Annotated in this window: 99 protein-coding genes, 4 tRNA genes and 2 pseudogenes (2 of these 105 only partly in view); 64 read left to right on the top strand and 41 right to left on the bottom strand. The window is 70.6% G+C overall.

The annotated features are described in order from the left end of the window. The 3 genes from ACF06X_RS17540 to ACF06X_RS17530 form a co-directional block, all read right to left on the bottom strand. Window positions 1-76 carry the beginning of a hypothetical protein gene (locus ACF06X_RS17540; RefSeq protein ID WP_392288138.1) on the bottom strand. 1,079 nt of this gene lie to the left of the window's left edge, so only the first 76 of its 1,155 coding nucleotides appear in the window; it begins with the start codon at window positions 74-76; the stop codon falls past the left edge of the window. Window positions 77-126: 50 nt separating this feature from the next. After that, window positions 127-855: an enoyl-CoA hydratase/isomerase family protein gene (locus ACF06X_RS17535; RefSeq protein ID WP_392288432.1), complete on the bottom strand. Its 729-nt coding sequence runs from the start codon at window positions 853-855 to the stop codon at window positions 127-129. A 73-nt stretch (window positions 856-928) separates the two neighbouring features. Beyond that, the gene (locus ACF06X_RS17530) at window positions 929-3,160 is read right to left on the bottom strand and encodes an acetate--CoA ligase family protein (RefSeq protein WP_392288137.1); all 2,232 of its coding nucleotides are present in this window, start codon (window positions 3,158-3,160) and stop codon (window positions 929-931) included. Between the two features lie 241 nt (window positions 3,161-3,401). Between ACF06X_RS17530 and ACF06X_RS17525 the strand changes: the two genes are divergently transcribed. Continuing rightward, window positions 3,402-5,207, top strand: coding sequence for an FG-GAP-like repeat-containing protein (locus ACF06X_RS17525; RefSeq protein ID WP_392288136.1), 1,806 nt, complete (start codon window positions 3,402-3,404; stop codon window positions 5,205-5,207). A 57-nt stretch (window positions 5,208-5,264) separates the two neighbouring features. Here the strand turns inward: ACF06X_RS17525 and ACF06X_RS17520 are convergent, their stop codons facing one another. After that, the gene (locus tag ACF06X_RS17520) at window positions 5,265-6,440 is read right to left on the bottom strand and encodes a flavin-containing monooxygenase (RefSeq protein WP_392288135.1); all 1,176 of its coding nucleotides are present in this window, start codon (window positions 6,438-6,440) and stop codon (window positions 5,265-5,267) included. A gap of 166 nt (window positions 6,441-6,606) precedes the next feature. Here ACF06X_RS17520 and ACF06X_RS17515 point away from each other — a divergent pair, with 166 nt between their 5' ends. Both ACF06X_RS17515 and ACF06X_RS17510 read left to right on the top strand, forming a co-directional pair. Then, entirely contained in the window at window positions 6,607-7,059 is a 453-nt protein-coding gene (locus ACF06X_RS17515; protein WP_392288134.1) for a DoxX family protein, read from the top strand. Next, window positions 7,056-7,472, top strand: coding sequence for a Zn-ribbon domain-containing OB-fold protein (locus tag ACF06X_RS17510; protein WP_392288133.1), 417 nt, complete (start codon window positions 7,056-7,058; stop codon window positions 7,470-7,472). Before ACF06X_RS17515 ends, ACF06X_RS17510 begins: the two co-directional genes overlap by 4 nt. A 57-nt stretch (window positions 7,473-7,529) precedes the next feature. Here ACF06X_RS17510 and ACF06X_RS17505 read toward each other — a convergent pair. Then, window positions 7,530-7,940: pseudogene (locus ACF06X_RS17505) on the bottom strand (phosphatase); the annotation flags it as partial. Between the two features lie 88 nt (window positions 7,941-8,028). Here ACF06X_RS17505 and ACF06X_RS17500 point away from each other — a divergent pair. Next, entirely contained in the window at window positions 8,029-8,451 is a 423-nt protein-coding gene (locus ACF06X_RS17500; RefSeq protein WP_392288132.1) for an SSI family serine proteinase inhibitor, read from the top strand. Window positions 8,452-8,500: 49 nt separating this feature from the next. On the opposite strand, the gene ACF06X_RS17495 is transcribed toward ACF06X_RS17500, so the two are convergent. The 3 genes from ACF06X_RS17495 to ACF06X_RS17485 form a co-directional block, all read right to left on the bottom strand. Next, window positions 8,501-10,774: an FG-GAP-like repeat-containing protein gene (locus ACF06X_RS17495; RefSeq protein WP_392288131.1), complete on the bottom strand. Its 2,274-nt coding sequence runs from the start codon at window positions 10,772-10,774 to the stop codon at window positions 8,501-8,503. Between the two features lie 61 nt (window positions 10,775-10,835). Then, window positions 10,836-11,084, bottom strand: a complete 249-nt coding sequence (locus tag ACF06X_RS17490) for a DUF397 domain-containing protein (protein ID WP_392288130.1) — start codon at window positions 11,082-11,084, stop codon at window positions 10,836-10,838. Beyond that, complete coding sequence (locus tag ACF06X_RS17485; RefSeq protein ID WP_392288129.1) at window positions 11,081-11,944, bottom strand: Scr1 family TA system antitoxin-like transcriptional regulator; 864 nt, start codon at window positions 11,942-11,944, stop codon at window positions 11,081-11,083. The genes ACF06X_RS17490 and ACF06X_RS17485 overlap by 4 nt, the downstream gene beginning before the upstream one ends. 91 nt (window positions 11,945-12,035) lie before the next feature. On the opposite strand from ACF06X_RS17485, the gene ACF06X_RS17480 reads away from it, so the two are divergent. Continuing rightward, entirely contained in the window at window positions 12,036-12,461 is a 426-nt protein-coding gene (locus ACF06X_RS17480) for an ATP-binding protein (RefSeq protein ID WP_392288128.1), read from the top strand. Here ACF06X_RS17480 and ACF06X_RS17475 read toward each other — a convergent pair. The 3 genes from ACF06X_RS17475 to ACF06X_RS17465 form a co-directional block, all read right to left on the bottom strand. Next, window positions 12,445-14,640, bottom strand: coding sequence for an FG-GAP repeat domain-containing protein (locus ACF06X_RS17475; protein WP_392288127.1), 2,196 nt, complete (start codon window positions 14,638-14,640; stop codon window positions 12,445-12,447). The two genes, ACF06X_RS17480 and ACF06X_RS17475, sit on opposite strands and share 17 nt — an antisense overlap. 96 nt (window positions 14,641-14,736) lie before the next feature. Continuing rightward, complete coding sequence (locus ACF06X_RS17470; protein ID WP_392288126.1) at window positions 14,737-17,022, bottom strand: FG-GAP repeat domain-containing protein; 2,286 nt, start codon at window positions 17,020-17,022, stop codon at window positions 14,737-14,739. 143 nt (window positions 17,023-17,165) lie between these two features. Beyond that, window positions 17,166-17,681 carry a DUF664 domain-containing protein gene (locus ACF06X_RS17465; protein WP_392288125.1) on the bottom strand — a complete coding sequence of 172 codons (516 nt, stop codon included), beginning with the start codon at window positions 17,679-17,681 and terminating at the stop codon, window positions 17,166-17,168. Between the two features lie 646 nt (window positions 17,682-18,327). Between ACF06X_RS17465 and ACF06X_RS17460 the strand changes: the two genes are divergently transcribed. Beyond that, window positions 18,328-18,729, top strand: a complete 402-nt coding sequence (locus ACF06X_RS17460) for a hypothetical protein (protein WP_392288124.1) — start codon at window positions 18,328-18,330, stop codon at window positions 18,727-18,729. A 38-nt stretch (window positions 18,730-18,767) separates the two neighbouring features. Here the strand turns inward: ACF06X_RS17460 and ACF06X_RS17455 are convergent, their stop codons facing one another. Both ACF06X_RS17455 and ACF06X_RS17450 read right to left on the bottom strand, forming a co-directional pair. Continuing rightward, window positions 18,768-19,166, bottom strand: a complete 399-nt coding sequence (locus ACF06X_RS17455) for a DUF1992 domain-containing protein (RefSeq protein WP_392288123.1) — start codon at window positions 19,164-19,166, stop codon at window positions 18,768-18,770. Between the two features lie 153 nt (window positions 19,167-19,319). Beyond that, a complete protein-coding gene (locus tag ACF06X_RS17450; RefSeq protein ID WP_003984261.1) occupies window positions 19,320-19,523 on the bottom strand; it encodes a cold-shock protein in 204 nt (67 codons plus the stop codon). A gap of 260 nt (window positions 19,524-19,783) precedes the next feature. On the opposite strand from ACF06X_RS17450, the gene ACF06X_RS17445 reads away from it, so the two are divergent. After that, window positions 19,784-20,650 (top strand): menaquinone biosynthetic enzyme MqnA/MqnD family protein, encoded by an 867-nt coding sequence (locus ACF06X_RS17445; RefSeq protein ID WP_392288122.1) that lies wholly within the window; start codon window positions 19,784-19,786, stop codon window positions 20,648-20,650. A 15-nt stretch (window positions 20,651-20,665) separates the two neighbouring features. Here ACF06X_RS17445 and ACF06X_RS17440 read toward each other — a convergent pair whose 3' ends face one another. Beyond that, window positions 20,666-21,712, bottom strand: a complete 1,047-nt coding sequence (locus ACF06X_RS17440; protein WP_392288121.1) for an alpha/beta hydrolase — start codon at window positions 21,710-21,712, stop codon at window positions 20,666-20,668. A gap of 145 nt (window positions 21,713-21,857) precedes the next feature. Between ACF06X_RS17440 and ACF06X_RS17435 the strand changes: the two genes are divergently transcribed. The 5 genes from ACF06X_RS17435 to ACF06X_RS17415 all read left to right on the top strand — a co-directional run bounded on the left by ACF06X_RS17435 (window position 21,858) and on the right by ACF06X_RS17415 (window position 27,744). Continuing rightward, the gene (locus tag ACF06X_RS17435) at window positions 21,858-23,678 is read left to right on the top strand and encodes a protein kinase (RefSeq protein ID WP_392288120.1); all 1,821 of its coding nucleotides are present in this window, start codon (window positions 21,858-21,860) and stop codon (window positions 23,676-23,678) included. A 57-nt stretch (window positions 23,679-23,735) separates the two neighbouring features. Continuing rightward, complete coding sequence (gene mqnC / locus ACF06X_RS17430; protein ID WP_158989188.1) at window positions 23,736-24,935, top strand: cyclic dehypoxanthinyl futalosine synthase; 1,200 nt, start codon at window positions 23,736-23,738, stop codon at window positions 24,933-24,935. A gap of 7 nt (window positions 24,936-24,942) precedes the next feature. After that, complete coding sequence (locus ACF06X_RS17425; RefSeq protein ID WP_392288119.1) at window positions 24,943-25,587, top strand: hypothetical protein; 645 nt, start codon at window positions 24,943-24,945, stop codon at window positions 25,585-25,587. Window positions 25,588-25,689: 102 nt separating this feature from the next. Beyond that, the gene (locus tag ACF06X_RS17420; RefSeq protein ID WP_392288118.1) at window positions 25,690-26,382 is read left to right on the top strand and encodes a demethylmenaquinone methyltransferase; all 693 of its coding nucleotides are present in this window, start codon (window positions 25,690-25,692) and stop codon (window positions 26,380-26,382) included. 78 nt (window positions 26,383-26,460) lie between these two features. Continuing rightward, window positions 26,461-27,744: a geranylgeranyl reductase family protein gene (locus tag ACF06X_RS17415; protein ID WP_392288117.1), complete on the top strand. Its 1,284-nt coding sequence runs from the start codon at window positions 26,461-26,463 to the stop codon at window positions 27,742-27,744. Here ACF06X_RS17415 and ACF06X_RS17410 read toward each other — a convergent pair. Further along, window positions 27,710-28,714 (bottom strand): helix-turn-helix domain-containing protein, encoded by a 1,005-nt coding sequence (locus tag ACF06X_RS17410; protein ID WP_392288116.1) that lies wholly within the window; start codon window positions 28,712-28,714, stop codon window positions 27,710-27,712. The genes ACF06X_RS17415 and ACF06X_RS17410 overlap by 35 nt on opposite strands. 85 nt (window positions 28,715-28,799) lie before the next feature. Between ACF06X_RS17410 and ACF06X_RS17405 the strand changes: the two genes are divergently transcribed. Next, complete coding sequence (locus ACF06X_RS17405) at window positions 28,800-29,693, top strand: NAD(P)-dependent oxidoreductase (protein ID WP_392288115.1); 894 nt, start codon at window positions 28,800-28,802, stop codon at window positions 29,691-29,693. A gap of 99 nt (window positions 29,694-29,792) precedes the next feature. On the opposite strand, the gene ACF06X_RS17400 is transcribed toward ACF06X_RS17405, so the two are convergent. Then, window positions 29,793-30,632, bottom strand: coding sequence for a C40 family peptidase (locus ACF06X_RS17400; RefSeq protein WP_392288114.1), 840 nt, complete (start codon window positions 30,630-30,632; stop codon window positions 29,793-29,795). 690 nt (window positions 30,633-31,322) lie between these two features. Here ACF06X_RS17400 and ACF06X_RS17395 point away from each other — a divergent pair. Genes ACF06X_RS17395 through nuoN form a run of 14 tightly spaced genes read left to right on the top strand, consistent with a single transcriptional unit; the run spans window position 31,323 to window position 47,154 of the window. Further along, window positions 31,323-31,682, top strand: coding sequence for an NADH-quinone oxidoreductase subunit A (locus tag ACF06X_RS17395; protein ID WP_003974383.1), 360 nt, complete (start codon window positions 31,323-31,325; stop codon window positions 31,680-31,682). Between the two features lie 17 nt (window positions 31,683-31,699). After that, window positions 31,700-32,254, top strand: a complete 555-nt coding sequence (locus ACF06X_RS17390) for an NADH-quinone oxidoreductase subunit B family protein (protein ID WP_018528252.1) — start codon at window positions 31,700-31,702, stop codon at window positions 32,252-32,254. Further along, on the top strand, window positions 32,251-32,982 hold the full coding sequence (locus tag ACF06X_RS17385) for an NADH-quinone oxidoreductase subunit C (RefSeq protein ID WP_392288113.1): 732 nt from the start codon (window positions 32,251-32,253) through the stop codon (window positions 32,980-32,982). The genes ACF06X_RS17390 and ACF06X_RS17385 overlap by 4 nt, the downstream gene beginning before the upstream one ends. After that, window positions 32,979-34,310, top strand: coding sequence for an NADH-quinone oxidoreductase subunit D (locus ACF06X_RS17380; RefSeq protein ID WP_392288112.1), 1,332 nt, complete (start codon window positions 32,979-32,981; stop codon window positions 34,308-34,310). Before ACF06X_RS17385 ends, ACF06X_RS17380 begins: the two co-directional genes overlap by 4 nt. After that, entirely contained in the window at window positions 34,307-35,050 is a 744-nt protein-coding gene (nuoE, locus tag ACF06X_RS17375; RefSeq protein WP_392288111.1) for an NADH-quinone oxidoreductase subunit NuoE, read from the top strand. The genes ACF06X_RS17380 and nuoE overlap by 4 nt, the downstream gene beginning before the upstream one ends. Beyond that, the gene (nuoF, locus tag ACF06X_RS17370; RefSeq protein WP_392288110.1) at window positions 35,050-36,399 is read left to right on the top strand and encodes an NADH-quinone oxidoreductase subunit NuoF; all 1,350 of its coding nucleotides are present in this window, start codon (window positions 35,050-35,052) and stop codon (window positions 36,397-36,399) included. The genes nuoE and nuoF overlap by 1 nt, the downstream gene beginning before the upstream one ends. Further along, entirely contained in the window at window positions 36,396-38,876 is a 2,481-nt protein-coding gene (locus ACF06X_RS17365; protein WP_392288109.1) for an NADH-quinone oxidoreductase subunit G, read from the top strand. The genes nuoF and ACF06X_RS17365 overlap by 4 nt, the downstream gene beginning before the upstream one ends. Next, window positions 38,873-40,240 (top strand): NADH-quinone oxidoreductase subunit NuoH, encoded by a 1,368-nt coding sequence (nuoH, locus tag ACF06X_RS17360; protein WP_392288108.1) that lies wholly within the window; start codon window positions 38,873-38,875, stop codon window positions 40,238-40,240. Before ACF06X_RS17365 ends, nuoH begins: the two co-directional genes overlap by 4 nt. Beyond that, the gene (gene nuoI / locus ACF06X_RS17355) at window positions 40,215-40,811 is read left to right on the top strand and encodes an NADH-quinone oxidoreductase subunit NuoI (RefSeq protein ID WP_392288107.1); all 597 of its coding nucleotides are present in this window, start codon (window positions 40,215-40,217) and stop codon (window positions 40,809-40,811) included. Before nuoH ends, nuoI begins: the two co-directional genes overlap by 26 nt. Next, the gene (locus ACF06X_RS17350) at window positions 40,808-41,650 is read left to right on the top strand and encodes an NADH-quinone oxidoreductase subunit J (RefSeq protein WP_392288106.1); all 843 of its coding nucleotides are present in this window, start codon (window positions 40,808-40,810) and stop codon (window positions 41,648-41,650) included. The genes nuoI and ACF06X_RS17350 overlap by 4 nt, the downstream gene beginning before the upstream one ends. Further along, window positions 41,647-41,946, top strand: coding sequence for an NADH-quinone oxidoreductase subunit NuoK (nuoK, locus tag ACF06X_RS17345; protein WP_069927518.1), 300 nt, complete (start codon window positions 41,647-41,649; stop codon window positions 41,944-41,946). Before ACF06X_RS17350 ends, nuoK (ACF06X_RS17345) begins: the two co-directional genes overlap by 4 nt. An 11-nt stretch (window positions 41,947-41,957) precedes the next feature. Next, window positions 41,958-43,898: an NADH-quinone oxidoreductase subunit L gene (gene nuoL, locus ACF06X_RS17340; protein WP_392288105.1), complete on the top strand. Its 1,941-nt coding sequence runs from the start codon at window positions 41,958-41,960 to the stop codon at window positions 43,896-43,898. Window positions 43,899-43,903: 5 nt separating this feature from the next. Further along, window positions 43,904-45,493, top strand: coding sequence for an NADH-quinone oxidoreductase subunit M (locus tag ACF06X_RS17335; protein WP_392288104.1), 1,590 nt, complete (start codon window positions 43,904-43,906; stop codon window positions 45,491-45,493). Further along, entirely contained in the window at window positions 45,490-47,154 is a 1,665-nt protein-coding gene (gene nuoN / locus ACF06X_RS17330) for an NADH-quinone oxidoreductase subunit NuoN (protein WP_392288103.1), read from the top strand. The genes ACF06X_RS17335 and nuoN overlap by 4 nt, the downstream gene beginning before the upstream one ends. A gap of 61 nt (window positions 47,155-47,215) precedes the next feature. Here the strand turns inward: nuoN and ACF06X_RS17325 are convergent, their stop codons facing one another. Beyond that, a complete protein-coding gene (locus ACF06X_RS17325; protein WP_392288102.1) occupies window positions 47,216-47,749 on the bottom strand; it encodes a hypothetical protein in 534 nt (177 codons plus the stop codon). Window positions 47,750-47,893: 144 nt separating this feature from the next. Next, window positions 47,894-49,126 carry a fumarylacetoacetase gene (gene fahA, locus ACF06X_RS17320; protein ID WP_392288101.1) on the bottom strand — a complete coding sequence of 411 codons (1,233 nt, stop codon included), beginning with the start codon at window positions 49,124-49,126 and terminating at the stop codon, window positions 47,894-47,896. A gap of 286 nt (window positions 49,127-49,412) precedes the next feature. On the opposite strand from fahA, the gene ACF06X_RS17315 reads away from it, so the two are divergent. Then, complete coding sequence (locus ACF06X_RS17315; RefSeq protein WP_392288100.1) at window positions 49,413-49,733, top strand: hypothetical protein; 321 nt, start codon at window positions 49,413-49,415, stop codon at window positions 49,731-49,733. A gap of 74 nt (window positions 49,734-49,807) precedes the next feature. Here ACF06X_RS17315 and ACF06X_RS17310 read toward each other — a convergent pair whose 3' ends face one another. From ACF06X_RS17310 to ACF06X_RS17300, 3 genes are all read right to left on the bottom strand, one after another. Further along, window positions 49,808-50,386 carry an SMI1/KNR4 family protein gene (locus tag ACF06X_RS17310; RefSeq protein WP_392288099.1) on the bottom strand — a complete coding sequence of 193 codons (579 nt, stop codon included), beginning with the start codon at window positions 50,384-50,386 and terminating at the stop codon, window positions 49,808-49,810. A gap of 10 nt (window positions 50,387-50,396) precedes the next feature. Next, window positions 50,397-60,920, bottom strand: coding sequence for a LamG-like jellyroll fold domain-containing protein (locus tag ACF06X_RS17305; protein WP_392288431.1), 10,524 nt, complete (start codon window positions 60,918-60,920; stop codon window positions 50,397-50,399). Window positions 60,921-61,165: 245 nt separating this feature from the next. Beyond that, window positions 61,166-63,163, bottom strand: a complete 1,998-nt coding sequence (locus ACF06X_RS17300; protein WP_392288098.1) for a CocE/NonD family hydrolase — start codon at window positions 63,161-63,163, stop codon at window positions 61,166-61,168. A gap of 284 nt (window positions 63,164-63,447) precedes the next feature. Here ACF06X_RS17300 and ACF06X_RS17295 point away from each other — a divergent pair, with 284 nt between their 5' ends. Both ACF06X_RS17295 and ACF06X_RS17290 read left to right on the top strand, forming a co-directional pair. Beyond that, window positions 63,448-64,458: a polyprenyl synthetase family protein gene (locus ACF06X_RS17295; protein ID WP_392288097.1), complete on the top strand. Its 1,011-nt coding sequence runs from the start codon at window positions 63,448-63,450 to the stop codon at window positions 64,456-64,458. Window positions 64,459-64,591: 133 nt separating this feature from the next. Continuing rightward, window positions 64,592-65,791, top strand: coding sequence for an outer membrane lipoprotein carrier protein LolA (locus ACF06X_RS17290; protein WP_392288096.1), 1,200 nt, complete (start codon window positions 64,592-64,594; stop codon window positions 65,789-65,791). 124 nt (window positions 65,792-65,915) lie between these two features. On the opposite strand, the gene ACF06X_RS17285 is transcribed toward ACF06X_RS17290, so the two are convergent. Both ACF06X_RS17285 and ACF06X_RS17280 read right to left on the bottom strand, forming a co-directional pair. Further along, window positions 65,916-67,244, bottom strand: a complete 1,329-nt coding sequence (locus ACF06X_RS17285) for a M28 family peptidase (RefSeq protein WP_392288095.1) — start codon at window positions 67,242-67,244, stop codon at window positions 65,916-65,918. Window positions 67,245-67,425: 181 nt separating this feature from the next. Continuing rightward, window positions 67,426-68,358, bottom strand: a complete 933-nt coding sequence (locus ACF06X_RS17280) for an arginase family protein (RefSeq protein ID WP_392288094.1) — start codon at window positions 68,356-68,358, stop codon at window positions 67,426-67,428. Between the two features lie 144 nt (window positions 68,359-68,502). Between ACF06X_RS17280 and ACF06X_RS17275 the strand changes: the two are divergent. Continuing rightward, window positions 68,503-68,797: pseudogene (locus ACF06X_RS17275) on the top strand (DUF1203 domain-containing protein); the annotation flags it as partial. Between the two features lie 42 nt (window positions 68,798-68,839). On the opposite strand, the gene ACF06X_RS17270 reads toward ACF06X_RS17275, so the two are convergent. Continuing rightward, window positions 68,840-69,292, bottom strand: coding sequence for a VOC family protein (locus tag ACF06X_RS17270; RefSeq protein WP_392288093.1), 453 nt, complete (start codon window positions 69,290-69,292; stop codon window positions 68,840-68,842). A 21-nt stretch (window positions 69,293-69,313) separates the two neighbouring features. On the opposite strand from ACF06X_RS17270, the gene ACF06X_RS17265 reads away from it, so the two are divergent. Beyond that, on the top strand, window positions 69,314-69,919 hold the full coding sequence (locus ACF06X_RS17265) for a CGNR zinc finger domain-containing protein (RefSeq protein ID WP_392288092.1): 606 nt from the start codon (window positions 69,314-69,316) through the stop codon (window positions 69,917-69,919). A 60-nt stretch (window positions 69,920-69,979) separates the two neighbouring features. Here the strand turns inward: ACF06X_RS17265 and ACF06X_RS17260 are convergent, their stop codons facing one another. Further along, window positions 69,980-70,489, bottom strand: a complete 510-nt coding sequence (locus tag ACF06X_RS17260; RefSeq protein ID WP_392288091.1) for a winged helix-turn-helix transcriptional regulator — start codon at window positions 70,487-70,489, stop codon at window positions 69,980-69,982. A gap of 121 nt (window positions 70,490-70,610) precedes the next feature. Between ACF06X_RS17260 and ACF06X_RS17255 the strand changes: the two genes are divergently transcribed. Beyond that, complete coding sequence (locus ACF06X_RS17255; RefSeq protein ID WP_392288090.1) at window positions 70,611-72,047, top strand: MFS transporter; 1,437 nt, start codon at window positions 70,611-70,613, stop codon at window positions 72,045-72,047. A gap of 31 nt (window positions 72,048-72,078) precedes the next feature. Here the strand turns inward: ACF06X_RS17255 and rarD are convergent, their stop codons facing one another. Together rarD and ACF06X_RS17245 are read right to left on the bottom strand one after the other, a co-directional pair. Continuing rightward, window positions 72,079-73,140 carry an EamA family transporter RarD gene (rarD, locus tag ACF06X_RS17250; protein WP_392288089.1) on the bottom strand — a complete coding sequence of 354 codons (1,062 nt, stop codon included), beginning with the start codon at window positions 73,138-73,140 and terminating at the stop codon, window positions 72,079-72,081. Window positions 73,141-73,231: 91 nt separating this feature from the next. Further along, on the bottom strand, window positions 73,232-74,104 hold the full coding sequence (locus tag ACF06X_RS17245; RefSeq protein ID WP_392288088.1) for an NAD(P)H-binding protein: 873 nt from the start codon (window positions 74,102-74,104) through the stop codon (window positions 73,232-73,234). 97 nt (window positions 74,105-74,201) lie between these two features. Here ACF06X_RS17245 and ACF06X_RS17240 point away from each other — a divergent pair, with 97 nt between their 5' ends. Next, window positions 74,202-74,654: a winged helix-turn-helix transcriptional regulator gene (locus ACF06X_RS17240; protein WP_392288087.1), complete on the top strand. Its 453-nt coding sequence runs from the start codon at window positions 74,202-74,204 to the stop codon at window positions 74,652-74,654. An 85-nt stretch (window positions 74,655-74,739) separates the two neighbouring features. Here ACF06X_RS17240 and ACF06X_RS17235 read toward each other — a convergent pair whose 3' ends face one another. From ACF06X_RS17235 to ACF06X_RS17215, 5 genes are all read right to left on the bottom strand, one after another. Continuing rightward, window positions 74,740-75,792, bottom strand: coding sequence for a 2-oxoacid:ferredoxin oxidoreductase subunit beta (locus ACF06X_RS17235; RefSeq protein WP_392288086.1), 1,053 nt, complete (start codon window positions 75,790-75,792; stop codon window positions 74,740-74,742). Then, window positions 75,785-77,722, bottom strand: coding sequence for a 2-oxoacid:acceptor oxidoreductase subunit alpha (locus ACF06X_RS17230; protein ID WP_392288085.1), 1,938 nt, complete (start codon window positions 77,720-77,722; stop codon window positions 75,785-75,787). The genes ACF06X_RS17235 and ACF06X_RS17230 overlap by 8 nt, the downstream gene beginning before the upstream one ends. Before the next feature lie 248 nt (window positions 77,723-77,970). After that, entirely contained in the window at window positions 77,971-78,666 is a 696-nt protein-coding gene (locus ACF06X_RS17225; RefSeq protein ID WP_392288084.1) for a response regulator, read from the bottom strand. A 55-nt stretch (window positions 78,667-78,721) separates the two neighbouring features. Continuing rightward, window positions 78,722-80,005, bottom strand: coding sequence for a sensor histidine kinase (locus ACF06X_RS17220; RefSeq protein ID WP_392288083.1), 1,284 nt, complete (start codon window positions 80,003-80,005; stop codon window positions 78,722-78,724). Between the two features lie 167 nt (window positions 80,006-80,172). Then, on the bottom strand, window positions 80,173-81,360 hold the full coding sequence (locus ACF06X_RS17215; protein WP_392288082.1) for a sensor histidine kinase: 1,188 nt from the start codon (window positions 81,358-81,360) through the stop codon (window positions 80,173-80,175). Between the two features lie 239 nt (window positions 81,361-81,599). Here ACF06X_RS17215 and ACF06X_RS17210 point away from each other — a divergent pair, with 239 nt between their 5' ends. The 12 genes from ACF06X_RS17210 (at window position 81,600) to ACF06X_RS17155 (ending at window position 93,061) form a co-directional block, all read left to right on the top strand. Further along, window positions 81,600-82,001, top strand: a complete 402-nt coding sequence (locus tag ACF06X_RS17210) for an NADH-quinone oxidoreductase subunit A (RefSeq protein ID WP_392288081.1) — start codon at window positions 81,600-81,602, stop codon at window positions 81,999-82,001. Next, window positions 81,992-82,573 carry an NADH-quinone oxidoreductase subunit B gene (locus ACF06X_RS17205; RefSeq protein ID WP_392288080.1) on the top strand — a complete coding sequence of 194 codons (582 nt, stop codon included), beginning with the start codon at window positions 81,992-81,994 and terminating at the stop codon, window positions 82,571-82,573. The genes ACF06X_RS17210 and ACF06X_RS17205 overlap by 10 nt, the downstream gene beginning before the upstream one ends. Next, window positions 82,570-83,901 carry an NADH-quinone oxidoreductase subunit C gene (locus ACF06X_RS17200; RefSeq protein WP_392288079.1) on the top strand — a complete coding sequence of 444 codons (1,332 nt, stop codon included), beginning with the start codon at window positions 82,570-82,572 and terminating at the stop codon, window positions 83,899-83,901. The genes ACF06X_RS17205 and ACF06X_RS17200 overlap by 4 nt, the downstream gene beginning before the upstream one ends. After that, window positions 83,898-84,866 carry an NADH-quinone oxidoreductase subunit H gene (locus ACF06X_RS17195; RefSeq protein ID WP_392288078.1) on the top strand — a complete coding sequence of 323 codons (969 nt, stop codon included), beginning with the start codon at window positions 83,898-83,900 and terminating at the stop codon, window positions 84,864-84,866. The genes ACF06X_RS17200 and ACF06X_RS17195 overlap by 4 nt, the downstream gene beginning before the upstream one ends. Further along, the gene (locus ACF06X_RS17190; protein WP_392288077.1) at window positions 84,866-85,549 is read left to right on the top strand and encodes a NuoI/complex I 23 kDa subunit family protein; all 684 of its coding nucleotides are present in this window, start codon (window positions 84,866-84,868) and stop codon (window positions 85,547-85,549) included. The genes ACF06X_RS17195 and ACF06X_RS17190 overlap by 1 nt, the downstream gene beginning before the upstream one ends. Next, on the top strand, window positions 85,546-86,103 hold the full coding sequence (locus tag ACF06X_RS17185) for an NADH-quinone oxidoreductase subunit J (protein ID WP_392288076.1): 558 nt from the start codon (window positions 85,546-85,548) through the stop codon (window positions 86,101-86,103). Before ACF06X_RS17190 ends, ACF06X_RS17185 begins: the two co-directional genes overlap by 4 nt. Continuing rightward, window positions 86,103-86,477, top strand: coding sequence for an NADH-quinone oxidoreductase subunit NuoK (gene nuoK / locus ACF06X_RS17180; protein WP_392288075.1), 375 nt, complete (start codon window positions 86,103-86,105; stop codon window positions 86,475-86,477). The genes ACF06X_RS17185 and nuoK (ACF06X_RS17180) overlap by 1 nt, the downstream gene beginning before the upstream one ends. Then, window positions 86,474-88,474, top strand: coding sequence for an NADH-quinone oxidoreductase subunit L (locus ACF06X_RS17175; protein ID WP_392288074.1), 2,001 nt, complete (start codon window positions 86,474-86,476; stop codon window positions 88,472-88,474). The genes nuoK (ACF06X_RS17180) and ACF06X_RS17175 overlap by 4 nt, the downstream gene beginning before the upstream one ends. 27 nt (window positions 88,475-88,501) lie before the next feature. After that, complete coding sequence (locus tag ACF06X_RS17170; protein ID WP_392288430.1) at window positions 88,502-90,055, top strand: NuoM family protein; 1,554 nt, start codon at window positions 88,502-88,504, stop codon at window positions 90,053-90,055. Further along, window positions 90,052-91,569, top strand: a complete 1,518-nt coding sequence (locus ACF06X_RS17165) for an NADH-quinone oxidoreductase subunit N (RefSeq protein WP_392288073.1) — start codon at window positions 90,052-90,054, stop codon at window positions 91,567-91,569. Before ACF06X_RS17170 ends, ACF06X_RS17165 begins: the two co-directional genes overlap by 4 nt. A gap of 221 nt (window positions 91,570-91,790) precedes the next feature. Further along, the gene (htpX, locus tag ACF06X_RS17160) at window positions 91,791-92,654 is read left to right on the top strand and encodes a zinc metalloprotease HtpX (RefSeq protein ID WP_392288072.1); all 864 of its coding nucleotides are present in this window, start codon (window positions 91,791-91,793) and stop codon (window positions 92,652-92,654) included. After that, entirely contained in the window at window positions 92,651-93,061 is a 411-nt protein-coding gene (locus tag ACF06X_RS17155; RefSeq protein WP_392288071.1) for a YccF domain-containing protein, read from the top strand. The genes htpX and ACF06X_RS17155 overlap by 4 nt, the downstream gene beginning before the upstream one ends. A 32-nt stretch (window positions 93,062-93,093) precedes the next feature. Here ACF06X_RS17155 and ACF06X_RS17150 read toward each other — a convergent pair whose 3' ends face one another. Continuing rightward, a complete protein-coding gene (locus tag ACF06X_RS17150) occupies window positions 93,094-94,320 on the bottom strand; it encodes an APC family permease (protein ID WP_392288070.1) in 1,227 nt (408 codons plus the stop codon). A gap of 59 nt (window positions 94,321-94,379) precedes the next feature. Between ACF06X_RS17150 and ACF06X_RS17145 the strand changes: the two genes are divergently transcribed. Next, window positions 94,380-94,649 carry a GlsB/YeaQ/YmgE family stress response membrane protein gene (locus ACF06X_RS17145; protein WP_392288069.1) on the top strand — a complete coding sequence of 90 codons (270 nt, stop codon included), beginning with the start codon at window positions 94,380-94,382 and terminating at the stop codon, window positions 94,647-94,649. Window positions 94,650-94,672: 23 nt separating this feature from the next. Here the strand turns inward: ACF06X_RS17145 and ACF06X_RS17140 are convergent, their stop codons facing one another. The 3 genes from ACF06X_RS17140 to ACF06X_RS17130 all read right to left on the bottom strand — a co-directional run bounded on the left by ACF06X_RS17140 (window position 94,673) and on the right by ACF06X_RS17130 (window position 96,436). Then, entirely contained in the window at window positions 94,673-95,296 is a 624-nt protein-coding gene (locus tag ACF06X_RS17140; protein WP_392288429.1) for an alpha-ketoglutarate-dependent dioxygenase AlkB family protein, read from the bottom strand. A 44-nt stretch (window positions 95,297-95,340) separates the two neighbouring features. Continuing rightward, window positions 95,341-95,847 (bottom strand): methylated-DNA--[protein]-cysteine S-methyltransferase, encoded by a 507-nt coding sequence (locus ACF06X_RS17135; RefSeq protein ID WP_392288068.1) that lies wholly within the window; start codon window positions 95,845-95,847, stop codon window positions 95,341-95,343. Window positions 95,848-95,944: 97 nt separating this feature from the next. After that, the gene (locus ACF06X_RS17130) at window positions 95,945-96,436 is read right to left on the bottom strand and encodes a YajQ family cyclic di-GMP-binding protein (RefSeq protein WP_392288067.1); all 492 of its coding nucleotides are present in this window, start codon (window positions 96,434-96,436) and stop codon (window positions 95,945-95,947) included. 181 nt (window positions 96,437-96,617) lie between these two features. Between ACF06X_RS17130 and ACF06X_RS17125 the strand changes: the two genes are divergently transcribed. Then, window positions 96,618-96,699 (top strand) — tRNA-Tyr (locus ACF06X_RS17125). A 72-nt stretch (window positions 96,700-96,771) separates the two neighbouring features. Here ACF06X_RS17125 and ACF06X_RS17120 read toward each other — a convergent pair. Both ACF06X_RS17120 and ACF06X_RS17115 read right to left on the bottom strand, forming a co-directional pair. Next, window positions 96,772-97,428, bottom strand: coding sequence for an SDR family oxidoreductase (locus ACF06X_RS17120; protein WP_392288066.1), 657 nt, complete (start codon window positions 97,426-97,428; stop codon window positions 96,772-96,774). 2 nt (window positions 97,429-97,430) lie between these two features. Beyond that, a complete protein-coding gene (locus ACF06X_RS17115; RefSeq protein ID WP_392288065.1) occupies window positions 97,431-98,708 on the bottom strand; it encodes an amidohydrolase family protein in 1,278 nt (425 codons plus the stop codon). A gap of 241 nt (window positions 98,709-98,949) precedes the next feature. Here ACF06X_RS17115 and ACF06X_RS17110 point away from each other — a divergent pair. The 6 genes from ACF06X_RS17110 to ACF06X_RS17085 all read left to right on the top strand — a co-directional run bounded on the left by ACF06X_RS17110 (window position 98,950) and on the right by ACF06X_RS17085 (window position 101,541). Next, window positions 98,950-99,022, top strand: a tRNA-Thr gene (locus ACF06X_RS17110). Window positions 99,023-99,066: 44 nt separating this feature from the next. After that, a tRNA-Met gene (locus ACF06X_RS17105) sits at window positions 99,067-99,139 on the top strand. A gap of 88 nt (window positions 99,140-99,227) precedes the next feature. After that, window positions 99,228-99,392, top strand: a complete 165-nt coding sequence (gene rpmG, locus ACF06X_RS17100) for a 50S ribosomal protein L33 (protein WP_003956487.1) — start codon at window positions 99,228-99,230, stop codon at window positions 99,390-99,392. A gap of 83 nt (window positions 99,393-99,475) precedes the next feature. Continuing rightward, entirely contained in the window at window positions 99,476-99,928 is a 453-nt protein-coding gene (locus ACF06X_RS17095; RefSeq protein WP_392288064.1) for a MaoC family dehydratase N-terminal domain-containing protein, read from the top strand. 3 nt (window positions 99,929-99,931) lie between these two features. Continuing rightward, window positions 99,932-100,360 (top strand): MaoC family dehydratase, encoded by a 429-nt coding sequence (locus tag ACF06X_RS17090; RefSeq protein ID WP_392288063.1) that lies wholly within the window; start codon window positions 99,932-99,934, stop codon window positions 100,358-100,360. Between the two features lie 122 nt (window positions 100,361-100,482). Beyond that, the gene (locus tag ACF06X_RS17085; RefSeq protein ID WP_392288062.1) at window positions 100,483-101,541 is read left to right on the top strand and encodes a UDP-N-acetylmuramate dehydrogenase; all 1,059 of its coding nucleotides are present in this window, start codon (window positions 100,483-100,485) and stop codon (window positions 101,539-101,541) included. 27 nt (window positions 101,542-101,568) lie between these two features. Here the strand turns inward: ACF06X_RS17085 and ACF06X_RS17080 are convergent, their stop codons facing one another. After that, window positions 101,569-102,201, bottom strand: coding sequence for an NAD(P)-dependent oxidoreductase (locus ACF06X_RS17080; RefSeq protein WP_392288061.1), 633 nt, complete (start codon window positions 102,199-102,201; stop codon window positions 101,569-101,571). Between the two features lie 87 nt (window positions 102,202-102,288). On the opposite strand from ACF06X_RS17080, the gene ACF06X_RS17075 reads away from it, so the two are divergent. Both ACF06X_RS17075 and ACF06X_RS17070 read left to right on the top strand, forming a co-directional pair. Further along, window positions 102,289-102,894, top strand: coding sequence for a TetR/AcrR family transcriptional regulator (locus ACF06X_RS17075; RefSeq protein ID WP_392288060.1), 606 nt, complete (start codon window positions 102,289-102,291; stop codon window positions 102,892-102,894). Between the two features lie 38 nt (window positions 102,895-102,932). Further along, a complete protein-coding gene (locus tag ACF06X_RS17070; protein ID WP_392288059.1) occupies window positions 102,933-103,652 on the top strand; it encodes a hypothetical protein in 720 nt (239 codons plus the stop codon). Here ACF06X_RS17070 and ACF06X_RS17065 read toward each other — a convergent pair. Continuing rightward, window positions 103,597-104,640 (bottom strand): adenosine deaminase, encoded by a 1,044-nt coding sequence (locus tag ACF06X_RS17065; protein WP_392288058.1) that lies wholly within the window; start codon window positions 104,638-104,640, stop codon window positions 103,597-103,599. The genes ACF06X_RS17070 and ACF06X_RS17065 overlap by 56 nt on opposite strands. A 124-nt stretch (window positions 104,641-104,764) precedes the next feature. Further along, complete coding sequence (locus ACF06X_RS17060) at window positions 104,765-105,991, bottom strand: pyridoxal phosphate-dependent aminotransferase (protein WP_392288057.1); 1,227 nt, start codon at window positions 105,989-105,991, stop codon at window positions 104,765-104,767. A gap of 303 nt (window positions 105,992-106,294) precedes the next feature. Here ACF06X_RS17060 and ACF06X_RS17055 point away from each other — a divergent pair. From ACF06X_RS17055 to rpoB, 8 genes are all read left to right on the top strand, one after another. Further along, window positions 106,295-106,367: transfer RNA gene (locus ACF06X_RS17055), tRNA-Trp, on the top strand. 103 nt (window positions 106,368-106,470) lie between these two features. Then, entirely contained in the window at window positions 106,471-106,758 is a 288-nt protein-coding gene (secE, locus tag ACF06X_RS17050; protein ID WP_392288056.1) for a preprotein translocase subunit SecE, read from the top strand. 43 nt (window positions 106,759-106,801) lie between these two features. Next, window positions 106,802-107,698 (top strand): transcription termination/antitermination protein NusG, encoded by an 897-nt coding sequence (nusG, locus tag ACF06X_RS17045; protein ID WP_392288055.1) that lies wholly within the window; start codon window positions 106,802-106,804, stop codon window positions 107,696-107,698. A gap of 166 nt (window positions 107,699-107,864) precedes the next feature. Beyond that, the gene (gene rplK, locus ACF06X_RS17040; protein WP_030318720.1) at window positions 107,865-108,299 is read left to right on the top strand and encodes a 50S ribosomal protein L11; all 435 of its coding nucleotides are present in this window, start codon (window positions 107,865-107,867) and stop codon (window positions 108,297-108,299) included. Window positions 108,300-108,379: 80 nt separating this feature from the next. Next, complete coding sequence (rplA, locus tag ACF06X_RS17035) at window positions 108,380-109,108, top strand: 50S ribosomal protein L1 (RefSeq protein ID WP_392288054.1); 729 nt, start codon at window positions 108,380-108,382, stop codon at window positions 109,106-109,108. 350 nt (window positions 109,109-109,458) lie between these two features. Next, window positions 109,459-109,989, top strand: a complete 531-nt coding sequence (gene rplJ, locus ACF06X_RS17030; protein ID WP_158989351.1) for a 50S ribosomal protein L10 — start codon at window positions 109,459-109,461, stop codon at window positions 109,987-109,989. A gap of 114 nt (window positions 109,990-110,103) precedes the next feature. Beyond that, window positions 110,104-110,484 (top strand): 50S ribosomal protein L7/L12, encoded by a 381-nt coding sequence (gene rplL / locus ACF06X_RS17025; RefSeq protein ID WP_392288053.1) that lies wholly within the window; start codon window positions 110,104-110,106, stop codon window positions 110,482-110,484. Between the two features lie 542 nt (window positions 110,485-111,026). Beyond that, window positions 111,027-114,257, top strand: partial view of a DNA-directed RNA polymerase subunit beta gene (rpoB, locus tag ACF06X_RS17020; protein ID WP_392288052.1) — the 5' portion only. It continues 252 nt past the right edge of the window; only the first 3,231 of its 3,483 coding nucleotides appear in the window; its start codon is at window positions 111,027-111,029; the stop codon falls past the right edge of the window.

Below are 114,257 nucleotides of genomic sequence, written 5' to 3'. Positions count from 1 at the left end.
CCAGACCGGCGGCGGTGCCCCCGCCGAGCCGTATGAGGCCCCTCCGGCTGATCGGACCGGTACCGAAAACGCTCATCATGTACCCCTCATCCAAAAGACGTTGAGGGGACAACGTAGCTGCTCCCGCTACCGCCCCTCGTACTTCGGCGTCCGCCGCTCCACGAAGCTCGCCACGCCCTCGGTTGCGTCCCGCGTCGTCATGTTGATCTCCTGCGCGGCCGCCTCCGCCGCGAAGGCCGTCGCCCGGTCGGAGTCCAGGGAGGCGTTCACGAGCTGCTTGGTCAGCGCGAGCGCCCGGGTCGGTCCCTGGGCGAGCCGCTCGGCCCACTCCCGCGCCGTCTTCTCCAGCTCCTCCGCCGGCACCACCCGGTTCACCAGGCCCAGCTCCCGCGCCTGCGCCGCCCCGATGGCGTCCCCGAAGAACATCAGCTCCTTCGCCCGTCGTGGCCCGATCAGCCGGGGCAGGAGGTACGCCCCGCCCCCGTCCGGCACGAGACCCCGCCGGACGAACACCTCGATGAACGTCGCCGGCTCGGCCGCGAGCACCAGGTCGCAGGCGAACGCCAGATGGGCGCCGATCCCGGCCGCCGTCCCGTTCACCGCCGCGATCACCGGCTTCTCGCAGTCCAGTACGGCTCCGACCAGCCGCTGCGCCCCGAGCCGGATCGTCCGCGCCACGTCACCGGGAACCCCGGGCCCCCGCGATCCGCCCGGAGGCGCCCCGCGCAGGTCCGCGCCCGCGCAGAAGCCGCGGCCGGTCGCGGTCAGCACCACCGCCCGTACGTCCGGGTCGGCGGAGGCCTCCCCGAGCAGGGCGATGATCCGCTCGCGCTGGTCCCAGGTGACCGCGTTCATCGCCTCGGGCCGGTTGAGCGTGATCCACGAGACGCCGTTGTCGAGGCTGTGCAGGATCTCTTCCACCGGGCTCCTATCGACACACCGCGAGCGCGTCCAGGGCGACCGCCCCCTGCCCGCGCTCCAGCACCATCAGCGGGTTGATGTCCAGTTCGGCGAGGTCGCCGTCGAGTTCGAGGGCCATCCGCTGCACCCGCAGCACGACCTCCACCAGCGCGTCCACGTCCGCCGGCGGCGCTCCCCGGACCCCGTCCAGGAGGGCGCGCCCGCGCAGTTCGGCCAGCATGTCCCGGGCCTGCGGCTCGCCGAAGGGCGGGACGCGGACGGCGGTGTCGTTCAGGACCTCGACCAGGATCCCGCCGAGCCCGACCGTGACCGTCGGCCCGAAGAGCGGGTCGCGGGTCACGCCCACCACCATCTCCACCCCGCGCCCCACCATCTGGCAGACCAGGACGCCGTCGAGGTCGACACCTTCGTAGCGGGCGATGTCGGTGAGCTCGCGGTACGCGTCCCGCACCTGGCTCGCCGAGGTCAACCCGACCTTGACCAGGCCCAGTTCGGACTTGTGGGCGAGCTGCGCCCCGGACGCCTTCATCACCACCGGGTAGCCGACGAGGCCGGCCGCCCGGACGGCGGCGGCCGCGCTGGTGACCAACTGCTCGCGCGGCACCCGGATCCCGTACGCCCGCAACAGCTGCTTCGCCGCGTGCTCGCTGAGCTGCAGGCCCGGCCGCATGAGGGCCTGCGCCTTGCGGAAGGACGGGGAGGGGGTGCGGGGCGCCTCGTCGAAAGGGGAGCGGTAGGCGGTGGTGAAGCGGTGGTGGTCGAGGTAGGCCTTCACGGCCCCGATGCAGTTGGAGAACGTACGGAAGGTGGCGACGCGCGAGGAGCCGAGCAGGGTCTCGCGGTAGGCGGCCTCGGTCCCGACCGGCGAGCCCCAGACCACGCACACCAGCTTGTCGGTGGCCTCCGCCGCGTCGACGAGATCCTGCGCGAGCCTGTCGCTCATCGGCGGGAACGGTCCGGTGATGGGGCAGATCAGGACGCCGACGGAGGGATCGGCGAGGATCGCGTCGATGATCTTCCGGCCGCGCCAGTCGCCGACCGGGTGTCCGCCGTTGTCGACGGGGTTGGACACGTCGAGATACGGCGGTATCCACTGGTGGAGCTCCGCCTGCTTGTCCTCCGGGAGGGTGGGGAGGGTCAGCCCGGCGGCCGTGGCGAGGTCGGCGAAGTGGGCGCCGGTTCCGCCCGAGATGGAGTAGACGACGACGCCCTCGGCGACCGGCTTGCGGGCGCGGGCCAGCAGGGTGGCGGTGTCCTGGAGCTCGTCGAGCCCGTCGACCCGGATCACCCCGAACTGCCGCATCGCCGCGTCGACGACCTGGTCCGCGCCGGTGAGCTTGCCGGTGTGCGAGGCGGCCGTCCGCGCCCCGGCCTCGGTCCGCCCGACCTTCACGGCGACGACGGGCACCCCGCGCCGCGCGGCCCGGTCGGCGGCGAGCAGGAAGGAGCGCCCGTCCTTCAGGCCCTCGACGTAACAGGCGATGGCCCCGACCTCGGGCAGCTGCGAGAAGTACGAGAGGAAGTCGGCGGTCTCCAGGTCGGCCTCGTTGCCGGTGGGCGCCCAGTGGGAGAGCCGTACCCCCAGCTCCTGGAGGGTGTGGACGGGCCGGCCCTGGTGGCCGGACTGGGTGATCAGCGCGATGGCGGGCCCGTCGAGGTCCTCGCGGAAGCGCTCGAAGGCGTTGAGGTTGGTGTTGGGCCCGAGGAGCCGTATCCCGGAACGCCGTACGGCGGCGGCGAGCCGCTCCTGCGCGGCGGCGCCGGCCTCGCCCGTCTCGGCGAAGCCGGAGGCGAAGGCGACCGCGAACCTGACCTTGGTCGCGGCGAGCTCCTCGATGACGGGGAGCGGGTCGGCGACGAGGAGGACGGCGAGATCGACGGGCTCGGTGAGCGCGCCGACGGAGGGTACGCAGTCGATGCCGAACACGCTGGTACGGCTGGGGTGGACGGGTACGACCCGGGCGCCGACGCGCTCGGCCCAGGCGAGCAGCTGCCGGGTGATCCCGGTGTTGGGCCGCCCCTCCGTGTCGGACGCGCCGACGACGGCGACGGACTCGGGCCGGAAGAACCGGTCGAGGTCGGGCACGGGCGCGTACAGCGGTCGCCCGCTGACGTCCCGGTCGCCGGCGACGGCGGTGACGCCGTGCACGGCGGTCCCGGCGGCCCCGGGGTGCTCTCCGCAGGCGACCACGCGGGCGCGGAGATCGGTGGTGAAGGTGCCGTGAGTCGATCCAAGCATCGTTGCGCTCCGCCCGTCGTTCCGTCCGTCGTCCGTCCGTCCCGTGCCTCTCTTCGCAATCTGACGCCTAGTCAGCTTACGAGTCTGACGCTCAGTCAGGAATAGGGTGTGCGGGGAAAGCCTGGGCCGGGGGCGGGGGGCGCCGTCCCCTTCGGCTCCGTACAACCATTCGACGTGGCGGACGGTCTACCCCGGGACGCGTGATCCACTGCGTCCGACCACACCACTTCCAGGGGGAAGTTTGTCCAGCGTCACCACCCGTGGCACCCGCCGCGCCCGCGGCCGCGTCCGCGGCCGTACCCGCGTACTCGGCGTCGCGCTCGCGGTCCTCGCGTCCTCCGCCGCGCTCGCCACGACGACCGCGGCCCCGGCCCAGGCGGCCCCGGCCCAGGCGGCGCAGGCCGCTCCGGCGCAGGCCGCTCAAGCCGCTCCGTCTCAGGCCGCGGCGGCCACGTCCAAGCCGCGCGTCGTCTTCACCGAGCACACGACAGTCGACGGCATCCGGACCAGCACCCTGGTCACGGTCAACGCCGACGGCACCGACCGGCGCACCCTCGTGCCGAGCGGCACGGGCCTGCCCCGGGCCGAGATCGGCGGCGTCACCTACTCCCCGGACGGCCGCCGCCTCGCCTTCATCAGCCATGACGGCTACGCCGACATCTGGGTCGCGAACGCCGACGGCACCGGCGCCCGCCCCGTCCGTATGGACATTGACGAGCCGGACGGCTGGCTCGCCGACCTCGACTGGTCGCCCGACGGGACGAAGCTCTACCTCGGCTTCGGGACCAAGCCGGGACACGACCGCCGACGCGTCATGCAGGTCAACCTGGACGGCACGGGCCTCGGTTACGTCTTCGCCGAGCCGGAGCGGACCTGGGACGGCCAGATCGACGTCGCCCGGGACGGACGGCTCGTCTTCCTCCGCGGCAGCACGATCCACCTCTACGACCCGCGCACCGGCGCGGCCCCGCAGCCGGTCACCCAGGGCCTGCACCCCTCGTTCTCCCCGGACGGCAGGAAGATCGCCTTCGCGGCCTACCGCGACGGCGCCAACGACGTCTACGTCCGCGACCTGACGACCGGCGTGGAGACCCGGATGACCACGCGTGAGGAGGTCATGTTCCCGGAGTGGTCCCCGGACGGCGGCAGCATCGTGTACCTCTCCGGCGGCACGCGCATGCAGCTCACCGTCCACTCGGCGACCACCCCCGGCGGCCCCGGCACGAAGCTCACGACCACCGACGTGACCGCCGCCGAACCCGACTGGGTCGTCCCGGCCGGCCTCCCGGCCCCGGGACAGTTCCAGCACGACCTCACCGGCGACGGCGCCCCCGACCTGATCGCCCAGGACGGCGGGGTGCTCTGGCGGTACGACGGGAACGGCGCGGGCGGCCTGAAGCCCCGGGTCCAGATCGGCACCGGCTGGAACGGCTTCCGCCTCACTCTCGTCGGCGACCTCGGCCGCGACGGCGTCCCCGACCTGCTGGCGCAGGACGGCGCGGGCGTGCTGTGGCGTTACGACGGCAATGGCACGGGCGCTCTGAAGCCGCGCGTGAAGATCGGCACGGGCGGCTGGGGCGGCTTCCGCCTTACGGGCGTGGGCGACCTGAGCGGCGACGGCGTCGCGGATCTGCTGGCGCAGGACGGCGCGGGCGTGCTGTGGCGTTACGACGGCAACGGTACGGGCGGTCTGAAGCCGCGCGTGAAGATCGGCACGGGCGGCTGGGGCGGCTTCCGCCTCACCGGTGTGGGCGACCTGAGCGGCGACGGCGCGCCCGACCTGCTGGCGCAGGACGGCGCGGGTGTCCTGTGGCGGTACGACGGCAACGGTACGGGCGGTCTGAAGGCGCGCGTGAAGATCGGCACAGGTGGCTGGGGCGGCTTCCGCCTTACGGGCGTCGGTGACCTGAGCGGCGACGGCGTCGCGGATCTGCTGGCACGGGACGGCGCGGGCGTGCTGTGGCGGTACGACGGCAACGGTACGGGCGGCCTCAAGGCGCGCACGAAGATCGGCACCGGCTGGGGCGGCTTCAAGGCCCTCGTCTGAGCCGGAGCGAGAGGTGAGCCGGGGGTTCCCGCCCCCGGCCCACCGGTCCGACCCGTCCTAGGAAGTGGCCTTGCGTATCGCGCGGGCGATCTTCTTCGCGTCGATCGCGAGCTCCCGCAGCATCCCGCTGATCGGGTTCGTGAAGCCGGTGAAGTACAGGCCCGGCGCCTCGCGCGGGCAGCGCGCCCCGTGCACCACCGGACGCCCGCGCCCGTCCAGCACACCCAGGTGCCCCACCAGTGGTTCCAGGCCGCTGCGGTAACCGGTCGCGGCGATCACCGCGTCCGGGGTGATGGGGGTGCCGTCCGCGAGGACGACCTTGTCGCCGTCGAAGGACTCGACCGCGCCCACGATCTCCACCGTGCCCCTGCGCACCGCGTCGACGAGCCCCACGTCCTGCACGGGGATCGCACCCTCCCGCACCCGCGAGTACAGGCCCGTGTCCGGCCGGGGCAGTCCCTGCGCAGAGAGGTCCGGCATCGACAGGCGGCCCATCAGCGCGCCCGCCCTGTCGACGAGACGGACCGGCAGCCGACGCACCAGGATGCCGGTGCGCTGGGCCGGCCAACCGGCCGTGGAGCGGCGCACGATGTGCGGGACCGTGCGCACGGCGAGCCGCACCCGGGCGGCGCCGCCCTCGGCGAGGTCGGCCGCGATCTCCGTCCCGGTGTTCCCGGCGCCGACGACGAGCACGTCACGGCCCCGGTACGCGGCCGGGGCGCGGTAGGCGCTCGCGTGCGTGATCTCGCCGCTGTACGTGGCGAGTCCGGGCCACTCGGGCAGGTGCGGGGTGTGGTTGTACCCGGTGGCGACGACGACCGCCCGGCCCGTGAGCAGGCGCCCGCCTGTCGCGTGCAGGACCCAGTTCTCGCCGTCCTCGGCCCGCTCGATCCGGGAGACCTCGACCCCGGTCACGATCTCCAGCTCGTGCGCCTCGGCGTACTTCTCCAGGTAGCGCACGACGTCGGCGCGGGCGACCCAGCGTCCGAAGGAGCGGGGCATCGGAAGGCCGGGCAGCCCCGAGAGCCGACGGGTCGTGTGCAGCCGCAGCCGGTCGTAGTGCCCGCGCCACGAGGCGCCGACGGCGTCGGACTTCTCCAGGACGACGGCCCGTACGCCCCGCTCGCGCAGGGTGGCGGCGACGGCGAGTCCGCCGGGTCCTCCGCCGACGACGTAGACGGGATGGTCGTGCTGGCCGGGGTGGTCGGGACGGGTTTGGGGGGTGTGGGACATGAATGCCCAGCGTAACGACGTGCTCACTTGTTGGGTCTCGGTCAAGAGGGGGTTCGGTTGCGAATCGGTCACGCGTGCACGGGTCTTGCGCGGACGGTGTGAAGTCCGCTGAACTGACGTACCGTCAGATAAGTGTGACCGGGGTCGAGGAAGGGGTCCGGAAGAGATGCAGACCATCTGGCTCACCGGCGCCGAATGGCTCGCCGTCCTCCGCATCGGCCTCGGCCTGTGGTGGCTGGAGAGCTGGCGCCACAAGGACAGGAAGGGCTGGTTCGAGCGGGGCACGGGCATCGCGTGGGCGGCCGACGTCGCTGCGAAGCACCGCTGGGCGGCCGTCCGCACCGGCTTCCAGACCGTCGTCGCCCCGCGCCCGAAGCTCATGGCGTACGTCGTCGTCTACGCCGAACTCGCCCTCGCCCTCGGCCTGATCACCGGCTTCCTCACCCCGATCGCCCTCGTCGGCGGACTGCTCCTCAACCTCCTCTACCTCACCTTGATGATCCACGACTGGGCCGAGCAGGGACAGAACGCGATGATGGCGCTGATCTCGCTGGTGGCCCTCTTCGCCATGTCCTGGCAGACCTGGTCCCTCGACCACGCGATCGGACTCTTCGAATGACGCCCGCCGCACGGTACGACCTCCCCGACGTCGACGCCTTCACCCGCCCCTACTGGCAGGCCGCCGCCGAAGGCCGCCTCCTCCTGCGCCGCTGCGCCGCCTGCGGCAGGGCGCACCACTACCCCCGCGAGTTCTGCCCCCACTGCTGGAGCGAGGACGTGACCTGGGAACGGGCGACCGGCCGGGCCACCCTCTACACCTGGTCCGTCGTCCACCGCAACGACCTCCCCCCGTTCGGCACCCGCGTCCCCTACATCGCGGCGGTGGTTGACCTGGCGGAGGGCCCCCGGATGATGACGCGCATCGTGAACGTGCCGGAAGGCGACCTCCGCATCGGCATGGAACTGGAGGCCGGCTTCCAGGACGAGGGGGACGTCACCGTCCCCGTGTTCGGCCCGCGCTCACACGGGTGAGATGTTCCGCCGGAGGCGACTGCGGCCGGAGCCGGCGGCCGGTCTGGTTGGCTACCAGGGCTTGCCCTCCGAGACGGAGGCGGCGTCCACGATCAGCTCCGGCAGCGGCAGACCGGTCCGCTCGAAGCGGCCCCGGACCCGGTGCGCGTAGTTGGAGGTGACCAGCGCCCACGAGCCGGGGGAGAGGGCGGCGAGGAGCCCGGCCGCCCCCTCGAAGGCCGTGTACGAGCCCGTACGGACGTCCGCGTCCTCCAGCTCGTGGAGCAGCGCCAGGCACGCCTCCGGGTCCCGTCCCGGAGCGACGGCCGCGAACGTCTCGACGGGCCGCGTCCGCAGCGCCACCGCGTACACCTCGTCCCCGTCGAGCCCGTACCGCCCGGCCCAGTCGTGCCACACGCGCCGCTGGTTGGCGACGGCGTCGATCAGGGTGCCGTCGACGTCGAAGAGGACGAAGTTCTTGCCGTTCACGGCCGTGAGGCTGGCGACAGGCGGACAGCGCCACGCCAAGCGGGTGGATCGTCGTGACCGGGGGTCGTACGGGGTCGTTGGCCGGAGCATGAAGAACACGACTGCGTCCCTCCTGGCCGCCACCGCCCTCGCCGGTCTCACCGGTCTCGCCGGCCTCGGCCTCGCGAGCCCCGCGGGCGCGACGAACGAGCCCGGCACGGCCCCGCCCGCCGCCAACCGGCTCCACCTGACGGTCACCGACTCCACCGGCACGACGAGGGAGGCCTGGCTCGGCTGTCGCCCCACCGGCGGCAACCACCCGTTCCCCGAAGCCGCCTGCGACGCCGTGCGCGAGGCCGGCGGCGACCTCGACGAGCTGGTGGGCGTCGCGGCCGCCGACTGCCCGATGGACTACAACCCGGTCGAGGCGTCGGCGAAGGGAACCCTCGACAGCAAGCCGGTCGAGTGGAAGAAGACCTTCCCGAACGAATGTGAGCTCAACGCGGAGACCGCCCCCGTCTTCGCCTTCTGACAGCCACGAGAGCGGGGGCCGGTGACGGCCCCCGCCCACGCGAGGACGGTCAGAACGGGGACTCGGCGTCCTCCCCGTAGTTCGGGTTCGGCTGCTCGGACCGAGCGCCCAGCGGGGCGCGCCAGTCACCGGTGCCCGGGTAGACGTACAGGCTCTTCGCCGTGTACCCGAGCAGATCCGGCCGCCCGTCCTTGTTCGCGTCACCGATGCCGACGATGTGGCTGAACGCGTTCCAGCCGGCGCCGACCTTCGTACGGGCCGCGAAGGTGCCGTCGCCCTTCCCCAGGTACGACCAGAGCACGCCGTCCTTGTCGCGCGCGACGAGGTCGCCGGCGGCGCCACCGGCGATGTTCCCGACCGCGGTGACCTTGTTGTAGATCCCCCATCCGGTGCCGATCTTCTTACGGGCGGAGAAAGGCGCGCTCGCGTTGCCCGTCCCCGGGTAGAGCCACAGCGCACCCGCCGTGTCCGTGGCGAGCACGTCCGTACGCCCGTCCCCGGTGAGGTCCCCGCCGCCGACCACCTTGGTGTAGATCTGCCACCCGGTGCCGATCTTCACGAGCGGCGAGAACCCGCCCTCGGAACGCCCGGCGTAGAACCACAGCACACCGCTCTTGTCGCGGGCCAACACGTCGGCATGGGCCGAACCGCCGAGGTTCCCCGGCGCGACGAGCTGGTTGAAGGCGTTCCAGCCGCTGCCGAGCGACGCCCCGTAGGGCCAGCGCAGGCGGTTCGTCTGGACGTCGAAGTGGCTGTCGTAGGTCATCAGCTGACCCCAGCTGTCGACCGCGAGCAGGTCGGGCGAACCGTTGTCGTTGAAGTCGTGCGGCGCGGCCTTGCGGGCGACCTTGAACGCGCCCGTCGCCTCCAGGTCCGGCCCGACGCCGTTCGTCGGACTCGCGATGATCCGCCAGGTGTAGTCGCCGTTGAAGGCGGCGGTGAAGGACGGGGAGTCGTCCTGCGCGTGGTGGTACGAGCCGTCCCACACGACACTGAGCGGACCGGCGCCGGTCACCGCCTGGTCGGCCGGAACGTACTGCCGCCACACCCGGTTCGTCCGCGTGTGCCGCAGCTCGACGGCGAACGACACGTTGCGCCGGCTCAGCTCCCACGACAGCTGCACGCGGCCACGGTTCGCGGCGAAGTCGATGACCGGAGGGACTACGGCGCGCGTCAGCGTGACCTTCGTCGGCTCGCCGGTCGTGGCGACCAGCTCGGCCACCGGCGGCGTGCCGTTCCCGCCGGGGGAGACGCGGTAGAGCCCCTCGCCCTTCTCGCCGGTGCCGCCGCGCACGAGCAGGGTGCCGTCGGGGCCGGGCACGGAGGACGACATGTGATCGAGGAGCGTGACGGTCTCCCCGGTCTCCAGGTTGCGGGCCCGCAGAGGAGTGAGGGCGCTGCCCAAGCTGTCGGTGAGTCGCCCCGGAACGGCGTACGTCAGCCAGCTTCCGACGAGGCCGAGGCTCAGCTCCTCGACCTGTCCGATGAGGACCCGCTCCGTCTTTCCGGTGCCCCGCGCGGCCACGACGATCTCGAACCCGGTCCCGGAGACGGACTCCCGCCAGGCCACGTGGGTCGCGGAGAAGGCGAGGGGGGCGCTGAGATAGCCGGGCTGGGAGCCCTCGTACGTCTCGGTGACGACCGCCGTCGCCAGGTCGACCACCGCCCGGCCGCCGCCCTTCGGCATCTCCCGGGCACCCCGGTCGTACCCGAGGAGAGCGCTGCCCGGCACCCCCGCCGTGGCGGTGAACCAGGCGGCACCGTCGGGCATCCCGGTGACCTTCCGGTCGGACACGGTGTCGCCGCTCTTGCTGACGAGGTGCAGTTCGTGCGTCCCGTCCGCGTTCGTCACCTCGACGAGGAGGGTCGAGCCGATGGCTTCGACGTACGCGTAGTTGGCGCCGAGCTGGTCCAGGTCGATGGTCACGGGCGCGGCGCCCGTGGCCATGTCGTGCAGCGTGACGACGCGGTACTCAAAGGGAGCGGCGGCGTCACCCGTCACGACGACGTCCGAGGCGGACCCGTCGTTCGAGTTGGTGGTCGCCGACAGCACGGTCGAGGTGCCGTCCGCGTACCGCGTCCAGCGCAGCTCGGGCTTCTCCGGGGAGCCCGCCGTCAGGAAGCCGCCCGGCCCGGCGGCGGCGATCCTGGTGGCGTCGGCGGGGTAGCGCGGCAGCGCGCTGTCCGTCGCGGCAGCCACCGCGTCGGAACCGGCCGGCGCCGCGGCGACGGCGGCCGGAACGGCCAGGGCGCCCACGGTCAGGGCCAGCACGGCGGCGATCGCCGAACCGAGCCGCAGTCGGGACGTACGTACGTGGGCCAAGGCCTGTTCCTCCAGTGGTCCAACCGGGCGCGAACTGCGCCCCGCCCGGTTGGACCACTGGTCAGGCGTTTTGGTTGTACGGCCGGACGAAAGAAGCCCAGGCGGCGGGGGCGAGGGCGAGCTGGGGGCCGTGGGGGTTCTTGGAGTCGCGGACGTGGACGGTGGTGGGGTGGGCGGCGATTTCGACGCATTCGCCGCCTTCAGAGCTGCTGTAGCTGGACTTACGCCAGTCGTAGGCGACTTCGATGCAGTTGCCGCCCTCAGAGCTGCTGTAGCTGCTCTTGAACCAGGCCAGTTCGGTGGTGTTCATCGCTCTCCCAGCAGTTTCTCGATCCAGGCCAGGGACTCCTGTTGCGTGAGTGCCTGCGCCCGGATGATCCCATAGCGCTCGGCGTAGGTGCGCGCTTCTTCCGGGTCGGTGATGAGCCGGGCGTGCCCGTAGATCTCGGTGTAGGCCACCTCGCGCCGCCCGCGGGGAGTCAGCAGAGTAAAGGTGCCGTCCAGATAGGGGTGCTCGTGGAGGTCTAGGGGCATCACCTGGAGATCGATCGTCCGCCGCATGGCCACGTCTCGGATACGCCGTAGTTGCTCCCGATGAACGTCCGGGCCGCCGAACGGGCGGAGCAGTGCCGCCGCTTCCAGGACGAAGCTGATCGTCGGTGCGGGCCACTTGTCGAGGATGGCCTGCCGGGCCAGGCGGTCGGCGACTCGCTTCTCGACCGTCTCCTCGTCCAGCATGGGACGGCGGCGGGCGAACAAGGACCGTGCGTACGCCTCCGTCTGGAGGATGCCGGGTACGGCCTGCACCTCGTAATAGTGCAGGGCCACCGCCTCCGCCTCCGCCTTCGCGAAGTCACGGAACCAGTCCGGGTGCCGCGTCCGTGCCCGCGCCAGTGCCTCCCTCACGTCGTCCACCGCCGCCGTCAGTACCCCGTTCGCCCCCAGCGCCCGGTCCGCCCGCAGCAGGAAGTCAGGCTGGGGGGTCCGTACCCCCCGCTCCACGGACGAGACCAGGTCCTCGCTGCAGTGCGTGGCCTCCGCGAGCTCCGCCTGGCTCAGGCTCGCGTTCTTCCGCAGCGTCTTGATGATTTTCCCGAGCGCACTGAACAGGTGCGCCGTACCGTCGACCTCGGAGGGCCGTTCCGGCCGCTCCTCCTGGTTCCCCGACATCCGTACCGCCTTCTTGGCGTGCTCGTACCGCTACTCAGCGTCGTGCCGTCGTCGCTGGTCAGCGTAGGGCGACGGGGCCAGGCTCGTCCCCATGAAGACCGAAATCGCCACTCCAACCGGTGAGTTCACCGACGAGTTCACGCTCCGGCTCTCGGCCACGCGCCGGGGCGCCCGCCTCGCCCGGCTCCTCGCCGTGCAGCAGCTCCACGACTGGGGCGTGAGCGCCACCGACGCCGCCGAACTGGTCGTCGCCGAACTCGCCAACAACGCGGTGACCCACGGCCGCGTCCCGGGCCGTGACTTCGAGCTCCGCCTCGCCCTCGCCGCCGACCACCTCCGCGTCGAGGTCTCCGACGCCCGGGGTGAGCGCCGCCCGGACCCCGTCCAGGAACCGGACGAGGGCGGCTACGGGCTGGTGCTCGTAGCCGCCCTCGCGACCGCGTGGGGCGTCAGTACCCGTTCCGTCGGGAAGACGGTCTGGGCGACGCTGCCGAGTGCCGTCAGGCGACCTCGTTGAAAGGATCGTTGCCGAGGTACAGACCGGCCAGCTCACGCGCTCGGAAGGGCGTGCGCCAGTCGCCCGTGCCCTTGTAGAGGTACGAGGACTCGGTGTTGTACGCGAGAAGGTCGGGGCGGCCGTCCTTGTTGGCGTCGCCGGTGCCGACCAGGCGGCTGTACGTGTTCCAGCCGGTGCCGATCTTGGTGCGGGCGGCGAAGGTGCCGTCGCCCTTGCCGGTGTAGAGCCAGAGGACACCGGCCTTGTCACGGGCGACGAGGTCTCCGGCGGCGCCTCCGGCGATGTTGCCGGTGGCGCTGAGCTGGTTGTAGACGCCCCAGCCGGTGCCGATCCTCTTGCGGGCCGCGAAGGGGGCCGTGTCCTTGCCGGTGCCGGGGTAGAGCCAGAGGGCGCCGGTCTTGTCGGTGGCGACGAGGTCAGCCTGGCTGTCGCCGGTGAGGTCGCTGCCGCCCGCGATCTGGTCGTACGTGTTCCAGCCGGTACCTATCTGCGCCCGGGAGGTGAACGTGCCGTCGCCCCGGCCCTTGTAGAGCCACAGTGCGCCGGCCTTGTCGCGGGCGACGAAGTCGCCGACGGCCGATCCGCCGAGGTTTCCGGTGGCCTCGATCCGGTCGTAGATCTGCCAGCCGCCACCCAGGGGCGTCCGCTCACCCCCCATGTGGGTACCGCCGTGCGGGTAGCGCGTGTCGATGCGCCACAGGCGGCCGGCGCCGTCCCGGGTGAGGATGTCCGGTGAGCCGTTGTCGTTGAAGTCGTGCGGCGCGGTCTTGCGGACGACCTTGAACGCGCCGGAGGCGCGCAGGTCCGGGCCGATGCCGTTGAGCGGCTTGGCGGTGATCTCCCAGGTGTAGTCGCCGTTGAACTCGGCGCTCCACTCCCAGCGGGCGATGCGGGACGCCGCGAGCGGGTCCTGGCTGGGGCGGAGGTAGGCGGTATGGGTCCACCCGGTTCGGGGGTGCCGCAGCGTGACCGTCATGTCGACGTTGACCCGGGACAGCTGCCAGTCCAGGTTCACCTGACCGCTGTTGCGATCGGCGTCGATCCCGCTCGGGATGGTGTGACCCACCAGAGCGACATGGGTCGGTTCGCCCGTGCTCGCGATGAGTGTGGCGACCGGGGCGCCGTCGGCGCCGGGTGCGATTCGGTACAGGCCCTCGCCCTGGGCGACCGTGCCGCCGCGCACGAGCTGCGTGCCGTCGGGGGCCATGACCTCCGAGGAGACGTGGTCCAGGAGCTTGCGCGTCGCTCCCGTCTCCAGGGAGCGGGCCGTCAAGGCGTGGAGGGGGTCCGTGCCGTAGGCGGAATTCCCTCCCTTGTGCGCGTACGTCACCCAGTTCCCCGCGAGGCCGACCACGGTCCGGTACCCGTCCGTGAGCGGGAAGCGCTGCGTCGCTCCGGACTGCAGCTCCTCGACGACCACGGTCGTGTCGGAGGAAGTGGCGGGACGTTCCGTCCAGGCCCTGTGGGTGGGCGACTCGGCCGAGTCGTCCACGATGGCCGTACTCGTCGGAAGGTCGTGGATCGTGGTGACCGTGGCCGTGGCCAGATCCACGACCGCCTGCTGCCGCTTCGTCCCGGTCGTGTACGTCACCTTGGCCGTGTCGGTGGTGGCGCCGAGACCGATGAGGTAGCCCGTGGCGTCCGTCGGCAGCCCCTTCACCACGTTCCGCTTCGGGGCACCGTCGACCATGCGGATCAGGCTGAGGGTCTCTCCCTCGCTATGGCGGTACGCGGCGAAGACCGCGGACTCGACAGCGCCGACGGGCCAGGCGTTGTAGGGGAGTTCGCGTTCGGTGACGGTCAGGACATCGGCGCCGGTGGCCATGTCCTTGAGAACCGCACCTCCCCCGTAGTCGACGAAGACCCGATCAGTCCCGGTGATGCCGGTGGCCCGGCCGTAGGACGCCACGAGGGTCGAGACCCCGTCCGAGAACCGGGTCCACCGGTACTCATGGTGTGACGTGGCGCTGTACGCCCGCGTCAGAAAGCCGCTCGGGCCCGCGAAGACGATGTCGGCGCCGCGCGGGAACGCGATCACGTTCTCCTGCTCCGCGCCCGAGTCGGCCGGCGAGGCGGGGGCGGCCGGGGCGGCGACCGCCGGGGTCACCGGGGTCGTCAACGTCGCCGTCGTGACGGCGAGGACGGCCAGGATGGCGGCCGTGGTGCGTCTGTGCGTCAAGTCGTTCTCTTCCTGAGGGTGGTGGTCAGGAGACCGGGCTGAACTTCGTTCCCTCGCCCCCGCAGAGGGCGTGTGGCGCCCCCGTTGGACTCCCGATCAGGCGAAGTGGTTGTACGTGCGAACGGCGTCGGAGATCACGCTGATGATTTCGGGCGAGCGGAAGGGCGCGCGCCAGTCGCCCGTGCCTTTGTAGAGGACCGCGCTCGCATCGGGTCCGACCGCGTAGAGGTCGGCACGGCCGTCCCGGTCGGCGTCGCCCACGCCCACGAGCTGGGTGAACGTGTTCCAACCGGCCCCGATCCGCGTACGGGCGGTGAAGGTGCCGTCGCCCTTGCCGGTGTAGAGCCAGAGGACGCCGGCCTTGTCGCGGGCGAGCAGGTCTCCGGCCGTACCGCCCGCGATGTTCCCGACCGCCGTGATCTGGTTGTAGATCCCCCAGCCGGTCCCGATCCTCTTGCGCGCGGAGAAGGGGGCCCGCCAGTCGCCGGTGCCCTTGTAGAGCCACAGCGCGCCGGCGGTGTCGGTGGCGAGGAGGTCGGGGCGGCCGTCGCCGGTGAGGTCGGAGCCGGCGGCGATCTTGTCGTAGACGCCCCAGCCGGTGCCGACCTTGGCGCGGGTCGAGAAGGTGCCGTCGCCCTTGCCGGTGTAGAGCCAGAGGACGCCGGCCTTGTCGCGTGCGACGAAGTCGCCGGCGGGGCCTCCGGCGATGTTCCCGGCCGCCTCGATCTGGCTGTAGACGTTCCAGCCGCTGCCGAGGGAGGTGCCCGGGAACTGGGAGAGCTGGCTACCTCCCCGCCACTCGTGGTACGTGTCGTGGAGCCGCAGCTGTCCCGAGGTGTCGCGGGACAGGATGTCCGGGGAGCCGTTGTCGGTGTAATCGTGGGGCGCGGCCTTGCGCGCGACCGCGAACGTGCCGGAGGTGACCAGGGTCGGCCCGATGCCGTTGAGCGGCTGCGCCTCCAGCTTCCACGTGTACGCGCCGTTCGGCGCGGCGCCGGACATGCCCACCGCCGTGTTCACCACGTCGCCCGCCCAGTTCCAACTGCCGACCACGGTGTACGGGCCGTCGTCCTGGGAACCTGCGACGGACAGGTACTCCGTGACCGCCGCCCCGGTCAGGACGTGGCGCAGGGTGACCTTGGCCGACACGCCGAACCGCGACAGCCGCCATTCCATCCCGGCCCGGCCGCCGTTGCGGTCGAGATCGAGCACGGAGGGGACGTTGTGGCTCAGCAGAGCGACGCCGGTCGGTTCTCCCGTGCTCGCCACGTGCGTGACGACGGGGGTGCCGTCGGCGCCGGGCGAGAGGCGGTAGAGGCCCTCGCCCCGTGCGACCGTGCCGCCGCGTACGAGCTGGGTGCCGTCGGGCGCGGTGGCGGCGGAGGTGAGGTGGTCGAGGAGCTTGCGTGTCGCCCCGGTCTCCAGGGAGCGAGCGGTCACGGCGTGCAGGGCGTGCGGTTCCCACTCCGGGAGGCCGTCGACCTGTCCGTACGTCAGCCACCGCCCCACCAGGCCGATCTCGACATGTCGCGTGGAGTGGCCCAGCGGGACGTCCCGCGTCAGGCCGGTGGCCCGGTCGAGGACGACCACGGTCGTGTGGGAGGCGGAGCGGTACTCCACCCAGGCCACATGTGTGGCCGACAGGGCGAGGTCCCCGTTCGGGCGGTGCGGGGAGACGATCTCGCGGGTCGCCGTGACGGTGGCCGTGGCGAGGTCCAGCAGGGCCCAGTGGTTCCTGCTCGCGGAAGCGGTGCCGGTGCGGTAGGTCAGCAGGGCGTGGCCGGCGGTGCCGGCCGTCGCCTGGACGGAGGTGGCGTCCGCCCGCAGGCCCGACACCTTACGCTCCGTCTGTGTGCCGCCGGTCTTCTCGATGAGCCGGACGTTCTCGCCTCCGACCGCGTTGCCGAGCGCGACGAAGACGGTCGAGCCGACCGCTCCGGCGTACCGGGCGCCGGGACCGACCGCTGTCAGGTCGACGGTCAGTACGTCCGTGTCCGTGGCCATCTCCCTGAGCGTGACGAGGCTGTTCGTCCGGAGGACGACGGCGTCCGAAGCCAGGGCGCCGCTGACCGTCGCGTCCCACGGCATGGGCGTCGCCGCCCCGTCCGCGAACCTCACCCACTGCTGCCCTCCGGAGCAACAGGTCAGGAAGCCCGTCGAGCCCGCGCCTGAGATGAGGGAATCGCGGGGGAACGGAACCACGTCCTGCTGCTCGGCCCCCTGCGCCGGGGCCTCTTCGGCGCTCGCGGCCGGTGCCGACGCCGGTGTCGGTGTCGCCGCCGTCGCCGGGCCCGCGTGGGCGGTGGCCGTTCCGGCGGTCAGGGCGAGTGCGGCGCAGATCGCGGCGACGAGGCCGCGACGGGATGTGCGTGGGTACGTCAACGTACGGTCCTCCCCCTGGGGACGGCCGCGCGCGAACGGGCGCGGCCGTACGGCGCGTACCGCCGCCGAGGGTCAACCCCCCACCCGGACAAGCGGATCGCGCGCTCTGATCGTCCGGAGGATAGCAAGAGCTTTCGAACCGGTCAGCGGGATTGCCCGCGCTCCACGACCCCCCTGACGTACGCCGCCTGACCCGCGTGCTGGTTGTCCTCCGCGATCACGCTCACCAGGCGGACGCCCAGGGAGACCGGTGGGTCCCAGGAGTCGTCGACGATGCGGTCGAGGTCCGCGTTGGTGACGTCCGCGACGCACGCCAGGGTCCGTTCGTGGACGGCGTCGTAGTAGCCGAGGAGCAGCTCCGCCGGGGCGCGGACCTGGCCGACCTGCTTGCTCGACTGGCCGTAGCCCGTGGCCCGGGCCGGGAACGGCAGGCCGAAGCGGGACTTCCAGCCGTCGGACGTCCACACCTGGTCCGTACCGAAGGCGTCCGCGACATGGTCGTCCTGGATGCGGGTGAGGTGCCAGACGAGCCAGGCGATCGAGTTGGCGTCGGGGTCGATCCGTACGGCGAGGTCGTCCTCCGACAGCCCCTCGACGGCCCCGTACACGGCCTCCCGGACGCGACCGAACGCGTCCAGCAGCAGGTCGGCGCTCTTCATGTCGTACTCACTCCTCGGCGGTCGGCGTCTGCGGCCCGGTCAGACTCTCGTCGTGAGCGGGGAACGGCCGGGGGACCGGCCGGGGACGGGCCAGGAGGCAGGCGAGTTTCACCTGCTCGGTGGAGGCGCCGAGCGTGCGGCCCGCACTGCCTAGACCGACTCGGAGAGGGTCCGCAGCGCCCTGAGGAAGGCAGCGCGGTCGGCGGCCGGGAGGCGGGAGAGCAGGGGTTCCTCGGCCTCCTGGATGGCGGACTGGACGGTGTCCCGCAGCCGGCAGCCCCGACCGGCCCTTCACGCTGCCCGAGTGCACCAGCCGGCGGACGTTCCCCGCCGCTCAGGCCGTCGGCTTCCACTTCCTCGACTACGTCGTCCACGGCTGGGGCGTCGCCCGCGCCCTGGAGCTTCCGTACGACCCCGGCGCGGATGTCCTGGAGGCCGCGCTCCCCCTCGCGCGCGCCGTCCCCCACGGCGACGGACTCCGGCCGGCCGAGGGCGGCCCGTTCGGGCCGGGAGTTCCGGCGGAGTCCGGCAGCGGCCTGCCCCCGAGCACGCTCGATCTGATCCTGGCGATGCTCGGCCGCTCCCCGGACTGGCACGGCGGGCGCGGCGGGCATGGCGGGGTCGGCGGGCATGGCGGGGCCGGGGCGTGCTGAGGTCGGCGTGGACGCCCGGGCGCGACGACGGCCGCGCGGGCCCGGTTCTGGTCAGCGTGACCGACTTCCGGCCCGAGAGGCGTACCGATCTGACCGGTGTCCACCGCGCGGCCCGGCGGCTCGCCGCCCGGTGGACGGAGCTCGACGGCGCGTACGGCATGTGGCTGTGGGCACTGCCCCTCTCCGGCCGCGTCGGCGCCGTGGCCGTCTGGCGCGACGAGGCCGCGCTCCACGGCTTCGTCGCCTGGCCGCCGCACACCGCCCTCATGCGCGCGTACGGGGGCCGAGGCGCCCTGACCTCCACCACCTGGCAGTCGGACACCTTCGACCCGCCCGGCACCTGGGCCCGCGCCCGCGCAACGCTCACTTCAAGGGGGCGGGGGCAGCCCCGCTAGGCCCGGCCCGCCAGGCCCGCCCAGCTAGGCCCGCCCCGCTAGGCCCGGCCCGCGCGCCACTCCGCCACGGTCCGCTCCACGTCGAACGGCCTCAGGTTCAGCGGCGGCCCCGCCGGCGGCCGGGCCAGCGCCTCGGCGATCCTGGTGTTGATCTCCCCGAGGATCCGGCGGACCTGCGTCTCCGAGACGGCCGCGGCCACCGCCTCCGCCGCGTCCTCCGCCTCCTTGCGCAGGGCGAGCGCGGGCGGCAGGACCGAGGCCCCCTCGCGGTGCATCTTCCGCCTGATCCACCACAGCTCGTCGTAGGGGGCGCGGTCGTCGTCGAGCGGCCTGCCGAAGCCGGGCAGATTCCGGAACTCGCCCCGCTCCTGCGCCTCGCGGATCTGCTTGTCCACGAATGACTCGAAGCTGACACCGGGCGGTTTGCGTTCGGTCATGCGTCCAGCGTGGCACAGCCGCCACGCCGTAAGAAGGCGGCCGAAAGGAGCGAGAAGAGGGAAAAGAGGCAGGAGCCCCGCTCGTGCCCGAAGGCACGGAGCGGGGCTCCTTGGGTACTTCTCTAGCCGTGCGCGATCGCCGATCCGGGCAACTTAGACCGGGGTGACGTTCTCCGCCTGCGGGCCCTTCGGACCCTGCGTGACGTCGAAGTTCACCTGCTGGTTCTCCTCCAGGGAGCGGAAGCCAGAGGCGTTGATCGCGGAGTAGTGGACGAAGACATCCGGGCCGCCGCCGTCCTGGGCGATGAAGCCGAAGCCCTTTTCAGCGTTGAACCACTTGACGGTTCCGGTAGCCATAAGCCCTCCTTGGGCCAAAGGGTTGCCCTGCTCCAGAACCTGCAAAGAAGTCTGAAAACTACAAAAGCCTGCGGGTCACATGCTCCGCAGGCTCTGTACTGCAAGGGAAACCAAACTGCAACTTGCGATGAGCGTAGCACGCAGGGTGTGCGACGCACTAGAGGTAAAGATCACGTCACTCGCACGTTTGACGCGCCCGCGGCGCGCTGACGCGCGGCCCCGGCGATGTCCACCGTACGAGACGGGTCTAGCCTCGCTTTGTGGACAATGCAACCGATGACCACCAGCGCAGCCGGCCCCGCGTCGGACACATCCAGTTCCTGAACTGCCTCCCCCTCTACTGGGGCCTGGCCCGCACCGGAACGCTCCTCGATCTGGAGCTGACCAAGGACACCCCGGAGAAGCTCAGCGAGCGGCTGGTGGGCGGCGGCCTCGACATCGGGCCCATCACCCTCGTCGAATACCTCCGCAACGCCGACGATCTCGTCGCCCTGCCCGACATCGCCGTGGGCTGCGACGGCCCCGTCATGTCCTGCGTGATCGTCTCGCAGCTCCCGCTGAAGCAGCTCGACGGGGCGCGGGTGGCCCTCGGTTCCACCTCGCGCACGTCCGTGCGCCTCGCGCAGCTGCTGCTCGCCGAGCGGTACGGCGTCCGGCCCGACTACTACACGTGCCCGCCCGACCTCGGCCTGATGATGCAGGAGGCGGACGCCGCCGTCCTCATCGGCGACGCGGCGCTGCGGGCCTCGCTCCACGACGCGCCGCGGCTCGGCCTCCAGGTCCACGACCTGGGGCTGATGTGGAAGGAGTGGACCGGGATGCCGTTCGTCTTCGCCGTCTGGGCGGCCCGCAAGGACTTCCTGGCCCGGGAGCCGGAGACGGTGCGCGAGGTCCATCAGGCGTTCCTGGCCTCGCGCGACCTGTCGCTGGTGGAGGTCGCCAAGGTCGCGGAGCAGGCCGCGCGCTGGGAGTCCTTCGACGCGGAGCTCCTGGAGCGGTACTTCCGGACGCTGGACTTCCGCTTCGGCCCCGAGCAGCTCGCCGGTGTACGGGAGTTCGCCCGCCGGACCGGCCCGACGACCGGCTTCCCGGCGGACGTACGGGTGGAGCTGCTCAAGGCGAGATGACGACCGACGCGGTGGTCACGGTGCGGGGATCGGGCCCTGCATGTGCCGGCTGATCCACTCGATCGAGCCGTCGCCCATGCCCCGCACATAGCTCTTGGCGTTGTGCCCGCCGCCTTGTATGACCTGGAGGCGGGTCTTCACCGGGCCCTTGGTGTAGCTCTTCATGAACGCCCGGAGCCGGGCGGCGCCGGACTCCTTCGTGCCGATCTGGAACGCCAGATACACCTGGTTCGCCTTCGTGTCCGGCTTCGCGCCGAGCGCCTTGGCGAGCTTCTCCGGGTTGTTCGCCTGCCGCTCGGCCTCGTGCCCCGCCCACAGCGGCGAGTCCGGGACGATGTCCGGCCCGGACGCGATCACGGCCTTGAACTTGTCCGGGTGCTGGAGAACGGACTTCAGGCCGACGAAGCCGCCCGACGACGAGCCCATGAACGCCCAGCCGTCACGGGACTTGAAGGTACGGAAATTGGCGCGTACAAAATCCGGCACGTCCTCCGTCAGCCAGGTGCCCATTCGCGGCTGCCCGGGGATATCGCTTCCGTCGTAGTAGTGCGTGGCGTCCGGGTTGAGAACGGGCATCACGACGATGAACGGAAGGCTCTTTCCCGTCTGGGACCACGCGGTGATGCTCGACTGGAGTTTGAGGTCCGTGCCCATCCAGTAATTCGTCGGGTAACCGTTTCCTCCCGGCAGCGCCACGAGGACCGGGAAGCCGCTGTCCGCGTACTTCGGGTCGAAATACTGCTTCGGCGCCCACACCCACACCTTGCCCGTGAAACCCGACTTCGCGCCCTGAAGGGTCGTGACACCGATCTTCGTGCCGTCCTCGAGGGTGTTGGCGGTGGTGAAGTCCGCCTTCGGGCCGGTCGGCAGAACCGTTTCCGGGATCTTCGCCTGCGGCTTGCCGTGCGCGTGCGCGTTCGCCGGGGTCTTCGGCGTGTGCGCCCGCGCCGTCGACCTCGGGGTGTCGAACGAGACCGGCTCACCCTCGTCGGAACAGCCGGTGACGAGAGCGCCCGCGGTGCCGAGGGCGAGGGCGGCGGCAAGGATCCTGCGGCGTTTCATGGTGCGACTCCGGGTGCTTTCGGACACGGCGGGTGATTACGGAAGGGAGGAGGGGCGTGGTGGGCGATCGGTTGGCTCGGTACCGTGCTGAATCGTCGTGATCCGGCCCACGAAGGGCTCCACGCCGCTCGATGGGGGAGACACCATGCAGCCGCTCGAACCAGAGGCACCGAGGACCATCGGCGGCTACCGGCTTCTCGGCAGGCTCGGTTCCGGCGGCATGGGCCGCGTCTACCTCGCCCGCAACGAGGGCGGCCGGACCGTCGCCGTGAAGATCGTGCACCCGCACTTCGCGCTGGACGAGCAGTTCAGGGCTCGGTTCCGGCGGGAGGTCGAGGCCGCCCGGCGGGTGGGCGGGCGGTGGACCGCGCCCGTCCTGGACGCCGACCCCGAGGCCGACGTGCCGTGGGTGGCGACCGGCTACGTCGCCGGGCCGACGCTCGACCGGGCGGTGGGGGCGGTCGGCCCGCTGCCCGAGCACGCGGTACGGGCCGTGGGCGCCGGACTCGCCGAGGCGCTGGCGGGCGTGCACGACCTCGGCCTCGTCCACCGTGACGTCAAACCGTCCAACGTCCTCCTCACGCTCGACGGGCCCCGGCTCATCGACTTCGGCATCGCGCGCGCCATCGAGGGGACGGCCTCGCTCACCTCCACCGGGGTCTCCGTCGGCTCGCCCGGCTACATGGCGCCCGAGCAGATCCTCGGCCAGGGCGCCACGGCCGCCGCCGACGTCTTCTCGCTCGGCGCGGTCCTGGCGTACGCGGCGACCGGCCACCCGCCGTTCCGCGGCGAGACCTCGGCCACGTTGCTCTACAAGGTCGTCCACGAGGAACCCGAGCTGGCCTCCGGGCTCACCGGCGAACTGAGGGAGCTGGTGGCGGGCTGCCTCGCCAAGGACCCGGCCGCCCGCCCGGCCCCGGCGGAGGTGGCGGCCCTCCTCGCCCCGCACGGAGCGGCGGAGCTGATGACGCCGGGCTGGCTGCCGGGCCCCCTGGTCGAGGAGGTCAGCAGAACCGCCGTACGCCTCCTGGAACTGGACGCGACGACCTCCCACCCCGAACCCCCGGCGCCCGCCGCGAGCCCGATGTCGGTCCCGGGGCCGTACGAGGCGACGAGCCCGCCCCCCGAGGCCCCGGCCCCCGCCGCCAGCCCGGTTTCGATGCCGGTGCCCGAGCCGTACGAGTCGGGGCCCGTGCCCTTCACCGCGCCCTCGGTCTCGGCCCCGGGCGCCTTCGGCCCGCCGGTGGAACCCGCCCCCGGCCCCTGGCCCGAGCCGAGCGCGGGCGCCTCTGCCGTCCCGACCCCCCGGGCCCCGGAGACACCCCCCGCCCCCGCCCCCGCCCCCGCCTCCGACCCCACCCCCCGGCGGAAGCTCTCCCTCTCCCTCGCCGCCGGGCGCCGCGTCAGCTGTACCGTCGCGCTCGCCGTCACCGCCGCGCTCGCCGGCGTCACCCTCGGATCCGGCTACCTCCTCGGCCTGCTGCCCGGCGGCGGCCGCGACGACGACAGGGCCGGTACGCGCCCGTCCAGCTCGGCGAGCCCGAGCCCATCGACCCCGCCGGCGGACACCAGCCCCACCACAGGCCCCACCCCCACCGGCTCCGTACCCGCCGCCTTCGTCGGCAGCTGGACCGGCCCCACCACCGAGCGCAACGGCTCCCCGCACGGCGACTTCACCGCCGTCGTCGCCCAGGGCAGGACCGGCGAGGACGTCGTCCGCACCAGCCACGTCATCACCGTCCTCGGCACCACCGTGCGGTGCCACGGCATCGGCCGGCTCACCTCCGCCACCGCCACCGAACTGCGCGTCGCCGACCGCACCGACCCCGACCGCCCCGGCACCGCCGGCCTCTGCACCAGCGGTACGTCCTCCTTCACCCTCACCCTGAACGCCGACGGCACCGTCGCCTACCGCTCCGACGAGGAGGCCGCCGGCCGCCCGACCGGCACCCTGCGAAAGTCCTGACAACCGCTGGCGTAGGCTGGCTCGGTCAGTGCAGCACCCTCCGAAAGGGACCACCCGGTGACCGAGAAGGCCGACCTTCAGTCCGTCCTCGACCGCGCCGCAGAGGGTGGCCGGATCACCCCCGAGGAGGCGCTCGACCTCTACCGCTCGGCGCCGCTGCACGCGCTGGGCGCCGCCGCCGACGCCGTGCGCCGCCGTCGCTACGCGGGTACGGAGCACATCGCGACGTACATCATCGAGCGGAACATCAACTACACGAACGTCTGCGTCACGGCCTGCAAGTTCTGCGCCTTCTACGCACCGCCGAAGGACACCGCCAAGGGCTGGACCCGCGACCTCGACGACATCCTGCGCCGCTGCGCGGAGACCGTGGAGCTCGGCGGCACCCAGATCATGTTCCAGGGCGGCCACCACCCGGACTACGGCGTCGAGTACTACGAGAAGCACTTCTCCGCCATCAAGCAGGCCTTCCCGCAGCTGGTCATCCACTCCCTCGGCGCGTCCGAGGTCGAGCACATGGCCCGGATCTCCAAGGTCTCGGTGGAGGAGGCTATCCAGCGCATCCACGCGGCCGGTCTCGACTCCTTCGCGGGCGCCGGCGCCGAGCTGCTCCCGGCCCGCCCGCGCAAGGCGATCGCGCCGCTCAAGGAGAGCGGCGAGCGGTGGCTGGAGATCATGGAGATCGCGCACGGCCTGGGCGTGGAGTCCACCTCCACGATGCTCATGGGAACCGGCGAGACGAACGCCGAGCGCATCGAGCACCTGCGGATGATCCGCGACGTGCAGGACCGGACGGGCGGCTTCCGGGCCTTCATCCCGTACACGTACCAGCCTGAGAACAACCACCTCAAGGGCCGCACGCAGGCCACCCTCTTCGAGTACCTGCGGATGATCGCGATCGCGCGGCTCTTCATGGACAACATCGCCCACATCCAGGGCTCCTGGCTGACCACGGGCAAGGAGGTCGGCCAGCTGTCGCTGCACTACGGCGCGGACGACCTGGGTTCGATCATGCTGGAGGAGAACGTGGTCTCCTCGGCGGGCGCGAAGCACCGTTCGAACCGCATGGAGATCATCGACCTGATCCGCAAGGCGGGCCGGGTGCCGGCGCAGCGCGCCACGACGTACGAGCACCTCGTCGTCCACGACGACCCGGCGAACGACCCGGTCGACGAGCGCGTCGTCTCGCACATCTCCTCCACGGCGATCGAGGGCGGCACGGCGCACCCCGAGCTGAAGCTCCTGAACGCCAACTGACCCGATCGTGCTCACCGTTCACGCCGCGGATCTGCTGCTGCCCGGCGGCGGCCGGGCGCCCGTGCCGGGCGGCGCCGTCCTCGTCCGGGGCGGCGAGATCGGCGCGGTCGGTCCGTACGAAGAGGTGGCCGCCGCCCACCCCGGCGCGCGGCTCCGCCGCTGGCCCGGCGTCCTGACGCCGGGCCTGGTCAATCCGTACGGTCCGGAGCTCCTGGAGCGGGCCTACCACCCGGACCCCCGGGAGGCCGCGGAGCTCGGCACGGAGCCGCTGACGGGCGAGGCCCTGGCGGCCTTGGAGCTGACCGACTCCCGCTGGGGCGCGAGCGCCCGGCGCGGCGTACAGCGGCTGCTCGCGCACGGAGTGGTGGCCGTGGCCGGAGAGCTGCGGCGGCGCGCCGTCGTGGACGCGGTGACCCGCGTCGGCCTGAGCCTGGAGCAACGGTCCGACGACCCGCCGGGTCCGCCGTCGCTGGACCCCCTCGCCGACGGCCGCCCGCTGGCCGAGGCGCTCGTGAGGCCGCTCGGGCCGGTCGGCGCGGCCGCCACGTTCGCGGTCTTCGACGCGCCGGACGAGGCCGCCCTCCTGACCCGCGGCGCGGGCAGCTGCGTCGCCACCGTCATCGCCGGCCGCCTCCTCCACCGGACCCGCTGACCGCGCACCGCTCCGCCTCGGCACGCCCCGGCGGGTGCGGACCCCCGCGGGCCCCCGCGGGCCAGCGCGAGAGGGGCCGGGGCGGGCTGCTTGAATGGGAGCGTGACCCGAGCCTCCCTGGACAAGCAGCCGCACGAAGTCGCCTCGATGTTCGACGACGTGGCGGCGAACTACGACCTGACCAACGACGTGCTCTCGCTCGGCCAGGACCGGCGCTGGCGCAAGGAGGTCGCCAAGGCCGTCGACGCGCGCCCGGCGCAGAAGATCCTGGACCTCGCCGCCGGGACCGGCACGTCGTCGCTGCCCTTCGCGGCCACCGGCGCGTACGTCGTCCCGTGCGACTTCTCCCTCGGGATGCTGCGCGAGGGCAAGAAGCGGCACGGCTGGCTGCCGCTCACGGCCGGCGACGGGACGAAGCTCCCCTTCCGCGACGGCGTCTTCGACGCGGTGACGATCTCCTTCGGCCTGCGCAACATCCAGGACACCGAGGCGGCGCTGCGCGAGCTCCACCGGGTGACGAAGCCTGGCGGCCGGGTCGTCATCTGCGAGTTCTCCCACCCCACCTGGAAGCCGTTCCGCACGGTGTACGAGGAGTACCTGATGCGGGCGTTGCCGCCGGTGGCCCGCGCGGTCTCCTCCAACCCGGACGCGTACGTCTACCTCGCCGAGTCCATCCAGTCCTGGCCGGACCAGCCGACCCTCGCCGGGCTCCTGCAGAAGTCCGGCTGGACGAAGGTGGCCTGGCGGAACCTGTCGGGCGGCATCGTGGCCATGCACCGGGGCTTCAAGCCGTAGGCCCCACCCCGCCAGACCCCCGATCCCCCCGCAATAGACTGCACTCGACCTGCCCTCGACCCTCCGGGAGACCCCGCCGTGACCGAGCCCCTCTCCGAGCACAGCGCAGATGTGATCGTCGTCGGGGCAGGCCCGGCCGGTTCCACGACCGCGTACTACCTCGCCAAGGCGGGACTCGACGTCCTGCTCCTGGAGAAGACCGCGTTCCCCCGCGAGAAGGTCTGCGGCGACGGCCTCACCCCCCGCGCCACCAAGCAGCTCGTCTCCATGGGGATCGACATCTCCGAGGAGGCGGGCTGGCTGCGCAACAAGGGCCTGCGGATCATCGGCGGCGGCGTCCGGCTCCAGCTCGACTGGCCGGATCTCGCCTCGTACCCGGACTACGGACTCGTCCGCAAGCGTGACGACTTCGACGAGCAGCTCGCGCGCCAGGCGCAGAAGGCCGGCGCGCGGCTCCACGAGCGGTGCAACGTCGGCGCCCCGATCATCGACGACCGCACCGGCCGGATCACGGGTGTCCACGCCAAGCTCGGCGACGAGAAGCGCGAGGTCACCTTCCACGCCCCGCTGGTCGTCGCCGCCGACGGCAACTCGACCCGGCTCTCCCTCGCCATGGGTCTGCACCGGCGCGAGGACCGGCCGATGGGCGTGGCGGTACGGACGTACTTCACCAGCCCCCGCCACGACGACGACTACCTGGAGTCCTGGCTGGAGCTGTGGGACCGGCGTGGTCCGCAGGACCGGCTGCTGCCCGGCTACGGCTGGATCTTCGGCATGGGCGACGGCACGTCCAACGTCGGACTCGGCATCCTCAACTCCTCCGCCGCCTTCAAGGAGCTGGACTGGCGCGAGGTCCTCAAGGCCTGGTGCGCCTCCATGCCGGAGGACTGGGGCTTCACCCCGCACAACATGACGATGCCGATCCGCGGCGCCGCGCTTCCGATGGCCTTCAACCGCCAGCCGCACTACACCAAGGGCCTGTTGCTCGTCGGCGACGCCGGTGGCCTGGTCAACCCGTTCAACGGCGAGGGCATCGCGTACGCGATGGAATCCGGCCAGATCGCGGCCGACGTCATCGTCCAGGCGCACGCCCGGGCGACCCCGGCCCAGCGCGAACTGGCGCTGCACCACTACCCGAAGATCCTCAAGGACACCTACGGCGGGTACTACACGCTCGGCCGCGCCTTCGTGAAGATCATCGGAAACCCGAAGATCATGAAGATCGCGACACAGCGGGGCCTGACCCACCCGGTCCTGATGAAGTTCACGCTGAAGATGCTGGCGAACCTGACCGACCCGACGGGCGGCGACGCGATGGACCGGATCATCAACGGCCTGTCGAAGGTGGCTCCGAAGGCCTGAACGATCGCCGGTAGTCGGTCGGGGAGACCCCGACCGACCGGATGAAGTGGCGGCGCAGGTTCGCCGCCGTCCCGAGCCCGCTGTGGTCGCCGATCCGCTCCACGGGCAGGTCACTGGATTCCAGCAGGCTCTGAGCGCGGGCCACCCGCTGCTGGAGCAGCCACCGCAGCGGCGTGGTCCCGTACGTCTCCCGCACCCGCCGGTGGAAGGTGCGCGGGCTCATCCGGGCCCGCCGCGCCAGCTCCTCGACGGTCAGCGGCCGGTCGAGGTTCCGCGTGGCCCACTGGAGTACGGGACCGAGGCTGTCCTGCTCGCCCGGGGGCAGCGGCGCCTCGATGAACTGGGCCTGGCCCCCGGCGCGGTGCGCGGGCACGACCATGCGCCGGGCGAGCTGCCCGGCGACCGTGGCGCCGAGGTCCTTCCGTACGAGATGCAGACAGAGGTCGAGCGCGGCGGTGGCCCCGGCGCTCGTCAGCACGGCCCCCTCGTCGGTGTAGAGCACGGAGTCGTCGACCAGGACCTCCGGGTGGCGGGCGGCGAGCTGCGCGGTGTGCTGCCAGTGGGCGGTGGCCCGACGCCCGTCGAGGAGACCGGCCGCGGCGAGCGCGAAGGCCCCCGTGCAGAGCGACACCATCCGCGCCCCGGACGCGGCGGCCGCCCGCAGGGCGTCCACCAGCTCGGGCGGCACCTCCTCGCCGTCCTCGACGACCGCGTCGGGGACGGACGGCACGATGACCGTGTCCGCGCCGGCGAGCCCGTCGAGGCCGTACTCCGTCCGCAGCGCGAACACCCCGGGGCCGGCCTCCCCGCACAGCCGCAGCTCGTACCAGGGATCGGCGAGGTCCGGCTGCGGGTTCCCGAACACGGCGCACGCGATGGCGATTTCGTACAGCTCCCACATCGACGTCCCGACCCGCCGGTCCGGTACGACGGCAAGGGCGACCACTCCCGGACCCGCTCCCGCACTCATGCGGTCGACCCTATGGCAGGAACCGTGCGGACAGAGTCAGTCCTGCCACTGTCGGCCGGATTCCGCCGCTGCGAGCGTGGAGGGCATGAGCGAAGAGAACGTCCGCGGAGAGAACCTCCGCGGAGAGAACGTCACCGTCATCGGGCTCGGGCAGATGGGTGCGGCGCTCGCCGCCGCCTTCCTCGACGCCGGCCACCCCACCACCGTCTGGAACCGCACCCCCGCCAAGGCCGACCCCCTCGTCGCCCGCGGCGCCGCCCGCGCGGCCGGCGTCGCCGAGGCCGTCGCCGCGAGCGAACTGGTCGTCGTCTGCGTCCTCGACCACGCGGCCGTCCACGAACTCCTCGCCCCGCACGCGGAGGCGCTGCGCGGCCGGGCCCTCGTCAACCTCACCACCGGCTCACCCGAGCAGGCGCGGGAGAGCGCCCGCTGGGCGGAGGCCCACGGCATCGGCTATCTCGACGGCGGCGTCATGACGACCCCGCCGGGGATCGGCGACAGCGCCCACATGATCCTGTACGCGGGCGGGTCGGAGCTGCTCGCCCGGCACCGCGCGACCCTGGCCGTGCTGGGCGACCCGGTGGACCTCGGCGCGGACGCCGGGCTCGCCTCCCTCTACGACGCCGGACTGCTCGGGCTCATGTGGTCCGTCTTCGGCGGCTGGCTGCACGCCACGGCGCTCACGGGCGCCGACGGGGTGGCGGCCCGTGACTTCACGGCGGTCGCCACCCGCTGGCTGAAGACGGTCTCCTGGTTCATGACCGGGTACGCCGAGCAGATCGACGCGGGCGAGTACCCGGGCGCGGACGCCACCATCGACGTCCAGGTGGCGGCCATCGGGCACCTGCTGCACGCGGGGGAGGAGCGCGGCGTCGACGGGCGGCTGCCGCGGCTGCACCTGGAGCTGATGCGGAGCGCGGTGGAGGCGGGCCACGGCGGCGACAGCTACGCCCGGATCATCGAGGCGTTCCGGAAGTAGCCGACGATCACCGGAAAAGATCACCGGAAAAAGGATGAAGGGCCGTCGCTCCCCCGAGGAGTGGCGGCCCTTCGTCGTACGGAAGGGGAGCGGGTCCGGTCAGAGGATCCGCACGGCGCCGGACGGGGTGTCCCAGTCCAGGGAGCGCTCGACGACACCGGTCGACGGGTTCTGCGCGCCGACGTACATGCCGCCGCCGACGTAGATCGCCACGTGGTACGAGCCGCTGCGGCTGCCCCAGTAGAGGATGTCGCCCGGCTGGAGGTTGCTCAGCGAGACGGACGTGCCCATGCTCGACTGCGAGCTGGAGACGCGGGGCAGGTCGATTCCGGCCTGACGGTACGCGGCCTGGACGAGGCCGGAGCAGTCCCAGGAGTTGGGGCCGGTGCCGCCGGAGACGTAGGCGTCGCCGACCTGGGCGCGGGCGAAGGCCACGATCGCCGCGGCGGAGCCGGTGGGAGCCTGCGTGCTGCTGTACGAGGAGCCGCTGTCGGAGGAGCTGGAGGAGCCGGAGTCCGAGGAGGAGGCGGGGGCGAGCTGCGTGCGGGCCTGGGTGCGGGAGGCGCGCTCGCGGGCCTCCTCGCGGGCCTTCTCGGCGCGCTCGGCCTCGGCCTTGCGGTCCGCCTCGGCCTTGGCCTTCTTGGCCTCCTGGGCGGCCTTGGCGATGGCGGCGTCCTCCTGGGCCCGCAGGCTCAGGTCGAGGGCCTCCTGGTGGGACGCCTCCGCCGAGGCGGAGACGGCGCTCGCCAGGTCGGTGTCGAGCGAGCCGATGGTGGGCATCTCGATGGTCTCGGTCACCGGCTCGGCATTCGCCGGCCCGGCAGCACCGGCCACCGCGATGGTGCTGAGGACGCCACCGGCAACTCCGGCACGGAGCGCGAGCTTCGAAGCGCTGCGGCGGGGCTTCCGGTGGCTGGGTATGTGAGCGGTGTGGGACATGAGTACAACCGCTATCAGGGGTTCACGGTTCCCTTCAAGAAACGTGGGTTGCGCCACAGTTACGACCGGAACCACTCAATCCGCTTCCCTGACGCCTTTATTGACGCCGTAACGGGCAATTCGGGCAGGGTCCATCAGGCCCTTGATCACGGGTTTTCCGCGAAAGGTCCGAATTGACCGTCGCTTACCACCTCTTCACACCGTTGGCCAAGCCCCGCTTTTGACGGGCCGTGAGGAACGTGGCGCAGGTCACACCGGACCAACTCGCGCCCCCGCCTCGCCGTTCGTGAACGCGTGCACACGTCCACTTCGCTCCCCCGAGCCCCCCGGCCGGGTGGGGTGACCCCTCTATCACCCGTGCGAGTCCAGAGCGAATTTGCCTGTAGTGACCATCTCTTGCTAGGGCGTAGCCCCTCCGACCAGGGGCGACACCCGCCGATGTCACGTCTCGTGCCCACTTGGCTACTTCCCGTATGAAGATCACCGTTCATCCGAATTCATGATCGTTCGCCTCGTGGTGGAGATCACAAACTCGGTGTCGTACCCCGTGTCGCAGATCACAGATCGACGGGCATAGGATGCGAGGCAAACGGGCTTGTGAACTGCCTCACATGTACGCGATCTTCGAGGCGGCGAGACGGATGCCCGGTGCGGTCCAACGGTCAAGGACGACTGGAAGGAGCGAGGAGCGTGAATGCGTACGCGCCCATCCTCGTGCTCGGCGCCCTCGGGGCAGGGTTTGCGATCTTCTCCGTGGTCATGGCCACGCTAATCGGCCCAAAGCGGTACAACAGGGCGAAGCTTGAGGCGTACGAGTGCGGCATCGAGCCGACGCCCACTCCCGCCGGAGGCGGCCGCTTCCCGATCAAGTACTACCTGACGGCGATGCTCTTCATCATTTTCGACATCGAGATCGTCTTCCTCTATCCCTGGGCCGTCACCTTCGACGCCCTGGGGATCTTCGGGCTCGTGGAGATGTTGCTCTTCGTGCTCACCGTCTTCGTCGCCTACGCCTATGTGTGGCGGCGCGGCGGCCTGGAATGGGACTGAGGGGCTGAGGGGCACCTATGGGACTCGAAGAGAAGCTGCCGAGCGGTTTTCTGCTGACGACGGTCGAGCAGGCCGCGGGCTGGGTGCGCAAGTCGTCGGTCTTCCCCGCGACCTTCGGCCTGGCCTGCTGCGCCATCGAGATGATGACGACCGGCGCGGGCCGCTACGACCTGGCGCGCTTCGGCATGGAGGTCTTCCGCGGCTCGCCGCGCCAGGCCGACCTGATGATCGTGGCCGGCCGGGTCAGCCAGAAGATGGCGCCCGTCCTGCGGCAGGTCTACGACCAGATGCCGAACCCCAAGTGGGTCATCTCCATGGGGGTTTGCGCGTCCTCGGGCGGAATGTTCAACAATTACGCGATTGTGCAGGGTGTTGATCACATTGTGCCGGTCGACATCTATCTGCCGGGCTGCCCGCCGCGCCCCGAGATGCTGATGGACGCGATTCTCAAGCTCCACCAGAAGATCCAGAGCTCCAAGCTCGGCGTGAACGCGGAGGAAGCGGCCCGCGAGGCGGAGGAGGCGGCGCTCAAGGCGCTGCCGACCATTGAGATGAAAGGTCTTCTCCGTTGAGTGACGAGACACCCAACCCCGACAAGGAGCTCAGCGCGCAGAACCTCCCCGGGCAGCGCGGCGACCAGGGCGAGGAGGTCCGCGTCCAGCGCGGGATGTTCGGCGCCCAGAGCGGCGGCGACACCTCCGGATACGGCGGCCTCGTCCGCTCCGTCCGGCTGCCCGGCCCGGCCACCCGCCCCTACGGCGGCTGGTTCGACGAGGTGGCCGACGAACTCGAGGGCGCCCTCGACGAGCAGGGACTCCTGCCCGAGAACGCCATCGAGAAGACGGTCGTCGACCGCGGCGAGCTGACCTTCCACATCGCGCGCGAGCACCTGCTGCGGGTCGCCCGCACCCTGCGCGACGACCCCGCCCTGCGCTTCGAGCTCTGTACGGGCGTCTCCGGTGTCCACTACCCCGGCGACAAGGGCCGCGAGCTGCACGCCGTCTACCACCTGCGCTCGCTCACCCACGGCCGGCTGGTCCGCCTGGAGGTGTCCGCCCCGGACGCCGACCCGCACATCCCGTCGCTCGTCACGGTCTACCCGACCAACGACTGGCACGAGCGCGAGACGTACGACTTCTTCGGCATCGTCTTCGACGGCCACCCCGCCCTCACCCGGATCATGATGCCGGACGACTGGCAGGGCCACCCGCAGCGCAAGGACTACCCCCTCGGCGGCATCCCCGTCGAGTACAAGGGCGCCCAGATCCCGGCTCCGGACCAGCGGAGGTCGTACTCGTGACAACCCCACCCGCATCCCCCGCGTCCCCGCGCGAGACCACCGAAGGCACCGTCTACACCGTCACCGGTGGTGACTGGGACGAGGTCGTCGAGTCCGCCGCCAAGGCCGACGACGAGCGGATCATCGTCAACATGGGCCCCCAGCACCCGTCCACCCACGGCGTGCTCCGGCTCATCCTGGAGATCGACGGCGAGACCGTCACCGAGGCCCGCTGCGGCATCGGCTACCTCCACACCGGCATCGAGAAGAACCTCGAGTACCGGACCTGGACGCAGGGCACCACCTTCGTCACGCGCATGGACTACCTCACCTCGTTCTACAACGAGACGGCGTACTGCCTGGGCGTCGAGAAGCTGCTCGGCATCACCGACCAGGTCCCCGACCGGGCCACCCTCGTCCGCGTCCTGCTGATGGAGCTGAACCGGCTCTCCTCCCACCTGGTGGCCATCGCCACCGGCGGCATGGAGCTCGGCGCGACCACGATCATGATCTACGGCTTCCGGGACCGCGAGATGATCCTGGACCTGTACGAGCTGATCACCGGCCTGCGCATGAACCACGCGTTCATCCGCCCCGGCGGCCTCGCCCAGGACCTCCCGCCCGGCGCGGTCGACGCCGTGCGCGAGTTCGTGAAGACCATGAAGAAGAACCTGCCGGAGTACGACAAGCTCGCCACCGGCAACCCCATCTTCAAGGCCCGCATGCAGGACGTCGGCTACCTCGACCTCGCCGGCTGCATGGCGCTCGGCGCCACCGGACCGATCCTGCGCTCGGCGGGCCTCCCGCACGACCTGCGCAAGACCGACCCGTACTGCGGCTACGAGACCTTCGAGTTCGACGTCCCGACCGCCGACAGCTGCGACTCCTACGGACGCTTCCTCATCCGCCTGGAGGAGATGCGCCAGTCCCTCAGGATCGTCGAGCAGTGCCTGGACCGGCTGGAGCCCGGCCCGGTCATGGTCGGCGACAAGAAGATCGCCTGGCCCGCGCAGCTCGCGCTCGGCCCGGACGGACTCGGCAACTCCCTCGACCACATCAAGAAGATCATGGGCACCTCCATGGAGGCCCTGATCCACCACTTCAAGCTGGTGACCGAAGGTTTCCGCGTACCGCCCGGCCAGGCCTACGCGGCCGTCGAGTCCCCCAAGGGCGAGCTCGGCGTGCACGTCGTCAGCGACGGCGGCACCCGCCCCTACCGGGTCCACTACCGCGACCCGTCCTTCACCAACCTGCAGGCCATGGCGGCGATGTGCGAGGGCGGCCAGGTGGCCGACGTCATCGTCGCCGTCGCGTCCATCGACCCCGTGATGGGAGGCGTCGACCGATGACGGACGGACACACCAGTCTCGGGATGCCCCAGCTCCCCGCCCCCGACTATCCGGCCGAGGTACGCGCCCGGCTGGAGGCGGACGCCAAGGACATCATCGCCCGCTACCCGGGGTCCCGCTCCGCGCTCCTGCCGATGCTCCACCTCGTGCAGGCGGAGGACGGATACGTCACCCGCACCGGCATGAAGTTCTGCGCGGATCTCCTCGGCCTCACCACCGCCGAGGTCACCGCGGTGGCCACCTTCTACACGATGTACCGGCGCAAGCCGTCCGGCGACTACCAGGTCGGGGTGTGCACCAACACGCTCTGCGCGGTGATGGGCGGCGACGCCATCTTCGAGGAGCTGAAGGCCCACCTCGGCGTCGGCAACGCCGAGACGACGGCCGACGGCAAGGTCACCCTCGAACACATCGAGTGCAACGCGGCCTGCGACTTCGCGCCCGTGGTGATGGTCAACTGGGAGTTCTTCGACAACCAGACCCCCGAGTCCGCCAAGAAGATCGTCGACGACCTGCGGGCCGGCCGCCCGGTCGAGCCGACCCGCGGCGCGCCCCTGTGCACGTACAAGGAGACGGCCCGGATCCTGGCCGGTTTCCCCGACGAGCGCGAGGGGGCCGTCGAGGCCACCGGAGGGGCCGGCCCGGCCTCCCTCGTCGGGCTGCGGCTTGCCAAGGGCGAGACCCCGCACCACAAGATCGGCCACCCGCGCGGCGAAGCAGCCGGTGGGGAGGGGGAGTGATGACCTTGGCACCCGAGCTCAGCAACAGCAGCCCCGAGAAGCTGCTCGCCCCGGTCCTGTCGGCGTTCTGGGACCAGCCGAACTCCTGGACGCTGGAGACCTACCGGCGGCACGAGGGGTACGAAGGGCTGCGCAAGGCCCTCGCGATGTCGCCCGACGACCTCATCGCGTACGTCAAGGACTCCGGGCTGCGGGGCCGTGGCGGCGCCGGCTTCCCCACCGGGATGAAGTGGCAGTTCATCCCGCAGGGCGACGGCAAGCCGCACTACCTCGTCGTCAACGCCGACGAGTCGGAGCCCGGCACCTGCAAGGACATCCCGCTCCTCTTCGCCAACCCGCACTCGCTCATCGAGGGCATCGTGATCGCCTGCTACGCGATCCGCTCGAACCACGCCTTCATCTATCTGCGCGGCGAGGTCGTCCCCGTCCTGCGCCGGCTGCACGAGGCCGTCCGCGAGGCCTACGAGGCCGGCTACCTCGGCAAGGACATCCTCGGAACCGGGCTCGACGTCGAACTCACCGTGCACGCGGGCGCCGGCGCGTACATCTGCGGCGAGGAGACCGCCCTGCTCGACTCGCTCGAAGGACGGCGCGGCCAGCCCCGGCTGCGTCCCCCCTTCCCCGCGGTCGCCGGTCTGTACGCCTGCCCCACCGTGGTGAACAACGTCGAGTCCATCGCCTCCGTTCCCGCGATCCTCAACCGGGGCAAGGACTGGTTCAAGTCCATGGGCAGCGAGAAGTCCCCTGGCTTCACGCTGTACTCGCTCAGCGGGCACGTCACCTCGCCCGGCCAGTACGAGGCCCCGCTCGGGATCACGCTGCGCCAGCTCCTCGACATGAGCGGCGGCATGCGCGCCGGCCACCGGCTGAAGTTCTGGACCCCGGGCGGCTCCTCCACCCCGATGTTCACCGACGAGCACCTCGACGTGCCCCTCGACTACGAGGGCGTGGGCGCCGCCGGCTCGATGCTCGGCACCAAGGCGCTCCAGTGCTTCGACGAGACCACCTGCGTGGTGCGGGCCGTCACCCGCTGGACCGAGTTCTACGCCCACGAGTCCTGCGGCAAGTGCACGCCGTGCCGCGAAGGGACCTACTGGCTGGTCCAGTTGCTCCGCGACATCGAGGCCGGCAAGGGCACCATGTCCGACCTCGACAAGCTGAACGACATCGCCGACAACATCAACGGCAAGTCCTTCTGCGCGCTCGGCGACGGCGCCGCCTCCCCGATCTTCTCCTCGCTGAAGTACTTCCGCGAGGAGTACGAGCAGCACATCACCGGCCGGGGCTGCCCCTTCGACCCGGCCAAGTCGACCGCCTGGGCGGACCACCACAAGGAGGTGACGGCATGACGGTGACCACGTCGAACCCGGCCGGCGGCGAAGCCGCCGTCCCGCCCGAGGAGCTCGTCACGCTGACCATCGACGGCGCCGAGATCTCCGTCCCCAAGGGGACCCTCGTCATCCGCGCCGCCGAACAGCTCGGCATCGAGATCCCGCGGTTCTGCGACCACCCGCTCCTCGACCCGGCCGGCGCCTGCCGCCAGTGCATCGTCGAGGTCGAGGGCCAGCGCAAGCCGATGGCCTCCTGCACCATCACCTGCACCGACGGCATGGTGGTGAAGTCGCAGCTGACCAGCCCGGTCGCCGAGAAGGCCCAGCACGGCGTGATGGAGCTGCTGCTCATCAACCACCCGCTGGACTGCCCGGTCTGCGACAAGGGCGGCGAGTGCCCGCTGCAGAACCAGGCGATGTCCCACGGGCAGGCCGACTCCCGCTTCGAGGGAGTCAAGCGGACCTACGAGAAGCCGGTGCCGATCTCCACCCAGGTGCTGCTCGACCGCGAGCGGTGCGTGCTCTGCGCCCGCTGCACCCGCTTCTCCAACCAGGTCGCCGGCGACCCGATGATCGAGCTGATCGAGCGCGGCGCGCTCCAGCAGGTCGGCACCGGCGAGGGTGACCCCTTCGAGTCGTACTTCTCCGGCAACACCATCCAGATCTGCCCGGTCGGCGCGCTGACCTCGGCGGCGTACCGCTTCCGAGCCCGCCCCTTCGACCTGGTCTCGTCGCCGAGCGTCTGCGAGCACTGTGCGGGCGGCTGCGCCACCCGCACCGACCACCGGCGCGGGAAGGTCATGCGGCGGCTGGCCGCCGAGGACCCGGAGGTCAACGAGGAGTGGCTGTGCGACAAGGGGCGGTTCGGCTTCCGGTACGCGCAGCAGCGCGACCGGCTGACCACCCCGCTCGTCCGGAACCCCGAGACCGGTGAGCTGGAGCACGCCTCCTGGCCCGAGGCGCTGGAGGCGGCGGCCCGCGGCCTCGTGCGCGGGCGCACCGGCGTCCTGGCCGGCGGCAGGCTGACCGTCGAGGACTCCTACGCGTACGCCAAGTTCGCCCGGGTCGCCCTCGACACCCATGACGTCGACTTCCGGGCCCGCGTCCACTCCGGCGAGGAGGCCGACTTCCTGGCCTCCTCCGTGGCGGGGCGCGGCCGGGACCTGGACGGCAGCGGCGTCACGTACACCTCGCTGGAGGCCGCCCCGGCGGTGCTGCTCGTCGGACTGGAGTCCGAGGAGGAGGCGCCCGGCGTCTTCCTGCGGCTGCGCAAGGCCTGGCGCAAGAACGGCCAGCGGACCTACGCGCTCGCCTCGCACGCCACCCGCGGCCTGGTGAAGGCGGGCGGCACGCTGCTGCCGGCCGCGCCGGGCACCGAGACCGAGTGGCTGGACGCGCTCACCTCCCGAGTCGGCCTCGACGAGACCGGCACGGCCGCGGCCGAGGCGCTGCGCCAGAGCGGCGCGGTCATCGCGGTCGGCGAGCGCCTGGCCGCCGTGCCCGGCGGACTCACCGCCGCCGTCCGGGCCGCGACGGCGACCGGCGCGACGCTGGTGTGGATCCCGCGCCGGGCGGGCGAGCGGGGCGCGCTGGAGGCCGGCGCCATCCCGACGCTGCTGCCCGGCGGACGCCCCGTGACCGATCCCCGCGCGCGTGAGGAGGTCGCGACCGCCTGGGGCGTACGCGAACTCCCGCACGGCTACGGCCGCGACACCGGCCAGATCGTCGAGGCCGCCGCCACCGGCGAACTGGGCGCGCTGCTCGTCGGCGGCGTGGAGGTCCGCGACCTGCCGGACCCGGCACGCGCGCGTGAAGCCCTCGACGCGGCCTTCGTGGTCTCCCTGGAGCTGCGGCCGAGCGAGGTGACCGAACGGGCCGACGTGGTCCTGCCGGTCGCCGCGGTCGCCGAGAAGGCCGGCACCTTCCTCAACTGGGAGGGCAGGGCCCGCTTCTTCGAGGCGGCGCTCAAGCCCGACCAGATGACCCGGCCGCTCGCGCCGACGGACGCGCGCGTGCTCCACATGCTCGCGGACGCCCTCGACGCCCACCTGGCGCTGCCGGATCTGAAGTCCGTACGACGGGAGATGGACCGGCTCGGCGGCTGGACCGGCGAGCGGGCCTCCGAGCCCGTCGAGCCCGCCCAGGCCGCGCCGCGCCCCGTCGAGGGCGAGGCCGTCCTCGCCGGCCACCGGCTCCTGCTGGACCTCGGCAGGCTCCAGGAGGGCGACCCCGCCCTGGCCGGCACCCGCCACGCGGCCCTCGCGCACCTGTCGGCCGCCACCGCCGCCGAGACCGGGGTGAAGGACGGCGACGTCCTCGCCGTCACCGGCCCGGCGGGCTCGGTCCACTTCCCGCTCCGGGTCACCGAGATGCCCGACCGTGTGGTCTGGCTCCCGCTGAACTCGGCGGGCGGCGGCGTCCTCTCCGACACCGGCGCCCACCCGGGCGACCTGGTCCGCATCGGCCCCGCGGCTTCGACGGAGGTGGAGGCATGACCACGCTGCTCGCCGCTGAAGACCTGTCCATGTTCGGCACGGACCCCTGGTGGCTCGTCGCGATCAAGGCCGTCTTCTGCTTCGCCTTCCTGATGATCACCGTGCTCTTCTCCATCGTGTGGGAGCGCAAGGTCGTCGCCTGGATGCAGCTGCGCATCGGCCCCAACCGGCACGGCCCCTGGGGTCTCCTCCAGTCCCTCGCGGACGGCATCAAGCTGATGCTGAAGGAGGACATCGTCGTCAAGCGCGCCGACAAGGTCGTCTACATCCTCGCGCCGGTCATCGCCGCGGCCCCGGCGTTCATGGCCATCGCCGTGATCCCCTTCGGCCCGGCCGGCAACGAGGTGTCGATCTTCGGACAGCGCACCACGATGCAGCTGACCGACCTGCCGATCGCCATGCTGTACGTGCTGGCCATCGCGTCCGTCGGGATCTACGGCATCGTGCTCGCCGGCTGGTCCTCCGGCTCCACCTACCCGCTCCTCGGCGGGCTGCGCTCCTGCGCGCAGATGATCTCCTACGAGATCGCGATGGGCGCCGCCTTCGCCTCCGTCTTCCTCTACTCCGGGTCGATGTCGACCTCGGCGATCGTCGAGGCGCAGGCGGACCGCTGGTTCATCGTCCTGCTGCCGGTCTCCTTCATCATCTACGTGGTCACGATGGTCGGCGAGACCAACCGCGCCCCGTTCGACATGCCGGAGTCCGAGGGCGACCTCGTCGGCGGCTTCAACACGGAGTACTCCTCCATCAAGTTCGCGATGTTCATGCTCGCCGAGTACGTGAACATGGTGACGGTCTCGGCCGTGTCGGTGACGCTCTTCCTCGGCGGCTGGCGGGCCCCGTACCCGGTCTCCACCTTCTGGGAGGGCGCGAACCACGGCTGGTGGCCGATGCTCTGGTTCGTCCTCAAGGTGCAGCTGCTGCTGTTCTTCTTCATCTGGCTGCGCGGCACGCTGCCCCGCGTCCGCTACGACCAGCTGATGAAGCTCGGCTGGAAGGTCCTCATCCCGGTCTCGGTGGTCTGGCTGATGCTGGTCGCCACCGTCCGCGCGCTGCGGAACGCGAACTACGACTTCCAGACGATCGTGCTCTACGTCGCCGGGGCGGTCCTCGCCGTGCTGCTGCTCTCCTTCATCGCGGACATGTTCCGCGACAAGAGGGCGAAGGGCGAGGCCGAGGCCGAGAAGGCCGGCCCCGAGGCCCCGTTCGACCCGATGGCCGGCGGGTTCCCCGTACCGCCGCTGCCCGGACAGTCCCTGCCGCCGGTGCCACGGCGACGGCCCCGGCACGACCGGGACCTCGTTGTCAGTGGCGCCGCCGATACTGCTACTGAGAGTGATGGAAAGGAGACGGACGGTGTCTGATTTCCAGAATCCGGTGGCCGGCTTCGGCGTGACCTTCAAGGCCATGTTCAAGAAGCGGCTGACCGAGCAGTACCCGGAGCAGCGGAAGACGACGGCGCCGCGCTTCCACGGCCGGCACCAGCTCAACCGTCACCCCGACGGTCTCGAGAAGTGCGTGGGCTGCGAGCTGTGCGCCTGGGCCTGCCCCGCGGACGCCATCTACGTGGAGGGCGCGGACAACACCGACGAGGAGCGCTACTCCCCGGGTGAGCGGTACGGCGCGGTCTATCAGATCAACTACGCCCGCTGCATCCTGTGCGGCCTGTGCATCGAGGCCTGCCCGACGCGGGCGCTGACGATGACCAACGAGTTCGAACTGGCCGACTCCTCCCGCGAGAACCTGATCTACACCAAGGAGCAGCTCCTCGTCGGCCTGGACGAGAACATGGTCGACACACCGCACGCCATCTACCCGGGCATGGACGAGCAGGACTACTACCGGGGTCTCGTCACCGAGGCCGCACCCGGCACGGTCCGGCAGGTCGCCACGTCCAAGGGGGAGAAGGGCGAGCCGGAAGAGGTGGACGCATGAGCGCCGACCTCGCGACCGCGACCCTCGCGGCGTACGCCACCTCGACCGGTGAGGCCGTGCAGTTCTGGGTCCTCGGCACCGTCGCGGTGATCGGCGCCCTGTGCACGGTCCTGATGAAGAAGGCGGTCCACAGCGCGCTCTGTCTCGCCGCCACCATGATCGTCCTGGCGGTCTTCTACCTCGCCAACGGCGCGTACTTCCTCGGCGTCGTCCAGATCGTCGTCTACACCGGCGCGATCATGATGCTCTTCCTCTTCGTCGTCATGCTGGTCGGTGTCACGGCCGCCGACTCGCTGAAGGAGACCATCAAGGGGCAGCGCTGGTGGGCCGCGGCCTGCGGCCTCGGCTTCGGCGTCCTGCTCGTCGCCGGGATCGGCCAGGCGGCCTTGACCGAGTTCAACGGACTGGGCGCGGCCAACGCCGCCCACGGCGGGAACGTGGAGGGCCTCGCCGCCCTCATCTTCACCAAGTACGTCTTCGCCTTCGAGATCACCGGCGCGCTGCTCATCACCGCGGCCGTCGGCGCGATGGTGCTCACCCACCGCGAGCGCACCGAGAAGGCCCGCACCCAGCGCGAACTCGCCGAGCGGCGGGTGCGCGAGGGCACGCAGGTGCCGCCGCTGCCGGCGCCCGGGGTCTACGCCCGGCACAACGCGGTGGACATCGCCGGTCTGCTGCCGGACGGCACCCCCGCCGAGCTGACCGTGATGCAGACCCTCCGCAAGCGCGGCCAGATCCGCGATGTGTCCACCGAGGCGCTGGCCGACCTCAAGGCTCTCGAGCAGAGCTCCGAGGAACGGCTCGGCCGGGACCGGGACGATGAGGAGGCCACCCGGTGAACCCCGTCAACTATCTCTATCTAGCCGCCCTGTTGTTCACCATCGGCGCGGCCGGGGTGCTGATCCGGCGCAACGCGATCGTGGTCTTCATGTGCGTCGAACTGATGCTCAACGCCTGCAACCTCGCGTTCGTCGCCTTCTCCCGGATGCACGGCAATCTCGACGGCCAGATCATCGCCTTCTTCACGATGGTCGTCGCCGCCGCGGAGGTCGTGGTCGGGCTCGCGATCATCGTGTCGCTGTTCCGTTCCCGCCACTCGGCCTCGGTCGACGACGCCAGCCTGATGAAGCTGTGAGGGGCTGACCCGTGGATAACCTGATTGCGCTGCTCGTCGCGGCGCCCCTGCTCGGAGCGGCCGTCCTGCTGTGCGGCGGGCGGCGGCTCGACAAGACCGGACACTGGCTCGGCACGCTCCTTGCGGGCCTCTCCTTCGTCATCGGCGCCGTGCTCTTCGCCGACATGGTGGGCAAGGGCGCCGAGGACCGGGCCCTGCACCAGCGGCTGTTCAGCTGGGTCCCGGTCGAGGGCTTCCAGGCGGACATCGCCTTCCAGCTCGACCAGCTGTCGATGACGTTCGTGCTCCTGATCACCGGTGTCGGCACGCTCATCCACGTGTACTCGATCGGGTACATGGAGCACGACGAGCGCCGCCGCCGCTTCTTCGGCTATCTGAACCTGTTCCTCGCGGCGATGCTGCTGCTCGTCCTCGCCGACAACTACCTGCTGCTGTACTTCGGCTGGGAGGGCGTCGGCCTCGCCTCGTACCTCCTGATCGGCTTCTGGCAGCACAAGCCCAGCGCGGCCACCGCCGCGAAGAAGGCCTTCCTGGTCAACCGGGTCGGCGACATGGGCCTGTCGATCGCGATCATGCTGATGTTCACCACCTTCGGGACCTTCGCCTTCGGGCCGGTGCTCTCCTCCACGGGGGAGAGCAGCGAGGGCATGATGACGGCGATCGGGCTGATGCTGCTGCTCGCCGCCTGCGGCAAGTCGGCCCAGGTGCCGCTGCAGTCCTGGCTCGGGGACGCGATGGAGGGCCCGACGCCGGTCTCGGCCCTGATCCACGCGGCCACCATGGTCACCGCCGGTGTCTATCTGATCGTCCGCTCCGCCGCCATCTTCAACGCCGCCCCGGACGCGCAGCTCGCGGTCACCGTGGTCGGCGCGGTCACGCTCCTCTTCGGTGCGATCGTCGGTTGCGCCAAGGACGACATCAAGAAAGCGCTGGCCGGTTCGACGATGTCCCAGATCGGCTACATGATCCTGGCGGCGGGCCTCGGCCCCATCGGCTACGCCTTCGCGATCATGCACCTGGTGACGCACGGCTTCTTCAAGGCCGGGCTCTTCCTCGGCGCCGGTTCGGTCATGCACGGCATGAACGACGAGGTCGACATGAGGAAGTACGGCGGCCTGCGGAAGTACATGCCGGTCACCTTCGTCACCTTCGGCCTCGGCTACCTCGCCATCATCGGCTTCCCGGGCCTGTCCGGCTTCTTCTCCAAGGACAAGATCATCGAGGCGGCGTTCGCCAAGGGCGGCACCGAGGGCTGGATCCTCGGCGGCGTCGCGCTCCTGGGCGCGGCCATCACCGCGTATTACATGACGCGCGTGATGATCCTGACCTTCTTCGGCGAGAAGCGCTGGCAGCCGGCGCCCGACCCGGACACGGCGCCCGGCGTCGAGCCCGGCATCGAGGTGCGTCCCGGCGAGATGCCGCACCCGCACGAGTCCCCGAAGTCGATGACGATCCCGATGATCCTGCTGGCCGTCGGATCCGTCGGCGCCGGCGCCTTCTTCGGCATCGGCGACCGGTTCGTGACGTGGCTGGAGCCGGTGACGCGGTTCGAGCACGGGCACCCGCCGATCGGTGCCGCGGCCATCACCTCCGCCACGGTCGCCGTCATGGTCATCGGTGTCACGGTCGCCTACCTCCAGTACGGCCGCAGGCCCGTCCCGGTCGTCGCCCCGCGCGGCTCGCTGTTCACCCGGGCCGCCCGCCGCGACCTGCTCCAGGACGACTTCAACCACGTCGTCTTCGTCCGCGGCGGCACGCACCTCACCCGCTCGCTGGTCTACGTCGACCACACCCTGGTCGACGGGGTGGTCAACGGCACCGCGGCCTCGGTCGGCGGCCTGTCCGGCCGGCTGCGCAAGCTGCAGAACGGCTACGCCCGCTCGTATGCGGTCTCCATGTTCGGAGGTACGGCGGTGCTGATCGCCGCGACCCTGCTGATGAGGGCGGTGTGATCGCCATGTCCCAAGTAGTCAACGCGGGGTTCCCCCTGCTGACGGCCACGGCAGCGGTGCCGGCGATCGGCGCGATCCTCACCGCCGCCGTCCCCGCCGCCCGCCGCACCGCCGCCAAATGGCTGGCGCTGCTCGTCTCGCTCGTCACGCTCGCGCTCGCCGCGACCGTGCTCGTCGGCTTCGACGCCGACGGCGACCGCTACCAGTTCGTCGAGTCCCACTCCTGGATCAAGGACTTCGGGGTCCGGTACGAACTGGGCGTGGACGGCATCGGGGTGGCGCTGATCGCGCTCACCGCGCTGCTCATCCCCTTCGTCATCCTGGCCGGCTGGCACGACGCCGACCCCCTGGAGACCGAGAGCAGTCGCTGGCGGCCCACCCAGGGCTTCTTCGCCCTGATCCTGGCCGTCGAGGCGATGGTGATCCTCTCCTTCGAGGCCACCGACGTCTTCCTCTTCTACATCCTGTTCGAAGCCATGCTGATCCCGATGTACTTCCTCATCGGCGGCTTCGGCGACCGGGCCCACGCGGGCTCCGACGAGAACGCGGCCGCCCAACGCTCGTACGCGGCGGTGAAGTTCCTCCTCTACAACCTGGTCGGCGGGCTGATCATGCTGGCCGCCGTCATCGGCCTGTACGTCGTCGCGGGCAACTTCTCGCTCACCGAGATCGCCGAGGCGCGGGCGAGCGGGCAGCTGGAGATGGCGACCAACACCGAGCGGCTGCTCTTCCTCGGCTTCTTCTTCGCCTTCGCGGTGAAGGCGCCGCTGTGGCCGCTGCACACCTGGCTGCCGAACGCGATGGGGGAGGCGACCGCGCCGGTCGCCGTCCTCATCACCGCGGTGGTCGACAAGGTCGGCACGTTCGCGATGCTCCGCTTCTGCCTGGGGCTGTTCCCCGAGGCCTCGAAGTGGGCGACCCCGGTGATCATCACTCTCGCCCTGGTCAGCATCGTCTACGGCGCGCTGCTCGCGGTCGGCCAGCGGGACATCAAGCGCCTGGTCGCGTACGCCTCGATCTCCCACTTCGGCTTCATCATCATGGGCATCTTCGCGATGACCAGCCAGGGTCAGAGCGGGGCCACGCTCTACATGGTCAACCACGGGATCTCGACGGCCGCGCTGATGCTGGTGGCCGGCTTCCTGATCTCCCGGCGCGGCTCGCGGCTCATCGCCGACTACGGCGGTGTGCAGAAGGTCGCCCCGGTGCTCGCCGGCACCTTCCTGATCGGCGGCCTGGCGACCCTGTCGCTGCCGGGCCTCGCGCCGTTCGTCAGTGAGTTCCTGGTCCTGGTCGGCACGTTCGCCCGCTACCCGGTGGCCGGCATCATCGCCACCACCGGCATCGTCCTCGCCGCGCTCTACACCCTCGTCCTGTACCAGCGGACGATGACGGGCCCGGTGAAGGAGGAGGTCCGGACGATGCCGGACCTGCGGGTGCGGGAACTGGCCGTCGTGGCACCGCTGATCGCCCTGCTGATCTTCCTCGGGGTGTTCCCGAAGCCGCTGACGGACATCGTCAACCCGGCCGTCACCCACACCATGTCCGACGTCCAGCAGAAGGACCCTGCACCCGAAGTGGAGGCGGCCAAGTGAGCGCATCAGCCGTCGCGCCAGCTGTCCACAGCCTGTGGACGACGGCCGCCGAGCAGCCGTTGAACACCATCCCGGCACCCCACATCGAGTACGTCCAGCTCTCGCCCGTACTCATCGTGGTCGGCGCCGCGGTCCTCAGCGTCCTCGTCGAGGCCTTCGTGCCCCGCAAGGGCCGCTACCCCAGCCAGGTGTTCCTCACCGTCCTGGCCCTCGTCGCCGCCTTCGCCGCCATCGTCGGTCTCGCCGCCGGCGGTTACGGCTCCACCAAGGCCCAGATCGCGGCCATGGGCGCCATCGCCGTCGACGGCCCGGCGCTCTTCCTCCAGGGCACCATCCTGCTCGCCTCGATCGTCGCGGTCTTCACCTTCGCCGAGCGCAGGCTCGACCCGGTCCACCACGGACACAGGGTCGACTCCTTCGCCGCCGAGGCCGCCGCCGTCCCCGGCAGCGAGCAGGAACGGGCCGCGGCCAAGGCCGGGTTCACCACCACCGAGGTGTTCCCGCTGGCGCTGTTCGCCATCGCCGGCATGCTCGTCTTCCCCGCGGCCAACGACCTCCTGACGCTCTTCATCGCCCTGGAGGTCTTCTCCCTCCCGCTCTACCTGCTCTGCGCCGTCGCCCGCCGCAGGCGGCTGATGTCGCAGGAGGCGGCGGTCAAGTACTTCCTCCTCGGCGCCTTCTCCTCGGCGTTCCTGCTCTTCGGCATCGCCCTGCTCTACGGCTACGCGGGCTCCGTCTCGTACGCCACGATCGCCGACGTCGTCGACGGCTCGGTCACCGCCGTCGACCCGGCGCTCGCCCAGACCATGGGCAACGACGTCCTGCTGCTCATCGGCTTCGCGATGGTCCTGATGGGGCTGCTCTTCAAGGTCGGCGCCGTGCCGTTCCACATGTGGACCCCGGACGTCTACCAGGGCGCGCCGACCCCCGTCACCGGCTTCATGGCCGCCGCCACGAAGGTCGCCGCGTTCGGCGCCCTGCTGCGCCTGCTGTACGTGGTGCTGCCGGGCCTCACCTGGGACTGGCGGCCGGTCATGTGGGGCGTCGCCATCGTCACCATGCTGGGCGGCGCGATCGTCGCGATCACCCAGACCGACATCAAGCGGCTCCTCGCGTACTCCTCCATCGCGCACGCCGGCTTCCTGCTCGCCGGTGTCATCGCGGCCACCCCGACCGGCATCTCCTCGGTGCTGTTCTACCTGGGCGCCTACTCCTTCGTGACGATCGGCGCCTTCGCCGTGGTCACGCTGGTGCGGGACGCCGGCGGCGAGGCCACGCACCTGTCCAAGTGGGCCGGTCTGGGCCGCCGTTCGCCGCTGGTGGCGGCGGTCTTCGCGGTCTTCCTGCTCGCCTTCGCCGGCATCCCGCTGACCTCCGGGTTCTCGGGCAAGTTCGCCGTCTTCAAGGCGGCGGCGGAGGGCGGCGCCGGGGCGCTGGTCGTCGTCGGTGTCATCTCGTCGGCGATCGCCGCGTTCTTCTACATCCGGGTGATCGTGCTGATGTTCTTCAGCGAGCCGAAGGCGGGCGGCCCCACGGTCGCCGTGCCGTCGGCCTTCACGGCGATCACCATCACGGCGGGCGTCGCGGTCACCCTCGTCCTGGGCCTCGCGCCGCAGTACTTCCTGGACCTGGCGGGCCAGGCGAGCGTGTTCGTGAGATAGCCGTCCGGTACGGGATCAGGGCCCGGCCGCCGCGTGAGCGGGGCCGGGCCCTGACGCGTCCCTACGGCGTCGCCGCGCCCGGCGGGCAGTCGCACGTCACCCTCGGGTTGTACGGCGTGAACACACCCTTCGGGTTCTTCTTGAAGATCCAGGCGTGCAGGGAGTAGTGGCTCCCCAGACCGGGGAGGACGGCCGGCCCGTCGAAGGCCCGGTCGAACATCCGCGGGCGCCCCTGGCCCTTGTTCAGGACGATGTACTCGACCGCGACCAGCCGCCGCTTGCCGTCGTGGTCGTCCTCGTAGAGCAGGGCGGCGGGCCTGGCCGGGTCGGTGGAGCCGATGTGCGCGGGGTTCACGTAGTGGTAGCCCATGCCGCCGAGCGCCTGGTCCTCGACGCACTCGTCCGTCCGGAGGTAGCCGTCGTTCACGGCGGCCTGCTCGGACCTGTACTCAGCCGTGGCGTCGATGGCCCTCCGCAGGTCGGGGTGGGACCGGTCGCCGCCTTTCGCTGCCGAGGCCGGAGCCGTCACCAGGGCCAGCGACGTGGCGGCGGCGAGGGTGAGCGTGGCTATGAGCGGGCGGGTTCGTACGGGCATCGCGTTGCTCCTCGGGGGCGGGATGCGCGCGCCCCTGGGCGGGGCGCCGGGATTCGCGCGGGCTCTCCCCTGTTCCCACAGTGAGCAGCATGGGCGGCCCCGATGGGTCACCGCACGCGGGGGTGACCCATCCGGGCGGACCCGTCAGGCCCCGGCGGCCGGAACGATCCGGCCGGTCACCTCACCGAGCGCGACCTGCGTGCCGTCCGGGCCAGGGGCCCACGCCGTGAGCGTGACCTCGTCGCCGTCCTCCAGGAAGGTGCGCTTCCCGGTGGTCAGCTCCAGGGGGTCGCGGCCGTTCCAGGTCAGTTCGAGGAGCGAGCCGCGCTGGTGCACCTCGGGGCCGGAGACCGTGCCGGAGCCGTACAGGTCGCCGGTCCGCAGCGAGGCGCCGTTGACCGTCATGTGGGCGAGCTGCTGGGCGGCCGTCCAGTACATCGTCGAGAACGGCGGCTCGGAGACCACCTCTCCGTTGATCCGGACCGTGATCCGCAGATCGAAGCCGCCGGGCTCCTCCTCCGCGGAGTCGTCGAGGTACGGCAGCGGCTCGACGCCCCGGGCCGGCGGGTCGACGCGCGCCGCGTCCAGGGCCTCCAGCGGGGTCACCCAGGCCGAGACGGAGGTCGTGAACGACTTCCCGAGGAACGGGCCGAGCGGTACGTACTCCCAGGCCTGGACGTCGCGGGCCGACCAGTCGTTGAGCAGCGTCAGTCCGAAGACGTGCTCGCGGAAGTCGCCGAGCGGGACCGGTGTGCCGAGGGTGGAGGGGGTGCCGACGACGAAGCCGACCTCCGCCTCGATGTCCAGCTTCACCGAGGGGCCGAAGACCGGCGCCGGGTCGGTGGGCGCCTTGCGCTGCCCGGCGGGGCGTACGACATCGGTGCCGGAGACGACGACCGTGCCGGCCCGCCCGTGGTAACCGATGGGCAGATGCTTCCAGTTGGGGGTGAGCGCGTCGCCGTCGGGGCGGAAGATGCGGCCCACGTTCGTGGCGTGGTGCTCGCTCGCGTAGAAGTCGACGTAGTCCGCGACCTCGAACGGCAGGTGCAGGGTGACGGCGTCCAGCGGGTGCAGCAGCGGCTCCACGTCCGGCCGGTGCGCGGGCACCGTCACCCAGGCGGTCAGCGCCCTGCGCACATCCCGCCAGGCGGTGCGGCCGGCGGCGAGCAGCGCGTTGAGAGAGGGCTGCGCGAGCAGCGCGGCATAGGGGGAACCGAGCGCGTGCGCCGCGGCTCCCGCGTCGAGGACATGACCGCCGATGCGGACACCGACCCTCCGCCGGCCGGGCTCGTCGGCGGTCGAGAAGACGCCGTACGGAAGGTTGTGCGGGCCGAAGGGATCGCCCTCGGCCAGGTCGAGCGGGGACTGCTCGGGCATCGGTGCTTGCCTCGCTTTCCACGGGTGTGGGGGACACGTTACGGGTCAGGGCGCGGGGCGCGGATGACATGGGTCACACAAAAAGTGGGGCCCATGTGCACAACTGTCCATGTTCGGGGGGCTTTATGCGGCCTGTGCGTCGCCTGTGCTGGCGTAGAGGCTGAACCAAGCCGACGATCGAGGAGCTGAACTCGCGGTCACCAAGGCCAGAAGGCGTACGGCGACATCGTCAGGCCGTCAACAGCTGCGGCTCACCGTCGGCGAGAAGGCGCCGGCCGGCGAGGGTGTGCCGTTCTCCGTCGGCGCGCACGAGAACAATGACGGCTCCTGCGGCTTCGGCGAGATATACGGCGAGACCTTCTTCGACATCATCGCCAAGCACCAAGCCCGGCACCCCGCCGGCCCCGGCACGGGCAACATTGGCACCACCCAGCAGGGCGGAACGTCCACCACCCCGGTGAACAGTACTGGCACCACCGGCATCCTCGCCGCCACCGGTTCGAACAACGTCGTCCCGCAGATCGGCCTCGCGGGCGCCGCGGCGGTCGTTCTCGGTGCCGGAACGATGGTCGTCGCCCGTCGCCGCAAGGCTGGTTCGAATGCCTGACCTGAGCGGTATCGAGGTGCCCGCATTCGCAAGGAATGCGGGCACCTCATTCGTGCGGGGTCTCCTCGTTATGTTTACCGCGCGGGTCCCTCCCATATGAGAGGAGACTCCCCGGGGACCCGCGTCCAGCGCTCCATCCGGAGGGGGCCGGGGTGGTACACCGAGCTTCCCGGTCCAACCATGTCACCGCCGATGAGGTATCCGTGCAGCCACTCCGCGAACCCCATCTGGTATTCGTAGAAGTCCTGTTCATCGCCGTCGCAGGTAAGAATCCTCCAGTCATTCGAATTCTCACCGCGCGCTGCGAAAACGTACTCACCCCGGTCGGTGGTGGCCAGCGGTACCATTCCCGCCCTGCCGCCGAACTGGGGCCCCGCTTCTTCGAAGCCAGGACACATGACGTCTTCGTCCCAGGTTGTTTCTCGAAATGTCTCGATCGTTTGCCGCATCCAATTTTCGAGGTCTTCGCAGGGGTGCAAGAAGTACAGGTGCCAGTTCACCTGCACCGGGGCATACGCCTCCACGATTTCCTTGTAGTCGTCCGGGACGGCAACGTCGAGACGCTCTTCAATGCGCCCCCATGCTGCAGTGGAGTCGGCGCTGACCTTGCGAGGCTCGCCCATCATAACGAGCAGGGCTTCCATATGATTCATGAATGCCCTCCTACTTCCTTGGACAGTTTGGAGTCCCGACAGTTTTCCCACCGGACGCCTGGTTGAACACCGTGCAGTGCTTCCATTCCCCACTTCCGACGACCGAGTAGTTGTACTCGATCCGGGTAGGAACGCCGGAACTCTCATTGTCATAGTGTGGCACGATCGACAGCGTCACGCGTTGCCCGGATTCGAGTCCTCCGCGAATGTCCTTCTCAATTGTATCTCGAAGGTAGGGTGTGTTCACGTGGCTGTACTGAGCGACGAGGTTGCGGAGATCCGTGCCGGATCCACCGCCGAGCTTTGGTATCAGGTGCCCGTTGTGCGCCCGCTGGCCCGGTTTCGAGTTGATTTCGTCGTAACCCGGGGGCCTGGGGGAGCTGTTGGTGCTAGTGCCCGGTCCAGGGTGTTTTTTCGTGGTCAGATCGCTTTGGTCCAGTAGGCCGTAGACGCCGGTTGCACGACATTCCTCCTGCTTGCTGTGGCTGTCGTAGTAGCGCTCTCGCGGCAGATAGATCTGATGCCCGTTCTTGCTCGCCCCCGGGCCGTCATCGCATTTTTTGTCGGTCCGCGTACGCCCACGGGTGCCCCCGCCAGGCTGGGGCTGGAGCCGTGGATCGAGGCCACTGATAACGTCTGGCGCGAACATGGCGATCGCGAGCAGGTCAAGCATCGCCTGTGAGGTGAAGGTGGCGGAGACGGCCGTGCCGGTCGCCCATGTCGCTGCCGTCCAGACCGCCGCGGCCGGGGGAAGCGTCGGTGCCGGGAACGGGTTGCGGCCGTTGTTGGGGTTCTGATCGATCGGGGGCTTTGGTGGCCTAATCGAGGTGGTACCACACTGGCCGTTGCAACTGTAATCGTTGCCGCCACGACCACCTGATTGCCCGCCAGAGCTTCCGTAGCCCAAGGGCGTGTCGTGATTATTGCCGCCGCTCCACTGAGGTTGTGCCGCCACGTTTTTCGACTGCGCGAGCAGCGCATCCCACGTATTCCTGGTGCCGCACCTGTCGAGGAAAATCCCGCCGCAGTCCCGCGCGCCAGCACGATCTGTATGCGGACCTAGGATGTCCTCACCGATGATCGAGATGACTTCGCATACAAGGATCCACCACCCGGCGCAGTGGCCGGAGGGATCCGTGTGATTGAGCGGGTCCGCGTTGCCAAAGAGCATGCGGTTCGCCTGAGCCGACGGGCTCGGGTCGAGCTGCCAAGTGTCCCGGGAGACGAAGGCCCCCGTGCCCGGCCGGTACCAGCGTGCGGCCATGTTGACGTCGCCCGACGAGGGGTCCGTCCACCCAGATTGATAGCCCAGTGAGCTGCCGGCACCTGCAGTCGCAGTCACCTCCCCAAACGGTGTGTACGTGGTGGAAGCCGTGACCGTCCTGCCGTCTGGAGACAGACCCGCGACGACGTCCGTGTGGCGGTCCGTGACGGCCCACTGCTTGGTCGTTCCGTTGGCCATCGCCTGCAGCGAACCGCTGGGCCCGCGGGAGTACTTGTTTGGTCCGTCGCTGGTCAAGCCGTTGGATCCACCGTCATAGGTGAGGGCGTCCTCGCCGGACTTGGCCACGCGGTCCAGTGAGTCGTACGTGAACACCGATGAGCCATCGGTGATCTTGCGCTCGAAGGCGTCGAATGTCAGTGCACGCGTGGTCCCATTCGATGTGACGGAGGACATCGTGCCGCGCGGGGTGTATCCGTACGTGGATGTGCCGTCGGACTGCAGCCGGTTGCGGGAGTCGTACGTCGAGCTGGTGCTGCCGACCTTCGTGCGATTGCTGGCGTCGTCCCACTCGTACGTCGTGCTCGTTCCGCCCTCGACCCAAGACGTCAGGCGTCCTGCTTGGTCGTAGCCGTAGGAGCTCTCGGCGGCGCCTGCCGTGCCAGTGGTGGCCTTCTTGGTCACCCGGTCGCCCAGGTCGTAGTCGTAAGTCGTCGATGCCGTCTCGGCCGACCCCGACGGGTCGGTGATCCGGTCGCTCCTCAGCCTTCCAAGAGTGTCGTAGCCGAAGGTGCGGCGCGCCGACTCGGTGTATTCGGTAGAGCCTTCGGGCTTGGTGGCGTAGCGCTCGACGGTGGGACGGCCCGCGGCATCGAAGTCGTACAAGATGTTGCTGCCGGTGATGGAGTCCCAGGTCCAGTCGGCCCGGCCGGCCGCGTCGTATCCGTAGGAGGTTGAGCCGCCCGTCGTGTCCCGCAGTGTCATGTTTCCGTCGACGTCGTACGTATAGGACGACGTGCCAGCCGGTCCGGCTGCGGACAGCAGTTGGCCGCGGTCGTTGTACGCGTATGTGTTGAGCCCGGTTGAGTCGTCGGTGCCGGCTGCGGTGAGTCGGCTCGCCAAGTCGTACTCGAACCTGCGGGCGATGGTGGGCGCCTCCGCGCCTGTGCCGGTCTCGGCAATGAGGCGGCCCAGCGCGTCGTAGGTACGTTCACGCTTGACCCCTCCGGGCAGCAGGTCGACGACGCTCTGACCCGCCGCGTCGTAGACGGTCGACCAGGTTCGGTCACCTGCCTCCGGGTGGGCGGCGGTCGCCGGTTCTATCGTCGACTCAGGCAGATTCCACGGAGTGAACGTGTAGATGGTGGAGTTGCCTCGCCCGTCCGTCAGCCGGGTTCTGTTCCCCGCTGCGTCGTAACCGAAGGTTGTGGTGAGCGACCGGGCGGCGCTGACCGGTTCGGTCTGCCGGGTCATCCGTCCCAGCGCGTCGTAGGTGTAGGTGGTGCGTGCCTGCGTCGGCGAAGTGAAGGCGGTTCGGTTTCCATCGGCGTCGTACTCCACGCTGGTGGAGCGCAGCGCCGTCGTACCCGTGCCGAAGTCCGTCGTACCGGTGATGTTGCCCAGCGGGTCGTGGAGCGTAGTGGTCCTGCGGTTGGTTGCATCCACGGTTTCGGTCTGGCGGCCGAGGCCGTCGTAGCCGAACTTTGTGACGCCGCCGAGGGGGTCGGTCATGGCGACGATCTCGCCCGCCGGGTTGTAGGTACCGGTGGTTGTCCGGCTGCCCGGCGTTGTGGAGGCGATCTGGTTGCTCGCGTCGTCCCAGCTGTAGCGCGTCGTCAGGTTCTGGGGCGAGGGGTAGCGCTCGACCGTGGTCTCGGTCAGCTTGCGGCCCAGTTCGTCGTACGTCGCCTCGTTTCTCGCGCCGGTCGGGTTGGTAACGGAAAGCTGCCGACCGGTGGGCGTCCAGGTGTAGCGGGTAAGCCCAGCGCCCGCGAGGTTGGTCTCGGCACTATTCAGCGTCGAGAACTCATTCTCCGCCAGCGTCGGCAGCGTGCCGTCACCGACGACCGGGTCGGTCTTGGTGGTGAGGTGACCGAGCTGGTCGTAGCCATAGCGGGTGGTACGGCCGAGTGGGTCCGTTGTGGCGGCGATGCGGCCGGCGGAGTCGTACTCGGTACGCGAGACAGCGGTGACCTTCGTGCCACCCGGCGGGGTGTAGTCGGGCAGTGTGACGGCGACGGGACGGCCGAGCTTGTCGACCTGGGTGCGGGTCACGGCACCGCGTGCGTCCTTGGTCTCTGTGACCTCCCCGAAGGTGTTGTAACCCGTGAGGACTGCGGGCCGGACAGTCTGTGCTGCTTCCCCCTTCTCCTCCGTCTCGACCGCTGGAGCCTGCTGCTCCACCAGCTTGCCCAAAGCGTCGTAGCGGCGGGTGGTGGTGTATGCGGCAGCATCGGCCCCGGTGACGTTTCCACGGGGGCTGACCGTGGAGATGAGCAATCCGCGGTCGTCGAAGCTCTGGGTGGTGGCCCGAGTGCTGGTGCCGTCCGTGAGCGTCGACCTCACCGGGTTGCCAGCCGTGTCGTACTCGGTGGTGGTGGTCAGCTTCTTACCGGAGGGGTCAATGGTCCTCGCCTGCGTGGTCAGACGGTCGTCGCCGTCGTATCCGTAGGTAGTGACGCGGTTCAGCCCGTTGGGGTCGAGCACGCTGCTGGTGGTGCGGCCCGTGGCGTCGACGGTGTGTGCGACCGTCGTGCGGCCGCCGCCCGTTACCTGCTGCGTCAGGTGACCCGCGCCGTTATACGTGGACGACTCCAGCACTATGTCGCGCTTGGTCCCGTCGGACTGGGTGACCTGTTTTGCGGTCGTCGTGGCGAGGAGGCCGTCGTTGAAGTAGGTGAAGGCCGTTGTGGCACCCATGGCGTCCGTCGTTGAGGCCAGACGCCCTGCGGGGTCGTACGCGTTGGATTGCAGCACGAGGACGCTGCTCTCCCCTGACGGATCGCCCTTCCAGCCGAACAATGCTGTCTCGTGGTGTTGCCCATTGGGCGTGTATCTGTAGGAGAAGAGGTTGTCGGCCTGGTCGATGGAGACGTCTACTCGGCCCAAGCCGTCGTGAGAGTAGCGGGTGCGGTTGCCCTCCGAGTCCCAGGTGTATTCGTTGAGGCCATGCGCGTCGTAGGTGTGGGTCGTGGTGCGCTTCGGGTCGGCGCCCGTGGTGTCTTCGGTCGACTCGCTGAGGAGTAGGCCGTCGGGGTCGAAGGCTCTGCTGATCTTGGCGGTGTGCGTGACGCCCGTGATCTCGTTCTTGACCGCTGCCCCGGTCTCAGTGACGACTCTGGACATGTTGTCGTAGGCGTAAGTCGTCGTTACCCCACCCGGGAAACTGTCTGACACCTGCGTCTCGGACAGCTTCCGGCCGAGTCCGTCGTACGTGAACCTCGTGACGAGACCGCCCGGAGACGTGACCTGAGCGAGATCACCGTTGGAGAAGTATGCGTAGGAGGTAGTGGCGCCTGCGGGCGTCTTCTCGGTTTCGACGAGGCCGGCCGGGGCGGTGCCGCCTCCCACCGCCGCCTCAGTGCCGGCTGTGTACGTCCTGCTCTGCGTGCGCCCGTCGGCGAGCGTCGTCGTGGTCGGTAGACCGGTGGCCGTATACGACATCGTGGTGCGATATCGATTGTCCACCGGGTTGGCGGAACGCGCGTCCCGTGCAGCGACGGGCTTGTCGTTGCGCGGATCCATGCGGTCGGCGGCGTTCAGGTAGTACTCCGTGAACGATGTCCAGCATGAGTTGGTGTCCCTGCACGTTGTACGGGAGACAGTGTTTCCGCGAGCGTCGTGGCCCGAGGTGACGGTGTGCCCGTTGGGGTCGGTCACCGTGTGGAGGAAGCCGCCACTGTCGTACCCGTAGGTGGTGACGCCGCCCTGTGGGTCGGTCTCGGAGGTGACGCGGTCGCCCCGGACAGCGTCGTAGGTCGTCGATGTCGTGTCGCCGACCGGGTTCGTGACCTTGACGGTCGCGCCGAGCGCTACGTTCGCCGATTCCGCCTTGGCCCGGTAGTGGGCCGAGACCTCCTGTTCGGTAAGGGCGTGCTGGTAGATCGCGGGTTCATCGATGGTGCCCGCGAAGTAGCGGGTGCCATTCGCCGCACCTATCCAGTCCGGGCTCGCGTAGCCTGCGCCAAGGTAGGCGTAAGCAGTTCGCTGATCCGCGCGTGCGCCACTCAGGGAGCCGACCTGGACGCCATCCAGATAGAGCGTCTGTGTACTGCCCGTCGCGGACAGCACGACGTGGTGCCATTCGTCGTCCGTGACCACTTGGGCAGAAGTAATGGGCGTTGCGCCCGTCATTCCGGACAGCGAGAACTCGCCGCGGAGTTTGCCGGTTTGGTCGATGTTGAGGATGGGACGCCAGGCAGTGGGAGTAGTTCCGAGGGCGGTGTTCTGTGCTCCGAGTAGGACGCCGGTGGGGGTACCCGTCCGGAACCACATCTCAACGGTGAGGTCGGGAGCCCCCCCGAGGAGCGTCCCGGGTATCTGCACTGACGTCTTGCCGGCGAACCGGACAGCGTTACCCCCGGAGGTACCGAAGGCGCCGGACCAGCCGACCCGCCCCGACGTCTCGTTTGCTCCGGCTGTGTCCTGGAAGGTGGCATCACCCGCATTCACGGCCACACCGCTGGAAAGCTTGGTGCCAGTTTCCTCGTCGAAACGCCAGTAGGAGGCGGGAGCGTCGCTCATGACGCTGTCCCGGTACTGGTCGGCATTGCCCTGCACGAGATTGCTGCGGGCCCTGTAGTGGCGCCCGACTGTATGACCACTGCGGAAGTGGTCCGGTGCTGCGAACACGAGGTCGCTGGTGCCTGACACGACGAACGTCACGAGCGACTTGTCGTAGAACGCGACTTCGTCGATCTGGCCGTCGAAGTTGCGCTGTCCGGCGGCCCCGCCGTCCCAGCCCGGCGCAGACCAGCCGCTTCCGATGTACATGTGGGGCATGCGCTTGAGGTCAGGGTCGAGCTGCGAGATACCCACCTGCACGCCGTCAAGGTAGAGCGCCTGCGCACCCTTGCCGGAAGTCAGCACGGCATGGTGCCACTTGTCGTCTGTGACGGTCGCGGTAGATGTCATGATCACCTCGCCGCCAACGAACTGGCCGCGCAGCTTGCCGGCCGTGTCCACGTTCAGCATCGGTCTGTAGTCGGTGGGTTGCGTTCCTAGTTCGGTGTTCTGCTGGGAGACCAGGACGCCTGGCTTGGTCGTCTTGAACCACAGTTCGATGGATGGTGAGGTCGTGGTGCCCAGCGCTTCCGCCGGTACCTTCACCGCCGATTCGGCGGTGCCGTCGAAAGTGACCGACGTGTCGTCACCGTCGGCGAAGGTTCCCGGGCTGCCCAGGTGGACACCGTCCAGGTAGGAACCGTCCATGCCGTCACCCACGGAGCTGAGCGCAGCGGCTCCGGTGCGCTCGCCGAGACGCCAGTACCCCAGTGGTCCTGAACCGATCACGGAATCCGCGTAGGACGAAGATGCGGAGGAGTAGGACGGGTCCGAGATCTTCCAGGTGCCACCGTTCTGGTCAGTGGTCTCGATGACCCGGCCCGTACCGGAGTCGTAAGTGACCTTGGCGTGGACGCGGCCCGAGGGCAGCGTGACCATGGTCATGCGAGGGGTCTGGGCGCGGGCTGCATAGTGCTCCGCGACCGTCGTCGAGTCCAGCGCATGGTGGTACAGCGCGACCTCGTCCAGCTGACCGGTCAGGCGCCTGACCCCATTTGCCGTCGCGTCCCAGGCGGGGGATGAGTAGCCGGCACCCAGATAGGCGTTGATCTTCTCGTGATGGTCGATGGGGCCGGTGAGAGAGCCGACGGCAGCGCCGTCGAGGTACATCGTCTGCGTGGTACCGGCACCTGCCATCACTACGTGGTGCCACCGGCCGTCGGTGACGGCAGTCGGGGAGACTATAGGCGTGTTCGATTTTCCGGTGATCTCGAACTGCCCGCGCAGCTTGCCTGCTGTATCGATCGCCAGCGGGCTCCAATAGTGAGGGATGCCGTCCTCCAGTTCGCCACCCTGGAATCCGACGAGCACACCGGGCTTCGTGGTCTTGAACCACAACTCCAAGGACAGGAACGTCGAGGCCTGGAGCGCGGCCTCCGGCAGCACCGTGGACGAGTCGACACCGTCGAAGCTGGCCGCGGTGTCACTGGTTCCGGCGATGGCTCCTGGTTGGCCGAGCTGCACATCGCGATGGAAGATCTCTTCAAGGCCGTTGCGGGACGGCGCCTGGCTGATGCCAGTCGGTCCTTGGGTCTCTCCCAGTCGCCAGTATGAGACCGGGTTCTGGTCAAGGACCATGCTGCGGTAGACGGAGCCGTCCTCGTAGGCATACGTCGTGCATGCTGTGGCCGAGGAAGGCGGACATACCTTGGTCAGCTGGTCGCCGCTGTACGTGTACGTCCAGGTGAGACCCGGAACCGACGGGCTGACAGCACTGGTCGTCACTGCGGTGATGTGTCCACCGGACCAGACGAAGGTGAGCGAGCGGCCGGACAGGCCGTCGGTCACGGATGTGAGAGGTCCGCCGCCGTCGTGGTCGGCGTACTCCAGAGATTGTCGACGGCCCGCGCTGTCCGTGATCGACCTCAGCAGGCTGTCGTAGCTGAAGTGGTATGCCGTACCGCTGCGCTCACGAAGTACCCAGCCGCTGAATTCACCCTCGCCGACCCGGCTGAGCGTCATCGTGCCGCCCGACGGTCCGGCATACGTCCCATCCGGGTTGACTCCGAACCGAACGCGCGATCCGTCGGCCAGAACGATCAGAACCGAATTCGTCCCCTCCTCCTCGTGCAGTTGCATGTCCCACCGGGTGGACCAGCCAGTGCCGAAGGCTGTGTCGCGCCGCGGGTCGAGCGAGTTGTAGGTGCGTTTGACCGACAGCTCCGGGCCGACAGTAGGGATAGAGGCGTCGGATGCGGCCGTGGCGTAGTTGCCCGTACGCGAAGCGAACTCGCGCCCTCCCTCACTGCCGAGGCGGCCAGTCACGGCAGGCTGGGGAACCTGGGTGGTGAAGAAAGCCGGGTACGGGCGAGCCGAGGCGGCCTGGCCGTCCCAGACGTATGTGTACCAGGCGTAGTTCTTGCCCCATGACAGCCAGCCACTAGGTACCGCCCACTGTCGGGCAGTACTGCGGGTCCCGGAGCGGCAGTTCTTGCGGGAGTCCTTGCCGCTCACCTCGCAGACCTCGAAGGTGTACTGGAGAGGGCTGCCCGGGTAATGGTCGGTGTCCCTGCCCTCCGCCCACAGGGACGGTGTCAGGGAGTTGAGCACGGCACCACTCGCCGGGGACTCGCTCGTCAGCTGCGGAGGGACATTGACGGCGGAGAACTTGACCGCGACACCGGGCACACCCTCATCGGTGAACTTGCGGACGCCGTACTCGTCCATCGTCCACTGGAGCGTGTATGTGGCCGGGGTCAGTGGGGCGATCTTTGCAGTAAGAGTGACGCTCTCACCGGGTGAGATTTCGCTGGGCATAGGCGTCCACCGGATTTTCGCGGTATCCGTGATCGCCTTGCCAGCGGAGTCGAAGAGGTTGTAGCGGAGCTTGAAGTTGCTGCCCGCTGCCCACGCCTGCTGTCCCTGGTTGGTGACGGTGACCTTCATGCTGCCCTCGGCGGTCGCGGTCACCGGGGTGACGAAGCCTCCCACCTTGTAGGTCGCGCCGTACTTCGTCCACGTCACGTCCAGGCGAGGCTTGCCGTTCGGGTAGTCGTCCGACCCGAATTGCTTCCATGCCCTCGAGTCGGACGTCGATGCCTTTACAGCGAGGCCATAGTTTTTCTTCCGCGCGTGCGTCCAGTCGTCGACCAAGCTGCGGCCGGCTGAGCCCAGTGGCATGCCTTCCCAAGCCGGTCCACACGACCAAGTCGTCGTACCCTCCGGCCGCCAGCCGTGTGCGAAGCTTTTGGAGGCCAGAGACGGGCCGGTGGCAGGGCCGGGGTAGGTCGTGGTCGTGCTCTCAGCCCAGTTCGATGTGATGGGATGGATGGTCACGGGGCGAGCACTGCAGGAGTACGACCAGGTGTTGTAAAGGTTGAGCTTGGCATCGAGAACCCACGCGTTTTTCAGAGTCGTCTCGAGACCCGCGAACCGGAGCAAGCCGGCGGCCTTGGTGCCCCCGCCGTTGTGGGTGCCGACCTTGAGGATCGTGTCACCAGAGAAGTTCTGGTCGTACGGATACTGCACGTACGTGCCCGACGTGGAACTGACTCCGGTCACGGAAGGGTCCACGCGTACAGGGAAGACACGTTCAGGGGCGTTCAGCCACTTACCGTCGAGCATGACTGTAAGAACCTGTTGGCCAGCGCTTCCGCTCAGGCGATAGCTGACGCCAGACGATATGACGCCCTCATTGGCGTTCTCCGCGCGCCGGGAGTCCTCCATCCACCCTGGAGGCATCCAGGCGTGCTGCCTGCCGGACGCGTCGTCGAAGCTGACGCCCCCGTCGATCAATCGCGCTGTGAGCCCGTCGAGCTCCAGCGGGAAGCGCCACTCTGTGGGTGCCTCCCTGTTGCGCAGGACCAAGGTCTCCTTGACGGAGGCGCCGCCGGCTATGAGTTCAAGATCCGTTGCCCTGCGGATGCCGGGGTAGGTGACCGTGCTGCCTTCCACTCTGCCCAGCGCCGGAGCGGCGCCTTCGACGGAGTAGGCAATGGATTGCTTCTCGCCGGTCTGCATGCGGACCAGCGGCCCATTGTTCCCGTACTCGGCGAAGGTGATCGGCGTTGCTGTGGAGCGGGCGCGCCACTTGCCGCCCAGGCTCATTGTCGCCGCGCCCTCGGGGCGCACAAGGGTGGTATCGATCGGCCTCCACCGGCCATTGGCCTCACGGAAGTTGACCGGCTCGTCGTAAAGCTGAGTGGTGCGCGTGCCATCAGGGTTCAGGAAGGTACGGCTTCGCTCATCACGCTCACCCGCCAGTTCTTTGCTGTGGCGACGATCAAATCCCTCGACACCTGTGCTGGCGGGCGCGGGCACCACTGTCGCCTGGCCCATGACGGGCTTCTTCGCTGCGCCCAGGTCGCCGCCGACGCTGTGGAACTCGGCAGGCAGTTCACCCGGCGCTTTCACGGGGTCGTCATGTCCCCCAGAGGCTGTGGCGTCCGTGGTGGACGGCTTCGCCTTGAAGCTGCGCCCTTCAGCGGAACTCCATGATTGTTCGGGTGCGTCGGGGCTGTTGATCCTCTGTTGAGGTGACCATTGAGTCGCCGCCGATGCACCCTGCTCCGTTCCAGTAAGGACGGCCATCAGGAACGCCGTGCCGATGACAAATGGGCGCGCTGCTGTGCGCACTTGAAGCCCCCCCGGGGTATGTGTGAGGAAGACTTCCTATCGTTCGACACAGGAAACGCACAAGGACTTCACAGTCGTGGCATGATCTATCTCACGGAACGTTGTGGTCGATTTTGTTGCTAATGGGGCAGATCGCGGGCCATCGGGGGTGGCGTTCTGCATTCCGTGAGGGACGCGGGCTTTTCGTTCACCCCGTTCGTTCACCCCGCCGTACGCGGAATGCGCTTTTCCCAGGTGCGGTGGAAGAGGACTTCCCCGCCCTCCTTGCACACGACCTCGTTCGACGTGACGAATACCTCCGCCTCGCAGGCGATTTCGGAACGTGCGTCGATCGTGACGTCCCACGCCATGTCCGGTCGGTGCAGCCGGATCGACGAGTCCGAGCGGGTGTGGGCCGACAGCGGGTCGTCCTCCGTGATCGTGTACGTCTCCAGGGTGTCCTCGGTGCACTCCAGGCCGTCCGGGTAGAGCCGCGTACCGCCCTGGCGGGGGGCGACCTCCAGGCGCCACTCGCCCTTGGCCACGTCGCGTACCACCAGCCGCTCCGGTCGGGGTTCCTCCAGCGTCGCCGGGACGCTCACGCCGAGGGGTTCGGACTGCTCCGGCTCCTGCCACACGATCCTGTCCCGCGTGGGGCCGCGGACGGGCAGGGTCAGGTGTGAGGCCGCCGGGTCGAGGGTGAAGCCCGCCGCGTCCGGCTGGGGCCAGATCCACGGCCAGTACGCGGAGGAGACCGCGAGGCGGATCCGGTGGCCGGGCGGGAAGCCGTGGCCGATGCCGTTCAGCTCGAAGGCGACCTCCTCGCCCACGCCGACCCGGGCCTTCACCACCCGGTCGCGGCCGTGCCGGGCGGAGAGGTTGAGCGCCCCACGGGTGACCAGGGTCGAGGAGCCGTCCGGGGCGACGTCGCAGAGGCGGGCGATCACCTGGCCGGTGGGGGCGCCCGCGCGCAGGAAGAGGCTCACCCGGGGCCGGCCCAGAATCTCGACGGGCGGGCCGCCCTCGGGGACCACGAAGTCGAAGCAGGCCGAGTGGGCGTCCTCGGCGCGCTGGTCGGGCGGCAGGTCGGCGTCGTCGCCGAGGGGGACGAAGCGCCCGGCGTCCAGGCCGGTCCGCTGCGGGGAGCGGACCAGGACCGGCTCCCCCTGGAAGGCGTACGTCACCGGCGTGACGTGCGGGGACGGCCAGGCGGGGTCGGCGACCCAGCGCCCCGGGAGCTCGTCGTACGTGGTGGCGGGCGGGTGCGACGCGCTGATCCAGGAGCGCAGCAGCGGGACCGCCATGACGTCGTTGTCGGCGCCCTTGAGGTGGTGGTCCCACCAGCGCAGCGTCTCCTGGAGGAAGCCGATCGCCGGTCCTGGCGGCAGGCCCCGGTCGGGGTACTGGTGGCACCAGGGGCCGATGATGCCGCGGACGCGGTCCTGGGGGAGGTGCTCGACCAGCCGGAGCACGGTGTCCCGGTACGGGTCGTGCCAGCCGCCGACCGCGAGGACGGCCGCCTCGATCGCGCCGTGGTCCTCGCGGACGCTGCCGTGCTTCCAGTAGTCGTCGCGGGTCTGGTGGGCGAGCCAGGTGTGGAGGAGGGGCTCGACCGCCTCCAGGCGCTCCAGCCACATCTCGCGCCACACCTCGCCGACGTACCGCGGGTCGGGCGGGCGGGAGACCAGGGCGAGCAGGGTCGCGGCCCAGGTGTGCGTGCCCGCGGCGAGGACGGAGCCGCCCATGCGGTGGACGTCGTCGTCGTAGCGGTCGTCGGTCGAGCAGACGGCGACGACCGCCTTCAGCGGCTCGGGGGCGAGCGCGGCGATCCGGAGCGCGTCGCGGCCGCCCCAGGAGATCCCGAACATGCCGACCTTGCCGCTGCACCAGTCCCGCGCGGCGAGCCAGTTCACCACCGCCACGCCGTCGGCCAGCTCGGTCGCGTCGTACTCGTCGCCCGGCAGGCCCTCGCTGTTGCCGTACCCGCGCACGTCAACACGTACGGAGGCGTAGCCGTGCCCGGCGTACCAGGGGTGGCGCTGCCAGTCGCGGGGCGCGGTCCGGTCGGTGAGGCGGTGGGGCAGGTACTCCAGGAGGGCGGGGACGGGCGCCTCGGTGACCGGCCGCCAGATCCGGGCGTACAGCCGTGTACCGTCCGCCATCGGGATGCGTACGTCGTCGTGCACGGTCTCGTACGGGAACTCGGTACGGATCTTCATGGTGCGGACACCTCCTCGGGACGCCCTGAGCGGGCCCTGAGCGGGGGAAGCCCTCGATCACTGTTCGTGACAAAAGCCGCATTCCTGGTTGTATGAGCTGATCACGAACATACCGGCGGTGGCGGGAAGGCGCCCATGGTGATCGAAACGCGACCGGATACGCTGACTTGAGTGAATCGAGCGACACATCGACAATCCGTGTGATCGCCGGCAGTACCAGCAGGCGTGACAGCAGGCGTGAGACCAGGCGTTAGACCAGGCGTCAGCAGACAGGAGACCCCCTCGTGACCGTCGTCGGGCCGTTCGGTCTTAGCGTGCGGGACCAGGCTCTGGAGGCCGATGTCCAGACCGGGTTGGCGGCCGTGGAGGCAGGGCTCCTCGACGCCACCAAGAGCGAGATCCCGTTCATCACGGAGGCCGCGCAGCATCTCGTCCTGGCCGGCGGGAAGCGTTTCCGGCCGCTGCTCGTGATGCTCGCCGCCCAGTTCGGCGACCCCCACGCGCCGGGTGTCGTGCCCTCGGCCGTCGTCGTCGAGCTGACCCACCTGGCCACGCTCTACCACGACGACGTCATGGACGAGGCGGACGTGCGGCGCGGTGTCCCGAGCGCGAACACCCGCTGGGGCAACTCCATCGCCGTCCTCACGGGTGACTTCCTCTTCGCCCGCGCCTCGCACACGCTCGCGGATCTCGGACCCGAGGCCGTACGGATCCAGTCCGAGGCGTTCGAACGCCTGGTGACCGGCCAGATCCTGGAGACGGCGGGACCGCAGGGCGACCGCGACCCGGTCGACCACTACCTCGACGTCCTCGGCGGCAAGACCGGCTCGCTCGTCGCCGTCTCCTGCCGCTTCGGCGCGATGATGTCCGGCGCCGACGAGAGCGTCGTCGACATCCTCACCCAGTACGGCGAGCGGCTCGGCGTCGCCTTCCAGCTCGCCGACGACGTCCTCGACATCGCCTCCGACTCCCACGAGTCCGGCAAGACCCCGGGCACCGACCTCCGCGAGGGCATCCCCACCCTCCCCGTCCTCCACCTGCGGGCCGCCGCGGCCGCCCACGGGCGCCCGGAGGACGTGGAGCTGGTCGAGCTGATCGACGGCGGCCTCGCCGACGACGCCCGGCACGCGGAGGCCCTGCGGCGGCTCCGGGTCCACCCGGCCCTGGAGCAGGCCCGCCGCGACACCGTGCGCTACGCCGAGGAGGCGCGGGCGATGCTGGCGCCGCTGCCCGAGGGGTACGCGAAGGCGGCCCTGGAGGAGCTGTGCGACGCGGTGGTCCACCGCGCGGGCTAGATCCACCGCGCGGGCCAGGGCTTCTCAGGGTTCCGTCATCCCGTAGCAGTACGCCAGGTTGAGCCCGGAGTCTGACGACTCCGTACCGCCGTTTTGGTCAGATGGAGTCATCGACCACGGAGGTAGGACAACCATGGCACCGAACGACAGCACGGTCGGCACGGACGGCGCGGGCGCACCCGACGGCGCGGGCACCACGCGGACGGCGGTCCGGCGCAGGGCGAGCCGCTACGTCGTCCCGGTCGCGGTGGCCGGAGTGGCCGCCGCGACGATCGGGCTCGTCCCGGCCCTTGCGGCGTCCGGCGACCCGGAGCTTCCGGAGATCACCGCGCAGCAGCTCATCGAGAAGATCGCCGCGTCGGACACGCAGACGCTCTCCGGCACGTTCAAGATCACCACCGACCTCGGCCTGCCGTCCTTCGCGGGCCTGATCCCGTCCGCCGCGTCGGGCTCGTCCTCGGCCGACCCGCAGGACAGGCTGACCCAGCTCGCCTCGGGCACGCACACGCTGCGCGTGGCCGCCGACGGCCCGGACCGGCAGAAGCTGACGATCGTGGACGGCTCGGACGAGTACAGCCTGATCCACAACGGCGACGACGTGTGGGCGTACGACAGCAAGTCCAACGAGGCGTTCCACGAGAAGACCGAAGGCGCGAAGGGGGAGGCCCCCGAGAAGGAGCTCCCCAGCACCCCGAAGCAGCTGGCGGACGAGATCCTGAAGGCCGCGGGCGACACCACGTCGATCACCGTGGGCGGGACGGCGAAGATCGCCGGCCGGGACGCGTACCAGCTGGTGATCAAGCCCAAGCAGAGCGGCTCGACGGTCGAGTCCGTGAAGGTCGCGGTGGACGCCCGGAACGGCACCCCGCTGAAGTTCACCCTCACCTCCGTCGAGGGCGGCAAGCCGGTCGTCGACGCGGGCTTCACGAAGATCGACTTCGGCCGGCCGGCGGCGTCGACGTTCGACTTCGAGGCGCCGAAGGGCGCGAAGGTGACGGAGGGCGCCTCCGCCGAGCACGAGGAGGAGCTCAAGGGCCTGGAGAAGGGGTTCGAGGAGTTCACCGGCTCCAAGGGCGGCCTCAACGTCATCGGCGAGGGCTGGACGACGATCGCGAAGCTGGACACCGGCGCCCCGGCGCCGAAGACCGACGAGGCCCCGGCGGAGGTCAAGGGCTTCCTCGACTCGCTCGGCGACAGGGTCACCGGGAAGTTCGGCTCGGGCACCGTCTTCAAGACGAAGCTCGTCAACGCCCTGATGACGGACGACGGCAAGGTCTACGTCGGCGCGGTCACGAAGGACGCCCTGGTGGACGCGGCGAACGCCGGCAAGTAGGCGGCTTCCGTACGGGAGTTCCGTACGGAAGCTTCCGTACGGTCGTACGGGAGTGGGTGCCCGGGTGGGTCGGGGCTGATGTCACCGACCCACCCGGGAGTTCTTTTTCGGCCGTTCTACGGGATCAGAACGTGAGCTTGAAGCTGTTGATGTAGCCGGTGTCCTGGGCGGCCTTGTCCTGGGCCCGGAGCTTCCAGGCGCCGTTGGCGACCTCGGTGGAGGCGTTGACCGTGTAGGTGGCGATCACGTTGTCGGCCGAGTCGGAGGACGAGAACGGCTTCAGGTTGTAGACCGAGCCGTCCGGGGCGACCAGGTCGACGACCAGGTCTCCGCGCCAGGTGTGGACGATGTTCACGTCCACCTTGAGGGTGGCGGGGGCGTTGCCGGTGACACCGGTGACGTCGACCGTGGAGGTCACCGCGGCGCCGTTGTCCGGGATGGACACGTCGGCGGTGTTCTCGAAGACCTTGCCGGGCGGCGGGGTCGTACCGGCCGACAGGGTCCAGATCGCGTGGGCGACGGCGTCGCTGTTGCGGTCCAGGGCGGTGTCGTTGATGTTCGCGGTCGTGTCGCAGGAGGAGTGGTAGCAGCGGTCGAAGGCCGTGGCCGTGCCGCCCCACTTCTGGACCTGCGCACTGGTCTTCACCCGGCTGGCGCCGGTGAAGAGACCGCCGACGGGGATGCCGACGTTCTTGAACGAGGCGTGGTCGGAGCGGCCGTCGCCCTCGGTCTCGATCTCGGTGGGCACGCCGATGCCGGCGAAGTAGCTCTTGAAGGTCTGCTCGATCGTGGGGTCGTCGTCGTAGACGAAGTAGCCGGGGTTCGGCGACCCGATCATGTCGAAGTTGAGATAGCCGGAGAGCTTCGCCCGCTCGGTGGTGGGCAGTTGGGCGACGTAGTGCTTCGACCCGACGAGTCCGAGCTCCTCGGCGCCCCACCACCCGAAGCGCAGGTGCTTGGTGGGCTGGAGGCCGGCCCGGGAGACGGCGAGCGCGGTCTCCAGGACGGCCGCCGAGCCGGAGCCGTTGTCGTTGATGCCGGCGCCGGAGGAGACCGAGTCGAGGTGCGCGCCGGCCATGAGGACCTGGTTCGGGTCGCCGCCGGGCCAGTCGGCTATCAGGTTGTAGCCGGTGGTGCCGTTGTACGTGAACTGCTGGACGGTGGTGGTGAATCCGGCCGCGTCCAGCTTGGCCTTCACGAAGTCGACGGACGCCTTGTAGCCGGTACGGCCGTGGGCGCGGTTGCCGCCGTTGGCGTTGGCTATCGCCTGGAGATCCGTCAAGTGCTGCTTGACGTTGGCGAGCGGGATGTCGGGCGCGGCGGCGACGAAGGCCGGCGCCGCCGGGGCGGCTTGTGGCTGCGCTGTGGCGGCGGTGGGCGCGACACCGGCCAGCAGTCCGGCGAGTGCCAGACCGGCGGCCGCGGTGGCGCGTCTGGGTACGGAGAGTTTCATGTGGGGGCTCCGAATTCCGAACTGGGGATGGGACGGAACGTGCGAGACGCCCCGGGGCGTGGGTGCCACGAGGCGCTGGAGCTGTGCGTGGTGCGTCTGTGCGACGTACGGATGTGCGTGCTGAATGTTCAGCGAGAGTTTGATACCTCGTCAAGAGCGGAAACCGGTCAGGCGCGTTCGCTCACCGGACGCGGGGGCGCGCCGACCATCCCCGGCCCAGGCACTCGACCAGGCGGGCGGCCCTCGTCCCGCCGGGGTCGAGGCGGGGGTTGAAGATGGTGACGGTCAGCCCCCGGGCGTGTGGGTCGGTCAGGGCGGTGGCCAGTACGGTCTCCAGTTCCTCCCAGGTCAGGCCGCCGGGGAGGCGGTAGTCGACGGCGGGCATGAGGGCGTCGTCCAGGACGTCTACGTCGAGGTGGACCCAGAACCCGGCCGTGGCGCCGGTGGTGAGGTGCCCGACCGCCTGGCGCGCGGCCGCCCCGGCTCCGGCCGCGCGCACCTCGTCGAGGCCGATCGCGCGCAGCCGCGGCGGTAGGGGCTGCATTCCCGCCTCGGCCGACTCGGCGGTGTCGCGGAAGCCGAAGGCGACGATGTCCTCGTCGCGCAACAGGGGGCCGCGCCCTTCGAGATCGGTGAGGAGCCGTGGGCCGCGGCCGGTGGCCAGGGCGAGCTCCATCGAGGCCACCTCGCCGGTGGGTTCGGCCGACGGCTGGTAGAAGTCGGTGTGGCCGTCGAGGAACAGCAGGCCGTGCCGTCCGCGGCGGCGCAGGGCGAGGAGGCCGCCGAGCAGGACGCTGCAGTCACCGCCCAGGACGACGGGGAAGCCGCCTCGGCCGAGGACGCCGGTCACGGCGTCGGCCAGATCGACGGAGTAGCGGGCGATGCCCTCCGGATTGAGGATCCCGGTCCCCTCATCGCGCCGGGGGTCGTAGGCGGGCGCTTCGACCCTGCCGGCCCACACCGCCCCGAGACGCTCCCGCAGGCCGGCGCCGAGCAGAGCCGCCGGCATGTCCTGCACCCCGGACGGCCGCAATCCGAGGACGGACGGCGCCTCGACGATCGCCGCCTCGGCGATCACCGCATCCGCATCCGCTTCCGCCTCTGCCTCCCGCACGACCACCACCATCACCTACTGCTGGGGTTTCCCGCCCCCGCAGGCGGACGATAGCGCCGTGGGGCGGCCCGACCCGGGCGCCGCGCCCGGTCGTGATGGCCCGGTCGCCACGAACCGAACGTCAGCGCCGGCGGCGCGGTCGCGCGCGTGGCGGCCGCGACCGGCGCCGAGCCCGGCGCGTACGACGAACAGGGCCCGGTCTTCATCCACGCCGAGGCGTGCAAGGGCCCCGGGACCCCGGAGGTGTGCCCTGCGCGTCCTGCGCCGCTACAGCGCCGAGGGCCGCATTCTCGGCGGCCGCCTCCTGCGGATCCCGGACCCGGCCACCGAGGGCTTCGACACGGCGTTCGGTGAGGCCTTCGCCGATCCCGAGGTCGCCCTGGTCCACGTCAGAGCGGTGGAGTACGGCTGCCTCCACTACGAGGTCCCCAGGCCCTGAGCTCCACCCCGGGCTTCGCCCCCACTCGTCGCTCGACGCACCTCACTGCACGCAGAATTCGTTGCCCTCGGGGTCCGTCATGACCACCCACTCGCCTCCCTGCTCCGCGACCCGGCGCAGCACCGACGCTCCCAGGGCCTCCAGTCGTGCCACCTCGGCCTCGCGGGTGCCGGGGGCGGCGTGGACGTCGATGTGGAGGCGGTTCTTGACGGTCTTCTTCTCCGGGACGCGCTGGAAGAGGAGGCGGCGGCCGAGGCCCATGCCGCTCTGTTCCTCGAAGGGGTCGTCCGGATGGCGGACAGCGGCCAGATCGCGCCAGGCGAGCCGGTCGCAGACCCTGAGGGTCTCCTCGGGCGGGGCGGCCCCGAGGCCGAGGAGGTGCTCGACGAGTGCGCTGTGGTCCTCCTCCACGTAGCCGAGGGCCCGCGCCCAGAAGGCCGCCTGGGCGTGCGGGTCGGTGCAGTCGATCACGAGCTTCCAATGGAGCGGTGTCATGTAACCACTTATACTGGTTGCATGATGCGGGCCACAACAGCGATGACGCTGAATCACCCTGACGGCCAGTCGTTCCGCTTCGACGCCGGTGCCCTCTGCCTCGAACTGCTGGTCACCGGCGGCCCCGGACCGGTGGCCGCGCGCTTCGAAGTCCTCGACCGGACCGAGGGGTTGCTGGACTGGGTGGGGCGGTGCCGGCTCGCGGACACTCCCGGGCTCGATCTGACGGTCACGCCGGCCGAGCTCACGCGTGTACGGGAGGTACGGGACGCGCTGTGGCGGCTCGCGCAGGCCCGCGCGTACGGCCGGGCCCTCGCGCCGGCGGACGTCGAGACCGTCAACGAGGCCGCCGCCCACCCCCCGCTGGTGTCCCGGTTCACCGCGGGCGGCGAGCGGGCCTGGGCGCCGGGGGCGACCGTGGCCGCCCTGCTCTCGACCGTCGCCCGCGACGCGATCGAGCTGTTCACCGGCGCCGAAGCCGACCGCATCCGCGAGTGCGGCTCCGGCACCTGCTCCCTGCTCTTCGTCGACACCTCACGCCCCGGCCGCCGCCGCTGGTGCTCCATGGAGAGGTGCGGCAACCGCCACAAGGTCCGGACCCACCGGGCCCGTACGCGGGCGGAGTGAGAAGCGCGCGTCGGGCACGCCGTTCCTTCAGGAAGGCGGTCGCCGGCCGTGCCCCCAGGGTCAGGCCGGGACCGTCGTCGTCTCGGACCTCTCGGACCTCTCAGACCTCTCGGACCTCTCCGACTCCGCCCGCTCCCGCGCGTCGTACTCCTCGCGCGCCGCCGCGATCTCGTTCTGGTGCTGCTCCGTCCATGTCACGAGCGAGCGGATCGTCGTGTGCAACGTCCCGCCCAGCGGCGTCAGTTCGTAGTCCACGCGCGGCGGCACCACGGGATGCACCGTCCGCTTCACCAGGCCGTCCCGCTCCAGCTGGCGCAGCGTCACCGTCAGCATCCGCTGGCTGATTCCGTCGATCTCCCGCCGCAGCTCCGTGAAGCGCAGCTTGCGCCGGTCGAGCAGGGCGATGACCAGCAGGGACCACTTGTCGGCGACCCGGTCGAGGATCTGCCGTACCTCGCAGTCCTCCCGCGTGTCCCACTGGAACGGGTCCGTGTCCCCGCCGTCCCCAACGTGCCTGTCTCCATAGGTCACTTGGCAGTGACTCGGTGACTTCGAAGTGCCTTCTTCCATGGCACCCGATGCTGCCGCAGGATGCAGGTGGTTACAAGAGGGAACCGACCCTCTGGCCGATAACCACCCTGCCCTTCCCCCTGCCTCATTCCCCCTGCCCCTTCCTGCTCTGGAGACAGCCGTGTCCGTACGCGCCTGGAGTCTGCTCCTCGTCCTCTGCGGGACGATCTTCCTCGAAGGCATCGACGTCGCCATGCTCGCCGTCGCCGTGCCCTCCATCAGATCCGACCTCGACCTGTCCACCGGCGCCGCGGCCTGGGTGATGTCCGCGTACGTCCTCGGCTACGCCGGCTTCACCCTCCTCGGCGGTCGCGCCGCCGACCTCCTCGGCCGCCGCCGGATGTTCCTGGTCTGGCTCACCGTCTTCCTCCTCTTCTCCGGCCTCGGCGGCTTCGCGAACGACGGCTGGACGCTGATCCTGGCCCGCTTCATGACCGGCGTCGCCGCCGCCTTCATGACCCCGGCCGCGATGTCGATCATCACCACGTCCTACGCCGAGGGCCCGCAACGCAACCAGGCCCTGCTGGTCTTCGCCGGCACGGCGGCGGGCGGCTTCTCGCTCGGGCTCGTCATCGGCGGGCTGCTCACCCAGCTCGGCTGGCGCTGGGTCTTCTTCGCGCCGGTCCTCCTCGCCGCGGCGATCCTGCTCGCCGCGCTGCGCCTGATCCCGAAGGAGCCGCGCCCCGCGCGGACGCCCGGCGGCTTCGACCTGGGCGGCGCGCTGACGGCCGCCGGGGCGATGCTGCTGCTGGCGTTCGCGATCGTCCGCCTCGAGCACGGGCTCGACGGCTGGGCGGTGACCGTGCTCGCCCTCGCCGCAGGCCTCGTCCTCGCCGGCGTCTTCGTCGCCGTCGAACGCCGGACCGCCACCCCGCTCGTCCGGCTCGGGCTGCTCCGCGAGGCGTCGACGGTCCGCGCCGACCTGGGGGCGCTGCTGTTCGTCGGCTCGTTCTTCGGGTTCCAGTTCGTGGCCACGCTCTACCTCCAGGAACTGCGCGGCTGGTCCTCCCTGGAGACGGCGCTGGCCCTGGTCGTCATGGGCGTCGACGCGGTGCTCGCCCCGACGCTGACCCCGAGGCTCGTGGCGCGCTTCGGCAACGGGCGGGTGATCCTGGGCGGGTTCGTGCTCGCGGTCGTCTCGTACGCGCTGTTCCTGCCGGTCGGTCCCGACTGGTCGTACGCGGCGATGTTCCCGACCCTGCTCCTGACCGGTCTCGCCTTCGCCCTCGCGTACGGACCGCTGACGATCGCCGCGACCGACGGTGTCGCGGAGGAGGAGCAGGGGCTCGCGAGCGGGCTGCTCACCACGGCCACCCAGTTCGGCTCGGCGGTCGGCATCTCGGCGGTGACGGCGGTGTACGGAATCTCCGGCGGCGGTCTCGGCGGGTTCCGCGCGGCGCTGGTCGTGCCGGTGGTGATGGTGACGCTCGGCGCGCTGGTCACCGCGACCGGGCTGCGAGGAAAGCGATCCGGGGCCGGGTCCGGGTCCGGGTCCGGCGCTGGAGCTGGAGCTGGGACTGGGGGTGAGGCGGCTGCGAGCAAGGTCACGGTCCCGTAGGCGGGAAGCGCCGCGGCCGGCCGTGGTCCGGTCAGCGCCCGGGCCGGGCCGATGGGGTGGAGACCGCTGTGGTGCCGGGCTCGTCGCCGGAGCCGGAGTGTTCGCTGGCGGTGAGCGGGACGGCGGGCACCGACGCACCCGCCACCGCACCCGCCACCGCATCCGCGGCCGGACCCGCCACCGCCGCCGCGGCCGCGATCGCCGCGCGGCTGCGGTGGTTCGTCCGCAGCGCGTCCCACGTCAGGATCGTCAGAGCCAGCCAGACCAGCGAGAAGCCGGCCCACCGCTCCGGCGGCATCGCCTCGTGGAAGTAGACGACGCCCAGCAGGAACTGGAAGACGGGCGCCAGATACTGCAGCAGCCCCAGCGTGGACAGCGGGACCCGGATCGCCGCCGCCCCGAAGCAGACCAGCGGCGCGGCCGTCACGATGCCGGTCGCGGCGAGCAGGGCCGCGTGCCCGGCGCCCTCGGCGCCGAAGGTGGCCGAGCCCGCGGTCCCCAGCCACAGCAGATAGGCGAGGGCCGGCAGGAACTGGATCGCGGTCTCGGCGGCCAGCGACTCCAGGCCGCCGATGTTGACCTTCTTCTTCAGCAGGCCGTAGACGGCGAAGGAGAAGGCCAGCATCAGCGAGAGCCAGGGCGGCTGCCCGTAGCCGATGGCGAGGACGAGCACCGCCGCGAAGCCGATCCCGACCGCCGCCCACTGCGCGGGGCGCAGCCGCTCCTTCAGGAGCAGCACGCCCATGGCGATGGTGACGAGGGGATTGATGAAGTAGCCGAGCGAGGCCTCGACGACCTGGCCGGAGTTGACGGCCCAGATGTAGCCGCCCCAGTTGACGCTGATCACGGCCGCGGCCACGGCGATCAGACCCAGCTTGCGCGGGCTGCGCAGCAGCTCCCGTATCCAGCCCCAGCGGCGCAGGGCGAGCAGGGCGAGGCCGACGACGGCGAGGGACCACACCATGCGGTGGGCGAGGATCTCGATCGCTCCGGCGGGCTTGAGGAGCGGCCAGAAGAGCGGGACCAGTCCCCACATGCCGTAGGCGCCGATCCCGTAGAGGAGGCCTGCTCGTCCCTCGGTGCTTTCCTTCATCGAAACTCCTGCCCTGTGCCGCGCCGTCCCGTCGACGGTAGCGCCGCACAGGGCGGCCTGTCATGTCCGTACCCCGATACGGTCATGACCTCTAGCTGAGGGCGGCGCCGAGCGACTCCGCGATCGTGTCGGCGACCGGCGTCGTCGGGCGGCCGATCAGGCGGGAGAGGTCGCCGGTCCGCCGTGCGAGCGCCCCGCGCTCCACGGCCCGGTCCACGTCCACGAGGATCTCGGCGAAGGCCTGCGGCACGCCCGCGCCGGTGAGGATCGCCAGGTGGGCCTCGGCGGGGACGTCGCGGTACGTGATCTCCCGGCCGCTCTGGCGGGCGACCTCGGCCGCGTACTCGGCGAGCGACCAGGCGACGTCGCCGCTCAGCTCGTAGGCCGTGTTCCGGTGCTCCTCGACCGGGCCGGTCAGGACGGCGGCGGCCGCGGCCGCGTAGTCGGCGCGGGTGGCGGAGGCGATCCGCCCCTCGCCGGCGTTGCCGACGACGGCGCCGTGCGCGAGGACGGGGGCGAGGTGGGCGGTGTAGTTCTCGGTGTACCAGCCGTTGCGCAGGAAGGTGTACGGCAGGCCCGAGCCGAGGATCAGCCGCTCGGTCTCCTTGTGCTCGGCGGCCAGATCGAAGTCGGCCTCCGGCCCGCCGAGGATGCCGGTGTACGCGAGCTGGGCGACGCCCGCGGCCTTCGCCGCGTCGATCACGGCGGCGTGCTGCGGCACGCGACGCCCCACCTCGCTGCCGGAGATCAGCAGCACCCGGTCACCGGCCTCGAAGGCCTCCGCGAGGGTCTCCGGCCGGTCGTAGTCGGCGATCCGCAGTTCGACACCGCGCTCGGCGAGGTCGGCGGCCTTCTCCTTGTCGCGGACGACGGCGGCGACGGACGCGGCGGGGACCTGGGTCAGCAGCTCGTCGATGACGAGACGGCCGAGCTGTCCGGTGGCTCCGGTGACGACGATGCTCATGGTGCTCTCTCTCCTGGAGGGGGCGTGCGCGATGTGCACTCACCGTATGACCGGCGCCAACTATTAGAAAGTACCCACTTTGAAGTAAGGTACTGGCATGCGAGTAAGTGGTGGAGTGGCCGGTGGTGGTGGCGAGGGTGATGGCGGTGCGCGTCCGAAGCCGGACGTCAGGGACCCGATGTGCCCCTCGCGGCTCGTCCTGGAGCACGTCACCAGTCGCTGGGGCGTCCTGATCCTGATCGCCCTGCTGGAGCGCTCGTACCGCTTCAGCGAGCTGCGCCGCGAGATCGGCGGCGTCAGCGAGAAGATGCTCGCCCAGACGCTCCAGACCCTGGAGCGCGACGGCTTCGTCCACCGCGACGCCAAGCCGGTCATCCCGCCCCGCGTCGACTACAGCCTCACCGAACTGGGCACGGAGGCCGCCCGTCAGGTCTCGGAGCTGGGGCGCTGGACGGAGCGCCGGGTCGCGGAGGTGGAGAAGGCGCGCGAGGCGTACGACGAGGCGCGTCGCGGGAGCGCGAGCGCGAGCGCTGTGGAGGCCCGCCCCTAGAAGAGGCCCCACCCATGGACCAAGCGGTGGGGGGCCCGGCCGCACCGGCCGGGCCCCTCACCGCTTCCGTACCTCTCCCGCGTGGCTAGCCCACCACCGTCCAGGTGTCGCCGCCCGCGAGGAGTTGTCCCAGGTCGCCCTTGCCGTGCTGCTCGATCGCCGTGTCGAGCTGGTCGGCCATCATCGTGTCGTAGACCGGCCGTTCCACCGACCGGAACACCCCGATCGGCGTCTGGTGCAGCGTGTCCGGGTCCGCCAGGCGGGACAGCGCGAACGCCGTCGTCGGGGAGGCGGCGTGCGCGTCGTGGACGAGGACGGCGCTCTCGTTCTCGGGGGTGACCGTGACGACCTTCAGGTCGCCGGTGGCCGGGTCCCGTACGACCCCCTTGTCCAGGCCGGTGCCGAAGCGGATCGGCTGCCCGTGCTCCAGGCGGATCACGGCCTCCTGCGCCTGGTCCTTGTCCTTGAGGATCTCGAAGGCGCCGTCGTTGAAGATGTTGCAGTTCTGGTAGATCTCCACCAGCGCCGTGCCCGGGTGGTCGGCGGCCTGGCGCAGCACCTCGGTGAGGTGCTTGCGGTCGGAGTCCACCGTCCGCGCCACGAAGGACGCCTCCGCGCCGAGCGCGAGCGAGACCGGGTTGAAGGGCGCGTCGAGCGACCCCATCGGCGTCGACTTGGTGATCTTGCCGACCTCGCTGGTCGGGCTGTACTGGCCCTTGGTCAGCCCGTAGATCCGGTTGTTGAAGAGCAGGATCTTGAGGTTGACGTTGCGGCGCAGCGCGTGGATCAGGTGGTTGCCGCCGATGGAGAGCGCGTCGCCGTCACCCGTGACGACCCAGACCGACAGGTCGCGGCGCGAGCTGGCCAGGCCGGTCGCGATGGCGGGGGCCCGGCCGTGGATGGAGTGCATCCCGTACGTGTTCATGTAGTACGGGAAGCGGGAGGAGCAGCCGATGCCGGAGACGAAGACGATGTTCTCCTTCGCCAGACCGAGCTCGGGCATGAAGCCCTGCACGGCGGCGAGGACGGCGTAGTCACCGCACCCGGGGCACCAGCGCACCTCCTGGTCGGACTTGAAGTCCTTCATCGACTGGGCGGCTTCGGCCTTGGGCACGAGGTTCAGGAGTGACTCAGTCATCGATGGCCTCCTTGAGTGCCGTGGCGAGCTGCTCGGCCTTGAACGGCATGCCGTTGACCTGCGTGTACGAGCGGGCGTCGACGAGGTAGCGGGCGCGTACGAGGGTGGCGAGCTGGCCCAGGTTCATCTCCGGGATCACGACCTTCTCGTACCGCTTGAGCACCTCCCCGAGGTTCTTCGGGAAGGGGTTGAGATGGCGCAGGTGCGCCTGGGCGATCGGCACGCTGTCGCGGCGCAGCCGGCGGACGGCGGCCGTGATCGGTCCGTAGGTCGAGCCCCAGCCCAGGACGAGCGTCTTCGCGCCGTCCGGGTCGTCGACCTCCAGGTCCGGGACCTCGATGCCGTCGATCTTGGCCTGCCGGGTGCGGACCATGAAGTCGTGGTTGGCGGGATCGTAGGAGATGTTCCCCGTGCCGTCCTGCTTCTCGATGCCGCCGATGCGGTGCTCGAGCCCCGGGGTGCCGGGCACGGCCCAGGGCCGCGCCAGGGTCCGCGGGTCGCGCTTGTACGGCCAGAAGACCTCCGTGCCGTCCGCCAGCTGGTGGTTGGGTCCGGTGGCGAACTGCGTGCGCAGATCGGGGAGTTCGTCGAGGTCCGGGATCCGCCAGGGCTCGGAGCCGTTGGCGAGGTAGCCGTCGGAGAGCAGGAAGACCGGGGTGCGGTAGGTCAGCGCGATCCGGGCCGCGTCCAGGGCCGCGTCGAAACAGTCGGCGGGCGTCCTCGGCGCGACGACCGGGACGGGGGCCTCGCCGTTGCGGCCGTACATGGCCTGCAGGAGGTCGGCCTGCTCGGTCTTGGTCGGCAGACCGGTCGACGGGCCGCCACGCTGGATGTCGACGATCAGCAGCGGCAGCTCCAGGGAGACCGCCAGGCCGATCGTCTCGGACTTCAGCGCCACGCCGGGGCCCGAGGTGGTGGTCACGGCGAGCGAGCCGCCGAAGGCCGCGCCGAGCGCGGCACCGATCCCGGCGATCTCGTCCTCCGCCTGGAAGGTGCGCACGCCGAAGTTCTTGTGCTTGGACAGCTCGTGGAGGATGTCCGAGGCGGGAGTGATCGGGTACGAGCCCAGGTAGAGCGGGAGGTCCGCCTGCCGGGAGGCGGCGATCAGCCCGTAGGAGAGCGCGAGGTTCCCGGAGATGTTCCGGTACGTGCCGGGCGGGAAGGCCTTGGTCGCCGGGGCGACCTCGTAGCTGACGGCGAAGTCCTCGGTCGTCTCGCCGAAGTTCCAGCCGGCCCGGAACGCGGCCACGTTCGCCTCGGCGATCTGCGGCTTCTTGGCGAACTTCTGCCGCAGGAAGGCCTCGGTTCCCTCCGTCGGCCGGTGGTACATCCAGGAGAGCAGGCCCAGGGCGAACATGTTCTTGCTGCGCTCGGCCTCCTTCCTCGGCAGCCCGAAGTCCTTCAGGGCCTCGACCGTCAGCGTCGTCAGCGGGACCGGGTGGACCCGGTAGCCGGCCAGCGAGCCGTCCTCCAGAGGAGAGGTCTCGTAGCCGACCTTGGCCATGGCGCGCTTGGCGAACTCATCCGTGTTGACGATGATCTCGCTGCCGCGCGGCACGTCGCCGATGTTGGCCTTGAGCGCGGCGGGGTTCATCGCGACCAGCACGTTCGGCGCGTCACCCGGGGTCAGGATGTCGTGGTCGGCGAAGTGCAACTGGAACGAGGAGACGCCCGGCAGCGTGCCGGCCGGGGCCCGGATCTCGGCGGGGAAGTTCGGCAGCGTCGAGAGGTCGTTCCCGAAGGACGCCGTCTCGGAGGTGAACCGGTCACCCGTCAGCTGCATACCGTCACCGGAGTCACCCGCGAAGCGGATGATCACCCGATCGAGACGCCGGACTTCCTTCTCTTCACCGTGATGGGACCCTCCGGGGACGCTGCGCTGTTCCCCGACCAGGGCCTCACCGGCCTCGCTACTGACCTGGCTGGTCACTGAACTGGACCTCCCTCGCGGCAAGGGGTCTCTCCGCCGGAGGCGAAGAGGGCTCGGGAGACGGTCGGCGGACCGGCCGTCCTGATGCCCACCCTACGACGGTGAGGGGCCCCTTCCCGGGACTCTCGCATCCTGGTCCTCGTTTTGAGATGCGTGATCGCGATTGATTGTCACGTCCGGCCCCTCGGACCCTCCCGGAGGCCTCTCCGGCAGTCTCCGAGTGCCCTGTCTGACAGGGTGTCAGCTCTTCAGGAATTCAGGTAGGTCAACACCGCGAGTACCCGACGGTGATCCCCGTCACTCGGTGACAGGCCGAGTTTCAGGAAGATGTTGCTGACGTGCTTCTCCACCGCGCCGTCGCTCACGACCAGCTGTTTCGCGACCGCCGAGTTCGTCCGGCCCTCCGCCATCAGGCCCAGGACCTCCCGCTCCCGGGGTGTCAGGTTCGCCAGCACGTCCTGCTTACGGCTCCGGCCGAGGAGCTGCTGCACGACCTCCGGATCCAGCGCCGTGCCGCCCCGCGCCACCCGGACCACCGCGTCCACGAACTCCCGGACCTCCGCGACACGGTCCTTCAGCAGATAGCCCACGCCCCGGCTGGACCCGGCGAGCAGCTCGGTGGCGTACTGCTCCTCCACGTACTGCGAGAGGACCAGCACCCCCACCTGCGGGTACTCCTTGCGCAGCCGCACCGCCGCCCGTACCCCTTCGTCCGTATGGGTGGGCGGCATCCGCACGTCCGCGACCACCACGTCCGGCAGCGCGTCCTCCCCGGCGAGACCCGCCACGGTCTTCAGCAGCGCCTCCCCGTCCCCCACCCCGGCGACCACCTCGTGCCCCCGATCGGTCAGCAACCGGGTCAGCCCCTCCCGGAGCAGCACCGAATCCTCGGCGATGACCACCCGTACCGCGTCCGCCACGTCTTCCCCCACGTCGATGTCCATGAGGCTCCAGCATGGCACCCGGCCACCCCGTCGGGGGAAGCGAACGGCGGGGGCGTCAGCGCCAGGGCAGCTCCGCGGTGACCGTCGTCGGGCCGCCCGGCGGGGAGTCGACCGCCAGGATGCCGTCGACCGCGTCCAGCCGCTCCGTCAGCCCGGCGAGGCCGCTGCCCGCCGCCACGTCCGCTCCGCCCCGGCCGTCGTCCCTGACCTGCAGCATCATCCGGTCGCCCGCCCGCCACACCTCCACCCAGGCACGGCGTGCCTGGGCGTGCTTGGAAACGTTCTGGAGCAGCTCGGAGACCGTGAAGTAGGCGATGCCCTCGATCGCCGGCGCCGGCCGGGCCGGCAGATCCACCTCCACCGACACCGGGACCGCGCAGCGGGACGCGACCGCCGACAGCGCCGCGTCCAGGCCGCGGTCGGTCAGAACCGCCGGGTGGATGCCCCGCGCCAGGTCGCGCAGCTCCCGCAGCGCGGTCTTCACCTCGCCGTGCGCCTCCTCGACCATCCGCGCCGCCGCCTTCGGGTCCTCGCTCAGCTTCTCCTTCGCCAGCCCCAGGTCCATGGCGAGGGCGACCAGCCGGGCCTGCGCGCCGTCGTGCAGATCGCGCTCGATGCGCCGCAGGTCGGCGGCGGCGGTGTCCACGACCACACCCCGGTCCGACTCCAGCTCCGTGACCCGGGTCGCCAGTCGGGAGGGCCCCAGCAGCCCGCGCACCATCAGCCGGTCCACGGCGGTCAGCGCCCGGATGATCCACGGCCCGGCGAGGACGAAGAGCAGGCCGACACCGCTGGTGACGGCGATCTCGAAGGGCGAGTCCAGGTAGAAGCGGTGCGTCCCGTCGCCGTACAGCTGGAGCCCGTCCTGCCCCGCGTACATCGGAAAGATCCACTGCCACAGCGGATACGTGAAGAGGGCCCAGCCGTAAACCCAGAAGGCCACCGACACGGAGAAGGCGAAGACCGCCCACGGCATGTGGAGGATCGCGTACAGCAGGTGACGCCAGGACGCGCCGCTCTTCAGCATCGCGCCCATCCACGACATCGCCCCGCCCGTACGGCCCCGCACCGGGAGGGGCGCGGACACGTCGAGCCCGAGCAGTCCGCGCGCCCGGGCCCGCTCCACCGCGCCGAAGCCGCGGCACATCGCCAGACCGGCGGCCAGGACCGGGATGCCGAGGAAGGTGATCAGCAGGCCGGCGCCGGCCGAGACCATGGCGAGGGAGAGGGCGAAGTACACACAGCTCAGCGGCAGCCCGAGCACCAGATGGCCGAACTCGCGCCAGGTGCGGGCCTCGAACGGCGCGCGGATCGCGACGGGAAGGCGGTGGGTGGCCATCGCTGGTGTCCGTTTCTGCTCGGGGGAGGACGGGGGAGGACCGGGGGGTCGGGGGAGGAGCGGGGTTACTGCCTCAAGGCTTACGGGCGGGCACGCCGCGGACCATGAGGGAGGTCGGCGTCTACGGCCGGGGGTTTTCCCCACCTCCGGGGCCCGGCGGACGCCCGCTAGGCCTTCGGACGGGCCCGCCACGGGAGCTCCGCCGTGACCGTCGTCGGACCGCCCTCCGGTGAGTCGAGGACGAACAGCCCGTCGACCGCCCCCAGACGCTCCGCGAGCCCCGCCATTCCCGTACCGCCGTCCAGCCTCGCCCCGCCGCGCCCGTCGTCCCGTACCTGAAGGAGCAGCCGGTCGTCCCGGCGCCGCACCTCCACCGAGGCGGAACGCGCCCGGGCGTGCTTGGAGACGTTCTGGAGCAGCTCGGAGACCGTGAAGTACGCGATCCCCTCGATGGCCTCCGCCGGCCGCTCGGTCAGGTCGACGGTCACCTTCACCGGCACCGTGCACCGCGCCGCGATCGACGACAGGGCGGCACCGAGCCCCCGGTCGGTCAGGACCGCCGGATGGATGCCCCGGGCCAGGTCGCGCAGCTCCCGCAGCGCCAGCTTCACCTCACCGTGCGCCTCGTCGACCATGGCGGCGGCCGCCTCCGGATCCTCCAGGAGCTTCTCCTTCGCCAGGCCGAGCCCCATCGCGAGGGCGACGAGCCGGGCCTGGGCGCCGTCGTGGAGATCCCGCTCGATGCGCCGCAGGTCGGCGGCGGCGGTGTCCACGACCACACCCCGGTCCGTCTCCAGCTCGGCGACGCGCCGCTCCAGCTCGTCCGAGGGCGAGAGCAGCCCGCGGACCATCGCCCGGTCGGCATTGGCCAGAGCGCGGGCCAGGAAGGGAAGCACCGGCCACAGCACGAACAGCGAGACCAGGGTGACCGTGAAGGTCACGATCCCCCAGGGCAGCCGGATGAACATGTACAGCACCGTCCGCCACGCCACCGGGTCCTTCAGCGCCGTCCACAGCCAGGCGAAGAAGCCGTGCCGGCGCGGGAGCGGACTGGGCTCCTCCACCCGTACCCCCAGCAGGGCCCGGGCCCGGGACCGCTCGGCCCGCCCCAGGCCGCGCGCCCCTGCCAGGCCGAAGGCGAGGAGCGGCAGACCGATCACCGTGACCGACAGGCCGACGCCGAGCAGGACCGAGACCACCACGTACACGAACCCGACCAGCGCGAACGGCAGATTGGCGAGGAGGAAGGAGACCTCCTTCCAGGTGTGCCGGCCGTAGGCGAGGCGCGCGGGCGGTAGGGGGGCCTCGGTGGTCTCGGTGGTCTCGGTGTCGACGCTCATGGGGCCAGGGCTCATGGGGCCAAGCCTGCCGGTCGGCGGTGACCGGACGCCATGGGGTTCGTGGGTGAGCCGGAGTAGGGATATCCCCCCTGCCCGAAGCGGCCGCGGCGGCTCGGTGAACTTGGTCCACTCGGTCCGACGCGCTGGGTCCGGCGCGGTGCTCACTTCGTGACACGGCCGCTTACGGCCTCTTTATCAGGGCCTAGACTCCCTGCGTACAGACAGCCGAAACGGGCAGGAAGCGAGGGGTGGACGTGCCGGAACCGACCGTACGGGCGGGGCTCGCGGCGGACTACTTCCAGACGTACTCGGTCGTCGGGCTGCTCGCCGTGATCGGGGTGCTCTTCGTCGCCGTGGCCTTCGGCGCGGGCCGACTGCTGCGGCCCGTCGTGCCGACGCCGGAGAAGCTGCTGACGTACGAGTGCGGTGTCGACCCGGTGGGGGAGGGCTGGGCCCATACCCAGGTCCGCTACTACGTGTACGCCTTCCTCTACGTGATCTTCGCCGTGGACTCGATCTTCCTCTTCCCCTGGGCGACCGTCTTCGCCGCACCCGGCTACGGCGCGGCGACCCTGGTCGAGATGTTCATCTTCCTCGGCTTCCTGGCCGTGGGACTGCTCTACGCGTACAAGAAGGGCGTCCTGACATGGACGTGACCCGGACTCCGAACCCGATTCCCCTGCCGGCCCCCACGCTGGGGCCCCTGGCCCGACTGGCCCCGGAGCCGATGAAGGTGGTCCTGAACTGGGGCCGCCGCTACAGCCTCTGGGTCTTCAACTTCGGGCTCGCCTGCTGCGCGATCGAGTTCATCGCCGCGTCGATGGCCCGTCACGACTTCATCCGGCTGGGTGTCATCCCCTTCGCGCCCGGACCGCGCCAGGCCGACCTCATGATCGTCTCCGGCACGGTGACGGACAAGATGGCGCCGGCGGTGAAGCGGCTGTACGAGCAGATGCCCGAGCCCAAGTACGTCATCTCCTTCGGCGCCTGCTCCAACTGCGGCGGGCCCTACTGGGACTCGTACTCGGTGACGAAGGGCGTCGACCAGATCATCCCGGTCGACGTGTACGTGCCGGGCTGCCCGCCGCGCCCCGAAGCGCTCCTCCAGGGCATCCTCAAGCTCCAGGAGAAGATCGCGCGGGAGAGCCTGGGGGAGCGGTACGCCGCCGCCTCCTCGGTCTCCCAGCTGACCAGCGGTCTGGTGCCGCCGCCGGGAGGCACGGCGTGAACGCGTACGACACCCTTCCCGACGCCGTGACGGAGATCTTCGGCGCGGAGGCGACGGCGGAGCGGGCGTACGACCTGCTGACGGTCGATGTGCCGGTGGGTTCGTGGATCGCCGCCCTGGAGATCGCCCGCGACAAGCTGGGCTGCACGTACTTCGACTGGCTGAGCGCGGTCGACGAGCCGGGCACGGGCTTCCGGGTCTGCGCGCACGTGGCCGCTCTGGAGGCGGGCGCGGTACGCCGCCTGCTGGTCCGGACGACGGTTCCGCACGCTTCCCCCTCCCTGCCGACGGCCGTGGAGGTCTACGCGGGCGCGGCCTGGCACGAGCGCGAGACGCACGAGATGTTCGGTGTGGAGTTCACCGGCCACCCGAACCTCGTCCCGCTGCTCCTGCCGGAGAACTTCGAGGGCCACCCGCTGCGCAAGGACTTCGTGCTCGCGGCCCGGGTCGTGAAGGCGTGGCCGGGCGCGAAGGAGCCGGGGGAGTCCGAGCACGGCGGCCCGAAGCGCCGCCAGATGCTGCCCCCGGGCGTCCCCGACCCCAACGAGTGGGGCCCCCTCAAGGGCCAGCTCCCCCCTGCCCCGACCCGCCCCACGCGCGCGGCAGGAGCCGCAGCGGCCGACCGCCCGGCCCGCCGCGCCCGTACGACAGCGGGGGGTTCCGCAAGCCAGGCGGAGGAGACGGCCCCTGCGGCCCCTGCGCCCCGCCGCGCCCGCACGGCAGCGGAGGGTTCGGCGAGCCAGACCCCCGAAACCCCTGCGACCGGCCCGGCAGAGGAGGGCTCGGCCGGCCAGGCGGGCGAGACGGCCCCTGCGGCCCGCCGCGCCCGCACGGCAGCGGAAGGCTCGGCGAGCCAGACCGCCGCGCCTGCGACCCCCGGCGGCGGTGCCGGTGCCGGCTCGGGGCCCGCGCCCGGCGTGGGCGAGGAGACGACCACCCCGGCCGTGGAGGCCGAGGCCACCGCGGGTCCGGCCTCCGAGAGGGCAGCGGAGACCCCCGGCGCCGACGAGTCGACCGCCGAAGCCGAGGGGCCATCGGACCAGGGCGCCCCGCCGCGCCCGCCACGCCGTTCGCGGAGTGCTGCCGACGGCTCGGCGAGTCAGGCTGGCCCGCCGGCCGGGCCTGTCCGGTCGCCACGGACCCGCAGCTCGGACGCCCCGTGGCACCACGCCCGCCCCGCGTTCGAGGACGAGCCCGCTGCCGCCGAACCCGTACCGGATACGGCGCCCGCACCGGACGCCGCTCCCGACGCCGCTCCCGAGGCCGAAGACCCGACCGACACCCCGCCCACCCCGCCCGCCCACCCCGCCGGAGGCGATCCCGCGTGAACGACGCACTCGACGTCGCCTTCCGGCTGCTCGTCGTCTTCGCCGTCTTCCTCGTCCTGCCCCTGGTCGTCGGACAGACCGAGCACAAGGTCATGGCCCACATGCAGGGCCGCCTCGGCCCCATGTACGCCGGCGGCTTCCACGGCTGGGCCCAGCTCGTCGCCGACGGCGTCAAGTTCGCGCAGAAGGAGGACGTGGTCCCGGCCAACGCCGACCGCCGCGTCTTCCAGCTCGCCCCGGCCGTCGCCCTCCTCCCGTACCTCCTCGTCCTCGTCGCCATCCCCATCGGCCCGAGCGAGGGAGCCGTCGGCGTACTCGTCGACGCCGGCGTCTTCTTCGTCCTCGCCGTGATGGGCGTCGGCGTCCTCGGCAGCCTCATGGCCGGCTGGGCGTCCGCCAACAAGTTCTCCCTCCTCGGAGGACTCCGCACCGCCGCCCAGCTCCTCGCCTACGAACTCCCGATGCTGCTCACCGCCGCCTCCGTGGCGATGGCGGCCGGGACGGTCTCCCTCGCCGGCATCCTGAACGCCTTCGAGTGGTGGTGGCTGCCCTGGCAGATCGTCGGCGCGCTCGTCTTCTTCACCGCCGGCCTCGCCGAGCTCCAGCGGCCGCCGTTCGACATGCCGGTCGCCGATTCCGAGATCATCTTCGGCGCGTACACCGAGTACACCGGCCTCCGCTTCGCGCTCTTCCTGCTCGCCGAGTACGCCGGCATCGTCGTCCTCTGCGGGCTGACCACCGTCCTCTTCCTCGGCGGCTGGCACGGCCCCTTCGGCGCCGACGGCCTCGGCTGGGTGTGGACCCTGCTCAAGACCGCGGTCCTCGCCTTCCTGGTCATCTGGCTCCGCGTCTCGTACCCCCGCCTGCGCGAGGACCAGCTCCAGAAGCTCGCCTGGACGACCCTCGTCCCGCTCGCCCTCGCGCAGATCGCGCTCACCGGCATCGTGAAGGTGGCGATCCAGTAATGCCCATCCCCGGTTCCGGCCTGGCCAAGGGCCTGGCCGTCACGCTCCGCACGATGACGAAGAAGACCGTCACCGCGCAGTACCCCGACAGGCAGCCCGAGCTCCCGCCCCGCAGCCGGGGCGTCATCGGCCTGTTCGAGGAGAACTGCACGGTCTGCATGCTCTGCGCCCGCGAGTGCCCCGACTGGTGCATCTACATCGACTCCCACAAGGAGACGATGCCGGCCGCCACTCCCGGCGGCCGTGAGCGCAGCCGCAACGTCCTCGACCGCTTCGCCATCGACTTCGCCCTCTGCATGTACTGCGGTATCTGCATCGAGGTGTGTCCTTTCGACGCGCTGTTCTGGTCGCCCGAGTTCGAGTACGCGGAGACCGACATCCACGAACTCACCCACGAGCGCGACAAGCTCCGCGAGTGGATGTGGACGGTGCCCGAGCCGCCCGCGCTCGACCCGCGCGCGGAGGAGCCGAAGGAGATCGGCGCCGCCCGCAAGGCGATGGAGAAGCAGGCCGCCGCCCAGGCCGCGGCCGAGGCGGCAGCGGCCGCCGAAGCAGCCGAGGCCCAGCCCCCGCAGGCCCCCGGCCCGGACGCCCCCGGCCCGCAGGCCCCCGGACCGGGCACCCCCGGACCGGGCACCCCGGGACCCGACGCCCCCCGCAGCCCCGAGGGAGGCACCGCGTGATCCTCGCCGCCCAGAGCCCTGGCTTCCTCTCGCCCTCCGGCGTCGAGATCGCCTTCCTCCTCGTCGGCCTCGTCACCCTCGGCGCGGCCGTCGTCACCGTCACCACCCGGCAGCTGGTCCACGCCGCCCTCTGGCTGGTCGTGACCCTCGGCGGCCTCGCCGTCGCCTATCTCCTGCTGACCGCCGAGTTCATCGCCTGGGTCCAGGTGCTGATCTACGTCGGCTCCGTCGTGGTCCTCCTCCTCTTCGGGCTCATGCTCACCAAGGCCCCGATCGGCCGCTCCCCGGACGCCGACTCGGGCAACCGCCCGGTCGCCCTCGCGGTCGCGCTCGCCGCGGCCGCCGCGCTCGTCTGGGTGGTCGTCGACGCCTTCCGTACGACCTGGATCGACCTCGACGGACCCGCCCAGGGCTCCACCAAGGTCTCCGGCGAGATCCTCTTCCGCTACTGGGTGCTCCCCTTCGAGGCCCTCTCCGTCCTCCTGCTCGCCGCGCTGGTCGGCGCGATCGTGCTGTCCCGCAAGAACACCGGCGAGAAGGAAGGACCGCGCTGATGCATCTCGCCTACCCCGCCGTCCTCGCCGCCCTGCTCTTCTGCGTCGGCCTTTACGGCGTCCTCGCCCGCCGCAACGCGATCCTGGTCCTGATGTCCGTCGAGCTGATGCTCAACGCCGTCAACCTCAACCTGGTCGCCTTCGACGTCTGGCTCCGCGACACCCTCCACGCCGGCCAGGCCTTCACCCTCTTCATCATCGCCATCGCCGCCGCCGAGATCGGCATCGGTCTCGCGATCGTGCTGATGGTCTACCGCAACCGAGGCAGCTCGGACGTCGACCGGCTCCGGGACACGGCCGAGACCGACGAGACCGCCCCCGCGTCCGGCGAAGCCCCCGGCTCCGCCGACGAGAAGGCCGAGGCCACCGCGTGACCACCACGACCCTCGCCGTCCTCGTCCCCCTCCTCCCCTTCCTCGGCTCCGCCACCGGCCTCCTCCTCGGCCGGCGAGCACCCGGCTTCGTACGCCCGCTCGCCGTCCTGCCGACCCTGGCCGCGGCCGTCCTCGCCGTCCTCGTCGCCGCCCGGCAGGGCGGCGGCAAGACCATCGAGGCCGCCACCCAGCTCACCCCCACCGGCTCGGTCCCCATCGACCTGGCGCTGCACATCGACGGCTTCGCCGCCCTGGCCGCCGTCCTCGTCGGCGTGGTCGCCACCTGCGTGCAGATCTACTCGACCGGATACCTCCGCGACGACCCGCGCTACCCCTCCTACGCGGCGCTGATCTCCCTCTTCACCTCCGCGATGCTGCTCGTCGTCTACTCCGGCGACCTGATGGTGCTCCTGGTCGGCTGGGAGATCATGGGCATCTGCTCGTACTTCCTCGTCGGCCACTACTGGGAGACCCCCGAGGCGCGCGCCGCCTCCCTCAAGGCCTTCCTGGTCACCAAGCTCGGCGACGTCCCCTTCCTGATCGGTCTCTTCGCGCTCGCCGCGGACGCGGGCACCTTCCGCATCGACGGGATCCTCGGCGCCGTCGCCGGCGACGGCCTCGACCACCCCACCCTGATCGCGCTGCTGCTCCTCGCCGGCGTGGCGGGCAAGTCCGCGCAGTTCCCGCTGCACACCTGGCTCCCCGACGCGATGGCCGGCCCCACCCCCGTCTCGGCGCTGATCCACGCGGCGACCATGGTCGCCGCCGGCATCTACTTCGTGGCCCGGCTCCTCCCGGTCTTCGCCTCCTCCGCCGCCGCGCTGACCGTGCTCGCCGTGATGGCCGCGATCACCATGGTCGGCTCGGCGCTCGCCGCGCTCGCCCAGGACGACATCAAGCGGGTCCTCGCCTACTCGACCATCGGCCAGCTCGGCTACATGGCCGGCGCCCTGGCCGTCGGCGACCGCGGCGCCGCCATCTTCCACCTCCTGTCCCACGGCGCCTTCAAGGCGCTCCTCTTCCTCGCCGCCGGCGCGGTCATCCACGCCGCCGGTACGAACTCCCTCTCGGCCATGTCCCGGATGAGCGGCCTGACCCGGCGGATCCCGGACGCGTACTGGACGATGACCGTCGCCCTCCTCGCGCTCGCCGCCCTCCCGCCGTTCGCCGGCTTCTTCTCCAAGGAAGCCGTCCTCGTGGCCGCCGAGCACACCGCCCTCGGAGACCGAACCGTCGCCCCCGCCGGGGCCGGCTGGACCGTCCTCGTCGCGGGCCTGCTCACCGCCCTCCTCACTGCCGCCTACGCCATGCGCCTCTGGCTGCTCGCCTTCCGGGGCCGCGGCGCCGAAGCCCCCGATCACGGCCGCCAGCCGCTCGCCATGACCACCGTCCTGTGGATCCTCGCCGTCCCCTCCCTCGGCTTCGGCCTGAGCGTCACCTACCTCGACGACTGGTTCGACGGCCACGCCCTCACCCCGACCGTCACCACCGCCGTCCTCGGCACGGGCATCGCCGTCGTCGGCGCCCTGGTCACGTACGCGGTCTGGCAGCGCACCCGCGCCCTCGCGGCCCGCACCCCCCTCGGCGCCGTCGCCGCCCACCCCGAGGGCGACGCCGGTCTCGTCGAGGCCGAGGCCATCGCGAGCCACGCCCCCGCCTACGGCGACATCGCCTCGGCCCCGGACCCGGCCGACCCCGGCCGTGTCCTCCTCGGCCCCCTGCATTCCCACGCGGCCACCGGCTTCCACCTGGACGCCGTCTACCGGACGCTGTTCGTCCGGCCCGTCCAGGCCGGCGCCTCCCTGGTCCGCTTCCTGGACCGCGAGGTCGTCGACACGTACGTCCGCGGTGCGGGCACCGGCACCAACTGGCTGGGGTGGCTCGTCCGCCGCGCCCAGACCGGCAACGTGCAGACCTACCTCAGCGCCCTGCTGGCCGGCTCCGTCGTCCTGGCGATCGCCGCCGTCGTCCTCGCCAACGTCGCCGCCGGAGCGTGAGCCGTGATCGATATCAGCGAATCCGTGATGCAGTTCCTTCTCGCGTTGATCGTCGTCGGGCCGCTCCTCGGCGCCGCCGCCGCTCTCCTCCCCGCCCCGCCCGGACTGAAGGGGAAGTCGCCCGACCAGGCCGTGCTCCGCCACGGCGTGACCGTCACCGGCGCGATCCTCGCCGCCGCGATCGTCCTCACCCTCGGCTTCGACCACGACCAGCCGTCGAAGATGCAGGCGAGCACGGACGTCACGTGGATCCCCGCACTCGACGTGCGGATCCACCTGGGCGTCGACGGCATTTCCCTCCCCCTCCTGGTCATGACCGCGCTCCTGACCTTCCTCTGCGCGCTCTACAGCTACTTCAAGATGCCGAGCGGGCCTTCCCCCAAGGCATTCGTCGCCCTTCTCCTCGTCCTCGAGTCCGGCACCCTCGCCACCTTCGCCGTCCTCGACCTCGTCCTGTTCTTCCTGGCCTTCGAGATGGTCCTCATCCCGATGTACTTCCTCATCGCCCGCTGGGGCGGCGAGGGCAGGCAGGCCGCCGCCTGGAAGTTCATCCTCTTCACGCTGCTCGGTTCGGTCGTCATGCTGCTCGGCCTGCTCCTCATCGGCGTGAAGGCCGGCACGTTCGACATGGTGGCACTGGCCACTGACAACGGCCGCGGACTGACCACATCCGTGCAGGTCATCGCCGTTCTCGCGATCGGGATCGGGCTCGCCGTGAAGACCCCGATGTGGCCGCTGCACAGCTGGCTCCCGGACGCCCACACCGCCGCCCCCACCGTCGGCTCGGTCCTCCTCGCCGGCGTGCTGCTGAAGATGGGCACGTACGGGTTCGTCCGCATCATCCTGCCGGTCGCCCCGGACGGCATGCGGATCTTCGCCCCGTACCTCGCCGCCTTCGCCGTCGTCGGCATCATCTACGGATCGCTCGCCTGCCTCGCCCTCGCCAAGACCGGCGGCAAGGGCGACCTCAAGCGCCTGATCGCCTACTCCTCCGTCGGCCACATGGGCTTCGTGCTCCTCGGCATCGCGACCATGACCCCCACCGGAGTCAACGGCGCGCTCTTCGCCAACATCGCCCACGGCCTCATCACCGGCCTCCTCTTCTTCCTGGTCGGAGCGGTCAAGGACCGGTACGGCACCGCCGACCTCGACACCCTCGCCGGCGCCACCGGCGCCGCCCTCTACGGCCGCGCCCCGCGCCTCGGCGGACTGCTCGCCTTCGCCGCCGTCGCCTCCCTCGGCCTGCCGGGCCTCGCCGGGTTCTGGGGCGAGATGCTCGCCCTGTTCGGCGCCTTCGACCCGGCCGAGGGCCTCAGCCGCCCCGCCTTCCTCACCTTCATGGCCGTCGGCGCCTTCGGCACCCTGCTCACCGCCGCGTACCTGCTCGTCGTCGTCCGACGGGTGTGCATGGGCGGCCCCCGCCCCAGCGGCGAGACTCCGATCGCCGACGTCCAGGGGTACGAGTTCGCCGCCTGGACCCCCCTCGTCGCCCTGACCGTCCTCGCCGGACTGTGGCCCGCGGTCCTCCTCGGCCTCACCGACCCGGCCGTGCAGCAGCTCCTCGCCGGAGGCAAGCAGTGACCCCTACCGCCGCCAGCCTCATCCAGTCCGTCGACTGGCTCGCGATCGCGCCGCCCACCCTCACGGCCCTGGTCGCGCTGGCCGTGCTCGTCGCCGACCTCTTCCTCCCGGCGGCGCGCAAGCAGCTCCTCGGCTGGACCGCGATCGCCGGACTCGTCGCCGCGATCGCCCTCCTCGTCCCGCTGCGCGCCGGCGACCGCTCGACCTTCTGCCTCACGACCGAGCCCGGCGTGTGCAGCTACACCGCCGACCACTTCACCCTGGTCCTCCAGTTCCTGGTGCTCGGCGGGGCGCTGCTCACCGCCCTCCTGTCGCTCGCCGACACCAAGGAGAACGGCACCAAGGAGAAGCTGCCGGCGGGCGAGTACTGGTTCCTGCTGCTCTCCTCGGCCGCCGGCGCGGCGCTGCTGCCCGCCTCCAGGGACCTGGCGACCCTCGTCGTCGCCCTCGAAGTGGCCTCGCTGCCCGCCTTCGCGCTGGTCGGGCTGCGCCGCGGCGACCGCCGCTCCAGCGAGGCCGCGCTGAAGTTCTTCCTCTCCTCGGTCACCGCGACCGCCGTGACCCTGCTCGGCGCCAGCTTCGTGTACGCCGCGACCGGCACCCTGCACCTCACCGAGATCGCCCAGCGCCTCGACGGCGTCCCCGGACAGCTGGAGACCCTCGCCCGGGCGGGCGTCGCCCTCACCCTGGTCGGCTTCGCCTTCAAGACGGCCGCCGTCCCCTTCCACTTCTGGGTCCCGGACACCTACGTCGGCGCCCCACTGCCGGTCGCCGGCTACCTCTCCGTGGTCGGCAAGGCCGTCGGCTTCACCGGTCTCATCCTGGTCACCGTCGTCGCGTTCCCCTCGTACGCGGACGTCTGGGGGCCCGCGCTCGCCGTCCTCGCGGCCCTCACCATGACCGTCGGCAACGTGGCGGCCCTGCGCCAGGTCTCCACGCGCGCGTGGAGCGCGGTCCGGCTGCTCGCCTGGTCCTCCGTCGCCCAGGCCGGCTACCTCCTGGTGCCGATCGCCGCCGCCGCGTACTCCAGCGACGACCAGATCGGCGCCACCGTCGCGTACGCCCTGATGTACGCCGTCGTGAACCTCGGGGCCTTCGCGGTGGTCGTGCTGGTCGCCCGCACCCACCCGGACAACCGCGTCGAGGACTACCACGGCCTGTACGCCACCCGGCCGCTCACCGCCCTCACCATGGGCTTCTTCCTGCTCAACCTGGCCGGTCTGCCGCCCGGCGTCATCGGCCTCTTCGCCAAGGTCACCGTCTTCTCGGCGGCGGTCGACGCGGGCCTCGGCTGGCTGGCCGTGATCATGGGCGTCAACGTCGTGATCGGCCTCTACTACTACCTGCGGTGGACGGCGGTGCTCTTCCGGGCGCCCCGGGCCGAGGCGGAGACCGTCCACGCGCGCGTGCCCGCCCCGGTCACCCTGGCGATCGTGCTGGCCGCCGTCGTCGGTGTCGTGCTGTCGGGCTACCCGCAGTTCGCACTCCGCTTCGCGGCGAACACCCTCTTCTGACCCGCGCCGCCGAGCCCCTGGCCCCACGCCCCCCGGCCCCGCGCACCGGCTCACCCCTTCGGCCCACACCGCCCGCCCACCGCCCCCGGTGCGGCCCGGGGAACCCGTACCTCCCGCCTGGCGTTGACCAGTACGGGAGGTTCCACTGGACGAGTGGACACCCGAGTGGACACCACCACCGAGCAAAGGGTTCCCCTGCCGCACCACTTGGAGGGCGTACCGTGCACCGCCGGCACAACGGGCTGAGGACCGCCGTACTCCTCGGAGGGCTCTCGGCCCTCATCATCATCATCGGCAGCTTCTTCGGACGTACGGGGCTGATCGTCGCGCTCCTCGTGGCGCTCGGCACCAACGCGTACGCCTACTGGAACAGCGACAGGCTGGCCCTGCGCGCCATGCGGGCCCGCCCGGTCAGCGAGTTCGAGGCGCCCGGGCTCTACCGGATGGTGCGCGAGCTCTCGACCCAGGCCCGCCAGCCGATGCCCCGGCTCTACATCTCGCCGACGCAGGCGCCGAACGCCTTCGCGACCGGCCGCAACCCGCGCAACGCGGCCGTCTGCTGCACCGAAGGCATCCTGCGGATCCTCGACGAGCGCGAGCTGCGCGGGGTCATCGGCCACGAGCTGAGCCACGTCTACAACCGGGACATCCTGATCTCCTCGGTCGCCGGAGCCCTCGCCTCCGTGATCATGTTCCTGGTCAACTTCGCCTGGCTGATCCCGGTCGGCCGCTCCAGCGACGACGACGGCCCGGGCCTGCTCGGCATGCTCCTGATCATGATCCTGGGACCGGTCGCGGCCTCCGTCATCCAGCTCGCCATCAGCCGCTCCCGCGAGTACGAGGCGGACGCCTCCGGCGCCCAGCTCACCGGCGACCCGCTCGCCCTCGCCAGCGCCCTGCGCAAGCTCGACGCGGGTACGAAACAGCTGCCGCTGCCCGCCGAGCCCAGGATCGAGACCGCGAGCCACATGATGATCGCGAACCCCTTCCGGCCGGGTCAGGGGCTGTCCAGGATGTTCTCCACGCACCCGCCGATGGCGGAGCGCATCTCCCGACTCGAACAGATGGCAGGTCGCCGCCCGTGAAGACAATCCTCAACGTCATCTGGCTGATCCTGTGCGGCCTGTGGATGTTCCTCGGCTATCTGCTGGCCGGCGCCCTGCTGTGTATCACCATCATCGGCATCCCCTTCGGAGTCGCCGCCTTCCGGATCGGCGTCTACGCCCTCTGGCCCTTCGGTTACACCGTCGTGGACCGGCGCGACGCGGGCGCCCCCTCCTGCGTCGGCAACGTGCTGTGGCTCGTGCTCGCGGGCTGGTGGCTGGCGCTCGGCCACATCGCCACCGGCATCGCGCTCTGCGTCACGATCATCGGCATCCCGCTCGGCATCGCGAACTTCAAGCTCGTCCCGGTCTCGCTCCTCCCGCTCGGCAAGGAGATCGTTCCCACGGACCCCATGGACCCCACGGGCCATCCCTTCGGGGTCCGCTAGGTCGGGGTCCGCTAGGCGCCGCCCGTCCGGGTTCAGGGCCGCCCCGGCGTGCGCGTGACCGCGTACGCCACCACCCCCGCCACGAGGACCGCCGCCCCCGCGAGGACCGACGTCAGCGGCAGCGCGAAGGCGAGCACGGCGCAGCCGGCCAGGCCGAGGGCGGCGAGCGGCCGGTGGGAGCGGCCCAGGGTCCAGGCGGAGGCGTTGGCGATCCCGTAGTAGGCGAGGACGCCGAACGACGAGAACCCGATGGCCCCCCGTACGTCCACCGTGGCCGCCACGACGGCCACCACCGCGCCCACCGCGAGCTCCGCCCGGTGAGGAACCTGGAAGCGCGGATGGACGGCCGCGAGGCCGGACGGCAGATGGCCGTCCCGCGCCATCGCCAGGGTCGTCCGGGACACCCCGAGGATCAGCGAGAGCAGCGAACCCAGGGCAGCGACGGCCGCGCCGGCGGTGACCACCGGGACCAGCCAGCCGGCGTCCGCCGCCCGGGCCGCGTCCGTGAGCGGCGCGGGGGAGGCGGCCAGGGCTTCGGGCCCCAGGACGGCGAGGACGGCGACGGCCACCGCCGCGTAGACGGCGAGCGCGATGCCGAGTGCGATCGGGACCGCACGGGGAATGGTCCGGGCCGGATCGCGCACCTCCTCGCCGAGCGTGGCGATCCGCGCGTACCCCGCGAACGCGAAGAACAGCAGCCCGGCCGCCTGCAGCACCCCGCCCGCCGACACGTCCGAGCCGAGCGCGAGCCCGCCGACGTAACCGGTCCCCGAGGCGAAGGCGACCACGACGACGAGGGCCAGGACGGCGAGCACCAGGGCCACGATCACCCGGGTCAGAAGCGCCGACTTCTGCACGCCCCCGTAGTTCACGGCCGTCAGCGCCACCACGGCCGCGACCGCCACCGCGTGCGCCTGCCCCGGCCAGAGGTACGCGCCCACCGTCAGCGCCATCGCCGCGCACGAGGCCGTCTTGCCGACGACGAACGCCCAGCCCGCCAGGTACCCCCAGAACGGCCCGAGACGTTCGCGACCGTACACATACGTCCCGCCGGAGGCCGGATGGAGGGCGGCGAGCCGCGCGGAGGCCATCGCGTTGCAGTACGCGACGATCGCGGCGACCCCGAGCGCGGGCAGCAGCCCCGCGCCGGCGGCTTCCGCCGCCGGGCCGAGCGCGACGAAGATCCCGGCCCCCACCATCGAGCCGAGCCCGACGACGACGGCGTCGAAGACGCCCAGCGAGCGGCGCAGTTGTGTCATGTTCGGCACATTAGTTCAGCCCGGCAACCGACCCGGGGGCGCCCGGCGTCCTTCCTGGCATGAGCATCATCAGCTGGATCGTTCTCGGCCTGCTCGCGGGCGTCGTCGCCAAGGTCCTGCTCCCCGGCAGGGACCCGGGCGGCCTCATCGGCACCACCCTGATCGGCGTCGCGGGCGCCTTCGTCGGCGGCTGGATCTCCGCGCGCTTCCTGGACCGCCCGATCACGACACAGTTCTACGACGGTGCCACCTGGCTCTCGGCCATCGGCGGAGCGCTGGTCCTCCTGATCGCGTACCGGATCCTCTTCGGCCACTCGCGCTCGCGCTAGCGGACCGGCTCGGAGCCCCGTCCTCAGAGCCCCGTCCGACGCAGGGTGATGTTGAGCCGCCCGGCGAGCCCGAGCGCCGGATCGGCCGTCCCCGGGTACACCTTCGGCACCCCGTGGTACGCGAAGCGCGAGGGGCCGCCGAAGACGAAGAGGTCCCCGGACCGCAACTCCACGTCCGTGAAGGGCTTTCCACGCGTCTCGGTGTTCCCGAACCGGAAGACGCAACGGTCGCCGAGGCTCAACGACACCACCGGCGCACCGGACCGCTCCTCCTTGTCCTGGTGCATGCCCATCCTGGCGCCCGCGTCGTAGAAGTTGACCAGCGCGGTGTCGGGCGCGAAGCCGCCGTCGTCCCCGTACGCCTCGGCGACCGCCCGCCGCCCCAAAGCCGCCAGCCAGTCGGGCAGTTCGACGCCGACCTCGTCGAGATAGCGGTACGGCTCCCACCGTCGGCCCAGACAGAGCGACCGCACGGACATCACCCCGCCGCCGGGCAGCACGGTGTGCCGGTACGGAAAGGGCCCGCGCCCCCACTCCCGGCAGGCGGCGACCAACTCCCGCTGCCGCTCGAGCGGAAGCCACCCGGGCACGTGCACCGCACCCGGCGCGACGACGGCCCGCTCACGCGGGAACAGCCCGTCCGGCAGCCCGTCCCGCAGCTCGTCCGACGCCCCGTCCGGCAGCCCCTCGGTCACACGTGCGCACCACCCTCGAGCCCGAGGAGCCGCTCCTTGCGCTCCAGACCGGCCGCGTACCCGCGCAGAGTGCCGTCCGCCCCGACGACCCGGTGGCAGGGCCGCACCACGAGCAGCGGATTGCGCCCGATCGCGGTGCCGACGGCCCGCACCCCGGCCCCGGAGGACCCCACCCGCCGGGCGATGTCCCCGTACGAGACGGTGGAGCCGTACGGGATGTCCTCCAGGGCCCGCCAGACGCGCCGCTGGAACTCCGTACCGCCGGCCGCGTACGCGATGTCGAAGCGGTCCCGGCGGCCGGCGAAGTACTCGGCCAGCTGCCCGGCGATCCCCTCGAACGCCTCGGGCGACCGCCGCCAGCCGTCCTGGACGACGACGGCGCCCTTCTGCCCGGGCAGCGACAGCGACGCCAGCTCTGCGGAACCGTCCTCGGTGACGCGGCCGACCAGCAGCATCTCCCCGAGGGGGCTGTCGACCCGGGCGTACACGGTCTGCGGCGTCATGGCCGGTTCCTCTCCTCGCACGTTCGATCCGACATCCAGTGTGCGAGGGCCGCCGACGCGCGGCTGGCGGTTTTCGGACGCGACGCTCGGCGGACGGTCAGCGGTAGTTCACGAACTGGATCGCGAAGTCGAAGTCCTTGCCCTTGAGCAGCTGCTGCACGGCCTGCAGGTCGTCCCGGCTCTTCGAGCTGACCCGCAGCTCGTCGCCCTGCACCTGCGCCTTGACGCCCTTGGGACCCTCGTCGCGGATGACCTTCGCGACCTTCTTGGCGTTCTCCTGGGAGATGCCCTCCTCGATGGAGGCGAAGAGCTTGTACTCCTTGCCGGACAGCTGCGGCTCGCCCTCGACGTCCAGCGTCTTCAGGGAGATCCCTCGCTTGATCAGCTTGGTCTGGAAGATGTCGAGGATCGCCTTGACCCGCTCCTCACCGCTCGCGCGCATCTCGATCTTCTCGCCCGACCAGGCGATCGAGGCGCCCGTTCCCTTGAAGTCGTAACGCTGCGAGATCTCCTTCGCGGCCTGGTTGAGGGCGTTGTCGACCTCCTGCCGCTCGACCTTGGAGACGATGTCGAAACTGGAGTCGGCCATGACGTGTGGCTCCTTGCGTCGAATGCGTTGCGGTTGCGTTGGCTACAGCGCAAGCCTAGTCATCCGTGACCACACGATCCGCTGATCAATCCGGTGGCGGAGCACCCCCGGGCATCAGGTATCGTTTACGTCGTTGCCACGGAGCACCGCCGAAAAGCGGCTCCGAGCAGCGACATCCCATGGCGGTGTGCCCGAGTGGCCAATGGGAGCGGACTGTAAATCCGTCGGCTTAGCCTACCCAGGTTCGAATCCTGGCGCCGCCACGCGATAGAGAAGGTCCCCGGTGCGTGCACCGGGGACCTTCTTCGTGTGCGGATACGGACCGGCCGCGCCGGTCAGTTGCCCGCGACGGCCTTCACCGCCACCGAGACCGGGGTCGAGCCGCTGATCAGTTCCAGGGTCAGGCCCGCCGTGGCCGGGGTCTCCAGGAGCTCGGCGATGACCGCCGCCACGTCGTCGCGGGGGATCGGGCCGCGGCCCGTCGAGGCCTCCAGACGGACCAGGCCCGTGCCGGCGTCGTTCGTCAGGATGCCGGGGCGCAGGATCGTCCAGTCCAGGGTCTTGCGGGAGCGTACGTAGTCGTCCGCCTCGCCCTTGGCGCGCAGGTAGGCGTCGAAGACCTCGTCGCCCTGGTGGCCCGCGTCGGCGCCCATCGAGGAGACGACGACATGGCGGCGCACGCCCGCGCGTTCCGCCGCGTCGGCGAGGAGGACCGCCGCCGCGCGGTCCACGGTGTCCTTGCGCTCCACCGAGCTGCCCGGGCCCGCGCCCGCCGCGAAGACCGCCGCGTCGGCGCCCTGCAGGACCGCCGCGACCATCTCGAGAGAGGCCGACTCCAGGTCCAGAAGGACGGGTTCGGCGCCCGCCGCGCGCAGGTCGTCGGCCTGCTCGGGGGTGCGGATGAGCCCCGCCGGCTCGTGCCCCGCCGCCGCGAGCAGCCGCTCGAGACGCAGGGCGATCTGACCGTGTCCTCCAGCGATGACAATGCGCATACTCACGACCGTACGTCGGGACCGGCCGGAGGGCTCCCCGGCTCCGGGCGTTCCGTGCGGCCCTGGCGCGGCAGGTCGAGCGCCGCCGCCGAGTCGCAGTACTCGCGCACCGCGCTCGTCCGGGCCACCACCCGGCCCCGGTGCACGACGATCCGGCTGTACGCGAGGGACAGCACGCCCGTGAGGCGTTCCCCGCGCACCGCGAGCAGCTCCGCGGGGAACCCGGCCTCCACCCGTACCTCCGGCAGGCCCATCGCCGCCCGCGCCGCCGTGCTCACCGCACCGTACGCGTCCTGGGCGGGCAGGCCGCCGAGCGAGGCCAGCAGGTAGGCCGCCTCCAGCGGGTCGCCGCGGCCCACCGGGTTGGAGACGTCGCGCAGCGCCCCGCTGCCCGCCGCGAGCCGCACGCCCGCCGCGCGCAGCAGCCGGACCGGCGCCGTCCCGCGCTGTTCGGTCGCCCCGCAGCCGCCCTGCGGCAGGCAGACCACCGTGATGCCGGCCGCCGCCAGTTGGTCGGCGGCCCGCCGCGCGGCCTCCGCGGGCAGCCGGGCCAGGCCCGCGCAGGGCCCGATCGTCACCCCGGGCCGCAGGCCGCCCGCCATGGCGGCGAGCCGGGCGAGCCGCGCCGGGTCGTCACCGTCCGTGTGCAGATCGACGGGGCAGCCCTGCTCGGCCGCCACCTCCAGGACCGCCTCCACGTACCCGGCCGGGTCGGGGTCGAGGTCCGGGCAGCCGCCCACCACGCTCGCGCCCATCTTCACCGCGTCGCGCAGCATCGCGAGCCCGTCCGCGCCCGCCGCCCCGGTCAGCAGCCGCGGCACCGCGACCGTCGTCAGGTCCGCCAGGCCGCGCAGCGACCGCCGGGCCTGGAGGACGGCCTCCAGGGGCCCTAGGCCCTGCACGTCCCCGATCCGTACGTGTGCGCGCAGCGCCGTGGCGCCGTGTCCCAGCTGCAGCAGCGCGGCCTCGGTGGCCCGGCGCTGCACCTCGTCGGAGGCGTACGAGACGGGGCCCGGCGAGTCGGCGCTGAGCGCGGTGTCGGCGTGCGCGTGCGGCTCCGCGGCGGCGGGGAGCAGCAGATATCCGGCGAGGTCGACACGGGCGCCGGCGGCGGTGAGGCTGCCGGCCGTCCCGACGGCCTCGATCCGCCCTCCGCCGAGCCGCACGTCGACCGTCCGCCCGTCGGTGAGCCGGGCGTTGCAGAGCAGGAGCGAGGCGGAGTCGGCGGTGGCAGCGGCCCAGTCGTCGGGCGGCTGGGGCTGCTTGCTGTCGGCTGACATCGGGCTCCTCAAGGCTCCTCAAGATCAAGATCACGCAGCGTGTGGCCGAGCCTAGGGGCGCTCCGGCCACCCTTCGAGGAGGAGCGCAATAGTCGTACTGATGAGGCCACGTGTGGCGTACGGGACGTGAGGGGCCGCGAGCATCGCCTCGCGTGTGCGCGAGCGGGTACGCGGGCGGTAGGGCGGGCAGGGAAACGGATTTGGGCGATCGGCGGAGGACCGTGTAATGTCTTCATCGCTCGCCCCAATAGCTCAGTCGGTAGAGCGTCTCCATGGTAAGGAGAAGGTCTACGGTTCGATTCCGTATTGGGGCTCTGGTGAGAAGGAACCCGCCCTCGGGCGGGAACCCGATCATCAAAGCGGTGTAGCTCAGTCGGTAGAGCAAGCGGCTCATAATCGCTGTGTCACCGGTTCAAGTCCGGTCACCGCTACACACGGTAGCCGATTGCGGGGTCGGTCCTTCGATCGGCTACTCTTTTATGCGTTCATCCGTCCATCGTCCGTCCAAGGAGCACTCACGTGGCTGCCACCGACGTCCGCCCGAAGATCACGCTGGCCTGCGTGGAGTGCAAGGAGCGGAACTACATCACCAAGAAGAACCGGCGTAACAACCCGGACCGTCTTGAGATGAAGAAGCACTGCCCTCGCTGCAACTCGCACACCGCGCACCGCGAGACGCGTTAATCAGGCTCGTACACGAGGCCGTCCCCACACCGGGGGCGGCCTCGTGTCGTTTGTTCGCACACATTCCAGGAGGTATCGAGTCCATGGCGCTCGACCAGTCCTTCGTGGGCCGGACCTATCCGCCCACCGCGCCGTACGAGGTCGGCCGCGAGAAGATCCGCGAGTTCGCCGAAGCCGTGGGGGACGCGAATCCCGCTTATGTCGATCAGGAAGCGGCGAAGACGCTCGGTCACCCCGATGTGATCGCTCCGCCGACTTTTGTGTTCGCGATCACTTTCAAGGCCGCGGGGCAGGTCATCGAGGACCCGCAGCTGGGTCTGGACTACAGCCGTGTGGTGCACGGCGACCAGAAGTTCGCCTACACCCGTCCCGTGCGTGCGGGTGACCGGCTCTCGGTCACCTCGACCATCGAGGCGATCAAGTCGATGGCGGGCAACGACATCCTGGACATCCGCGGCGAGGTCCACGACGAGAGCGGCGAGCACGTCGTGACCGCCTGGACGAAGCTCGTGTCCCGCGCGCCCGAGGAGGCCTGAGCCATGGCTGCGAAGATCGCTTACGACGAGGTCGAGGTCGGCACGGAGCTGCCGGCGCAGTCCTTCCCCGTGACGCGCGCCACGCTGGTGCGGTACGCCGGTGCCTCCGGGGACTTCAACCCGATCCACTGGAACGAGAAGTTCGCGGTGGAGGTCGGCCTGCCGGACGTCATCGCCCACGGCATGTTCACCATGGCCGAGGCCATCCGTGTCGTCACGGACTGGGTCGGCGACCCGGCGGCCGTCGTCGAGTACGGCGTGCGCTTCACCAAGCCGGTCGTCGTGCCGAACGACGAGACCGGCGCCCTGATCGAGGTCAGCGCCAAGGTCGCGGCCAAGCTGGACGACCACCGGGTCCGGGTGGACCTGACGGCCACGTCGGCGGGCCAGAAGGTCCTGGGCATGTCCCGGGCCGTGGTCGCGCTCGCGTAGCGCGGGCCGGTCGGCCAAGGGGAGGCTCCGTCCGGGGCCCGTACGAGGCGGAGCCGCCCCGTACGGGCCCCGAGGGCTCCATAGGGGTAGTGCGAGCGCACCGCACCCGTACTCTTGAGCCCGTGCAGGTACTGAACGACGCCCCCCTCGCCCCTCTGACCACCTTCCGGCTCGGCGGGCCCGCCGCCCGGCTCGTCACGGCCACCACCGACGACGAGGTGATCGCCACGGTCCGCGAGGCGGACGCCGCCGGCACCCCGCTGCTCGTCATCGGCGGCGGATCCAACCTGGTCATCGGCGACAAGGGCTTCGACGGCACCGCCCTGCGGATCGCCACCGAAGGCTTCACCCTCGACGGCACACACCTCGAGCTCGCCGCAGGCGAGGTCTGGACCGACGCCGTGGCGCGCACGGTCGAGGCGGGCCTCGCGGGCATCGAGTGCCTGGCCGGGATCCCCGGTTCGGCGGGTGCGACCCCGATCCAGAACGTCGGCGCGTACGGCCAGGAGGTCTCGGCCACCATCGCCGAGGTCGTCGCCTACGACCGCCGGGCCGAGGAGACCGTCACCCTCTCGGGCGCCGAGTGCGCCTTCTCGTACCGGCACAGCCGCTTCAAGGCGGATCCGGAGCGCTACGTCGTGCTCCGCGTCCGCTTCGCGCTGGAGGACGCGGACGGCCTGTCCGCGCCGGTCAGGTACGCCGAGACCGCCCGCGCCCTCGGCGTGGAGGTCGGCGACCGCGTGCCGCTGGCCACCGTCCGCGAGACGGTCCTGAAGCTGCGTGCGGGCAAGGGCATGGTGCTCGACCCCGAGGACCACGACACCTGGTCGGCGGGATCGTTCTTCACCAACCCGATCCTGGAACCGGACGCCTACGACGCCTTCCTCGCGCGCGTGGCCGAGCGCCTCGGCGCCGACGTCGTCCCGCCCGCCTTCCCGGCCGGCGACGACGGGCGGATCAAGACCTCCGCGGCCTGGCTGATCGACAAGGCAGGCTTCACCAAGGGTTACGGCTCCGGTCCCGCCCGTATCTCCACCAAGCACACCCTCGCCCTCACCAACCGCGGCGAGGCCACCACCGAGGACCTGCTCGCCCTGGCGCGCGAGGTCGTGGCGGGCGTGCGGGACGCCTTCGGGATCACGCTCGTCAACGAGCCGGTGACGGTCGGTGTCAGCATCTGACATCCCCCGGGTCCTGCGGCTCGGGTCTCAGTAGGCGACGCCGACGCCCTGCTTCACCGTCGCCCGGTCGTGGATCATCGCCAGCATCGCGTGGGCCACGTCGGCGCGGGCCAGGGAGCGGCCCCGGTCGGGGTTGCCGCCGACGACCGTGCGGTAGCGGCCGGTGACCGGCTTGTTCGTCAGCCTGGGCGGGCGTACGGACGTCCAGTCCGTGGCGCTCGCCGCCAGCTCGCCCTCCATCACCCGCAGGTCGTCGTAGATGTCCTTGAAAACGGAGTTGACGATCGCGAACACCGCCTTGTCGAGGACGGTCCGACTGTCCGGGGCGGGGCCGACCGGGGCCGCGCTGACGACCAGGAGCCGGCGGACGCCCTCCGCGTCCATCGCGGCGAGGACGGAGCGGGTCAGCCGGGCCGCGACACCGGCGTCGGCCCGCGTGCGGGCGCCGAGGCCGGAGAGCACCGCGTCCCTGCCCGCGACCGCGCCGCGCAGGGTGCCGGGGTCGGTCAGATCCGCCCGGTAGACCTCCAGGCGCTCGCCGGAGACGGTGAATCGCGAGGGATCCCGGACCACCGCGGTGACCTCGTGGCCGCCCCGCAGGGCCTGCTGGACGATCTCTCGGCCGACGCCGCCGGTCGCGCCGAAGACGGTGAGCTTCATGTCGCACCCTCCTGGGGTGGGTAAGTGTTCACTCACCCCCTAGAGTGAGTGTCCACTCACCTCTCGTCAAGCGCGGTTGGAGCAGCCATGGAGAAGAGGCCCACGCGAGAACGGATCCTCGACGCGGCTCACGAACTGTGGACCACGGTCGGTCTCGCCCGCACCACCACCAAGGAGATCGCGCGGGGCGCGGGCTGCTCGGAGGCGGCCCTCTACAAGTACTTCGCGGGCAAGGAGGAGCTGTTCGTCGCCGTCCTGAGCGAACGCCTTCCCAAGCTGGCGCCCCTGCTCGACCGGCTCTCCGCCGACCCGGGGAAGGGCACGGTGGAGGAGAACCTCACCGAGATCGCCCGCCAGGCCGCGCTCTTCTACGCCGAGAGCTTCCCGATCGCCGCCTCCCTCTACGCCGAGACCCGGCTCAAGGCCCGGCACGACGCGTCGATGCGCCGACTGGACGCAGGCCCGCACCGGCCCCTGGAGCGCCTCGACGCCTATCTGCGGGCCGAGCAGGCCGCCGGCCGCGTCGACGCCGGCGCCGACACCTTCGCGGCGGCGTCACTCCTGCTCGGCGCGTGCGCGCAGCGCGCCTTCGTCTACGACGCGAAGGTCGGCAAGGAGCCACCCCACGACGTCGACACCTTCGCGTCCTCGATCGCCCACACCCTGATGACCGGAATCGCCACCCGGAAATGACCTTGCGGCGCGCACGGGGGGCGGTCACGCTGACCCGCATGCGTCTGAAGGCCCGTGAATTCAGGCCCCGCACGGGCCCGCACACCTACCGGATCGTCCAGCCGTGGCAGCCCCTGCGCCACACCACCCTCAACGACCCGCTGGGCGATCGCTGGGGCTACCTCCTCGGCGACCACGACGGGCTGTCCCGCCTGGCGGCGCTGTTCTCCTTCGCCGCCTTCTCCCGGCACACCATCGTCCACGTGCCGCTCCGCGACAGCCTCCCCCGCGCCTACGCCCCCGGCACACCGGTCGACCTCGTCCTGGCCCACCGTTCCCCAGGCCTGCGGCCTTCCGCCTGGCCGGGGCTGCGCGCCCGGCTCCGTAACGGCACACCGCTCACCGTCCGTACGAACGAGGCCCGCACCGCCGCGCACGCGGCCGGTTGGCACGAGGAGTCGGGGCGGCGCCACGAGCGCGCCACCGAATGGCTGTGCCCCGCCGTCCACGCCCGCACGCTGTTCCTCTTCGGCGGGCGTGACGTCTTCTCCGCCGCGGCCACCGCCTTCGAGACCGCCGCCGGCTTCGGCCCTCTGGAGAAGCGCGCCAGGAAAGGCCAGGACGCCCTCGTCGCCTCCCTCACCCCGTACCTGGGGCCCCACGCGCAACGCGCATGGACCGAGATCGACATCGGGTTCCAGGCCCACCCGCCCCTGCGCCGGTTCAGGCCGCCGGGCTCGCCAGCCAGTCGTCGATCCCGGACAGAAGCTTGCACCTGACGTCCTCAGGGGCCGCCGAGCCGCGAATCGACTGGCGGGCCAGTTCCGCCAGCTCCGCGTCCGTGAATGCGTGGTACCGGCGGGCGATCTCGTACTGGGCCGCCAGCCGCGAGCCGAAGAGCAGCGGGTCGTCCGCGCCCAGGGCCATCGGGACGCCCGCCTCGAAGAGCGTCCGCAGCGGAACGTCCTCGGGCTTCTCGTACACCCCGAGGGCCACGTTGGACGCCGGGCAGACCTCGCAGGTCACGCCCCTCTCCGCCAGCTTGCGCAGCACACGGGGGTCCTCCGCCGCCCGCACCCCGTGACCGACCCGCGCCGCCCGCAGGTCGTCCAGGCAGTCCCGTACCGAGGCCGGACCCGTCAGCTCGCCGCCGTGCGGCGCCGCCAGCAGCCCGCCCTCGCGGGCGATCGCGAAGGCCCGGTCGAAGTCGCGGGCCATGCCCCGGCGCTCGTCGTTGGAGAGCCCGAAACCGACCACGCCCCGGTCCGCGTACCGCACCGCGAGCCGCGCCAGCGTGCGCGCCTCCAGGGGGTGCTTCATCCGGTTCGCGGCCACCAGGACCCGCATCCCGAGGCCGGTCTCGCGCGCGGCCTCGTCGACCGCGTCCAGGATGATCTCCATCGCCGGGATCAGACCGCCGAGGAGAGGGGCGTACGAGGTCGGGTCGACCTGTATCTCCAGCCACCCGGAGCCGTCCCGCACGTCCTCCTCGGCCGCCTCGCGGACCAGCCGCCGGATGTCCTCGGGCTCCCGCAGGCAGGACCGGGCGATGTCGTACAGCCGCTGGAAGCGGAACCAGCCGCGCTCGTCGGTCGCCCGCAGCTTGGGCGGTGTGCCGCTGCTCAGCGCCTCGGGGAGGTGGACGCCGTACTTGTCGGCCAGCTCGATGAGCGTCGTGGGCCGCATCGACCCCGTGAAGTGCAGATGCAGGTGGGCCTTGGGCAGCAGGCTGATGTCGCGGAAACCGTGCTCGGAAACGTGCTCCATCCGGGGATCTTGCCGCACCCGAATCGACGAGGACAGCCCCTTTCCCCGATCGGGTCCCGTCTAGAACGCAGAAACGGGCCCTCGGCCGAAGCCGGGGACCCGTCAGCCTGCTCTTGAGAGCAGGTCAGTCGCGCGCCTCCGCGAGCAGCTTCTGCATCCGGGACACGCCCTCCACCAGGTCCTCGTCACCCAGCGCGTACGACAGACGCAGGTACCCCGGCGTGCCGAAGGCCTCGCCCGGGACCACCGCGACCTCGGCCTCGTCCAGGATCAGCGCGGCCAGCTCGACCGAGGTCTGCGGACGCCGGCCGCGGATCTCCTTGCCGAGCAGCGCCTTCACCGACGGGTACACGTAGAACGCGCCCTCCGGGGTCGGGCAGAGCACGCCCTCGATCTCGTTGAGCATCCGCACGATCGTCTGGCGGCGCCGGTCGAAGGCGCGGCCCATCTCCGCGACGGCGTCCAGGTTGCCCGAGACCGCGGCAAGGGCGGCGACCTGGGCCACGTTGCTCACGTTGGACGTGGCGTGCGACTGCAGGTTGGTCGCGGCCTTCACCACGTCCTTCGGGCCGATGATCCACCCCACGCGCCAGCCGGTCATGGCGTACGTCTTGGCGACACCGTTGACCACGATGCACTTGTCGCGCAGCTCGGGCATGACCGCCGGGAGGGAGACGGCGGACGCGTGGCCGTAGACCAGGTGCTCGTAGATCTCGTCGGTCAGCACCCACAGGCCGTGCTCGACGGCCCAGCGGCCGATCGCCTCGGTCTCGGCCTCGCTGTAGACGGCGCCGGTCGGGTTGGACGGGGAGACGAAGAGGACGACCTTGGTCCGCTCCGTGCGCGCCGCTTCCAGCTGCTCGACGGAGACGCGGTAGCCGGTGGTCTCGTCGGCGACGACCTCGACCGGGACACCGCCCGCGAGACGGATCGACTCGGGGTAGGTGGTCCAGTACGGGGCGGGCACGATGACTTCGTCGCCCGGGTCGAGGATCGCGGCGAACGCCTCGTAGATGGCCTGCTTGCCGCCGTTGGTCACCAGGACCTGGGAGGCGTCGATCTCGTAGCCGGAGTCGCGCAGCGTCTTGGCGGCGATCGCGGCCTTCAGCTCCGGCAGACCGCCGGCCGGCGTGTAGCGGTGGTACTTCGGGTTCTTGCACGCCTCGACGGCGGCGTCGACGATGTAGTCAGGCGTCGGGAAGTCGGGCTCACCCGCGCCGAAACCGATCACCGGACGCCCTGCGGCCTTGAGGGCCTTGGCCTTGGCGTCGACGGCGAGGGTCGCGGACTCGGAGATCGCACCGACGCGGGCGGAGACCCGGCGCTCGGTCGGAGGGGTAGCAGCGCTCATGCGGCCCATCGTCCCAGACCCTCTCGCGACCCGGCACACAGGTTTCAGTGAGCGGACAGGATCGGTCATTCCTGGTCCTACGAAGGTCCTACGAGGGTCGTACGAGGGCCGGCGGCCGGGTTCTGAACGGCTCCCGGAGGCCTTCGGGAGGGCCCTGCCGGGCCCCTGCCGGGGCGCTTCGAAGGGCTCCGCGGGGCTCCGACGTGCTTTCTGTTCGACGCAGCGCTCATGAACACGTACACTCACTGCTCGTTGGCCCGCACCGACCACATCTCACGATGCGGTAGGTTGGGGTAGCCACAAAGGGTCGTAGCTCAATTGGTAGAGCACTGGTCTCCAAAACCAGCGGTTGGGGGTTCAAGTCCCTCCGGCCCTGCTACACACACCGCCAGGATGTGTGCGCATGTACGTACTTCAATGCACCGCCGTGCGGATCCACCCGGCACGGCACTGCCATGACCCGGGATCAGGTGAGAAGCGTGACGGACGCCGTGGGCTCCATCGACATGCCTGATGCCGAGGACGAGGCTCCGGACTCGAAGAAGAAGGCCCGCAAGGGCGGCAAACGCGGGAAGAAGGGCCCTCTGGGCCGCCTCGCGCTCTTCTACCGCCAGATCGTCGCGGAACTCCGCAAGGTCGTCTGGCCGACTCGTAGCCAGCTGACGACGTACACCACGGTGGTGATTATCTTCGTCGTCATCATGATCGGCCTCGTAACCGTGATTGACTTGGGCTTCCAGGAAGCAGTCAAGTACGTCTTCGGCTGACTTTTTGTTCCACCCATCTGTATCGCAGGAAGAAGCAGCCACCGTGTCTGACCCGAACCTGAACGACGCCTTCGACGAGGTCGAGGCGCTCGAGGACGAGCTCGACATCGTCGAGGCGGCCGACGAGGACCAGGCTGAGGCTGCTGACGCCGCTGCGGGCGAGGCGGCCGAGGAGGCCGCTCTGCACATCGAGGACGAGTCCGAGGACGACCAGTCCGACGAGGACGAGTCCGGGGTCGAGCAGTCCGACGAGGACACCGACGTCGAGGACACCGACGTCGAGGCCGAGGTCCAGGAGGCCGACGAGGAGCCCGCCGCTCCGGTCGACCCGGTCCAGGCCCTCCGCGACGAGCTCCGCGGCCTGCCCGGCGAGTGGTACGTGATCCACACCTACGCGGGCTACGAGAAGCGCGTGAAGGCCAACCTCGAGCAGCGCGCCGTCTCGCTGAACGTCGAGGAGTTCATCTACCAGGCCGAGGTCCCCGAGGAAGAGATCGTCCAGATCAAGAACGGCGAGCGCAAGAACGTCCGGCAGAACAAGCTGCCCGGTTACGTTCTCGTCCGCATGGATCTGACGAACGAGTCCTGGGGCGTCGTCCGGAACACCCCCGGCGTCACCGGCTTCGTGGGCAACGCCTACGACCCGTACCCGCTGACCCTGGACGAGATCGTCAAGATGCTCGCCCCGGAGGCCGAGGAGAAGGCCGCCCGCGAGGCCGCCGAGGCCGAGGGCAAGCCGGCTCCGGCCCGCAAGGTCGAGGTCCAGGTGCTCGACTTCGAGGTCGGCGACTCGGTCACCGTCACCGACGGTCCCTTCGCCACCCTCCAGGCCACGATCAACGAGATCAACCCCGACTCCAAGAAGGTCAAGGGCCTCGTCGAGATCTTCGGTCGCGAGACCCCGGTCGAGCTCAGCTTCGACCAGATCCAGAAGAACTGACCCTCGACCCTCACAGGTTTCCGACCAGGTCAGAGCGGCTCCTGTAGCCGCTCTGACCTGCTCGGTTTTTAGCCGCAGCTCTATACCCGTTATCGTGGTGCGGTATGCCTCCATCCGGATGACCGGATGGCGGGCTGAACACTCTCACTAGGACCCGGAGAGAGCAATGCCTCCCAAGAAGAAGAAGGTCACGGGGCTTATCAAGCTCCAGATCAACGCCGGTGCGGCCAACCCGGCCCCGCCGGTCGGCCCCGCGCTCGGTCAGCACGGCGTCAACATCATGGAGTTCTGCAAGGCCTACAACGCCGCGACCGAGTCGCAGCGTGGCATGGTCGTGCCGGTGGAGATCACGGTCTACGAGGACCGTTCCTTCACCTTCATCACCAAGACTCCGCCGGCCGCCAAGCTGATCCTCAAGGCCGCAGGTGTGGACAAGGGCTCCGGCGAGCCGCACAAGACCAAGGTCGCCAAGCTCACGGCCGCCCAGGTCCGCGAGATCGCCACGGTCAAGCTGCCCGACCTGAACGCCAACGACCTGGACGCCGCGTCGAAGATCATCGCCGGCACCGCCCGCTCCATGGGCATCACGGTCGAGGGCTGATCAGCCCCCTCGTGACCTCTGTGGCAGGACCAGCGCTGGTCCGCACCACGACTCCACACCTGAACCAAGCAGGAGAAGCAGTGAAGCGCAGCAAGGCACTCCGCGCCGCGGACGCCAAGATCGACCGGGAGCGGACCTACGCCCCCCTCGAGGCCGTCCGTATCGCCAAGGACACCGCCGCCACCAAGTTCGACGGAACCGTCGAGGTCGCCTTCCGCCTGGGTGTCGACCCGCGCAAGGCCGACCAGATGGTCCGTGGCACCGTGAACCTTCCGCACGGCACCGGTAAGACCGCCCGGGTCCTGGTCTTCGCGACCGGTGACCGTGCCGAGGCCGCGATCGCCGCGGGCGCCGACATCGTCGGCTCCGACGAGCTCATCGACGAGATCTCCAAGGGCAACCGCCTGAACGAGTTCGACGCCGTTGTGGCCACCCCGGACCTCATGGGCAAGGTCGGCCGCCTCGGCCGCGTCCTCGGCCCGCGTGGTCTCATGCCGAACCCGAAGACCGGCACCGTCACCCCCGATGTCGCGAAGGCTGTCAACGACATCAAGGGCGGCAAGATCGAGTTCCGCGTCGACAAGCACTCGAACCTGCACTTCATCATCGGCAAGGTCTCCTTCGACGAGACGAAGCTGGTCGAGAACTACGCCGCGGCTCTGGAGGAGATCCTCCGTCTGAAGCCGTCCGCCGCCAAGGGCCGCTACATCAAGAAGGCGACCCTGACGACGACGATGGGCCCCGGCATCCCGCTGGACTCCAACCGCACCCGCAACCTCCTCGTCGAGGAGGACCCGGCGTCGGTCTGAGCCCTGTGACAGGCCCTCCGGGCCTCTCTAAAGGCCCCCTGGGCCGGCTCTGAAACGCCTCGGGCCCCGCACCTCTCCGGAGGAGCGGGGCCCGATTTGCTTGACTCGTACGTGTTCACGTATGGTTCTCCAGAAGCCAAAGACCGCTGGTCGTTGCCGTGCTCTCGTAAGGGACGCGGTGGCCGAAGGATTCGCTGAGAGATGCGAACGACCCGCGCAGGTGATCGTGGAAAGTTCCCGGTTCGTATTCGATTCGGTCGAGCTCAGCCCCGTGCGCCTGCGCCGGGGCGTTTTGTTTTGTTCAGCACCTTCCGAGCGGTCCTCATCACCCGGAAGGAGGCCGACGCTCTATGGCAAGGCCCGACAAGGCTGCCGCGGTAGCCGAGCTCAAGGACAAGTTCCAGAGCTCGAGCGCCGTTGTGCTGACCGAGTACCGGGGTCTCACCGTGGCTCAGCTCAAGACGCTGCGCCGTTCGCTCGGTGAGAACGCCCAGTACGCCGTGGTGAAGAACACGCTGACCAAGATTGCGGCCAACGAGGCCGGGATCACCTCGCTCGACGACCAGTTCACCGGTCCGACGGGCGCTGCCTTCATCACCGGTGACCCGGTGGAGTCGGCGAAGGGTCTTCGTGACTTCGCCAAGGACAACCCGAACCTCATCATCAAGGGCGGTGTCCTTGATGGTAAGGCGCTGTCCGCCGATGAGATCAAGAAGCTCGCGGACCTCGAGTCCCGCGAGGTTCTGCTCTCCAAGCTGGCCGGTGCCTTCAAGGGCAAGCAGTCCCAGACTGCCTCCCTCTTCCAGGCGCTGCCGTCGAAGTTCGTCCGCACCGCGGAGGCGCTTCGCGTCAAGCTCGAAGAGCAGGGCGGTGCCGAGTAACTCGGCTCTCGCATTGATCCGCGTCACCGACGTACGCGGGTCGCAGCGGGCCGAATGTACGCCCGCCTCTCAATACACCCGGCACCTGCCGATTTAGTGGAAGGATCGCCCATCATGGCGAAGCTCTCTCAGGACGACCTCCTCGCCCAGTTCGAGGAGATGACCCTCATCGAGCTCTCCGAGTTCGTCAAGGCCTTCGAGGAGAAGTTCGACGTCACCGCCGCGGCCGTCGCCGTCGCGGGCCCGGCCCAGGGTGGCCCCGCCGCCCCGGTCGAGGAGGAGAAGGACGAGTTCGACGTCATCCTCACCGGTGCCGGCGAGAAGAAGATCCAGGTCATCAAGGTCGTGCGTGAGCTGACCTCCCTCGGCCTGAAGGAGGCCAAGGACCTCGTCGACGGCACCCCGAAGCCGGTCCTCGAGAAGGTCGCCAAGGAGGCCGCGGAGAAGGCTGCCGAGTCCCTCAAGGCCGCCGGCGCCTCCGTCGAGGTCAAGTAAACACCTCGCGAGTCTCCTGACTCGCTCAGGCGCCCCTCAGGCGCCTTCGAAGGGCGATCACCCATCCGGGTGGTCGCCCTTCGGCGTTCGCCCGGCCGGGCGTGGCGCGGGTCTTGCGAGCCGTTCGGAGCGGAGTATGGTGATCTTCGCCGTGCGCCCCGCCGACCGGGGGGCCTTGACGAACCGCACGCAGCGCGCAATTCTCAGGACGCGTCGTCACAACGATCCGTATCCGAGGCATGGATCGACGGCGGAACGGGCAGTATCGAGGTGCGCCGCACGGCGCGAGGTACCGCGGAGTTGAGAACAACGAGGGTTGCGAATTACTCGCCCTGGACATCAGTGGGCCAAGTGGCTACACTGACCCTTTGCGCTGCCTGTTAGCTGCCCCCTGCCCGTCACCAGGGGCATCCCCTCGCACGAGCACGTGGACCGGACCGACCTGACCTGGCCTTTCGGCTCATTCCAGGAACATCCGTCTCCGTGCACCGCTTGGAACCGGTACGCGCGTAGTGAGTCCGAGCCCTCGGAAGGACCCCCTCTTGGCCGCCTCGCGCAACGCCTCGACCAATACGAACAACGGCGCCAGCACCGCCCCGCTGCGCATCTCCTTTGCAAAGATCAAGGAGCCCCTCGAGGTTCCGAACCTCCTCGCGCTGCAGACCGAGAGCTTTGACTGGCTGCTCGGTAACGCCGCCTGGAAGGCTCGCGTCGAGGCAGCTCTCGAGTCGGGACAGGACGTCCCCAGGAAGTCGGGTCTGGAAGAGATCTTCGAGGAGATCTCGCCGATCGAGGACTTCTCCGGGTCGATGTCGCTGACCTTCCGCGACCACCGTTTCGAGCCCCCGAAGAACTCGATCGACGAGTGCAAGGACCGTGACTTCACGTACGGCGCCCCGCTCTTCGTCACCGCCGAGTTCACCAACAACGAGACCGGCGAGATCAAGTCCCAGACGGTCTTCATGGGCGACTTCCCGCTCATGACGAACAAGGGCACCTTCGTCATCAACGGCACCGAGCGTGTCGTGGTCTCGCAGCTCGTCCGCTCGCCGGGCGTCTACTTCGACTCCTCGATCGACAAGACGTCCGACAAGGACATCTTCTCGGCCAAGATCATCCCGTCCCGGGGTGCCTGGCTGGAGATGGAGATCGACAAGCGCGACATGGTCGGTGTCCGCATCGACCGCAAGCGCAAGCAGTCCGTCACCGTCCTTCTGAAGGCTCTCGGCTGGACCACCGAGCAGATCCTGCAGGAGTTCGGCGAGTACGAGTCCATGCGCGCCACCCTGGAGAAGGACCACACCCAGGGCCAGGACGACGCGCTGCTCGACATCTACCGCAAGCTGCGCCCGGGCGAGCCGCCGACCCGCGAGGCCGCTCAGACGCTGCTCGAGAACCTCTACTTCAACCCCAAGCGCTACGACCTCGCCAAGGTCGGCCGCTACAAGGTGAACAAGAAGCTCGGCGCCGATGAGCCGCTGGACGCCGGTGTCCTGACCACCGACGACATCATCGCCACGATCAAGTACCTCGTGAAGCTGCACGCGGGCGAGACCGAGACGATCGGCGAGTCGGGCCGGGAGATCGTCGTCGAGACCGACGACATCGACCACTTCGGCAACCGTCGTCTGCGCAACGTCGGCGAGCTCATCCAGAACCAGGTCCGCACGGGTCTGGCTCGTATGGAGCGCGTCGTGCGTGAGCGCATGACGACCCAGGACGTCGAGGCGATCACGCCGCAGACCCTGATCAACATCCGGCCGGTCGTCGCCTCCATCAAGGAGTTCTTCGGCACCAGCCAGCTGTCGCAGTTCATGGACCAGAACAACCCGCTGTCCGGGCTGACGCACAAGCGTCGTCTGTCCGCGCTCGGCCCGGGTGGTCTCTCCCGTGAGCGGGCCGGCTTCGAGGTCCGTGACGTGCACCCGTCCCACTACGGACGCATGTGCCCGATCGAGACCCCCGAAGGCCCGAACATCGGTCTGATCGGTTCGCTCGCCTCGTACGGCCGCGTCAACGCGTTCGGCTTCATCGAGACGCCGTACCGCAAGGTCGTCGACGGTCAGGTCACCGACGAGGTCGACTACATCACGGCCGACGAGGAAGACCGCTACGTCATCGCCCAGGCGAACGCGACCCTCAGCGACGAGCTGCGCTTCACCGAGCCGCGCGTCCTGGTCCGCCGCCGTGGCGGCGAGGTCGACTACGTCCCGCCGACCGAGGTCGACTACATGGACGTCTCGCCGCGCCAGATGGTGTCGGTCGCGACGGCCATGATTCCCTTCCTCGAGCACGACGACGCCAACCGTGCCCTCATGGGCGCGAACATGATGCGTCAGGCGGTGCCGCTGATTAAGTCGGAGGCCCCGCTCGTCGGTACCGGCATGGAGTACCGCTGTGCCACGGACGCCGGCGACGTCATCAAGGCGGAGAAGGACGGTGTGATCCAGGAGGTCTCGGCCGACTACATCACCGTCACCAACGACGACGGCACGTACACCACGTACCGCATCGCCAAGTTCTCCCGCTCGAACCAGGGCACCTCGGTCAACCAGAAGGTCATCGTCTCCGAGGGTGACCGGGTCGTCGAGGGCCAGGTCCTCGCCGACGGTCCGGCCACCGAGAACGGTGAGATGGCGCTCGGCAAGAACCTGCTGGTCGCGTTCATGCCGTGGGAGGGTCACAACTACGAGGACGCGATCATCCTGTCGCAGCGCCTCGTGCAGGACGACGTCCTCTCCTCGATCCACATCGAGGAGCACGAGGTCGACGCCCGTGACACCAAGCTCGGCCCGGAGGAGATCACCCGGGACATCCCGAACGTCTCCGAGGAGGTCCTCGCCGACCTCGACGAGCGCGGCATCATCCGTATCGGTGCCGAGGTCGTCGCCGGCGACATCCTCGTCGGCAAGGTCACGCCCAAGGGTGAGACCGAGCTGACCCCGGAGGAGCGCCTGCTCCGCGCGATCTTCGGCGAGAAGGCCCGTGAGGTCCGTGACACCTCGCTGAAGGTGCCGCACGGCGAGACCGGCAAGGTCATCGGCGTCCGCGTCTTCGACCGCGAGGAGGGCGACGAGCTTCCCCCGGGCGTGAACCAGCTGGTCCGCGTCTACGTCGCCCAGAAGCGCAAGATCACCGACGGTGACAAGCTCGCCGGCCGTCACGGCAACAAGGGTGTTATTTCGAAGATCCTTCCCATCGAGGACATGCCGTTCCTCGAGGACGGGACTCCGGTCGACATCATCCTCAACCCGCTGGGTGTCCCGTCCCGAATGAACCCGGGACAGGTCCTGGAGATCCACCTCGGCTGGCTCGCCAGCCGCGGCTGGGACGTCTCCGGCCTCGCGGACGAGTGGGCGCAGCGCCTCCAGGCGATCGGCGCCGACAAGGTGGAGCCCGGCACGAACGTCGCCACCCCCGTCTTCGACGGTGCGCGTGAGGACGAGCTGGCCGGTCTGCTCCAGCACACCATCCCGAACCGCGACGGGGACCGGATGGTCCTCCCGACCGGTAAGGCGCGCCTGTTCGACGGCCGCTCCGGCGAGCCGTTCCCGGACCCGATCTCGGTCGGGTACATGTACATCCTCAAGCTCCACCACCTGGTCGACGACAAGCTGCACGCCCGTTCGACCGGTCCGTACTCGATGATCACCCAGCAGCCGCTGGGTGGTAAGGCCCAGTTCGGTGGCCAGCGCTTCGGTGAGATGGAGGTGTGGGCGCTGGAGGCATACGGCGCCGCGTACGCCCTCCAGGAGCTGCTGACGATCAAGTCC

Origin of the sequence: Streptomyces sp. NPDC015346, from assembly GCF_043078785.1 — a bacterium.
Taxonomy (GTDB): domain Bacteria; phylum Actinomycetota; class Actinomycetes; order Streptomycetales; family Streptomycetaceae; genus Streptomyces.
This window is presented reverse-complemented; position numbering and strand designations above follow the sequence as displayed.

Coding starts and splice junctions, on each gene's coding strand:
- ACF06X_RS17535 (WP_392288432.1), bottom strand. CDS start 855: ATGAACGCGGTCACCTGGGACCAGCGCGAGCGGATCATCGCCCTGCTC.
- ACF06X_RS17530 (WP_392288137.1), bottom strand. CDS start 3,160: ATGCTTGGATCGACTCACGGCACCTTCACCACCGATCTCCGCGCCCGC.
- ACF06X_RS17520 (WP_392288135.1), bottom strand. CDS start 6,440: ATGTCCCACACCCCCCAAACCCGTCCCGACCACCCCGGCCAGCACGAC.
- ACF06X_RS17515 (WP_392288134.1), top strand. CDS start 6,607: ATGCAGACCATCTGGCTCACCGGCGCCGAATGGCTCGCCGTCCTCCGC.
- ACF06X_RS17510 (WP_392288133.1), top strand. CDS start 7,056: ATGACGCCCGCCGCACGGTACGACCTCCCCGACGTCGACGCCTTCACC.
- ACF06X_RS17500 (WP_392288132.1), top strand. CDS start 8,029: ATGAAGAACACGACTGCGTCCCTCCTGGCCGCCACCGCCCTCGCCGGT.
- ACF06X_RS17490 (WP_392288130.1), bottom strand. CDS start 11,084: ATGAACACCACCGAACTGGCCTGGTTCAAGAGCAGCTACAGCAGCTCT.
- ACF06X_RS17485 (WP_392288129.1), bottom strand. CDS start 11,944: ATGTCGGGGAACCAGGAGGAGCGGCCGGAACGGCCCTCCGAGGTCGAC.
- ACF06X_RS17480 (WP_392288128.1), top strand. CDS start 12,036: ATGAAGACCGAAATCGCCACTCCAACCGGTGAGTTCACCGACGAGTTC.
- ACF06X_RS17465 (WP_392288125.1), bottom strand. CDS start 17,681: ATGAAGAGCGCCGACCTGCTGCTGGACGCGTTCGGTCGCGTCCGGGAG.
- ACF06X_RS17455 (WP_392288123.1), bottom strand. CDS start 19,166: ATGACCGAACGCAAACCGCCCGGTGTCAGCTTCGAGTCATTCGTGGAC.
- ACF06X_RS17450 (WP_003984261.1), bottom strand. CDS start 19,523: ATGGCTACCGGAACCGTCAAGTGGTTCAACGCTGAAAAGGGCTTCGGC.
- ACF06X_RS17440 (WP_392288121.1), bottom strand. CDS start 21,712: ATGAAACGCCGCAGGATCCTTGCCGCCGCCCTCGCCCTCGGCACCGCG.
- ACF06X_RS17435 (WP_392288120.1), top strand. CDS start 21,858: ATGCAGCCGCTCGAACCAGAGGCACCGAGGACCATCGGCGGCTACCGG.
- ACF06X_RS17410 (WP_392288116.1), bottom strand. CDS start 28,714: ATGAGTGCGGGAGCGGGTCCGGGAGTGGTCGCCCTTGCCGTCGTACCG.
- ACF06X_RS17405 (WP_392288115.1), top strand. CDS start 28,800: ATGAGCGAAGAGAACGTCCGCGGAGAGAACCTCCGCGGAGAGAACGTC.
- ACF06X_RS17400 (WP_392288114.1), bottom strand. CDS start 30,632: ATGTCCCACACCGCTCACATACCCAGCCACCGGAAGCCCCGCCGCAGC.
- ACF06X_RS17390 (WP_018528252.1), top strand. CDS start 31,700: ATGGGACTCGAAGAGAAGCTGCCGAGCGGTTTTCTGCTGACGACGGTC.
- nuoE (WP_392288111.1), top strand. CDS start 34,307: ATGACGGACGGACACACCAGTCTCGGGATGCCCCAGCTCCCCGCCCCC.
- nuoF (WP_392288110.1), top strand. CDS start 35,050: ATGACCTTGGCACCCGAGCTCAGCAACAGCAGCCCCGAGAAGCTGCTC.
- ACF06X_RS17365 (WP_392288109.1), top strand. CDS start 36,396: ATGACGGTGACCACGTCGAACCCGGCCGGCGGCGAAGCCGCCGTCCCG.
- nuoH (WP_392288108.1), top strand. CDS start 38,873: ATGACCACGCTGCTCGCCGCTGAAGACCTGTCCATGTTCGGCACGGAC.
- nuoI (WP_392288107.1), top strand. CDS start 40,215: ATGGAAAGGAGACGGACGGTGTCTGATTTCCAGAATCCGGTGGCCGGC.
- ACF06X_RS17350 (WP_392288106.1), top strand. CDS start 40,808: ATGAGCGCCGACCTCGCGACCGCGACCCTCGCGGCGTACGCCACCTCG.
- ACF06X_RS17335 (WP_392288104.1), top strand. CDS start 43,904: ATGTCCCAAGTAGTCAACGCGGGGTTCCCCCTGCTGACGGCCACGGCA.
- ACF06X_RS17325 (WP_392288102.1), bottom strand. CDS start 47,749: ATGCCCGTACGAACCCGCCCGCTCATAGCCACGCTCACCCTCGCCGCC.
- fahA (WP_392288101.1), bottom strand. CDS start 49,126: ATGCCCGAGCAGTCCCCGCTCGACCTGGCCGAGGGCGATCCCTTCGGC.
- ACF06X_RS17310 (WP_392288099.1), bottom strand. CDS start 50,386: ATGAATCATATGGAAGCCCTGCTCGTTATGATGGGCGAGCCTCGCAAG.
- ACF06X_RS17305 (WP_392288431.1), bottom strand. CDS start 60,920: ATGGCCGTCCTTACTGGAACGGAGCAGGGTGCATCGGCGGCGACTCAA.
- ACF06X_RS17300 (WP_392288098.1), bottom strand. CDS start 63,163: ATGAAGATCCGTACCGAGTTCCCGTACGAGACCGTGCACGACGACGTA.
- ACF06X_RS17290 (WP_392288096.1), top strand. CDS start 64,592: ATGGCACCGAACGACAGCACGGTCGGCACGGACGGCGCGGGCGCACCC.
- ACF06X_RS17285 (WP_392288095.1), bottom strand. CDS start 67,244: ATGAAACTCTCCGTACCCAGACGCGCCACCGCGGCCGCCGGTCTGGCA.
- ACF06X_RS17270 (WP_392288093.1), bottom strand. CDS start 69,292: ATGACACCGCTCCATTGGAAGCTCGTGATCGACTGCACCGACCCGCAC.
- ACF06X_RS17265 (WP_392288092.1), top strand. CDS start 69,314: ATGATGCGGGCCACAACAGCGATGACGCTGAATCACCCTGACGGCCAG.
- ACF06X_RS17260 (WP_392288091.1), bottom strand. CDS start 70,489: ATGGAAGAAGGCACTTCGAAGTCACCGAGTCACTGCCAAGTGACCTAT.
- rarD (WP_392288089.1), bottom strand. CDS start 73,140: ATGAAGGAAAGCACCGAGGGACGAGCAGGCCTCCTCTACGGGATCGGC.
- ACF06X_RS17245 (WP_392288088.1), bottom strand. CDS start 74,104: ATGAGCATCGTCGTCACCGGAGCCACCGGACAGCTCGGCCGTCTCGTC.
- ACF06X_RS17240 (WP_392288087.1), top strand. CDS start 74,202: ATGCGAGTAAGTGGTGGAGTGGCCGGTGGTGGTGGCGAGGGTGATGGC.
- ACF06X_RS17235 (WP_392288086.1), bottom strand. CDS start 75,792: ATGACTGAGTCACTCCTGAACCTCGTGCCCAAGGCCGAAGCCGCCCAG.
- ACF06X_RS17225 (WP_392288084.1), bottom strand. CDS start 78,666: ATGGACATCGACGTGGGGGAAGACGTGGCGGACGCGGTACGGGTGGTC.
- ACF06X_RS17220 (WP_392288083.1), bottom strand. CDS start 80,005: ATGGCCACCCACCGCCTTCCCGTCGCGATCCGCGCGCCGTTCGAGGCC.
- ACF06X_RS17215 (WP_392288082.1), bottom strand. CDS start 81,360: ATGAGCCCTGGCCCCATGAGCGTCGACACCGAGACCACCGAGACCACC.
- ACF06X_RS17205 (WP_392288080.1), top strand. CDS start 81,992: ATGGACGTGACCCGGACTCCGAACCCGATTCCCCTGCCGGCCCCCACG.
- ACF06X_RS17190 (WP_392288077.1), top strand. CDS start 84,866: ATGCCCATCCCCGGTTCCGGCCTGGCCAAGGGCCTGGCCGTCACGCTC.
- nuoK (WP_392288075.1), top strand. CDS start 86,103: ATGCATCTCGCCTACCCCGCCGTCCTCGCCGCCCTGCTCTTCTGCGTC.
- ACF06X_RS17170 (WP_392288430.1), top strand. CDS start 88,502: ATGCAGTTCCTTCTCGCGTTGATCGTCGTCGGGCCGCTCCTCGGCGCC.
- ACF06X_RS17150 (WP_392288070.1), bottom strand. CDS start 94,320: ATGACACAACTGCGCCGCTCGCTGGGCGTCTTCGACGCCGTCGTCGTC.
- ACF06X_RS17145 (WP_392288069.1), top strand. CDS start 94,380: ATGAGCATCATCAGCTGGATCGTTCTCGGCCTGCTCGCGGGCGTCGTC.
- ACF06X_RS17135 (WP_392288068.1), bottom strand. CDS start 95,847: ATGACGCCGCAGACCGTGTACGCCCGGGTCGACAGCCCCCTCGGGGAG.
- ACF06X_RS17130 (WP_392288067.1), bottom strand. CDS start 96,436: ATGGCCGACTCCAGTTTCGACATCGTCTCCAAGGTCGAGCGGCAGGAG.
- ACF06X_RS17120 (WP_392288066.1), bottom strand. CDS start 97,428: ATGCGCATTGTCATCGCTGGAGGACACGGTCAGATCGCCCTGCGTCTC.
- ACF06X_RS17115 (WP_392288065.1), bottom strand. CDS start 98,708: ATGTCAGCCGACAGCAAGCAGCCCCAGCCGCCCGACGACTGGGCCGCT.
- ACF06X_RS17095 (WP_392288064.1), top strand. CDS start 99,476: ATGGCGCTCGACCAGTCCTTCGTGGGCCGGACCTATCCGCCCACCGCG.
- ACF06X_RS17090 (WP_392288063.1), top strand. CDS start 99,932: ATGGCTGCGAAGATCGCTTACGACGAGGTCGAGGTCGGCACGGAGCTG.
- ACF06X_RS17080 (WP_392288061.1), bottom strand. CDS start 102,201: ATGAAGCTCACCGTCTTCGGCGCGACCGGCGGCGTCGGCCGAGAGATC.
- ACF06X_RS17075 (WP_392288060.1), top strand. CDS start 102,289: ATGGAGAAGAGGCCCACGCGAGAACGGATCCTCGACGCGGCTCACGAA.
- ACF06X_RS17070 (WP_392288059.1), top strand. CDS start 102,933: ATGCGTCTGAAGGCCCGTGAATTCAGGCCCCGCACGGGCCCGCACACC.
- ACF06X_RS17065 (WP_392288058.1), bottom strand. CDS start 104,640: ATGGAGCACGTTTCCGAGCACGGTTTCCGCGACATCAGCCTGCTGCCC.
- ACF06X_RS17060 (WP_392288057.1), bottom strand. CDS start 105,991: ATGAGCGCTGCTACCCCTCCGACCGAGCGCCGGGTCTCCGCCCGCGTC.
- rplK (WP_030318720.1), top strand. CDS start 107,865: ATGCCTCCCAAGAAGAAGAAGGTCACGGGGCTTATCAAGCTCCAGATC.
- rplJ (WP_158989351.1), top strand. CDS start 109,459: ATGGCAAGGCCCGACAAGGCTGCCGCGGTAGCCGAGCTCAAGGACAAG.
- rplL (WP_392288053.1), top strand. CDS start 110,104: ATGGCGAAGCTCTCTCAGGACGACCTCCTCGCCCAGTTCGAGGAGATG.